This window comes from Tepidiphilus margaritifer DSM 15129, from assembly GCF_000425565.1.
Lineage (GTDB): Bacteria > Pseudomonadota > Gammaproteobacteria > Burkholderiales > Rhodocyclaceae > Tepidiphilus > Tepidiphilus margaritifer.
The window spans coordinates 1-111,509 of sequence record NZ_AUDR01000016.1; the positions used below are offsets into that span (position 1 = coordinate 1).

Annotated in this window: 109 protein-coding genes, 3 tRNA genes, 1 other RNA gene and 1 pseudogene (1 of these 114 running past the window's edge); 74 read left to right on the plus strand and 40 right to left on the minus strand. The window is 65.4% G+C overall.

Going from position 1 to position 111,509, the window contains the following annotated elements:
- Positions 1–68: 68 nt before the first annotated feature.
- Together H607_RS0105680 and H607_RS11935 are read left to right on the plus strand one after the other, a co-directional pair.
- Positions 69–1,624 (plus strand): IS3 family transposase gene (locus H607_RS0105680; protein WP_088178290.1). Its coding sequence is split into 2 segments (ribosomal slippage): positions 69–501 and positions 501–1,624, totalling 1,557 coding nucleotides; the frame shifts between segments, so codons are not numbered across the junction.
- 70 nt (positions 1,625–1,694) lie between these two features.
- On the plus strand, positions 1,695–4,439 hold the full coding sequence (locus H607_RS11935; protein WP_051240705.1) for a glycosyltransferase: 2,745 nt from the start codon (positions 1,695–1,697) through the stop codon (positions 4,437–4,439).
- Here H607_RS11935 and H607_RS13110 read toward each other — a convergent pair.
- The 6 genes from H607_RS13110 to rpsU all read right to left on the minus strand — a co-directional run bounded on the left by H607_RS13110 (position 4,397) and on the right by rpsU (position 9,690).
- Positions 4,397–4,762 carry a Txe/YoeB family addiction module toxin gene (locus tag H607_RS13110; RefSeq protein WP_281168735.1) on the minus strand — a complete coding sequence of 122 codons (366 nt, stop codon included), beginning with the start codon at positions 4,760–4,762 and terminating at the stop codon, positions 4,397–4,399. The genes H607_RS11935 and H607_RS13110 overlap by 43 nt on opposite strands.
- Complete coding sequence (locus H607_RS0105695) at positions 4,752–5,009, minus strand: type II toxin-antitoxin system Phd/YefM family antitoxin (RefSeq protein WP_028874626.1); 258 nt, start codon at positions 5,007–5,009, stop codon at positions 4,752–4,754. Before H607_RS0105695 ends, H607_RS13110 begins: the two co-directional genes overlap by 11 nt.
- Before the next feature lie 228 nt (positions 5,010–5,237).
- A tRNA-Ile gene (locus H607_RS0105700) sits at positions 5,238–5,313 on the minus strand.
- Between the two features lie 64 nt (positions 5,314–5,377).
- Positions 5,378–7,420 (minus strand): RNA polymerase sigma factor RpoD, encoded by a 2,043-nt coding sequence (gene rpoD, locus H607_RS0105705; RefSeq protein WP_028874627.1) that lies wholly within the window; start codon positions 7,418–7,420, stop codon positions 5,378–5,380.
- A 101-nt stretch (positions 7,421–7,521) separates the two neighbouring features.
- Positions 7,522–9,345, minus strand: coding sequence for a DNA primase (dnaG, locus tag H607_RS11940; protein ID WP_051240706.1), 1,824 nt, complete (start codon positions 9,343–9,345; stop codon positions 7,522–7,524).
- A gap of 132 nt (positions 9,346–9,477) precedes the next feature.
- Positions 9,478–9,690 (minus strand): 30S ribosomal protein S21, encoded by a 213-nt coding sequence (gene rpsU, locus H607_RS0105715; RefSeq protein WP_028874628.1) that lies wholly within the window; start codon positions 9,688–9,690, stop codon positions 9,478–9,480.
- 128 nt (positions 9,691–9,818) lie between these two features.
- On the opposite strand from rpsU, the gene tsaD reads away from it, so the two are divergent.
- Positions 9,819–10,838 carry a tRNA (adenosine(37)-N6)-threonylcarbamoyltransferase complex transferase subunit TsaD gene (gene tsaD / locus H607_RS0105725; RefSeq protein WP_028874629.1) on the plus strand — a complete coding sequence of 340 codons (1,020 nt, stop codon included), beginning with the start codon at positions 9,819–9,821 and terminating at the stop codon, positions 10,836–10,838.
- Here the strand turns inward: tsaD and plsY are convergent.
- Positions 10,829–11,452 (minus strand): glycerol-3-phosphate 1-O-acyltransferase PlsY, encoded by a 624-nt coding sequence (gene plsY / locus H607_RS0105730; protein WP_028874630.1) that lies wholly within the window; start codon positions 11,450–11,452, stop codon positions 10,829–10,831. The two genes, tsaD and plsY, sit on opposite strands and share 10 nt — an antisense overlap.
- Before the next feature lie 80 nt (positions 11,453–11,532).
- Here plsY and folB point away from each other — a divergent pair, with 80 nt between their 5' ends.
- Complete coding sequence (gene folB / locus H607_RS0105735) at positions 11,533–11,898, plus strand: dihydroneopterin aldolase (RefSeq protein WP_028874631.1); 366 nt, start codon at positions 11,533–11,535, stop codon at positions 11,896–11,898.
- A 38-nt stretch (positions 11,899–11,936) separates the two neighbouring features.
- Here the strand turns inward: folB and H607_RS0105740 are convergent, their stop codons facing one another.
- The 6 genes from H607_RS0105740 to leuS all read right to left on the minus strand — a co-directional run bounded on the left by H607_RS0105740 (position 11,937) and on the right by leuS (position 18,709).
- Positions 11,937–12,260, minus strand: coding sequence for an H-NS histone family protein (locus H607_RS0105740; RefSeq protein ID WP_028874632.1), 324 nt, complete (start codon positions 12,258–12,260; stop codon positions 11,937–11,939).
- Between the two features lie 68 nt (positions 12,261–12,328).
- Positions 12,329–13,279 (minus strand): site-specific tyrosine recombinase XerD, encoded by a 951-nt coding sequence (gene xerD, locus H607_RS0105745; RefSeq protein ID WP_037989786.1) that lies wholly within the window; start codon positions 13,277–13,279, stop codon positions 12,329–12,331.
- Positions 13,243–14,520, minus strand: a complete 1,278-nt coding sequence (locus tag H607_RS0105750; protein ID WP_028874634.1) for a glutamate-5-semialdehyde dehydrogenase — start codon at positions 14,518–14,520, stop codon at positions 13,243–13,245. Before H607_RS0105750 ends, xerD begins: the two co-directional genes overlap by 37 nt.
- Before the next feature lie 28 nt (positions 14,521–14,548).
- On the minus strand, positions 14,549–15,574 hold the full coding sequence (holA, locus tag H607_RS0105755; RefSeq protein WP_028874635.1) for a DNA polymerase III subunit delta: 1,026 nt from the start codon (positions 15,572–15,574) through the stop codon (positions 14,549–14,551).
- The gene (locus H607_RS0105760; RefSeq protein WP_028874636.1) at positions 15,571–16,086 is read right to left on the minus strand and encodes an LPS-assembly lipoprotein LptE; all 516 of its coding nucleotides are present in this window, start codon (positions 16,084–16,086) and stop codon (positions 15,571–15,573) included. Before H607_RS0105760 ends, holA begins: the two co-directional genes overlap by 4 nt.
- Before the next feature lie 10 nt (positions 16,087–16,096).
- Positions 16,097–18,709, minus strand: a complete 2,613-nt coding sequence (gene leuS, locus H607_RS0105765; protein ID WP_028874637.1) for a leucine--tRNA ligase — start codon at positions 18,707–18,709, stop codon at positions 16,097–16,099.
- A gap of 165 nt (positions 18,710–18,874) precedes the next feature.
- Between leuS and H607_RS0105770 the strand changes: the two genes are divergently transcribed.
- A complete protein-coding gene (locus H607_RS0105770; protein WP_028874638.1) occupies positions 18,875–19,900 on the plus strand; it encodes a Fe(3+) ABC transporter substrate-binding protein in 1,026 nt (341 codons plus the stop codon).
- Positions 19,901–19,952: 52 nt separating this feature from the next.
- Here H607_RS0105770 and H607_RS11945 read toward each other — a convergent pair whose 3' ends face one another.
- On the minus strand, positions 19,953–21,638 hold the full coding sequence (locus H607_RS11945) for an ABC transporter permease (RefSeq protein ID WP_051240707.1): 1,686 nt from the start codon (positions 21,636–21,638) through the stop codon (positions 19,953–19,955).
- A 69-nt stretch (positions 21,639–21,707) separates the two neighbouring features.
- Between H607_RS11945 and H607_RS0105780 the strand changes: the two genes are divergently transcribed.
- The gene (locus tag H607_RS0105780) at positions 21,708–22,745 is read left to right on the plus strand and encodes an ABC transporter ATP-binding protein (RefSeq protein ID WP_028874639.1); all 1,038 of its coding nucleotides are present in this window, start codon (positions 21,708–21,710) and stop codon (positions 22,743–22,745) included.
- A 74-nt stretch (positions 22,746–22,819) separates the two neighbouring features.
- On the opposite strand, the gene H607_RS0105785 is transcribed toward H607_RS0105780, so the two are convergent.
- Complete coding sequence (locus H607_RS0105785) at positions 22,820–23,125, minus strand: hypothetical protein (RefSeq protein ID WP_028874640.1); 306 nt, start codon at positions 23,123–23,125, stop codon at positions 22,820–22,822.
- A 291-nt stretch (positions 23,126–23,416) separates the two neighbouring features.
- On the opposite strand from H607_RS0105785, the gene H607_RS0105790 reads away from it, so the two are divergent.
- The gene (locus H607_RS0105790; RefSeq protein ID WP_028874641.1) at positions 23,417–25,606 is read left to right on the plus strand and encodes a UvrD-helicase domain-containing protein; all 2,190 of its coding nucleotides are present in this window, start codon (positions 23,417–23,419) and stop codon (positions 25,604–25,606) included.
- Here H607_RS0105790 and H607_RS0105795 read toward each other — a convergent pair.
- From H607_RS0105795 to flgA, 4 genes are all read right to left on the minus strand, one after another.
- The gene (locus H607_RS0105795; protein WP_028874642.1) at positions 25,603–26,382 is read right to left on the minus strand and encodes a ParA family protein; all 780 of its coding nucleotides are present in this window, start codon (positions 26,380–26,382) and stop codon (positions 25,603–25,605) included. The two genes, H607_RS0105790 and H607_RS0105795, sit on opposite strands and share 4 nt — an antisense overlap.
- 71 nt (positions 26,383–26,453) lie before the next feature.
- Complete coding sequence (locus H607_RS0105800) at positions 26,454–26,939, minus strand: flagella synthesis protein FlgN (RefSeq protein WP_028874643.1); 486 nt, start codon at positions 26,937–26,939, stop codon at positions 26,454–26,456.
- Entirely contained in the window at positions 26,936–27,253 is a 318-nt protein-coding gene (flgM, locus tag H607_RS0105805) for a flagellar biosynthesis anti-sigma factor FlgM (protein ID WP_051240708.1), read from the minus strand. Before flgM ends, H607_RS0105800 begins: the two co-directional genes overlap by 4 nt.
- A 72-nt stretch (positions 27,254–27,325) precedes the next feature.
- A complete protein-coding gene (gene flgA, locus H607_RS11950) occupies positions 27,326–28,027 on the minus strand; it encodes a flagellar basal body P-ring formation chaperone FlgA (RefSeq protein WP_083961961.1) in 702 nt (233 codons plus the stop codon).
- 171 nt (positions 28,028–28,198) lie between these two features.
- On the opposite strand from flgA, the gene flgB reads away from it, so the two are divergent.
- From flgB to H607_RS12880, 12 genes are all read left to right on the plus strand, one after another.
- Complete coding sequence (flgB, locus tag H607_RS0105815) at positions 28,199–28,600, plus strand: flagellar basal body rod protein FlgB (RefSeq protein ID WP_028874645.1); 402 nt, start codon at positions 28,199–28,201, stop codon at positions 28,598–28,600.
- A gap of 22 nt (positions 28,601–28,622) precedes the next feature.
- Positions 28,623–29,027, plus strand: a complete 405-nt coding sequence (gene flgC, locus H607_RS0105820) for a flagellar basal body rod protein FlgC (RefSeq protein ID WP_028874646.1) — start codon at positions 28,623–28,625, stop codon at positions 29,025–29,027.
- A 59-nt stretch (positions 29,028–29,086) separates the two neighbouring features.
- Positions 29,087–29,770, plus strand: a complete 684-nt coding sequence (locus tag H607_RS0105825; RefSeq protein ID WP_028874647.1) for a flagellar hook assembly protein FlgD — start codon at positions 29,087–29,089, stop codon at positions 29,768–29,770.
- Positions 29,771–29,784: 14 nt separating this feature from the next.
- A complete protein-coding gene (gene flgE / locus H607_RS0105830) occupies positions 29,785–31,068 on the plus strand; it encodes a flagellar hook protein FlgE (protein ID WP_028874648.1) in 1,284 nt (427 codons plus the stop codon).
- 25 nt (positions 31,069–31,093) lie between these two features.
- Positions 31,094–31,837, plus strand: a complete 744-nt coding sequence (gene flgF / locus H607_RS0105835) for a flagellar basal-body rod protein FlgF (protein WP_028874649.1) — start codon at positions 31,094–31,096, stop codon at positions 31,835–31,837.
- A 147-nt stretch (positions 31,838–31,984) separates the two neighbouring features.
- A complete protein-coding gene (gene flgG, locus H607_RS0105840; protein ID WP_028874650.1) occupies positions 31,985–32,767 on the plus strand; it encodes a flagellar basal-body rod protein FlgG in 783 nt (260 codons plus the stop codon).
- 11 nt (positions 32,768–32,778) lie between these two features.
- Positions 32,779–33,471, plus strand: a complete 693-nt coding sequence (locus H607_RS0105845; protein ID WP_028874651.1) for a flagellar basal body L-ring protein FlgH — start codon at positions 32,779–32,781, stop codon at positions 33,469–33,471.
- 10 nt (positions 33,472–33,481) lie between these two features.
- A complete protein-coding gene (locus H607_RS0105850) occupies positions 33,482–34,630 on the plus strand; it encodes a flagellar basal body P-ring protein FlgI (RefSeq protein ID WP_051240709.1) in 1,149 nt (382 codons plus the stop codon).
- A gap of 13 nt (positions 34,631–34,643) precedes the next feature.
- Positions 34,644–35,744: a flagellar assembly peptidoglycan hydrolase FlgJ gene (flgJ, locus tag H607_RS11955; RefSeq protein ID WP_037989790.1), complete on the plus strand. Its 1,101-nt coding sequence runs from the start codon at positions 34,644–34,646 to the stop codon at positions 35,742–35,744.
- 59 nt (positions 35,745–35,803) lie between these two features.
- Positions 35,804–37,477: a flagellar hook-associated protein FlgK gene (gene flgK / locus H607_RS0105860; protein ID WP_028874653.1), complete on the plus strand. Its 1,674-nt coding sequence runs from the start codon at positions 35,804–35,806 to the stop codon at positions 37,475–37,477.
- Between the two features lie 14 nt (positions 37,478–37,491).
- Positions 37,492–38,505 carry a flagellar hook-associated protein FlgL gene (gene flgL, locus H607_RS0105865; protein WP_028874654.1) on the plus strand — a complete coding sequence of 338 codons (1,014 nt, stop codon included), beginning with the start codon at positions 37,492–37,494 and terminating at the stop codon, positions 38,503–38,505.
- A gap of 9 nt (positions 38,506–38,514) precedes the next feature.
- On the plus strand, positions 38,515–39,066 hold the full coding sequence (locus H607_RS12880) for a hypothetical protein (protein ID WP_051240710.1): 552 nt from the start codon (positions 38,515–38,517) through the stop codon (positions 39,064–39,066).
- A gap of 38 nt (positions 39,067–39,104) precedes the next feature.
- Here H607_RS12880 and H607_RS11965 read toward each other — a convergent pair whose 3' ends face one another.
- Positions 39,105–39,647, minus strand: coding sequence for an NUDIX hydrolase (locus tag H607_RS11965; RefSeq protein ID WP_051240711.1), 543 nt, complete (start codon positions 39,645–39,647; stop codon positions 39,105–39,107).
- Positions 39,648–39,787: 140 nt separating this feature from the next.
- Between H607_RS11965 and grxD the strand changes: the two genes are divergently transcribed.
- Positions 39,788–40,111: a Grx4 family monothiol glutaredoxin gene (gene grxD, locus H607_RS0105880; RefSeq protein WP_028874655.1), complete on the plus strand. Its 324-nt coding sequence runs from the start codon at positions 39,788–39,790 to the stop codon at positions 40,109–40,111.
- A 65-nt stretch (positions 40,112–40,176) separates the two neighbouring features.
- On the opposite strand, the gene argH is transcribed toward grxD, so the two are convergent.
- The gene (argH, locus tag H607_RS0105885) at positions 40,177–41,580 is read right to left on the minus strand and encodes an argininosuccinate lyase (protein WP_028874656.1); all 1,404 of its coding nucleotides are present in this window, start codon (positions 41,578–41,580) and stop codon (positions 40,177–40,179) included.
- 129 nt (positions 41,581–41,709) lie between these two features.
- Here argH and hemC point away from each other — a divergent pair, with 129 nt between their 5' ends.
- The 7 genes and pseudogenes from hemC (at position 41,710) to ffs (ending at position 47,560) form a co-directional block, all read left to right on the plus strand.
- Entirely contained in the window at positions 41,710–42,669 is a 960-nt protein-coding gene (gene hemC, locus H607_RS0105890; protein WP_028874657.1) for a hydroxymethylbilane synthase, read from the plus strand.
- A complete protein-coding gene (locus H607_RS0105895; protein WP_028874658.1) occupies positions 42,666–43,454 on the plus strand; it encodes a uroporphyrinogen-III synthase in 789 nt (262 codons plus the stop codon). The genes hemC and H607_RS0105895 overlap by 4 nt, the downstream gene beginning before the upstream one ends.
- A gap of 42 nt (positions 43,455–43,496) precedes the next feature.
- Positions 43,497–43,610 (plus strand): annotated as a pseudogene (locus tag H607_RS13745) (MerR family DNA-binding transcriptional regulator); the annotation flags it as partial.
- A gap of 32 nt (positions 43,611–43,642) precedes the next feature.
- Complete coding sequence (locus H607_RS0105900; protein WP_028874659.1) at positions 43,643–44,983, plus strand: RNA-guided endonuclease InsQ/TnpB family protein; 1,341 nt, start codon at positions 43,643–43,645, stop codon at positions 44,981–44,983.
- A gap of 14 nt (positions 44,984–44,997) precedes the next feature.
- Positions 44,998–46,287 carry a uroporphyrinogen-III C-methyltransferase gene (locus H607_RS0105905; protein WP_028874660.1) on the plus strand — a complete coding sequence of 430 codons (1,290 nt, stop codon included), beginning with the start codon at positions 44,998–45,000 and terminating at the stop codon, positions 46,285–46,287.
- A gap of 10 nt (positions 46,288–46,297) precedes the next feature.
- On the plus strand, positions 46,298–47,440 hold the full coding sequence (locus H607_RS12885; protein ID WP_051240712.1) for a heme biosynthesis HemY N-terminal domain-containing protein: 1,143 nt from the start codon (positions 46,298–46,300) through the stop codon (positions 47,438–47,440).
- Between the two features lie 22 nt (positions 47,441–47,462).
- Positions 47,463–47,560, plus strand: an RNA gene (gene ffs / locus H607_RS13120) — signal recognition particle sRNA small type.
- Between the two features lie 6 nt (positions 47,561–47,566).
- Here the strand turns inward: ffs and H607_RS0105915 are convergent.
- Positions 47,567–47,788 carry a hypothetical protein gene (locus H607_RS0105915; protein WP_028874661.1) on the minus strand — a complete coding sequence of 74 codons (222 nt, stop codon included), beginning with the start codon at positions 47,786–47,788 and terminating at the stop codon, positions 47,567–47,569.
- Positions 47,789–47,934: 146 nt separating this feature from the next.
- Here H607_RS0105915 and dnaX point away from each other — a divergent pair, with 146 nt between their 5' ends.
- The 8 genes from dnaX to H607_RS0105955 all read left to right on the plus strand — a co-directional run bounded on the left by dnaX (position 47,935) and on the right by H607_RS0105955 (position 54,464).
- The gene (gene dnaX, locus H607_RS11975) at positions 47,935–49,698 is read left to right on the plus strand and encodes a DNA polymerase III subunit gamma/tau (protein WP_051240713.1); all 1,764 of its coding nucleotides are present in this window, start codon (positions 47,935–47,937) and stop codon (positions 49,696–49,698) included.
- Positions 49,688–50,014, plus strand: coding sequence for a YbaB/EbfC family nucleoid-associated protein (locus tag H607_RS0105925; RefSeq protein ID WP_028874662.1), 327 nt, complete (start codon positions 49,688–49,690; stop codon positions 50,012–50,014). The genes dnaX and H607_RS0105925 overlap by 11 nt, the downstream gene beginning before the upstream one ends.
- Positions 50,015–50,020: 6 nt before the next feature.
- Positions 50,021–50,620 (plus strand): recombination mediator RecR, encoded by a 600-nt coding sequence (recR, locus tag H607_RS0105930; RefSeq protein ID WP_028874663.1) that lies wholly within the window; start codon positions 50,021–50,023, stop codon positions 50,618–50,620.
- A 95-nt stretch (positions 50,621–50,715) separates the two neighbouring features.
- Positions 50,716–51,306, plus strand: coding sequence for a ubiquinol-cytochrome c reductase iron-sulfur subunit (petA, locus tag H607_RS0105935; RefSeq protein ID WP_028874664.1), 591 nt, complete (start codon positions 50,716–50,718; stop codon positions 51,304–51,306).
- 16 nt (positions 51,307–51,322) lie between these two features.
- Positions 51,323–52,588: a cytochrome b gene (locus H607_RS0105940; protein ID WP_028874665.1), complete on the plus strand. Its 1,266-nt coding sequence runs from the start codon at positions 51,323–51,325 to the stop codon at positions 52,586–52,588.
- A complete protein-coding gene (locus tag H607_RS0105945) occupies positions 52,585–53,340 on the plus strand; it encodes a cytochrome c1 (protein WP_028874666.1) in 756 nt (251 codons plus the stop codon). The genes H607_RS0105940 and H607_RS0105945 overlap by 4 nt, the downstream gene beginning before the upstream one ends.
- A gap of 108 nt (positions 53,341–53,448) precedes the next feature.
- Complete coding sequence (locus tag H607_RS0105950) at positions 53,449–54,051, plus strand: glutathione S-transferase N-terminal domain-containing protein (RefSeq protein WP_028874667.1); 603 nt, start codon at positions 53,449–53,451, stop codon at positions 54,049–54,051.
- Between the two features lie 2 nt (positions 54,052–54,053).
- Positions 54,054–54,464 (plus strand): stringent starvation protein B, encoded by a 411-nt coding sequence (locus tag H607_RS0105955; RefSeq protein WP_028874668.1) that lies wholly within the window; start codon positions 54,054–54,056, stop codon positions 54,462–54,464.
- Positions 54,465–54,469: 5 nt separating this feature from the next.
- Here H607_RS0105955 and H607_RS0105960 read toward each other — a convergent pair whose 3' ends face one another.
- Entirely contained in the window at positions 54,470–55,726 is a 1,257-nt protein-coding gene (locus tag H607_RS0105960) for a D-amino acid dehydrogenase (RefSeq protein WP_028874669.1), read from the minus strand.
- A 227-nt stretch (positions 55,727–55,953) separates the two neighbouring features.
- Between H607_RS0105960 and H607_RS11980 the strand changes: the two genes are divergently transcribed.
- Genes H607_RS11980 through H607_RS0105985 form a run of 5 tightly spaced genes read left to right on the plus strand, consistent with a single transcriptional unit; the run spans position 55,954 to position 61,522 of the window.
- Positions 55,954–57,336 carry an MATE family efflux transporter gene (locus H607_RS11980; protein WP_037989794.1) on the plus strand — a complete coding sequence of 461 codons (1,383 nt, stop codon included), beginning with the start codon at positions 55,954–55,956 and terminating at the stop codon, positions 57,334–57,336.
- Positions 57,336–57,926 (plus strand): DedA family protein, encoded by a 591-nt coding sequence (locus tag H607_RS0105970; RefSeq protein WP_037989797.1) that lies wholly within the window; start codon positions 57,336–57,338, stop codon positions 57,924–57,926. Before H607_RS11980 ends, H607_RS0105970 begins: the two co-directional genes overlap by 1 nt.
- Before the next feature lie 4 nt (positions 57,927–57,930).
- Positions 57,931–59,667, plus strand: a complete 1,737-nt coding sequence (pabB, locus tag H607_RS0105975; protein ID WP_028874671.1) for an aminodeoxychorismate synthase component I — start codon at positions 57,931–57,933, stop codon at positions 59,665–59,667.
- Between the two features lie 18 nt (positions 59,668–59,685).
- On the plus strand, positions 59,686–60,672 hold the full coding sequence (locus tag H607_RS0105980; RefSeq protein WP_051240714.1) for a YbgA family protein: 987 nt from the start codon (positions 59,686–59,688) through the stop codon (positions 60,670–60,672).
- A gap of 55 nt (positions 60,673–60,727) precedes the next feature.
- On the plus strand, positions 60,728–61,522 hold the full coding sequence (locus tag H607_RS0105985) for an EAL domain-containing protein (protein WP_028874673.1): 795 nt from the start codon (positions 60,728–60,730) through the stop codon (positions 61,520–61,522).
- On the opposite strand, the gene H607_RS0105990 is transcribed toward H607_RS0105985, so the two are convergent.
- Entirely contained in the window at positions 61,519–63,522 is a 2,004-nt protein-coding gene (locus tag H607_RS0105990) for an OPT family oligopeptide transporter (RefSeq protein WP_028874674.1), read from the minus strand. The two genes, H607_RS0105985 and H607_RS0105990, sit on opposite strands and share 4 nt — an antisense overlap.
- A gap of 139 nt (positions 63,523–63,661) precedes the next feature.
- Between H607_RS0105990 and H607_RS0105995 the strand changes: the two genes are divergently transcribed.
- From H607_RS0105995 to H607_RS0106025, 7 genes are all read left to right on the plus strand, one after another.
- Positions 63,662–64,672 carry a class 1 fructose-bisphosphatase gene (locus tag H607_RS0105995; RefSeq protein ID WP_028874675.1) on the plus strand — a complete coding sequence of 337 codons (1,011 nt, stop codon included), beginning with the start codon at positions 63,662–63,664 and terminating at the stop codon, positions 64,670–64,672.
- A gap of 171 nt (positions 64,673–64,843) precedes the next feature.
- A complete protein-coding gene (gene groES, locus H607_RS0106000; protein ID WP_028874676.1) occupies positions 64,844–65,134 on the plus strand; it encodes a co-chaperone GroES in 291 nt (96 codons plus the stop codon).
- Positions 65,135–65,184: 50 nt separating this feature from the next.
- Complete coding sequence (gene groL / locus H607_RS0106005; protein WP_028874677.1) at positions 65,185–66,819, plus strand: chaperonin GroEL; 1,635 nt, start codon at positions 65,185–65,187, stop codon at positions 66,817–66,819.
- Positions 66,820–66,937: 118 nt separating this feature from the next.
- On the plus strand, positions 66,938–67,726 hold the full coding sequence (modA, locus tag H607_RS0106010; RefSeq protein WP_083961962.1) for a molybdate ABC transporter substrate-binding protein: 789 nt from the start codon (positions 66,938–66,940) through the stop codon (positions 67,724–67,726).
- A 9-nt stretch (positions 67,727–67,735) separates the two neighbouring features.
- A complete protein-coding gene (gene modB, locus H607_RS0106015) occupies positions 67,736–68,401 on the plus strand; it encodes a molybdate ABC transporter permease subunit (protein WP_037989799.1) in 666 nt (221 codons plus the stop codon).
- Positions 68,398–69,480, plus strand: a complete 1,083-nt coding sequence (gene modC / locus H607_RS0106020) for a molybdenum ABC transporter ATP-binding protein (RefSeq protein WP_028874680.1) — start codon at positions 68,398–68,400, stop codon at positions 69,478–69,480. Before modB ends, modC begins: the two co-directional genes overlap by 4 nt.
- Before the next feature lie 126 nt (positions 69,481–69,606).
- Complete coding sequence (locus H607_RS0106025) at positions 69,607–69,819, plus strand: YjfB family protein (protein WP_028874681.1); 213 nt, start codon at positions 69,607–69,609, stop codon at positions 69,817–69,819.
- A 55-nt stretch (positions 69,820–69,874) separates the two neighbouring features.
- Here the strand turns inward: H607_RS0106025 and tgt are convergent, their stop codons facing one another.
- Together tgt and queA are read right to left on the minus strand one after the other, a co-directional pair.
- The gene (gene tgt / locus H607_RS0106030; protein ID WP_028874682.1) at positions 69,875–70,996 is read right to left on the minus strand and encodes a tRNA guanosine(34) transglycosylase Tgt; all 1,122 of its coding nucleotides are present in this window, start codon (positions 70,994–70,996) and stop codon (positions 69,875–69,877) included.
- Between the two features lie 23 nt (positions 70,997–71,019).
- Positions 71,020–72,081, minus strand: a complete 1,062-nt coding sequence (gene queA, locus H607_RS0106035) for a tRNA preQ1(34) S-adenosylmethionine ribosyltransferase-isomerase QueA (RefSeq protein ID WP_028874683.1) — start codon at positions 72,079–72,081, stop codon at positions 71,020–71,022.
- Between the two features lie 16 nt (positions 72,082–72,097).
- Between queA and H607_RS0106040 the strand changes: the two genes are divergently transcribed.
- The 15 genes from H607_RS0106040 to ubiD all read left to right on the plus strand — a co-directional run bounded on the left by H607_RS0106040 (position 72,098) and on the right by ubiD (position 86,707).
- Positions 72,098–72,181, plus strand: a tRNA-Leu gene (locus H607_RS0106040).
- Positions 72,182–72,564: 383 nt separating this feature from the next.
- Entirely contained in the window at positions 72,565–72,951 is a 387-nt protein-coding gene (locus H607_RS0106045; protein WP_028874684.1) for an acyl-CoA thioesterase, read from the plus strand.
- A gap of 101 nt (positions 72,952–73,052) precedes the next feature.
- On the plus strand, positions 73,053–74,378 hold the full coding sequence (locus H607_RS0106050; RefSeq protein WP_028874685.1) for an OmpP1/FadL family transporter: 1,326 nt from the start codon (positions 73,053–73,055) through the stop codon (positions 74,376–74,378).
- Between the two features lie 53 nt (positions 74,379–74,431).
- Complete coding sequence (locus H607_RS0106055; RefSeq protein WP_028874686.1) at positions 74,432–76,813, plus strand: 3-hydroxyacyl-CoA dehydrogenase NAD-binding domain-containing protein; 2,382 nt, start codon at positions 74,432–74,434, stop codon at positions 76,811–76,813.
- Between the two features lie 15 nt (positions 76,814–76,828).
- Positions 76,829–78,028 carry an acetyl-CoA C-acyltransferase gene (locus H607_RS0106060; RefSeq protein ID WP_028874687.1) on the plus strand — a complete coding sequence of 400 codons (1,200 nt, stop codon included), beginning with the start codon at positions 76,829–76,831 and terminating at the stop codon, positions 78,026–78,028.
- Positions 78,029–78,040: 12 nt separating this feature from the next.
- On the plus strand, positions 78,041–78,841 hold the full coding sequence (locus H607_RS0106065) for an enoyl-CoA hydratase/isomerase family protein (RefSeq protein ID WP_028874688.1): 801 nt from the start codon (positions 78,041–78,043) through the stop codon (positions 78,839–78,841).
- Positions 78,842–78,933: 92 nt separating this feature from the next.
- Positions 78,934–79,374, plus strand: coding sequence for a DUF2802 domain-containing protein (locus H607_RS11985; RefSeq protein WP_051240715.1), 441 nt, complete (start codon positions 78,934–78,936; stop codon positions 79,372–79,374).
- A 347-nt stretch (positions 79,375–79,721) separates the two neighbouring features.
- Positions 79,722–79,976: an SPOR domain-containing protein gene (locus tag H607_RS13325; RefSeq protein WP_157381273.1), complete on the plus strand. Its 255-nt coding sequence runs from the start codon at positions 79,722–79,724 to the stop codon at positions 79,974–79,976.
- A gap of 31 nt (positions 79,977–80,007) precedes the next feature.
- Positions 80,008–80,463 carry a flagellar assembly protein FliW gene (fliW, locus tag H607_RS0106080; protein WP_028874690.1) on the plus strand — a complete coding sequence of 152 codons (456 nt, stop codon included), beginning with the start codon at positions 80,008–80,010 and terminating at the stop codon, positions 80,461–80,463.
- Between the two features lie 12 nt (positions 80,464–80,475).
- The gene (locus H607_RS0106085; protein WP_028874691.1) at positions 80,476–80,856 is read left to right on the plus strand and encodes a RidA family protein; all 381 of its coding nucleotides are present in this window, start codon (positions 80,476–80,478) and stop codon (positions 80,854–80,856) included.
- Between the two features lie 7 nt (positions 80,857–80,863).
- On the plus strand, positions 80,864–82,918 hold the full coding sequence (recG, locus tag H607_RS0106090) for an ATP-dependent DNA helicase RecG (protein ID WP_083961963.1): 2,055 nt from the start codon (positions 80,864–80,866) through the stop codon (positions 82,916–82,918).
- Complete coding sequence (locus H607_RS0106095) at positions 82,911–83,471, plus strand: chorismate--pyruvate lyase family protein (RefSeq protein ID WP_051240716.1); 561 nt, start codon at positions 82,911–82,913, stop codon at positions 83,469–83,471. The genes recG and H607_RS0106095 overlap by 8 nt, the downstream gene beginning before the upstream one ends.
- Before the next feature lie 6 nt (positions 83,472–83,477).
- Complete coding sequence (gene ubiA, locus H607_RS0106100; RefSeq protein ID WP_028874694.1) at positions 83,478–84,353, plus strand: 4-hydroxybenzoate octaprenyltransferase; 876 nt, start codon at positions 83,478–83,480, stop codon at positions 84,351–84,353.
- 12 nt (positions 84,354–84,365) lie between these two features.
- Positions 84,366–85,211, plus strand: a complete 846-nt coding sequence (gene pyrF, locus H607_RS0106105) for an orotidine-5'-phosphate decarboxylase (protein ID WP_037989801.1) — start codon at positions 84,366–84,368, stop codon at positions 85,209–85,211.
- Between the two features lie 5 nt (positions 85,212–85,216).
- Positions 85,217–86,707 carry a 4-hydroxy-3-polyprenylbenzoate decarboxylase gene (ubiD, locus tag H607_RS0106110; RefSeq protein ID WP_028874696.1) on the plus strand — a complete coding sequence of 497 codons (1,491 nt, stop codon included), beginning with the start codon at positions 85,217–85,219 and terminating at the stop codon, positions 86,705–86,707.
- A gap of 18 nt (positions 86,708–86,725) precedes the next feature.
- Here ubiD and H607_RS0106115 read toward each other — a convergent pair whose 3' ends face one another.
- The 10 genes from H607_RS0106115 to H607_RS11990 all read right to left on the minus strand — a co-directional run bounded on the left by H607_RS0106115 (position 86,726) and on the right by H607_RS11990 (position 97,637).
- On the minus strand, positions 86,726–88,816 hold the full coding sequence (locus H607_RS0106115) for a M3 family metallopeptidase (RefSeq protein WP_028874697.1): 2,091 nt from the start codon (positions 88,814–88,816) through the stop codon (positions 86,726–86,728).
- Between the two features lie 23 nt (positions 88,817–88,839).
- Positions 88,840–90,090 carry an MFS transporter gene (locus H607_RS0106120; protein WP_028874698.1) on the minus strand — a complete coding sequence of 417 codons (1,251 nt, stop codon included), beginning with the start codon at positions 90,088–90,090 and terminating at the stop codon, positions 88,840–88,842.
- 73 nt (positions 90,091–90,163) lie between these two features.
- Positions 90,164–91,084, minus strand: coding sequence for a phosphoribosylaminoimidazolesuccinocarboxamide synthase (locus H607_RS0106125; protein WP_028874699.1), 921 nt, complete (start codon positions 91,082–91,084; stop codon positions 90,164–90,166).
- 42 nt (positions 91,085–91,126) lie between these two features.
- Complete coding sequence (locus H607_RS0106130) at positions 91,127–92,401, minus strand: DUF3422 family protein (RefSeq protein ID WP_028874700.1); 1,275 nt, start codon at positions 92,399–92,401, stop codon at positions 91,127–91,129.
- Positions 92,398–93,351, minus strand: coding sequence for a magnesium/cobalt transporter CorA (gene corA, locus H607_RS0106135; protein WP_028874701.1), 954 nt, complete (start codon positions 93,349–93,351; stop codon positions 92,398–92,400). Before corA ends, H607_RS0106130 begins: the two co-directional genes overlap by 4 nt.
- 215 nt (positions 93,352–93,566) lie before the next feature.
- On the minus strand, positions 93,567–93,827 hold the full coding sequence (locus H607_RS0106140) for a YfhL family 4Fe-4S dicluster ferredoxin (RefSeq protein ID WP_028874702.1): 261 nt from the start codon (positions 93,825–93,827) through the stop codon (positions 93,567–93,569).
- Between the two features lie 26 nt (positions 93,828–93,853).
- Positions 93,854–94,351, minus strand: coding sequence for a pantetheine-phosphate adenylyltransferase (gene coaD, locus H607_RS0106145; protein ID WP_028874703.1), 498 nt, complete (start codon positions 94,349–94,351; stop codon positions 93,854–93,856).
- On the minus strand, positions 94,348–94,884 hold the full coding sequence (gene rsmD / locus H607_RS0106150; RefSeq protein WP_028874704.1) for a 16S rRNA (guanine(966)-N(2))-methyltransferase RsmD: 537 nt from the start codon (positions 94,882–94,884) through the stop codon (positions 94,348–94,350). Before rsmD ends, coaD begins: the two co-directional genes overlap by 4 nt.
- A gap of 4 nt (positions 94,885–94,888) precedes the next feature.
- On the minus strand, positions 94,889–96,214 hold the full coding sequence (locus H607_RS0106155; protein ID WP_051240717.1) for a M16 family metallopeptidase: 1,326 nt from the start codon (positions 96,212–96,214) through the stop codon (positions 94,889–94,891).
- 19 nt (positions 96,215–96,233) lie between these two features.
- Complete coding sequence (locus tag H607_RS11990) at positions 96,234–97,637, minus strand: M16 family metallopeptidase (protein ID WP_051240718.1); 1,404 nt, start codon at positions 97,635–97,637, stop codon at positions 96,234–96,236.
- Positions 97,638–97,759: 122 nt separating this feature from the next.
- Here H607_RS11990 and ftsY point away from each other — a divergent pair, with 122 nt between their 5' ends.
- The 6 genes from ftsY to H607_RS0106195 are packed head-to-tail and all read left to right on the plus strand — an operon-like array spanning position 97,760 to position 102,493.
- Positions 97,760–98,962: a signal recognition particle-docking protein FtsY gene (gene ftsY / locus H607_RS0106165; protein WP_028874706.1), complete on the plus strand. Its 1,203-nt coding sequence runs from the start codon at positions 97,760–97,762 to the stop codon at positions 98,960–98,962.
- The gene (locus tag H607_RS11995; protein ID WP_037989803.1) at positions 98,959–99,621 is read left to right on the plus strand and encodes a cell division ATP-binding protein FtsE; all 663 of its coding nucleotides are present in this window, start codon (positions 98,959–98,961) and stop codon (positions 99,619–99,621) included. Before ftsY ends, H607_RS11995 begins: the two co-directional genes overlap by 4 nt.
- Complete coding sequence (locus H607_RS0106180; protein WP_028874707.1) at positions 99,618–100,520, plus strand: cell division protein FtsX; 903 nt, start codon at positions 99,618–99,620, stop codon at positions 100,518–100,520. The genes H607_RS11995 and H607_RS0106180 overlap by 4 nt, the downstream gene beginning before the upstream one ends.
- Before the next feature lie 42 nt (positions 100,521–100,562).
- A complete protein-coding gene (locus H607_RS0106185) occupies positions 100,563–101,678 on the plus strand; it encodes an NADH:flavin oxidoreductase/NADH oxidase (RefSeq protein ID WP_028874708.1) in 1,116 nt (371 codons plus the stop codon).
- 54 nt (positions 101,679–101,732) lie between these two features.
- Positions 101,733–102,143 carry a nucleotidyltransferase substrate binding protein gene (locus tag H607_RS0106190; RefSeq protein ID WP_088178695.1) on the plus strand — a complete coding sequence of 137 codons (411 nt, stop codon included), beginning with the start codon at positions 101,733–101,735 and terminating at the stop codon, positions 102,141–102,143.
- Positions 102,140–102,493 carry a nucleotidyltransferase family protein gene (locus H607_RS0106195; protein ID WP_028874710.1) on the plus strand — a complete coding sequence of 118 codons (354 nt, stop codon included), beginning with the start codon at positions 102,140–102,142 and terminating at the stop codon, positions 102,491–102,493. The genes H607_RS0106190 and H607_RS0106195 overlap by 4 nt, the downstream gene beginning before the upstream one ends.
- Here H607_RS0106195 and H607_RS0106200 read toward each other — a convergent pair.
- Positions 102,494–102,570, minus strand: a tRNA-Met gene (locus H607_RS0106200).
- Between the two features lie 56 nt (positions 102,571–102,626).
- Between H607_RS0106200 and miaB the strand changes: the two genes are divergently transcribed.
- From miaB to lnt, 5 genes are read left to right on the plus strand one after another with little or no spacing between them, the layout of a single operon-like run.
- The gene (gene miaB / locus H607_RS0106205) at positions 102,627–103,964 is read left to right on the plus strand and encodes a tRNA (N6-isopentenyl adenosine(37)-C2)-methylthiotransferase MiaB (protein WP_028874711.1); all 1,338 of its coding nucleotides are present in this window, start codon (positions 102,627–102,629) and stop codon (positions 103,962–103,964) included.
- A 1-nt stretch (position 103,965) separates the two neighbouring features.
- The gene (locus H607_RS0106210; protein ID WP_037989804.1) at positions 103,966–104,928 is read left to right on the plus strand and encodes a PhoH family protein; all 963 of its coding nucleotides are present in this window, start codon (positions 103,966–103,968) and stop codon (positions 104,926–104,928) included.
- Positions 104,929–104,933: 5 nt separating this feature from the next.
- Positions 104,934–105,374 (plus strand): rRNA maturation RNase YbeY, encoded by a 441-nt coding sequence (ybeY, locus tag H607_RS0106215; RefSeq protein WP_425426888.1) that lies wholly within the window; start codon positions 104,934–104,936, stop codon positions 105,372–105,374.
- The gene (locus H607_RS0106220; RefSeq protein ID WP_028874714.1) at positions 105,371–106,225 is read left to right on the plus strand and encodes a CorC family transporter; all 855 of its coding nucleotides are present in this window, start codon (positions 105,371–105,373) and stop codon (positions 106,223–106,225) included. Before ybeY ends, H607_RS0106220 begins: the two co-directional genes overlap by 4 nt.
- Before the next feature lie 2 nt (positions 106,226–106,227).
- Positions 106,228–107,763, plus strand: coding sequence for an apolipoprotein N-acyltransferase (gene lnt / locus H607_RS0106225; protein WP_051240719.1), 1,536 nt, complete (start codon positions 106,228–106,230; stop codon positions 107,761–107,763).
- Here the strand turns inward: lnt and H607_RS0106230 are convergent.
- Positions 107,720–108,331, minus strand: coding sequence for a LysE family translocator (locus H607_RS0106230; RefSeq protein ID WP_037989806.1), 612 nt, complete (start codon positions 108,329–108,331; stop codon positions 107,720–107,722). The genes lnt and H607_RS0106230 overlap by 44 nt on opposite strands.
- A gap of 251 nt (positions 108,332–108,582) precedes the next feature.
- Between H607_RS0106230 and H607_RS0106235 the strand changes: the two genes are divergently transcribed.
- Positions 108,583–109,854, plus strand: a complete 1,272-nt coding sequence (locus H607_RS0106235) for a bifunctional O-acetylhomoserine aminocarboxypropyltransferase/cysteine synthase (protein WP_028874717.1) — start codon at positions 108,583–108,585, stop codon at positions 109,852–109,854.
- Between the two features lie 48 nt (positions 109,855–109,902).
- Here the strand turns inward: H607_RS0106235 and H607_RS12000 are convergent, their stop codons facing one another.
- Positions 109,903–111,276 (minus strand): UDP-glucose dehydrogenase family protein, encoded by a 1,374-nt coding sequence (locus H607_RS12000; protein WP_051240721.1) that lies wholly within the window; start codon positions 111,274–111,276, stop codon positions 109,903–109,905.
- A gap of 31 nt (positions 111,277–111,307) precedes the next feature.
- A protein-coding gene (locus tag H607_RS0106245; RefSeq protein WP_028874718.1) for a sensor domain-containing diguanylate cyclase crosses the window boundary here: on the minus strand, positions 111,308–111,509 show its 3' portion. Its footprint extends 1,106 nt past the window's final position; only the last 202 of its 1,308 coding nucleotides appear in the window; its start codon lies beyond the right edge, outside the window; the stop codon is at positions 111,308–111,310.

The following is a 111,509-nucleotide window of genomic DNA, read 5'->3' on the forward strand; positions in this document are numbered from 1 at the left end:
CCCTCTGTGTCAGAATAGTTGTCGTCTCGATAGATCCTGAAACCAGAGGGCGACAAAGGAAGAACGAAGTGGCCAGATACGGACAGTCCTTCAAGGACAGGGCGGTTGCACGGCTGTTGCCGCCAGAAAGTGTCGCGGTGCAGACGCTGGCGCGAGAGCTGAGCATTTCAGCTGCGACGCTAGCGCGCTGGCGAGCCGAGGCGCTCTCCCAGCCCGTTGGCGAGCGGGGCTGGAGTGCGGGGGCCCGATTCGAAGCGGTGCTCTCGACCGCCGCGATGGACGAGGCGAGCAAAGGGGCCTGGTGCCGCGAGCATGGCGTGTATCCCCAGACGCTCGAGCAATGGCGCACCGCCGCCCTGCAGGCGCTCGATGAGCCCGAGGAAGTCGCACGGCAGGCTCTGCGGGAGAAGAAGGCCGAGCGGGGTCGCATCAAGGAACTCGAGCGCGACCTGCGCCGCAAGGAAAAGGCGCTGGCCGAAGCGGCAGCGTTGCTGGTGCTATCAAAAAAGCTCGAAGCGATCTTCCCCAAGGACGAGGACGCATGATCGGCCTGGAAGATCGCCAAACACTGGTCCGACACATCGATGAGGCACACGCAGCCGGCGCGCGCCTACGCCCGGCCTGCGAGGTCGCAGGCATGACGCTGCGCACCCTGCAGCGCTGGAAAGCGCAGGAAGGACTGCGCCAGGGGGACCGCAGGCCCCTGGCAAAGCGTGCGCAGCCGGCGCATGCGCTCAGCGACGAAGAACGGGCGAGGATCCAGGCGTTGGCCAACGAGCCCCGTTTCGCCGACCAACCCCCGGCGCGCATCGTCCCCACGCTGGCCGACGAGGGCGTCTATCTTGCCAGCGAATCGAGCTTTCAGCGCGTGCTGCGTGCCCACGGACAAACCCGTCACCGTGGGCGCAGCCGTGCGCCGCAGCGCACGCGAGCGCCGACGACGCACGTAGCCAGCGCCCCCGGACAAGTGTGGTGCTGGGACATGACCTACCTGCCCACCCACGTGAAGGGGCAGTGGTTCTACCTGTATCTGATCATGGATCTGTACAGCCGCAAGATCGTCGGCTGGGAGATTCATGCCACCGATGAGGCAGAACACGCGGTGAGCCTGCTCAAGCGCACCGCGTTGGCCGAAGGCCTCCACGCCCTGCCGGAAAAACCCGTGCTGCACGGCGACAACGGCAGCACGCTCAAGGCCACCACGGTGTTGGCGATGCTGCACTGGCTGGGGATCAAGCCCTCATACTCTCGCCCCAGGGTGTCCGACGACAACGCCTTCGTCGAATCGCTCTTCAAAACGGCGAAGTACCGCCCCGAATTCCCGGCGCGCGGCTTCGCCAGCCTGGACGAAGCCCGCCAGTGGGGACAGCACTTCGTGCACTGGTACAACGTCGAGCATCGCCACAGCGGCCTGCGCTACGTCACCCCCGCCCAGCGACATGCAGGGGAAGACCACGCGATCCTGGCGGCACGGCACCAGACCTATCTGCAAGCCCGCGAACGTCACCCGGCACGCTGGTCCGGGCAGACACGGGACTGGACACCGATCGGGGCCGTCACGCTCAACCCGGAACGGGACAGCGTCGTTCGGGACTCTACCCAAGCTGAAATAGAAGGCAGGTGATTGCATGAATCAGGCGACAACTATCTTGACTTGTTCCGGTGATCCGGAAGTCGCTCAGGGTAGAGAACAGATGTTGCGTAGTTTGCAGGGAGGTGATGATGCAGTTCCATCTGACACATGGGAACCGGGCGTAGAACCTCCAGACCTCTACACCACCTACCTCACCCGCCACCACACCCCCTTCCACCCCGACGATCCCCTCCCCGCCGATAGCCCCACCTTCACCTTCGTCGTCCCTTGTCCAGCTTCCGACCTGCCGCTCCTGGCCGATACGCTCGACAGCCTGGGCGTGCAGTCGGCGCCTTTGTGGCGGCTGGTGGTGGTGGCCGACTCGCCGGCGCCGGATGCGATGTGGGCGGAGTTGCCCATGTTGCGCTGGCGAGCGGTGGAGTCGGCGGAGGGGATGGGAGCGGCGCTCGCAGAGGAGCTGGCGGCGGTGGAGTCGGGCTGGGTATCCGTGATCGCGCCCGGGGTGCGGCTAGCGGGCGATGGGGTGGAGCAGCTGGTGCGCCATGCGTTGGCGTTTCCGCGGTGGCGCCTGATGTATGGCGATTCGGACACGGTGGAGGCGGACGGCACGCGGCGCGATCCGCTCTTCCGGCCGGACGTCAATCTCGACTTGCTGCGCTCGATGCCGTATCTGGGTCCGTGCCTGTGGGTGGAGCGCGAGGCATTCGCAGCGGTGGGCGGATGGGGCGAGTGTGGGGAGGCGTGGCGCTACGATCTGGCGCTGCGGGTGCTCGATGCTTTCGGCGAGGAGGCGATCGGGCATGTGGATGAGGTGCTCTATTCCGTGCCGGCGGGGCGCGAGGAGGGGGTGGATGAGCCGGCGCACCGACAGGCGCTGGCGGCGCATCTGGCGCGCCGGGCGTTGGACGCGGAGGTGGCGGAGGGGTACGTGCCGGGCACCTGGCGGGTGGTGTATCACTGGCCGCGGCAGCCGCGCGTGTCGATCGTCATTCCGACGAAAGACCAGGCGGATTATCTCCAGTCCTGCGTCGAGAGCATTCGCGCGAAGACGAATTATCCCGACTACGAGATCCTGCTGGTGGACAACGGCAGCACGCAGCCGGAAGCGTGCGCGTATCTGGAACGCCTGAGGGCTGAGGGCGTGCGGGTATTGCCTTATCCCAAGCCGTTCAATTTCTCGGCGATGTGCAATTTGGCCGCGCGCGAGGCGAGCGGCGAGTATTTGTTGCTGCTCAACAACGACACGGTGGTGCTGCAGGAGCATTGGCTGGAGCGCATGGTGGCCTACGGGCAGCGGCCGGACGTGGGCATCGTGGGGGTGAAGCTGATGTTCCCGCAGCCGCCGACGGTGCAGCACGTGGGCGTGATCCTGGGGCTAGGCGGCATTGCCGAGCATCCGTATCTCGGTCTTCTGGGGCTCACCGACGGCGGGTACATGAACCGGGCGTTGGTGGATCAGGATCTTTCCGCGGTGACGGCGGCCTGCCTTTTGATTCGCAAGTCGGTGTGGGAGGAGGTAAAGGGGCTGGACGAGCAGGCGTTTCGCGTGTCCTACAACGACGTCGACTTGTGCCTGAAAGTGCGCGAGCGCGGCTACAAGATTGTGTGGACGCCCTTCGTGGTGCTGGTGCATCACGGCAGCGTGAGCCAGCAGCAGGAGGCGGCGGAGCCGGCCAAGGCGCGCAAGGCGCAGCAGCGCTTCGGCAAGGAGCAGGAGGCGATGCTGCGCAAGTGGTTGCCGCAGCTCGCGCGCGATCCGGCCTACAACCGGCACTTGAGCCTGACGCACCGCGACTACCGGGTGGAGTCGGAGATCGTGGTGAATTGGGATCCGCGTCTGCCCACGGAAAAGGTGCGGGTGCTGGGGTGGGAGCAGTTGAGCGGGGTGATCGAGTACCGCATCAAGCAGCCGCTGGAGGGGCTATGGCAGGCGAGGGCGGTGGAGCGCAGTTTCATCCACGCGCCGGGGGTGCGGCAGACGCGCATTCCCTTGCTCGTCGAGGTGGAGCGGGCGAAGCCGGATGTGTTCACCGCGAGCGCGTTCCTGGAGCTGAGCGATCATCTGGAGACGGTGCAGCAGGTGCGGGAGCTTGCCGGCATTCCGTTTCTGCTGCATCTCGATGATCTCATCAGCGAGATTCCACGCCAGAGCGAGGTCTATGAGCATCGCAACACGCCGGGGGAGATGAAGCGGGTGGTGCGCACGGCCGACCGGGTGGTGGTGACCACCGAGCCGATCCGCGCGGCGATCGAGAAGTACGCCCGCGAGGTGCGCCTGATCCCGAATTATCTGCCGGGCTGGGTGTGGAATGGTTTGCAGTCGCAGCGGCGCGTGGGGCCGAGGCCGCGCGTGGGTTGGGCCGGGGCGATGCAGCACGCGGGCGACTTGGCGCTGATCCGTGAGGTGGTGGAGGCGACGAGCGGGGAGTGCGATTGGGTTTTCTTCGGCATGTGTCCGGAGGAGCTTCGCCCCTTCGTGAAGGAGTTTCATCCCTTCGTGCCGTTCGAGCAGTATCCGGCCAAACTCGCGAGCCTGAACCTGGACTTGGCGGTGGCGCCGCTGGAGGTGAATCGCTTCAACGAGTGCAAGTCGAATTTGCGGATTCTGGAGTATGGCATCCTCGGCTGGCCGGTGGTGTGCTCGGACGTGCTGCCGTATCGCGGCGCGCCGGTGACGCGCGTGCCCAACCGGCCGGACGCCTGGCTCGAGGCGATCCGCGCCCGCATCCACGATCTGGACGCGGCGCAGAAGGAAGGCGACGCGCTGCAGCAGTGGGTGCGCGAGGGGTGGATGCTGGAGGATCACCTCGGGGAGTGGCTCGAGGCGTATCGGTTTGGGCGGTGATTGGTTGCCCATGGGATTGGGACGCGGCATGCCCCAGGGGATAGAGCAATAAGTGGGTGGTGACAAGCAATCACTACCAGGGCCTGTGCATCCACGCAGTAGACCAGCCGGTGGGTATCGTCAATGCGCCGCGACCAGAAGCCCGAAAGGGTTTCCTTGAGAGGTTCGGGTTTGCCGATGCCTTCGAATGGGTGGCGCAGGCAGTCCTTGATCAGGGTATTGATGCGCTTGAGCGTCTTGCGGTCCTGGCTTTGCCAGTATTCGTAATCCTCCCAGGCGGCCAGGGTCCAGGTGAGCTTCAGTAGCTTGTCTTCACTCGGCATCGACTAGGTCCTGCTGCTTCACCTGTCCCTGGCGGTACTGCTCGATCGAGCGTGCCAGGTGTGCCACATTGGCAGGCGATTTCAGCAGATGGACAGTTTCCATCAGGCCGTTGAATGTTTCCAGCGACATCACCACCGCATCGGGGGCATCCCGGCGTGTGATGACCGTGTAGTCGGCATCGTCGATGACCTGATCGATCACCTTTTTAAGGTTGTTTCGTGCCTCAGAGAAATTCACTACGCGCATGACGAGAGTCCTGTTTCTATTGTGCGATTTATTGTACAACTATAAAGCATTGCGTGCACGCGTGCAAGAGGGGGGCTCATAATGGGATGCTGGTGCGGTACGAAGTAGCAGCGAGAGTGATCGAAGCGAACCAAGGGTTCAACCGTCCTCTCCCTACCCGCGAGGTACACCGCACGTACACGGCAGACTTTCGAGTATGACGATGAATCGGTAACTCGTTGATTTTATTGGTGGGCCCAGCTGGATTCGAACCAGCAACCAACGGATTATGAGTCCGCTGCTCTAACCGTTGAGCTATGGGCCCTACAGCGAAAATTATCGCATGAAAAACCCCGCCCACAGTGGCGGGGTCGAGGCGGTGAGGTGCTTCAGACTTCGCTGTCGAGGAAGCTGCGCAGGCGCTCGGAGCGGGTGGGGTGGCGCAGTTTGCGCAGGGCCTTGGCTTCGATCTGGCGGATGCGCTCACGGGTGACGTCGAACTGGCGGCCGACTTCTTCGAGGGTGTGGTCGGTGTTCATCTCGATGCCGAATCGCATGCGCAGTACCTTGGCTTCGCGCGGATTGAGGGTTTCGAGCACTTCACGCGTGGCTTCGCGCAGGTCGGCAATGAGCGCCGCATCCACCGGGGCGAGCACGGAGGTGTCTTCGATGAATTCGCCCAGATGCGAATCCTCGTCGTCGCCGATGGGCGTCTCCATGGAGATGGGTTCTTTGGCGATCTTGCGGATCTTGCGGATCTTCTCCTCGGGCATGTCCATGCGGCGCGCGAGTTCGGCGGCGTCGGGTTCTTCGCCCGTCTCCTGCAGGATCTGGCGGCTGATGCGGTTCATCTTGTTGATCGTCTCGATCATGTGCACCGGGATGCGGATGGTGCGGGCCTGGTCGGCGATCGAGCGGGTGATGGCTTGCCGGATCCACCAGGTGGCGTAGGTGGAGAATTTGTAGCCGCGACGGTATTCGAATTTGTCCACGGCTTTCATCAGGCCGATGTTGCCTTCCTGGATGAGGTCGAGGAACTGCAAGCCGCGGTTGGTGTATTTCTTGGCGATCGAGATGACGAGCCGGAGGTTGGCTTCGATCATTTCGCGCTTGGCCGCGCGCATCTTGGCTTCGCCCATGGACATGCGCTTGTTGATGTCCTTGAGCTCCTTGAGGGGCACGCGGGCGCGCTGTTCGATCTCGCGGATGCGGTTTTGCTCCTCGAGCACGGAGGGATAAATCTTGACCATCGATTCGGACCAGGGTTTGCCGGATTCGATCTCGCGGGTGATCCAGTCGGGGTCGGTTTCGTGCTCGGGGAAGACCTTGATGAAGTAATCCCGCGGCATGGTGCCGATCTCGGTGCACAGCTTGGCCACCGCCCGTTCGTGCTGGCGCACTTGTTCGATCATGGAGCGGATGACGTCGCACAGCTGTTCGATGTAGCGGGCGGTGAAGCGGATGTGCAGCAGTTCGCCGGCGATCTGGTCGCGCAGCGCCGTGTAGCGTGGATCTTCGCTGCCGTAGGCTTCGAGCGCGCGGTCGAGCTCGGCGTAGAGCGTGCGGATGCGCTCGAAGTGCTGCATGGCGCCGCGTTTGAGCTCGGCGAGATTGGCGGCCTGGATACGGGCGGCGCGGTCTTCGTCGCTCTCGTCGTCCAGCTCTTCTCCTTGGGCCGTGGTGTCGTCGTCTTCGGCGGCGGCATCTTCATCGACTTCCGCGTCTTCTTCTTCGATGGCTTCGAGGTCGACGTCGGAGGGGGACGCTTCGGCTTCCGTGTCTTCTGCGGCAAGCGGGGCGAGGTCTTCGTGGTCGATGAGGCCGTCGACGACCTCGTCGATGCGCATCTCGTCGCGCTCGATCTTGCCAATGGTCTCGATCATGTGGGCGATGGTGAGCGGGCAGGCAGCGATGGCCTGTACCATGCTCTTCAAGCCTTCTTCGATGCGTTTGGCGATTTCGATCTCGCCTTCGCGCGTGAGCAGCTCGACCGAGCCCATTTCGCGCATGTACATGCGCACGGGGTCGGTGGTGCGGCCGAATTCGGAGTCGACCGAGGAGAGCGCCTGCTCGGCTTCTTCTTCGATGTCGTCATCCGCGCCGCCCACGGTCGGGGCGTCGGCCATGAGCAGCTCTTCGGGCGCGGGGGCTTCTTCGAAGACCTGGATGCCGAGGTTGTTGAAGGTGGTGATGATGCTTTCGATCTGCTCGGAGTCGACGATGTCGTCGGGCAGATGGTCGTTGATTTCGGCGTAGGTGAGGTAGCCGCGTTCCTTGCCGAGCGCGATGAGGGCCTTGATCTGGGTGCGGCGCTTCTCGGCATCGGCCGGGGAATGGTTGGCGGCCACCGCTTCGATGAAGGCGCTCTCCGCCTTGGGGTTGGCGCGTTTGGAGGATTTGCGCTTGGGGGAATTCTTGGGAGTTTGAGCCATGGCAGCAGCGTGTTTTTCCCGGAAAAACTAACAATTATAAACGACTCGCCACGCTTTGGCGTGCCGTTTTCGGTCAGGATAGCATCGGCAGGGGGTGATCGCTATGGAGGTTGAGGCATGGGAATTGCCCCCGAAGTGCCGACGGAGGTGAGACGGTTTTTTTCACGCAAAAGTTCGCCGAGGTGCACGGTTTCCTCTGGGGTGAGTTTGCGCTGGCGGCTGAGAGCGATGAGGGCCTCGATTTCGCGCTCGAGCCTGCGGCGACGCAGGGTGTGCAGAATGTCGGCGAGGGTGGCTTCCGGGTCTTCCCAGGGGAGCGTTTCTTCGAGCAGGGACGCGGCGTGGCGGGCGAGGACTTCCTCGTGTTCGCTGGCGCGGAAGTGTTCGACGAGGACGGCCGGCGTGGCGTGCGCGTCGAGCGTGCCGACGTCGATGGCGTCGATGATCGCGGCGCAGGCGCGCCATTCGGGTTCGGGGTCTTCAAGCGGCAGCAGGCCGACCGAGAGACGGCTGGCGAGCAGGGGGTGCGTGATGAGCAGGCGTAGCAACAAGGCGGCGAGCGGCAAGGGGGCGCGGCGAGCGGCAAGGCGCGGGCGGCGGGCGGCGGGGCGGGACGAGGGGGACGCGGTTTCGGCCGGCGGAATCCACTCGTGCAGGGTTTCGGCGGCGATGCCGGTGCGCGAGGCGAGCTCCTTTTCCAGCTGCAGGCGCAGCATGGGGGCGCGGATCTGGCCGATCAGGGGCTTGGCGAGGTGGGCGAGCCGGGCGCGTCCTTCGGCGGTGTGCAGGTCTTCGTCCCGTGTGAGTTCGTCGAAGAGATAAGTGGTGAGCGGTTTGGCTTCATCGGTGATGAGGGCGCGGAAGGCGTCGGCGCCATGGGCACGGACGAAGCTGTCGGGGTCGTGTTCCGGCGGGAGAAAAACGAAGCGCAGGCGGCTGTCGTCCTTGAGCGCTTCGAGGGAGTTTTCCAGCGCCCGCCAGGCGGCGCGGCGGCCGGCTGCGTCGCCGTCGAAACAGAAGACGATCTGGTCGGTGAGGGCGAGCAGCGTGCGGACGTGCTCGGCGGTGGTGGCGGTGCCGAGCGCGGCGACGGCGTTCGTGAGGCCGTGCTGGGCGAGCATGATGACGTCGATGTAGCCTTCGGTGACCAGGGCGAAGCCCGCTTCGCGGATACCGTCGCGCGCGAGCGCCAAGCCGTAGAGAGTGCGGCCTTTCTCGAAGAGGGGGGTCTCGGGGGAATTGAGGTATTTGGGTTCGCCGCCGTCGAGGCTGCGTCCGCCGAAGGCGATGATTTTCCCCTGGCGGTCGTGGATGGGGAAGATGAGCCGGTCGCGGAAGCGGTCGTAGCGCTTGCCGCTGTCGGGCTGGGCAATGACGAGGCCGGCTTTCTCGAGGAGCGGTTCGCTGTAATGGGGGAAGATGGCGGCAAGGGCTTGCCATTCGGAGGGGGCGTAGCCCAGACCGAAGCGTTCGGCCGTGGCGGGCAGGATGCCGCGCTGCTCGAGGTAGGCGCGGGCTTTGGGGCTGCGCTCGAGACTGCGGCGGTAAAAGTCGGCGGCTTTGGCGTGCAGTTCGAGCAGGAGCTGGCGCTCGCTCTTTTGCTGGGCGGCTTCGGCGGCCGAGATTGCACCCTGGGCTCGGGGCACTTTGAGCCCGGCTTCGGCGGCGAGCGCTTCCACCGCGTCGACGAAGCCCAGCCCCTCGTACTCCATGAGAAAGGTGATGGCGGTGCCATGGGCGCCGCAGCCGAAACAGTGGTAGAACTGTCTGGCGGGCGAAACCGAGAAGGAGGGCGTCTTTTCGCCGTGGAAAGGGCAGCAGGCGAAGTAGTTGGCGCCGGATTTCTTGAGTTTGAGGCGTTTGCCGACGACGTCGACCAGGTCGACGCGGGCGAGCAGCTCGTCGATGAAGTCGCGCGGGATCATGGCCGGACGGCCAACGAAAGACGTCGGGCGATCGGCGTACTCGAACGGAGGAGGTGCCGGACGGCGAAGGAGGTCACGGCAGGGGTGGTGGAACAGGGGACGACGCGAGACGCCGCCCCGGTGTGCACACCATCAATACATTTTGGGCGGCAGCATCTGGCTGCGCAGGCGCTTTTGGTAGCGCTTGATCGCGGCGGCACGCTTGCGCTTGCGCTCGGCGGTGGGTTTTTCATAGAACTCGCGTTTGCGCAGCTCGGTGAGGATACCGGCTTTCTCGACCGTACGCTTGAAACGGCGCACGGCGACTTCGACGGGTTCGTTTTCTTTGACGCGGATACCGGGCATCTCGATCCTCGATTCGAATGGATGATACGAAAACCCGCATTATAGAGGTTGGGAAAATGACTGGCAAGGCGATTTTCGCGTACGAGGCGAACGACGGTACAATTTTCCCTTTTGTGTGAGGGCGGGGCGTGCGTATTCTCGGGATCGAGTCTTCGTGCGACGAGACGGGCGTGGCGCTCTACGATACGTCGTACGGCTTGCTCGCGCATTGCCTGCATACGCAGGCACGGATGCATGCTACCTACGGGGGCGTGGTGCCGGAACTGGCTTCGCGCGACCACGTGCGCCGCTTGCCGGCACTGGTGCGGGAGGTGCTGGCGGCAGGCAAGACCGACTGGTCGGAGCTCGACGTCGTCGCTTATACGGCGGGGCCGGGGCTGGCGGGCGCTTTGCTGGTAGGGGCGAGTTTTGCAGAGAGTCTGGCATTGTCCTTGAATAAGCCAACTTTACCGGTGCACCATCTCGAAGGGCATTTGCTCTCGCCGCTTCTCACCGAGCCGCGGCCCGAGTTTCCTTTCCTCGCCTTGCTCGTCTCGGGCGGGCATACGCAGTTGATGGCGGTGCGGGCGGTGGGGGATTATCGTCTGTTGGGCGAGACGATCGACGATGCGGCCGGGGAGGCGTTCGACAAAACGGCAAAACTCCTTGGCCTGGGCTATCCGGGCGGGCCGGCGTTGGCGGCGCTCGCCGAGCGGGGAGATCCTGCGCGCTTTGCCTTGCCGCGCCCCTTGCTGCATGCACCGACGCTCGATTTCAGCTTCAGTGGCCTGAAGACCGCCGTGGCGCTGAAAGTGGGATCGCCCGACTGGCGGCCCGAGTACGCGGCGGATCTGGCGGCTTCTTTCCAGGAGGCGGTGGTCGACGTGTTGGTGGCGAAGACGGTGGCAGCGGTACGCGCCACGGGGTTGTCGCGGGTCGTCGTGGCTGGGGGAGTAGGGGCGAACCGTCGGCTGCGCGAAGCGCTGGCCGTGGCCGGTGCGGAGCAGGGATTTGCGGTGTTCTACCCGGACGTGGCGCTGTGCACCGACAACGGGGCGATGATCGCTTTTGCGGCGGCGCTACGGCTGGAGGCGGGCGCTTCGGTGAAATGGGATCGGCGCATCGAGGTGCATCCGCGCTGGGCGCTGGAGGGGCTTCGTCAGGGGTGATCGGCGGGGGGCTTGCGTTGGGGCCGTCCACGGCCGAATTTGGGTTCGGTGCCATTGAGCAGCTGACGGATGTTGCGTCGATGTCGCCAGAAGAGGACGACCGACATGGCGCCGATCACGAAGACGACGTCACGCGGTAGGCCGAGCAGTAAGGCGAGGAATGGGGCGCCAACCGCGGCGGTGAGGGCGGCGAGTGAGGAGTAGCGGGTGACGAAGGCGACGACGAGCCAAATGCCGGCAGCGGCCAGGGCGAGCGCCGGCTGCAGTCCGGCGAGGACGCCAAGGGCCGTGGCGACGCCCTTGCCGCCACGAAAACGCAGGAAGAGGCTATAGACGTGCCCGAGGAAGGCGGCGAGTCCGGCGAGCGCGGCGGTCGTGACGTCCGCCCCGATCCGTTGGACGAGCCAGACGGCGAACCAGCCTTTGGCGGCGTCGCCTGCGAGCGTGAAGAGCGCCGCGGCCTTGTGGCCGGTACGCAGCACGTTGGTGGCGCCGGGATTGCCGGAGCCGTAGGATCGGGGATCGGGCAGGCGGAAGAGGCGGCTCGCGACGATGGCGAAGGGAATCGAGCCGATCGCGTAGCCCATCAGGACGAGAAGCAGGATCTTGGGCATCGTGCGATGATCCGGGTAAAAGTGCCTTAGTTTACCCCAGCTTTGACCGGGGTGTTGCAACGGCGAAGAAGGGAGAAGAAATGGACAGCATTTTCATCGAGGGCTTGCGGGTCGAGGCGCGGGTGGGTGTCTATGCGCGCGAACAGGCAGCGCCTCAGACCTTGATGATCGATGTGCAGCTCGGTTTGAGCCCCGAGGCCGGGCGAAGCGATGAATTGGCGACGACGATCGATTACGCTCGAGTGATCGACCGGATCAAGGAATCAGTGGGCGAGCGTCATTTCCACTTGCTCGAGCGGCTTGGGGAGTACTTGATCGGGAGGCTGTTTGCGGAATTCGGTGCTTCCTGGATTCGCCTGAAGATTTCCAAGATTGGGGTGCGCCCGGAAGTGCGGAACGTGGGAATCGTGCTGGAACGCCAGCGGGAGAAAGAGGCAACGAGATGACCGCCGGCGGTGGCCGGCGGATCGCACTCAGCAGGAGATCATTTGATCTCGAGTTCTTCGGGGGAACGCCCCGACTCGATCCATTCTTTGAACCATTTCGGGGCGCGGCCGTGGCCGTTCCAGGTGATGTCGGGATTTTGGGGGTGGCGGTATTTCGGTGGTTTCTTGCTCGAATCCCGTTCTTTTTTCTCGCCTTTGAGCAGACCCAGGGCTTCGTCGAGCGAGATGCCCATTTCTTTGGCGAGCTGGGCCACGCGGGCTTTGAACTGCGCCCGGGCTTCACGGCGGCGCCGTTCGAATTCGTGTTCGATGTCTTTTTTGAGTTGTTCCAGTTCTTCGATCGTGAGCGAGGTGAGATCCATGATGTTTTTCGAATGAAGTGGAAGAAGCCGCCATTATAGCCAATTTTTTCTTTTTTGAAACCGTCTTTTTATGCACGGGGATGATGGCGACGATAAAGGGCTTCCAGGCGGGCGCGGGCGATGTGGGTGTAGATTTGCGTGGTGGAAATGTCGGCGTGTCCTAGAAGTAATTGTACGGCGCGCAGATCGGCCCCGTGATCGAGCAAATGGGTGGCAAAGGCGTGGCGCAAGGTGTGGGGGGAAAGACGTTCGGGAGCGATGCCACAGCGAATGGCATGTTCTTTGATGATCTGCCAGCAGCGTTGCCGCGTCATGGCTTCGCCGCGGCGATTGAGAAACAGGGTCTCTTCCCGTTTTCCATTCAGAAGCAGGGGGCGCGCTTCGTGCCAATAGCGTTCGAGCCATATCGTGGCTTCTTCGCCCAGCGGTACGAGCCGCTCTTTGCTGCCTTTGCCGAGCACGCGCAGCCAGCCTTCGTTGCGCTCGATCTGGTGTGTCTGCAAGCCCACGAGTTCGCTCACGCGTAGTCCCGTGGCATAGAGCACTTCGAGCATCGTTTTGTCGCGCAGCCCGAGCGGGGTGGTGACGTCGGGGGCGGCGAGCAGGCGTTCTACGTCCGTTTCGGTGAGCGTCTTGGGGCGGCGCGGCGGCAGCAGCGGCGGCTGCAGGGTGGCGGTGGGGTCTCGGGCGATCTGGCCTTCACGCAGCAGCCAGCGGTAATAGCGCCGCCAGCTCGCGAGCAGCCGCCGCTGGCTGGTGGCCTTGTTGTGGCGGCTGAAGTCGGCGAGATAGGAGAGGAGCTCGGCGCTGCACGCCTCGCGCGGGTCGAACCCGGCGCGCTGAGCCCAGAGAAAGAATTGGCCGAGATCGCTGCGGTAGGCGGCGAGCGTGGCCGGCGCGAGCCCTTCTTCGAGCCAAAGAGTCTGCACGAAGGCGTCGAGCGAGGCTTCCAGCGCCAGCGCGAGCCGCTCGGCTGCCTCGTTCAGCGCCGGATCTCGCCTTGTCCGAGCACGATCCATTTCTGGCTGGTGAGGCCCTCGAGTCCGACTGGGCCGCGGGCGTGGATCTTGTCGGTGGAGATGCCGATCTCGGCGCCGAGCCCGTATTCGAAACCGTCGGCGAAGCGGGTGGAGGCGTTGACCATCACCGAGGCGGAGTCGACTTCGCGCAGGAATCGCATCGCGGCACCGTAGTCTTCGGTGAGGATGGCGTCGGTGTGATGTGAGCCGTAGCGTTCGATGTGCTCGATCGCTTCGTCGAGGTCGGCGACGACGCGGATGGCGATGATGGGAGCGAGGTATTCCTCGCGCCAGTCGTCTTCGGTGGCGGCTTTGAGCAATTCCGTGGGCAGGCCGTGGCGCTGCAAAAGGGTGAGCGCGCGCGGGCAGCAGCGCATCTGGACGCCATGCCCGGCGAACATGCGTCCGATCTCGGGGAGATGGCGTTCGGCCACCGCCTCGTCGATCAGCAGCGTCTCGGCGGCGTTGCATACGCCGTAGCGGTGTGTCTTGGCGTTTTCGACGATGGGCAGCACCTTGGCCGGGTCGGCGGCGGCGTGGACATAGACGTGGCAGTTGCCGTCGAGGTGTTTGATGACCGGCACGCGGGCATCTTTCATCACGGCTTCGATGAGTCCCTTGCCGCCGCGCGGGACGATGACGTCGACGAGCTCGGGCGAGGCGACGAGGCGGGAGACGAGCGTGCGATCGGTGGTCTCGACGAGCTGCACGGCGGCAAGCGGCAGCCCGGCCGCTTCGAGCCCAGCGCGGATGCAGCGCTCGATCGCCTGGTTGCTGCGAAGCGCTTCCTTGCCGCCACGCAGGATGGCGGCGTTGCCGGATTTGAGGCATAGGGCGGCGGCATCGGCCGTGACGTTGGGGCGCGCCTCGTAGATGATGCCGATCACGCCCAGGGGTACGCGCATTTTGCCGACCTGGATGCCGCTGGGGCGGCGCTTGACTTCGTCGATTTCGCCCACGGGATCGGGCAGCGTCGCGACCTGGGCTACACCCTCGGCCATCGTATCCAACCCTTTCTCGCTCAGGGTGAGGCGGTCGATGAGCGCGGGGGAGAGTCCCGCCTCGCGGGCGGCGGCGAGATCGGCGGCGTTGGCCGCGAGCACGTCGTCGCGGTGGCGCCGCAGCGCCTCGGCCGTGGCAAGGAGGGCGGCGTTCTTCGCCTGGGTCGAGGTCTTGGCCATGGCGCGGGCGGCCTGGCGGGCGGCACGGCCGAGGTCGGCGAGGTAGCGGTCGAGTTCCATCGGGGCTTACTCCAGCGGTCGGATGGGATCAGGCGGCGCGGCCACGGGACAAAGCCGTGCCCAGCGAGAGGAGGAGTCGTTCGGCCTCCATGGTGAAATCGCCGGGTTCGGCACCCTTGGCAATGCGATCGAGCCGGGCACAGGCGGTGAGCGCGGCATGCAGGGGCGGAAATCGCCGGGCGCTACGCTCGATCCCGCGTTTTTCTTCGGGGCGGAAGAGGCGTTCTTGCCGAAAAAAAGCCTCCAGCGGTGCACGACGAGCGAGCGTTTCCTGGGCTCCGGCAATGAGCCGCAGCGCTGCGGCCATCGCCCAGACGAGGAGCGGCGCAGCGCAGCCCTCGGCGGTGAGCGTACGCAGCAGCCGCAAGGCCCGCACCGCCTCGCCCTCGAGCAGGGCTTGGCGCAGCGACTCGGGGTCGTAACGGGCGAGGTCGAACACGGCGGCGCGCACTTCTTCTTCCGGCAGCGGACCTTCGGGGAAGATAAGGGCGAGTTTTTCAAGTTCCTGGCGCGCGGCGAGGAGGTTGCCTTCCGTGCGTTCGGCGAGCAGGCGCAGGAGTTCAGGCGAGGCGCTCTGTCCCTGGCGGGCGAGCCGTTCGCGCCACCACTGGGGAAGTTGCTCGCGCGAGGGGGCGTTGGCCTCCACGGCCACGGCGTGTTGCTCGAGGGCGGTGAACCAGGCACTCTTGCGCGTCTGCCAGTCGATCTCGCCCAGGGTGACGAGAAGGATCGTGTCGGGCAAGGGGTGTTTGACCCGTTCGCTGAGCCAGGCAGCGCCTTCCGTGCCGGGCTTACCCTGGGGCAGCCGCAGTTCGATGAGGCGGCGAGCGGCAAAGAGCGAGGGGCTGTCGCATTCCTGGGTGAGGCGTTCCCACGAGAAACCGGGCTCGAGGGTGAAGACGAGCCGCTCGTCGAAACCGAGCGCGCGGGCCCGGGCGCGGAGAGCGTCGGTGGCCTCGAGGACGAGGAGGGGCTCGTCGCCATAGACCGCCCAAACGGGTTCCAGCGTTTGGCGTTCGAGGTGGCGGGCGAGCCGTTCGAGCGGTAGTTTCATTTGCGATTGGCGAGCGTGCGACCGACCATCAGGAACATCTGGTCGACGAGCTGCTGGCGCATGTCGGCGTAGAGGAGGGCTTCTTCCTGGGCTCGCGCCGTGATCTGGTTGTCGTCGTAGCTGTAGTCGCGCTCCGCGACGAGTTCGGTGGGAGGGATCACCTCCTTGCCTTCCTTGTCCAGCACGCGGAAGTTGAGTCGAGCGCGGATGAGGTACTCTTGCACCTTACCGGCTTTCGTCAGGGTGAGGATGTCCCGCTCTTCGCGGTAGGAGAGGACGTCGAGGCGGATGTCGGCCTGCTGGGGAGGATCGACCCACTGCGTTTCGCTGCCGGCGAGGCGGCGGGAAATGGTCTGTCCCAGGGGGCTGCCCCGCGCCACGTTGTTGATTTGAACGGTAGGCGCACCGAGGCCGGCCATGCCGCGGGGCCGAAAGCCGCAGCCGGCAAGCAGTGCCGCAGCGGCGAGCAGCAGGCGGCGTCGGGAGGCGGAACGAAGCGTTGGCTCGGCCATCGGGCAGTCCTCACACGACGAGATTGACGAGGCGGCCGGGGACGACGACGACGCGTTTGGGCGTGCGCCCTTCGAGGTGATGCGCAGCAGCCACGAGTGCGATCGACTCGATTGCCGACTGGTCGGCTGCGGCAGGCACGACGATCTTGCCGCGGGTTTTGCCGTTTATCTGCAGCACGAGCTCCACTTCGCTGCGCTGCAGCGCAGCGGGATCCGGTTCGGGCCAGGGGGCGTCGAGCACGTCTTCGCCGAAGCCGCATTCGCGCCACAAGACGTGCGCGAGGTGCGGCGCGATGGGGGAGAGCACGCGCAGCAGGATGGAGAACCCCTCTTCGGCGAGTCGCGCTTGCGCAGCCGGTTCGGCCTCGGGCAGGCGTTCGAGGACATTCAACATCTTCATCGTGGCCGAGGCGACAGTGTTGAGCTGCTGTTTGCCCATGTCGTGGTTGGCCTGCTGCAGGATGGTGTGTAGCTCGCAGCGGGCGGCGGCTAAGGATGCGGGAAGCGCGCTCACGGCCGGGGCCGAAGCAAGCAGCGGCTGCAGCTCGCGACGGTATTTGTGACCGAAGGCCCAGACGCGGCGCAGGAAGCGGTGGGCGCCTTCGACGCCGGAATCGGACCATTCGAGCTGCGCTTCGGGCGGCGCGGCGAAGATGATGAAGAAGCGCGCCGTGTCGGCGCCGTAGCGGTCGATGAGGGCTTGGGGATCGACGCCGTTGTTCTTGGACTTCGACATCTTTTCGATGCCGCCGATCTGTACCGGCTGGCCGTCGGTCTTGAGCCGGGCGGCGACGATGCGCCCCTTGGCGTCGCGCTCGACGAGCACGTCGGCGGGGTTGATCCACTCTTTCCTGCCTTCGGCCGTGAGGCGGTAGTAGGTCTCGGCCACCACCATCCCTTGGGTGAGGAGTCGCGTGAAGGGTTCGGAGAAACCGACGAGGCCGAGGTCGCGCAGCGCCCGGGTGAAGAAACGGGAATAGAGCAGGTGCAGGATGGCGTGCTCGATGCCGCCGATGTACTGATCGACCGGCATCCAGTACTTGACCCGTTCATCGAGCATGGCTTGGTGGTTGTCGGCGCAGCAAAAGCGCAGGAAGTACCAGCTCGATTCGACGAAGGTGTCCATCGTGTCGGTCTCGCGCCGGGCCGGTTTGCCGCAGCGCGGACAGGTGGTCTCGTAGAATTCGGGCATCTGCGCGAGTGGCGAGCCGCGGCCGGTGAGGGCGACATGCTCCGGCAGCACCACCGGCAGCTGTTCGTCGGGCACCGGCACGTCGCCGCAATCGGCACAATGGACGATGGGAATGGGGCAGCCCCAGTAGCGCTGGCGTGAGATGCCCCAGTCGCGCAGGCGGTACTGCACGCGCTTGGCGCCGAGCCCTTTCTCGGCGAGCGCCGCCGTGATCGCTTCCTTGGCTTCTTCCGAGCGCATGCCGGTGTAGGGGCCGGAGGCGACGAGGAGGCCGAGCTCGGCGTAGTCTTCACGCCAGGGGCCGTGCGGGTCGACGTCGAGGTCTTTGCCCGCCGGGCGGATCACCTGCTTGATCGGCAGGCCGTACTTTTGGGCGAAGGCGAAGTCGCGCTCGTCGTGGGCCGGCACGGCCATCACCGCGCCCTCACCGTAGCCCATCAGCACGTAGTTGGCCACCCATACGGGGAGTTTCTCGCCGGTGAGGGGGTGCAGCACGTAAAAGCCGGTCGGACGACCTTTCTTCTCCATCGTGGCGATTTCGGCCTCGGCCACGGCTCCGTGTCGGCACTCTTCGATGAAGGCGGCCAATTCCGGGTCGCGTTGGGCGGCGGCGAGCGCCAGCGGATGTTCGGCGGCCACGGCCACATAGGTGGCGCCAAAGAGGGTGTCGACGCGGGTGGTGAAGACGCGCAGGCTGCCGGCTTCACCGATGCTTTCTTCATCGTAAGGGAAGACGACTTCGGCCCCTTCCGAGCGCCCGATCCAGTTGGCCTGCATGCGCTTGACCTGCTCGGGCCAACCGGGGAGCTCGTTCAAGGCGTCGAGCAGCTCGTCGGCGTAGGCGGTGATGCGCATGTAGTACATGGGGATCTCGCGCTTCTCCACCAGCGCCCCGGAACGCCAGCCTCGCCCGTCGATCACCTGCTCGTTGGCGAGCACGGTCTGGTCGACCGGATCCCAGTTCACCAGCCCGAGTTTGCGATAGATGAGCCCTTTTTCATACAGGCGCCGGAAGACCCACTGTTCCCAGCGGTAATACTCGGGGCGGCAGGTGGCGAACTCGCGCGACCAGTCGATGCCGAAACCCAGCCGCTGCAGCTGGCGTTTCATGTAGGCGATGTTGCTGTAGGTCCATTGAGCCGGCGGGATGCCGTTCTGGATGGCGGCATTTTCGGCCGGCATGCCGAAGGCGTCCCAGCCCATGGGTTGGAGCACGTTGTAGCCGCGCATGCGGTGGTAGCGGGCGAGCACGTCGCCGATGGAGTAGTTGCGCACGTGCCCCATGTGCAGTTTCCCCGAAGGGTAGGGGAACATGGACAGGCAATAGTACTTGGGGCGGGAGGTGTCTTCGACCGCCTTGAAACTCTGGTGTTCGTCCCAGTAGTGCTGAGCGGCACGCTCGACGGCCAACGGATCGTATTTTTCTTGCATGATGGGATGGTGGGTGGCACGAACGAAAAGAGAAGTATAGCCGGTTTGATGGAGGCGGGGCAAAGGGCCGGGAGTCTCCGCGAGGTGCACGATGCTTGCGTCGAGTGACTTAGTGTATAATGAAAAAGATAGTAATTATCATTTATTGTCGATCGAGGAGCTCCAATGAAACGAACGTTCGTAACGGTGGCGGTGCTGACGGCAGCCTTGTTCGCTCCAGCGCTGAAGGCCCAGGAACCGGTGGTCAACGTCTACTCGACGCGGCACTACCCCACCGACACCCGTCTCTACGAAAACTTCACGGCCGCCACCGGTATCAAGGTGAACCTGATCGAGGGGCAGGAAGATCCACTCATCGAGCGCATCCGGGCCGAGGGGGAGAACAGCCCGGCCGACGTGCTGATCACGGTCGATGCGGGGCGTCTGTGGCGTGCTGAGCAAATGGGGCTCTTCGCTCCGGTGCGCTCCGAGCTGTTGGAGACGCGGATTCCGGCGCATTTCCGTCATCCGGAAGGGAAGTGGTTCGGGTTCTCTTATCGCGCTCGCGCCATCGTTTACAACAAGGCGGCGGTGTCGGGCGGCGAGATCAAAGACTATGCTGATCTTGCCGATCCGAAATGGAAAGGGCGCGTGTGCGTGCGCTCTTCGAGCAACGTGTACAACTTGTCCCTGCTCGCGGCGCTCATCGAGCACTGGGGCGAGGAAAAGGCGCGTGCCTGGGCACAGGCAGTGAAAAACAATCTCGCGCGCCCGCCGCAAGGGTCCGATACCGATCAGATCAAGGCGGTGGCCGCCGGTGAGTGCGACGTGGCGCTGGTAAACCACTATTATTATGCGCGTTTCCTCGCTTCCGACAAGCCCGAAGATATGAACGTGGCGCGCAAAGTGTCGCTGGTGTGGCCGGACCAGGACGGGAACGGCACCCACGTGAATATTTCCGGAGCGGGCATGGTGCGCACCGCGCCGCACAAAGAAGCCGCGATCCGTTTCCTCGAGTATCTGGCGAGCGAGGAGGCGCAGGTTTATTTCGCGGTGGGCAACAACGAATGGCCTACGGTGCCCGACGTAGCCTATCGCAACCGCGTGCTCGCGTCGCTGGGCGAATTCAAGATTGATCCCTTGCCGGTGGAGGTGCTGGGTAAGAACCAGCCGCTGGCACAGAGAATTTTCGACGAGGTGGGTTGGCGCTGAGGGCGAGCTCTACCGTCGTTCGCGAAACGCCCGGTCTGGAAGCCGGGCGTTTTCATGCCGTGTCCGAGGCGGCATCGACCCCGTGCAGAGGATTTTTCTCGTCCGCACGCGCTTGGCCATGGCGGGTGATCTGATGAGCCAGTAACAGCACCGGCCCGAGAGCAACGAGTACGAGGGTGAGCGAGGGCAGCCCCAGCTCGGCCAGGCGCTCATCGGCTGCCAGGGTATGAACCTGAGTGGCGAGCGTGTCGAAATTGAAAGGGCGCATCACCAGTGTGGCCGGTAACTCCTTCATCACGTCGACGAAGACGAGCAGGGCTGCGGTCAAGAGGCTCTTCGTCAGGAGCGGCGCGTGGATGCAGGCGAGTGTGCGCCACAGGCCGCTGCCGAGCGTGCGCGCGGCTTCATCCATCGCCTGAGGAATCTTCGCGAGCCCCGCTTCCACCGTATGCAGTGCCGTGCTGAGGAAACGAACCAGATAAGCATAGACGAGGCCGGCGAGACTGCCGGTGAGGAGTAGCCCCGGTGAGAGGCCGAAGGTCTGGTGCAGCCAGGTGGCGATCAGATTGTCGAGTGCGGCTGCCGGCAAGAGCACGCCGACGGCGATGACCACTCCCGGCAGAGCATAGCCCAGCCCCACGAGCCGGTTGAGCAGGCGTGCCAGCGGTGACGGTTTCAGCCGCGCGTGGTAAGCGAACAGGAGCGTCAGCACCACGGCAAGGAGCGCGGTCATGGTGGCGAGTCGGAGGCTATTGCCGGCGGCGCGCCAGAAACGCAGGTCGACGGCCACGGACGGTTCCTGCAGGCTCATCGCCAGCAAGAGGATCGCGGGCAGCAGAAAGCCCAAGATCACCGGCAGGGCACAGGTGCAGCAGGCAAGCGTGGCGCGCCAGCCGAAGAGTTGCGTCCGCGGCACGGGAGTCTGTTGTCTGCCGGCATCGAACTTTGCCCGCCGCCGGCTGGCCCGTTCCAGCCATAGCAAGAGCAGCACGAAACCGACGAGCATGGAGGCGAGCTGCGCTGCCGCTACCCGGTCTCCCAGCGAATACCAGGTACGGAAGATTCCCGTGGTGAAAGTGGGAATGCCGAAATAGGCCACGGTACCGTAGTCGGCGAGCGCTTCCATGAGCGCGAGCGCCGTGCCGGCGGCGATCGCCGGACGGGCGAGCGGCAGGCTTACTTGCCAGAAGGTGTGCCAGGGGGGGGTGCCGAGCGTGCGCGCTGCTTCGAGCATGGCCGGGCTGCGCTCGAGGAACGCCGTGCGTGCGAGCAGGTAGACGTAAGGGTAGAGCGCCAGCACGAGAATGGTCACGGCGCCGCCGAGCGAGCGGATGGGCGGAAACCAGTAATCGCGTACGCTCCAGCCGGTGAGTTCGCGCAACGCGCTTTGTAGCGGGCCGCTCACCTGGAGAAAATCGGTGTAGGCGTAGGCCATTACATAGGCCGGCATGGCGAACGGCAGGATCAGCGCCCACTCCAGCAGGCGACGGCCGGGGAACTCGTGCGTGGCGGTGAGCCAGGCGCAGCTCACGCCGATGATGGTCGTGCCCAGCGCCACGCCCAGCGCGATCCAGGCGGTATTGCGCAGGTAGTCCGGCAAGACGGTACGGACGAGATGGGCCCAGACGTCACTGGTGCTCGGCTGTAGTAGCTGCGCGAGCACGCTGAGAAGCGGCACCACGGCGAGCAGGGCCAGTAAGGTGACGAGAAGGGTGGAGAGGGAAAAAGACCGGGGCATAGGCATCTCATGAGGCGGACAATACATTATAATGAGAATCGATACATTTTGGCCCAAGGAACGATATCGGTGTCGGCTGCACTCGAAATTCGCGGTTTGCATCATGCCTACGGCGTGCACGTCGTGGTACGCGACTTGTCGCTCGCCCTGGCTCCCGGGGAGATCGGTGCCTTGCTCGGCGCGAGCGGTTGTGGCAAGACGACGGTGCTGCGCTGCGTGGCCGGGTTCGAAGCCCCTCAGCGAGGCGAGATCCGCATCGACGGGCAGACCGTGACGCGACCCGGACTGGTCGTGCCGCCAGAGCGACGGCGCATCGGTATGGTTTTCCAAGATCACGCCCTATTTCCACACCTCACCATCGCCCAGAACGTCGCCTTTGGTCTGCGGAGCTTGGATCGACGGGCGCGGGCGAACCGCGTGGCGGAGATGCTGGACGTGGTGGGCTTGAACACCTTGGCCGATGCCTGGCCCCATCAGCTCTCGGGCGGTCAGCGGCAGCGGGCAGCGCTTGCCCGGGCCTTGGCGCCGCAGCCGGCGTTGCTCCTGCTCGACGAGCCTTTTTCCAGCCTCGACGAAGCGTTGCGTGCGCGCCTGGCGCATGAGGTACGCGCTTTGTTGCGCGATCGCGGCATGACGGCACTCGTCGTGACGCACGATCAGCACGAAGCGTTCGCCATGGCCGACGTCGTCGGCCTGATGCACGAGGGGCGTATCGAGCAATGGTGCAGCCCCGAAGCGCTTTATCGTGCGCCGACTACCCGATATGCCGCGAGTTTCGTCGGTGAAGGCGTTTTCTTGCGGGGGCGGGTTTCGGACACGGGGGAGGTCGAAACCGCTCTGGGCCGTTTACCGGTGCGCTTCGCGGGGCACGACCGTGCCGAGCCGGGGGCGAGCGTCGAGGTGCTGCTGCGTCCGGAGGATGTTCGCCTCGAAGCGTTCGCCGCCGTGCGGGCACGCGTGGTGGATGTCCTGTTCCGAGGGGCGCAGTGCCGGCTTACGCTGCGGCTGGATTCCGGCGAGGAGGTGTTCGCCTTGTCCCACGAGGCACCGCTTTTGGGAGAGACGGTGGGCGTGTCGGTGCGGCCGGCGGATTTCCCCGCTTTTTAGAGGTGCAAAAAAAACGCCCGCGCGGGGCGGGCGTGAACTCCATCGAGATGGAGAGGGAGGGAGACAAGATTCGGTCAGGCGGCGCGGCTGCGCTCGAGTATTTTTTCGCTGGCACGCAGCAGATCAGTGGCTGCACGCAGCGGCATGCTCATCAGGCGATGCTGCAGGCGCAACCAGGCAGTGATGGGATGCAGGCGTTGCGACTCGGCTTCGGCGAGTCGATGGAATTCGTTCCAGGCGGTTTGCCAAAAAGGCGAGGATCCGACCCAGCCCGTGGCGAGCGTGGCACGACGCACGGCTTCGACCCACAGCGCCTGTGCGCGCTCTTCGGGCAGATCGTATTGCTTGGCAAACCAGGGCAGGAGTTTGGGCGTTTTCATCGCTCGGTCCTTACCGCTTCGTGGGCGGCGATTCGGTTGGGCGGCATGTTGTGCCGCAACACATGCTCGCATTATCGTGATCCGACCGGGAGAACGCAAGGGGATCTTACTTTTTGTTGCACCCTTGCAACGTCTCGCATCGTGGAACGGAAAAATTCCAATCGCGTTCTTCGGTTTTCTTTTCTATTTGATGCTGCATTGCAGCAAAAGTTCCGCTGACCTGCTCCTCGACGGCGGAGGGTACAATCGGGGGGCGAGAGATCATGCCGGCACGAGGCCGGAGGACGGACGATGCACGAGGTTTTGCAGGGACTCAATCCGGAACAGCGCGCGGCGGTGACCCTGCCGCCGCAGCACGCCCTTATCCTGGCCGGTGCAGGCTCGGGGAAGACTCGGGTGCTCACGAGCCGTATCGCCTGGCTGCTGGAGACGGGCGAGGCGGGGCCGCACGAGATCATGGCGGTGACCTTCACCAACAAGGCGGCGCGCGAGATGGCCTCGCGCCTGGCGGGACTCTTGCCCGAGGCGCTGCGCCCGAGCCTGCGTCGCATGTGGGTGGGGACCTTCCACGCGCTGGCGAACCGCCTCCTGCGCATTCACCATGAAGCGGCCGGTTTGCCGCAAATGTTCCAAATCCTCGATACGGCCGACCAACTCTCGGCCATCAAGCGCCTGCTCAAGCGGCTCAACGTCTCCGAGCAGACGGCGCCGCCGCGCGAGCTGCTTTCCTTCATCAACGCGCACAAGGAGCAGGGACTGCGCCCGGACAAGGTGGCAGCCGAGTCGCGCCGCGCCGAGCGCTTTTTGCCGCTGTGGCAGGAGTACGAGGCACAGTGCCAGCGCGAAGGGGTGGTGGATTTCGCCGAATTGCTCCTGCGCAGCGACGAGCTGCTCGCGCGCGACGAGGCGCTGCGCGCGCATTACCGCGCACGGTTCCGGCACGTGCTGGTCGACGAATTCCAGGATACCAACGCCCTGCAATACCGCTGGCTGCAGCGCTTTGCTGCCGATCCGGTCACGGGCGAGGCCGGGGCCTTCCTCTTTTGTGTGGGCGACGACGATCAGTCGATCTACGGTTTTCGCGGGGCGCTCGCGCGCAACCTGATGCGTTTCGAGCAGGAATTCCGCGTGCAGGCGGTGATCCGGCTCGAGCGCAACTACCGCTCACATGGCAACATCCTCGCGGCGGCCAACGCCATCATCGCCCACAACCGCGAGCGCCTGGGCAAGAATCTATGGACCGAGGCGGGCGAGGGCGAGCCGATCCGCGTGTTCCAGGCGCCCGACGACGGTACCGAGGCCCGTTTCGTGGCCGAGGAGATCGGCAATTTGCTGCGCGAAGGCGTCTCGGCCGAGCAGATCGCCGTGCTCTATAGGGCGAACGCCCAGTCGCGCGCGCTGGAGCACGCGCTCCTTGCCGCCGGCATTCCCTATCGCGTCCATGGCGGACAGCGGTTCTTCGACCGCGCCGAGATCAAGCACGCGCTCGCCTACCTGAGGCTGCTGTTGCTGCCCGACGACGAGACGGCCTTCCTGCGGGTGGTGAACTTCCCGCCGCGCGGCATCGGGGCGCGCACGCTGGAGGCGCTGGCGGCACAGCGCGACGAGGAAACCGGCATCAGCGCGGCGGCCACGCGCATCACCGGCCGGGCGGGAGCGGCTTTGCAGGGATTCCTCCAGCTGCTCGAGCGCCTGCGCGAACAGACGCGCGAGTCGCCATTGCCGGAACTCGTCGAGCGGGTGATCGGCGGCTCGGGGTTGCGCACGCACTACGCCGCCGAGCGCGACGGGAGCGACCGGCTGGAGAACCTCGACGAACTCGTGAGCGCGGCGAGCGATTTCGTCGCCCAGATGGCGAGCGAGGGGATCGAGGCGCAGGGGCACGAGATGCTCGCCCTCTTCCTGCAGCACGCCGCGCTCGAATCCGGCGAACAGCAGGCCGAGGCGGGCCGGGCAGCGGTGCAGCTGATGACGGTGCACGCCTCCAAGGGGCTGGAGTTCGACGTCGTCTTCCTCACCGGGCTGGAGGAAGGGCTCTTTCCCCATCAGAACAGCCTGTACGCCGACGGCGGGGTGGAAGAGGAGCGGCGCTTGATGTACGTGGCGGTGACCCGGGCGCGCCAGCGCCTTTATCTCTCCTGGGCCGACATCCGCATGCTGCACGGGCAGACCGAATACCATCAACCCTCGCGTTTTCTCGAGGAGATCCCGGCGGAGCTCTTGCTGTGGCTCAACGCCAGGAGTCGTGAGCAGAAAGCGCTCCAGCCCACGCCGTCGCGCGCTTCTTCCGCTCCGGCGCCGGCGACGACGGCAGGCAACGGTTGGCGCAGCGGCGAGCGGGTGCGCCATCCGCGCTTCGGCGAGGGGGTGATTCTGGCGGTGGAAGGCGCCGGGGCACACGCTCAGGCGAGCGTGCGCTTCGGTCCCGAGGTGGGCGTCAAGCGGCTGTTGTTGTCGGTGGCGCCGCTCGAGCGGCTCTAGCCGGCGGTGCGTGCTTCGATCGCCTCGAAGAGGGCGGCGAATTCCTGTGCCAGCCGATGGCCGGGTTCGAGCTCGACGAGCGGCAGGCTCTTCTGGTGCGATTCCTTTACCTTGACCGAGCTCGAGAGATAGGGCGAGAGCACGGGCAAACCTTGGGCCGCGAGTTCGTCCACCGCCTGTCGCGGCAAGGTGGCGCGGCTCTGGAACTGGTTGACCACGATGCCTGCCAGTTGCAGTTCGGGGTTGTGGTCGGCGCGGACTTCCTCGAGCGTTTCGAGGAGTTGCAGGAGGGCGCGGCGGGCGAATTCGTCGCAGTCGTAGGGGATGAGGCACCAGCGCGCGGCGATGAGTGCCGAGCGGGTGTAGAAGTTGAGCGCCGGCGGCGTGTCGATGTAGATGCGGTCGAACTGCGCCGCGAGCTCGCGCAGGGCTTCGCGCAGCTTGAAGATTTTGTAGCGGGATTCGAGTTTGCTTTGGAGTTCTTCGAGCGCTCCGTGGCCGGCGAGCAGGGCGAGGTTCTCGTGCCCCGTGGGCAGGACGAATTCCTCGGTGCGCCGCGGGTTGAGCTTGAAGTTGAGCGTCTGGTCGAAAAATTCGGCAAGCGTCGGTTCGGCGGTTTCCGCGGCTTCGCCCAGCAGGTAGCGCGTGGTGTTCGCCTGCGGGTCGAGATCGACCACGAGAGTGCGCAGCCCGCGCCGGGCGGCGATGGCGGCGAGATTGACGGTGATGGTGGACTTGCCCACCCCGCCTTTTTGGTTGAAGACGACGGTGATCATGACGCGAGGCTCCGGCGATCGGCCAACGGGTTGCATTGTGGCAGAAAATGCCCGTTTCGACGACGGGGCGTTCAGGCCGAGCCCAGCGGACGCCGGGTGGCGGTGCGCAGGCGCGTGGTGCCGAGCGCGTCGTAGGTGGTGAGGCGCTCCTGGGCGCCGAGGAGCACGTCGAGCGCCTGCTGGTTGAGCGCGAGTCGCTCGCGGATGAAGGTGCCGTTTTCGAGGTTGGCGCGCTGGCAGCGTTCGGCAAGCGTTCGAATGCGTTCCCACACGGGCGCAAGCGAGGGCTCCTGCATCCATTCCTGCAACACGTGGGCGGCTTCCTCGTCCGTCTTGCCGGTGCTTTTGGCCGCGAGCAGCAGTTTTTGCCGGGCACAGTTCTGCAGCGTTTCCGCGACACGATTCTTCTCTTCGACGGCCGCGGAGATCGCCTCGGCCTCGCCGGCGAGCAGTGCCCGGCGCTCTTCCTCGAGCACGGCCAAGAAACGCTCGAGCGCGCGTTCCTCCTGCGCGAGTAGCTGTGACAGCAGGGCGAGGACGGCGGGCGGCAGGTTCATCGTCCCTCGCGCGCTAGCCGGTCGCGTACCTCGGAGAGCAGACCGTCGGCGATGCGCTCGGGGTCGACACGAAAACGCCCGTCGCGGATGGCTTGCGACAGCTCCGCGACTTTACCTTGGTCGATCTCCGGCGTGCTTTCCATGGCGCTTTCCCCTTGCGCGAGCAGGTTGGCCAGCCGCGAGACGGCGACCGTCTCGCTGCCGCCGGCTGCCTCGCTCGCCGGGGCATCAGGCAGCTTCTTGCCGTTCGTGGCCGGCGGGCGCAGGGATTCGGCGCCGCCCGTCGCCGGCGGGGTCGGGGTACCGATTTTCATGGCCAATCCTCATTCGTCCAATGGCATCTTGAATGGGATTACGGCAGGTATGAGCGGAAACTTTAGCATTTTTCAGGGGTTGATGAGGACCGAGCCGTCGGCCTGCGCCTGCCCTGAGACGACGCGGCCACCTTCGAGCCGCACCCGCACCGTTTCGCCCGGCGCGGCGCGATTGAGCGCCTTGCCGCGATTCTCCACCACGAACCCGGGGCCGGTGGCGCGGACGACGACTTCCGTGCCCGGTGAGACGACGTCGGGCAGCACGATCTGGCTCTGGCGCAGGGGCTGGCCGGCCGCCATGCTGCCGCGCAGCCGGGCGCCCACCACGCGGGAGGCATCGAGCACCACGTCTTCCGGCAGCGCCGTGAGTTCTCCTTCTTCACGGCGCAGATCGTCGGGCGAGAGGATCTGCCCCGCGCGCAAGGGCCGGGCGCTTTGGTAGTAGGTGCCGAAGACGGCGACCCTGGCCGTGAGATAGGCCGTCCAGGGCATGGCTTCAGTGCAGCGCACGCCCACCGCTACGCGCCCCCACAGCCGCACGTTCTCCGGCACGAAGGCTTCCAGCTTGCGACAGGGAGGGAGCTGATTGTAGGGGTCGAACGGATCGACCTCGATCTGCACCCGCCCTGGCAGCCCCGCCGTCGCCTGCTGCAGGAAGGATCGCACGGTCTGCTCTACCGCCTGTGGCTCCTGGCGCGCTTCGGCCGCAAGGGGACACAACGCGAGCGCGACGGGAAAGAAAAAGGCGAAAAAGCGGGCGGCGTTCACGTTCATGGGCCGCAGTTCTAACACGGATCGGCAAGCCCGGCAATCCTTGCCGGCAGGCAAGCGCGAATTTGCCGGGCAGAAACCCCGATGTTCCGCCCTTTGCCTTGACGGGCAGGGACGTATCCTGTCAGGCATGGAAAGTGCTCATTACCCGTCGTCCCAAACCGGAGGATGACCATGTTGGAAAAACTCGAACAAGCCCTTGCCTTCCAGCGCCAGGCGCTCGAAGTGCAGGCCCGCAGGCAACAGCTCATCGCCTCGAACATCGCCAACGCCGACACGCCCGGCTATAAGGCGCGCGACCTCGATTTCCGCGCTGCCCTTACCAAGGCCCAGTCGAGCCGCAGCGCCCCCGGGCTCAAGAAAACCGACCCCGAACACCTCTCGGCCGGCGACGACGATCCGCTTGCCGAATACGAAGGCTACCGCACCGAAGTGCAATCGGCCGTCGACGGCAACACCGTCGACATGGACCAGGAACGCACGGCCTTCGCCGAGACGGCGTTTCACTACGAGGCGAGCCTCAATTTCATCAACCGCTTGCTCAAGAGTATGCGCACTGCCATCACCGGGCAGTGAGTGACAGGGCAGGGAGATCGTCATGGCAATGCTCGATGTGCTCAAGGTGGCGGGCTCGGCGCTCACGGCGCAGTCCGTCCGCCTCAACACCACCGCCTCCAACCTCGCCAACGCCGAGAGCGTCGTCGGTCCCGACGGCCAGCCCTACCGCGCCAAGCAAGTGGTCTTCCGCACCACCCCCATCCGCGACGGTGAGGCGCAGGGCGTACAGGTGAGCCAGATCGTGCAAAGCGCCGCCCCGATGCGCCTCGTCTATGAACCCAACAACCCGGCGGCCGACGAGAACGGTTACGTGCAGATGCCCAACGTGAACGTGGTCGAGGAGATGGTCAACATGATCTCCGCCTCGCGCTCGTACCAGAACAACGTCGAGGTCATCAATACGGCACGGAGTTTGCTACAGAAAACCTTGACGATCGGACAGTAAGCAAAGCGCGGTTGACGCTGCTTGCCGCGACCGGCAAGTAACCCAACGGGAGATTCATCATGAGCACGACCACCACTTCCCCCTCGGCGGCCACCACGGCGAGCTCGATCCTGGCGCAGTACGGTCAGCGCGAGACGAGCAAGAGCGTAACGGCCGGTGCCGTCGAGGACATGCAGAACCGCTTCCTGACGCTCTTGACCACCCAGCTCAAGAACCAGGATCCCCTGAACCCCATGGACAACGCCGAGGTGACCTCGCAGCTGGCGCAGATGAGCACGGTGCAGGGCATCGAAAAGCTGAATGCTCTCGTTTCTGGCTTGGCGGACACGGCGCAGATGACCGACATGGCTTCGCTCGTCGGACGCGGGGTGCTGGTGGCGGGCAACCAGATCACGCTCACGAGCTCGGGCGGTATCGGCGGGGTGGATTTGCCCAGCGACGCGAGCAGCGTGAAAGTGACGATCACCGACCAGTCCGGCCTCACGGTACGCACCCTCGATCTCGGTTCGCTCGAAGCGGGCAGCCACAATTTCGTCTGGGACGGCAAGGCCGACGACGGTCAAGCCGCCCAGCCTGGCATTTACAAACTCAAGGTCGAGGCGAAAAACGGCAGCGACACGGTCAATGCCACCACCTTGCAGCTCGGGCAGGTCACCGGCATCGTGAAAGGCCCCAAGAGCACCGACCTGCAAGTGGGCGATCTGGGGATTTTCACGCTCGACGAAGTCAAGCAGATCATGTGAGATAGGAGAGGATCATGGCATTCCAACAAGGCTTGAGCGGCCTATCCAGCTCCTCGCAGGCGCTCGACGTCATCAGCCACAACGTGGCCAACGCCAACACCACCGGCTTCAAGGCGAGCCAGACGGTGTTCGCCGACGTTTATTCCTCCACCCTCGGCGCCGATCCGTACAAGCAAGTCGGCAGTGGTTCCCGTGTGGCCGCCATACGCCAGAATTTCAGCCAGGGTAGCATCACCGAGACGGGAAATTCGCTCGACATGGCGATCAATGGCGATGGTTTCTTCATGGTGAAACGCCCCGTGCTGGGCGACAACCAGACATTCTACACTCGCGCAGGGGAGTTTCAGCTCGACAAGGACGGCTACGTGATCACGGCCACGGGTTATCAGCTGCTCGGCTATCCCGGAACGGCAGGGGCAGGAGACGCGGTGCCGATCAAGGTGCCATACGATACCGGCACACCGAAGGAAACTTCGACCGTCAGCATGACGTTCAATCTGGATGCCAATCAGCCGGTAATCACAACGACTCCTCCTGATCCATCCAAACCTGAAACCTATAATTTTTCGACTACGGTCGTTACGTATGATTCCTTGGGGATCGCGCATAATTTGAATTTGTATTTTGTGCGAACCAGTAATACCAGCCCTTCTCAGTGGGAAGCATATTGGTCTCTTTCCGGAGATAAAACTTCTGACCCGGCAGAAGGAGGGACTTTGCAGGGTCCTTTGACAATGGAATTCGACGGCTCGGGCAAAATGACAACTCCCGTTCCGGGAACAGTTCCTACTTTTTCTTTGAGCGGCATCAACTTGGCCAATGGCGCAACCATTGGAGGTGTGGTCGGTGGAGTGTCCGACAACACAATCGACCTGAATTTTTCCGCCACCCAATTCGCCCTCGCCTCTTCTGTGAATACCATCAGTCAAGACGGCGTGCCTGCCGGAGAACTGGCGAGCGTGTCGGTAACGAAAGAGGGGCAAGTCCAGGCGCGGTATACCAACGGCAACGTGGTTACGGTGGGGACGGTGGCGATCGCTGCTTTCCGCAATCCGAATGGTTTGGTGTCGATGGGCGACAACCTGTGGATTGCCTCGCTCGAATCGGGGCCGGGCGTGGCGGGAACGCCAGGAGCGGGTACCCGCGGCTTCATCAGCGGCGGCGCGGTCGAAGCCTCCAACGTCGATCTCACCGCCGAGCTGGTCAACATGATCGTGCAGCAGCGCGCCTATCAGGCGAACGCCCAGTCGATCAAGACCCAGGACCAGATCCTGCAGACCGTCATCAACCTGCGCTGATAACGGGCGCTGAAGGAGGACCGCGATGGACCGTGTCATCTATACCGCCATGACCGGCGCGAAATATACCCTGGAGCAGCAGGGGGCGGTGGCGAACAACCTCGCCAACGTGGATACCGCCGGTTTCAAGGAGGCGCTGCACCGGCTGCGCGCGGTCGACGTGCAAACCCAGGCGCTGCCTTCGCGTGCGTTCACGGTGGATGCCACGGTGGCGACCAACTTTGAGGCCGGACCGCTCGATTACACGGGGCGCCCGCTCGATGCGGCGATCGAGGGGCAGGGGTGGTTTGCCGTGCAGACGCCCGACGGCGGTGAAGCCTATACCCGCGCCGGCAATTTCCAGCTGAGTGCCAATGGCATTCTGCAACTGCCCAGCGGCCAACCCGTGCTGGGGGAGGACAACCAACCGGTGGCGTTGCCGCCAGATCGGGAATTCACCATCGGCAAGGACGGTACGATTTCGGCGGTCGATCCGGCCAACACCCAGGTCACGGAGGTGGTGGGGCGCCTCAAGCTGGTCAATCCGCCGGTGGAGAACCTGCAGCGGGGCGATGACGGGCTCTTTCGCCTGCAGGGGGGCGGAGCTGCGCCCATGGACGAGACGGTCCAGGTCTCGAGCGGCTATCTGGAGAAATCGAACGTGTCGCTCGTCGACCAGATGGTGCGCATGATTTCGCTCTCGCGCCAGTTCGAGATGAACACCAAGGTGATCACCTCCGCCCAGGAAAACGACTCGCGCGCCTCGGCCATTCTCTCGCCGGCCCGTTGAGGGGAGCAGCCGGCGGAAATGGGGCGGCAAAACGCCGGTTTTCCGGCGACGGGGGAGTCGGCGGTGGACGTAAGATGACGCCATGGAACGAAGCAATCGCGCCGCCCCAATCGATCGAACCGCGGCGGCGCCCACAGGAGAACGACCATGATCCGTTCGCTCTGGATCGCCCGTACGGGGCTCGACGCGCAGCAGACCCAGCTCGACGTCATCTCGAACAACCTCGCCAACGTGTCGACCAACGGCTTCAAGGCCCAGCGCGCCGTGTTCGAGGATCTGCTCTATCAGACCGTGCGCCAGCCCGGCGCGCAGCAGACGCAGCAGAACCAGATCGGCAGCGGCCTGCAGATGGGCACCGGCGTGCGTCCCGTGGCCACCGAGCGCATCTTCACCCAGGGCACGCTGCAGCAGACGGGCAACCCGCTCGACGTGGCCATCCAGGGGCGAGGCTTTTTCCAGATCCAGATGCCCGATGGCACCACGGCCTACACCCGGGATGGGTCGTTCCAGCTTGACAACCAGGGCAACGTGGTCACCGCCTCGGGCTATCCGCTGGTCGACGCGATCAACATTCCGCCCGATGCGCTTTCCGTGACCATCGGCAAGGACGGTGTGGTGAGCGTGCTGCAGCCTGGGGCGGTGGCGCCGGTGCAGGTGGGGCAAATCCAGCTCGTCACCTTCGTCAATGAGGGCGGCCTACAGGCGTTGGGGGAAAACCTCTTCGCCGAGACGCAATCGAGCGGCCCTCCGGCGGTGAACATCCCCGGCAACAACGGCTCCGGGGTGCTCAACCAGGGGTACGTGGAAAACTCGAACGTGAACGTCGCCGAGCAGCTGGTCAATATGATCATCACCCAGCGCGCCTACGAGCTCAATTCCAAGGCCGTGTCTACGTCCGACCAGATGCTCGCCCGCCTGACGCAGATGTGAAGGGGCGCGAGATGAAAGGCCGTGACTTTCTCCGAAGCGCATGCCGCAGCTGGCCGCTCTTTGCGCTGTTGGCGCTTGCCGGTTGCGCGGCGCTCGACACGACGCCGCCGGCGATCGTGCATCAGCCGATGACGGCGCGTCCGGCGCCGTTGCCTTCGGCGCCCAGCAACGGCGCCATCTATCAGGCAAGCGCCGTGCGCCCGCTCTTCGAAGATCGCAAGCCGCGCTACGTGGGCGACACGCTCACGATCAATCTCGTCGAGAATACCTCGGCGAAGAAGAACACCGGAGCGAATGCGAGCCGCGACACGAGTTCCAAGGAAAACGTCAATTCGATGAGCCGCCTGCCGCTGTCGGGGCTCGCGGGAATGGGGCTCAGCGCTAGTGGCAACGAAAGCCTTACTGCCAAAGGCGGCGCCTCGGCCGACAATACCTTCAAAGGCACGATCACCGTCACCGTGATCGACGTCTATCCCAATGGCAATCTCCTCGTTTCCGGCGAGAAGCAGCTCGCCATCAACCAGGGGCGCGAATACATCCGTTTCTCTGGGGTGGTCGATCCGGTGACCATCAGCGGCAAGAACACAGTCGATTCCACCTCGGTGGCTGATGCACGCATCGAATACGTCGGCAGCGGCTATATCGACGAAGCCCAGCGCATGGGCTGGCTGCAGCGTTTCTTCCTCAACTTCCTGCCGTTCTGAGGAGCCAGTCATGAACGGACGCATCTGGGTCGACCGTCGCGGGCATATCGGCAGGGTACTTTTTGCCCTGGTACTCGCCTGCGCCGGTTTCCTTGCCATCGTGCCCGCGCAGGCAGCTGAGCGCATCAAGGATCTCGTCTCGGTGGGCGGCGTGCGCGACAACCAGCTCGTCGGTTATGGTTTGGTGGTGGGGCTCGATGGCAGCGGCGACCAGACCACGCAAACGCCGTTCACAGTGCAGAGCGTGATCAACATGTTGCGCAGCCTGGGAGTGAATCTGCCGCCGACCTCCAACATGCAGCTCAAGAACGTCGCAGCCGTCATGGTCACGGCCGATCTGCCGCCGTTCGCGCGGGCCGGCCAGCGCATCGACGTCACGGTCTCTGCGCTGGGCAACGCCAAGAGCCTGAAAGGGGGCACGCTGGTGATGACCCCGCTCAAAGGGGCCGACGGGCAGATCTACGCCATGGCGCAGGGGAACGTCGTCGTGGGCGGCGCCGGTGCGCGCTCTGGAGGCGCGGCGCAGCAGATCAACCAGCTTGCTGCCGGGCGCATCCCGGCAGGGGCCACGGTGGAGCGGGAGGTGGGCAGCGACTTCGCGCAGAGCGACGTGATCCGGCTCGAACTCCAGGATACCGATTTCGGCACCGCTACCAAGATCGTGCGCGCCATCGAGCATGCCTTTGGCTTTGGCACGGCGGAAGCGCTCGACGGGCGCACGATCGCGGTGCGCGCGCCTGCCGACCCGTCCGATCGCGTCGCATTCCTTGCCCGGCTGCAGAATCTCACCGTCGAACCGGACGTGCAGCGCGCCAAGGTGGTGGTCAATTCCCGCACCGGTTCGGTGGTGATGAACCAGGCCGTGACCCTGCAGCACGTGGCCGTCGCCCACGGCAACCTCAAGGTGACGGTGGGCGAGAATCTTGCCGTGAGCCAGCCGAACACCCCCTTGGCTGGCGGTGCCACGGTGGCGGCGCGGCAAGGTCAGGTGCAGATCGAACAGCCGGTGGCGGTGATCCAGGAAATGAAAGGGGCGGCCAATCTCTCCGACGTCGTCAAGGCGCTCAATGCGCTCGGGGCCACGCCCATGGATCTCATCAGCATTTTGCAGGCTTTGAAGTCTGCCGGTGCCCTGCGCGCCGATCTGGAAGTGATCTGAGGGGGATGGCACCATGACCGCCCCCAGCGTTCCCGCCTTCGATCCGCGCTCGCTGCGCTCGCTGCAGAATCTCGCCAAGCAGGGCGACACGCCCGAAGCGCTGCGCGCCGCCGCCAAGCAGTTCGAGGCGGTGATGCTGCAGCAGATGCTCAAATCCATGCGCGCCACCGTGCCACGCGATCCCTTTACCGACAGCGAGGGAGGGCGCATGTTCCAGGAGATGAGCGACCAGCAGCTCGCGCAGAATCTCGCTGCCGGCCATGGCATCGGCCTGGCGGACATGCTCGCGCGGCAACTGCAGCGTCGCCTGGGCAAACAGGGCGAGGTCGCGACACAAACGGCGGCCGCCGGCAACGCGACCGGGGTGGCCGCATCCACCGCATCTTCCCCTGCGGGCGGATTTCCGCTCGACAACGTCCTGCGCCGGCCGGCAAACCTTGCCGGCAACCGGCAAGCAGCGCAGCAGGGCGCGCCGGTGGAAGAGAAAGGTTTTTTCGCTGCCTTGGGCGGAGCCTCCGACACGCCGGAGACGAGCGGGCAAAGGACGGATGCCGTTCCCGAGACCCTGCAGGGGCTCGTGCCTTCCTTCGCCGACACCGCGGCTGCCGTGCGCCAGGCCGAAACCGGCGATACGTCCGTGCCCGACAAGATCCGCCGTTTCGTCCAGGATACCCTGCCGCAGGCGAAACGGGCCGCGGCACAGCTGGGCGTGCCGCCGGAATTCCTCGTCGCCCAGGCGGCGCTCGAAAGCGGCTGGGGCAGTGCCGTCATCACCCGCCCCGACGGACGCTCGAGCTACAACCTCTTCAACATCAAGGCCGGGAGCAGCTGGAATGGCCCGACCGTGACCCTGCCGGTGACCGAATACGACAACGGCCGTGCCGTGACGGAGAACGCGAAGTTCCGCGTCTACTCTTCCTACTCGGCGGCCTTCGACGACTACGTGCGCCTCATCCGCGACAACGACCGCTACGCCGACGTTCCCGGCAGCCGTACGCCGCGGGCTTTCGCCTCGGCGCTGGTGCGCGGCGGCTATGCCACCGATCCGCGCTATGCCGACAAGATCGTCTCGATTCTGCAGGACAAACGCTTCCTCACCGCTTTGAAGAACTGAAAATGGCACGATATTTGCTTTATTCCCGTTGACTCCATTCCCGAACACGGGAGAACATCATGGCGGATTTCCTCAACATCGGTTTGACCGGGCTCATGGCGGCGCAGGCCAAGCTCAACGTCGTCAGCAACAACATCTCCAATGCCGACACGCCCGGCTACAGCCGCCAGACCGTGATCCAGACCACCCAGCCTTCGCAATACATGGGGTATGGGTATCAAGGGTTGGGGGCTCGTGTCACCGGTGTCGATCGTGCTTACGACCAGTTCCTGCAGCGGCAGCTGCTGCAATCACAGAGCCAGGCGAGCTACTACCAAACCTACAGCGATCAGATCGCGCCGATCGACAATCTCGTAGCCGATCCCGATGCGGGGCTCTCCACCGCCATGCAGCAGTTTTTCGATGCGGTGCAGGAAGTGGCCGACAGCCCGTCGGATCTCGCCGCCCGCCAGTCAATGCTCTCGCAGAGCAATGTGCTGGTCAACCGATTCCAGCTGCTCGCCGGTCAGCTCAACGAAATCGATGCCGGTGTCGAGCAGAGCCTTTCGCTCACCGCCAAGGACATCACCCAATACGGCCAGCAGATCGCCCGGCTCAACCAGGAAATCGTCCGCGCTACGGGCGCGGGCAACGGCGCCGCGCCCAACGATCTGCTCGACCAGCGCGACCAGGCGCTCGCCCAGCTCAGCCAGCTCGTCAATGTCCACGCCGTGATCGACGACAAGGGGATGATGACCGTTTTCATCGGCAACGGTCAGGCCCTGGTGCAAGGAGTGCAGAGTGCCACCATCGCTGCCAGTCCCGATCCTGCCCAGCCTTCGCGCAGCCAGATCACTTACCAGATCGGTACGGGCGCGGCGATGGTGCTGCCCGAATCCCAGCTCAGCGGCGGGCAGCTCGGCGCCCTGCTCGACTTCCGTCGCCAGACGCTGGAGCCGATGCAGGACCAGCTGGGGTTCGTCGCCACGGCGCTGGCAGCGAAGTTCAACGAGGTACATGCGTCGGGCTATGGCCTGGACGGATCGACTGGGAAATCTTATTTCTCTGGCATCGATCTTTCCCTGCCCGTGCAGACCACGGGTTCGGCCGGCAGCGCCGTCTCCGTGCCTTTTGCCTCTCCACTCAAGCTTGAAGCCCTTCGCCCCGATACGTACATTCTGAGCAGCACCAATGGCACGCTCACCGTGACGCGGCAAAGCGACGGCACAATTTTCCCCAACTCGAATTTCCCCGACTTGACCCAACCGATCGACGGGCTCGATTTCTCCGGTGTGAGTTTGCAACCGGGCGAGACGGCCGTCATCGCGCCTTACCGCAACGCCGCTTCCAGTATCGGCGTGGCGATTACCGACCCCCGGCAGATCGCCGCTGCGGAAGAAGACCCGACCGGTACGGTCGCGCCGGGCAGCGGCCCGGCCGACAACCGCAACGCGCTTGCGCTCGCCGGCATCCAGACCGACAAATTTCTCTACGACAAGACCGCCACGTTGCAGTCCGCCTACGCCACGGCGGTGGCCACGCTCGGCGCCAAGGCGAGCGAGGTGAAGAACGGCGCGTCTTCCTCGCAGGCGTTGCACGACCAGATCAAGGCGCAATACGACAATTTTGCCGGCGTGAATCTCGACGAGGAAGCCGCCAATCTGATACGCTTCCAGCAAGCCTATCTCGCGGCGAGCAAGGTGATGCAGACCTCGCAGAAACTCTTCGATGCCGTGCTCGCCATTGCCGGCTGACCGGGAGAACGACCATGCGCATCTCCACGTCCCAAATCTTCGAGCGCAACATCGCGGCCCTGCAGAACAACCAGGCGCAGCTCGCGCAAACCCAGGCCCAGGTCGCCAGCGGCAAGAAGATGGTCACCCCTTCCGACGACCCTGTACGCTCGGCGCGCAGCCTCGAACTGCAGCAATCCCAGAGCGTGAACAAGCAGTTCCTCGCCAACATCGGTTACGCCAAGGATCAGCTCGGAATCACGGACACCAAGCTCACTTCGATGACCGACACGCTGCAGTACATGCGGCAGCAGTTCATCAAGGCCGGCAACGGCGGGCTCTCTGCCCAGGACAAAGCGGCGATCGCCTCCGACCTGCGCAGCCAGCTCGACAACCTCGTCGCGCTCGCCAACAGCAAGGACGGGCAGGGGAATTATCTCTTCGCTGGCTACAAGAACGATACGCCACCGATCGCTTTCGGTGACCATGACGGCGACCCAACGACGCCGGATCTCTACTACTACCAAGGGGACGCCGGCACGCTGCAGATGCAGGTCGGCCCCGAGCGCAAGATGGACATTCTGGTTCCCGGTTCGGCGGCGGGGGGAGGGGGACTCTTCGATGCGGATCAAAACTTATATACAACCGGGACTCCTGCGACCTATCCTCCGGCGCAGTTCTTCAACCAACTGAAGACCGCAATCGACGCGATCGACCCGGCCACCGCGGGAGCGACGACTTTGCCGGCAGCCTACATAGATCCCGACACAGGACCCGATCCCACCAGTTACGGCCTCGACACGGTCGATGCCTTCATGAATCGCATCTCCGTGTATCAGTCCAAAGTCGGCTCCCAACTCGCCGAGCTCGATTCGCTCGATTACGCCGGGCAGACGATCGACCAACAGTACGCCACCGCCCGTTCGCGCATCGAGGATCTGGATTACAACGAGGCGCTGAGCCGTCTGGCGCAGCAGCAGCTCGTCTTGCAGGCAGCGCAGCAGTCCTTCGCGCGCGTGTCCAATCTTTCCCTCTTCCAATATCTCTGAGGCTGCTCCATGCGCGCTCTGCCCTTTCTTACGCTCGCGGGGTTTGCCGCACTCATGGGCGGATGTGCCGAGGTGCCGTGGAGCGACCCGGAACGCCTGGCCGCGCCGGCGGCGGGTGCGGCCGGCTCGGCGCTCGTGCTCTCGTCATCGTCGATGAACGTCAGTGGCTCGAGTTCGGGCAGCGCCGCCGGAGGAGCCAATTCCGTCACCCCGACCCCCGTGTCGCACGCCGCGCTGCTGCGCCAGCTCGGCGGGGCGGCGCTGATCGCCTATGCGCTCTACGACCCGTTCGATCCCAACTGGAGCATCGAGGTCGAGGAGTCGCCAGCCAATGCCACGGCCCGCATTCGCATGAGCATGCGCTCGCTCACCACTGGTGGCCAAGGCGAGGCCTACACCGTCTTTCGCCGCGCCGCCAAGGAGATCGCCTCGCGCCGTGGCGCGACGACTTTCGAGATCGTCTCCTATGAAGAGGGGATTCACTCGACCCGGCCGCTCGCGCAGCGCTACGCGGTGGGCGACGTACGGCTCGTGGGGCTGCCCCCCGCAGAGGGGCGCTGAGGCGCTCGAACTGCTCGCGACGATCTCTTTCTCGGCGGTCAGGCGGAGGGAGGGGCGGGACGTCGTCCCAGCGTCTTCACCAGCACGCCGTGCCGGGGATGGCGCAGATGGTGGGCGAGCGCGGCGCGTACCGTCTCGAAAGCGAGCTCGTCCCAGGGAAGATGGCGTATGGGAAAAAGCCGCGTCTCGAGGCTCTCTTCCCCGGGCGCCACGTTCAGGTCGAGCAAGTCTGCCCGATAGAAGAGGTGAACTTGCTGGATGGCGGGAACGTCGATAAGGGCCTGGAGCGTGCCGATCTCGACCAGGGCGCCGGCTTCTTCCCAGGTCTCGCGCATCGCTGCTTCCACCGTGGATTCGCCGTTTTCCATGAAGCCGGCCGGCAGCGTCCACCATCCCAGGCGGGGCTCGATCGCGCGGCGGCACAGCAGGATCTGGTTCTTCCAGCGTGGAATGGCCCCGACCACGAGTTTCGGGTTTTGATAGTGGATCTCGCCGCAATGGGAACACACGTGCCTCGGCCGGTTGTCGCCGGGCGGGACGAGAACCTGCAGGGGATGGCCGCAGACGGTACAGTAGTTCATCGCTCGCTCACGAGCGCCTCGATGGCGATGGATATTCGTCGATTGTACCTCCCTTGTCCCGAGGCATGATTCCCACCTTGACGTTGCCCGCCCCGGCTCGCTAAGATGGATTCCCCCAACTTCACGGTACAAGGATCTCCATGGACATTCAAGAAAAAATCCGCCAGCAAATCGCCGCCGATCCGGTGGTGCTCTACATGAAAGGTACGCCCGATTTTCCGCTGTGCGGTTTTTCCGCGGCGGTGGTGCAGGTGCTGCGCCGCTGCGGTCTGAAAGACTTCGCCGCCTACAACGTGCTCGAAGACGAGTCCTTGCGCCAGGGGATCAAGGAATACGCCAACTGGCCGACCATCCCCCAGCTCTACATCAAGGGCGAGTTCATCGGCGGGGCGGACATCGTGCGCGAGATGTACGAGTCAGGCGAGCTGCAGGAATTGCTCAAGGAAGCCGGTGTGCTCGCTTGATCTCTGGTGCCGCGCAAGGCCGCCATGCGGCCACATGGCAGGCGGTTCGCGGCACCCACACGGTTTCAGGCGCGATTCATCAGCCGCGCCCGGGCGTGCGCGATCGCCTCGCGTACCGCCTCGGGCGCGGTGCCGCCAATGTGCCGCCGCTGCGCGAGCGACCCCTCGATCGTCAGCACCCGATAGACGTCTTCCTCGATCAGGGGGCTGAAACCGCGCAGCACGTCCAGCGGCAGCTCGGCCAGATCCACGCCGCGCGCCTCGGCCTCGCGCACGGCGCGCGCCACCGCTTCGTGCGCGTCGCGAAAGGGAACCCCCTTCTTCACCAGATAGTCGGCCAGATCGGTGGCCGTGGCGAATCCCTGGCGTAGGGCTTCGCGCATCGCCTCGGGACGCACGGTGATGCCGCCCACCATTTCGGCGTAGATCACGAGCGTGTCGAGCACGGTATCCACGGCATCGAACAGGGGCTCCTTGTCTTCCTGATTGTCCTTGTTGTAGGCGAGCGGCTGCGCCTTCATAAGGGTGAGGAGCCCCATGAGGTGCCCATAGACCCGTCCCGTCTTGCCGCGCACGAGCTCCGGTACGTCCGGGTTCTTCTTCTGCGGCATGATGGAAGAGCCGGTGCAGAAGCGGTCGGCGAGCGTGATGAAGCCGAAGCGCGGCGTCATCCACAGGATGAGTTCTTCGGAGAAACGCGACAGGTGCATCATGACGAGGGATGCCGCCGCGAGGAATTCGATGGCGAAGTCGCGGTCGCTCACCGCGTCGAGCGAGTTGCGGCACACGTCCTCGAAGCCGAGCTCGCGGGCGACGAATTCGCGGTCGATGGGAAAGGTGGTGCCGGCGAGCGCCGCCGATCCCAGCGGCAGGCGATTGACGCGGCGGCGGGCGTCGCGCAGCCGTTCGCGGTCGCGCTCCAGCATCTCCACGTAGGCCATGAGGTGGTGGCCGAAAGTCACCGGCTGCGCCACCTGCAGATGGGTGAAACCCGGCATGGGGGTGGCCGCGTGCGCCTCGGCCAGATCGAGGAGGGCGCCTTGCAGGGATTCGATCGCTTCGACGATGGCGTCGATCTGATCGCGCAGCCACAGGCGCAGGTCGGTGGCGACCTGGTCATTGCGGCTGCGCCCGGTGTGCAGGCGCTTGCCCGCATCGCCCACCAGGGCCGTGAGACGTTTCTCGATGTTGAGGTGCACGTCTTCGTCATCCAGCGACCAGGGAAAGTCCCCGCGGGCGATCTCCTCGCGAATCTGGACCATGCCGCGCTCGATGTCGGCCAGATCCTGGGCGCTCAGGATGCCTTGGCGCGCGAGCATCTTGGCGTGGGCGAGCGAACCGCGGATGTCGTGCTCGGCGAGCCGCCGGTCGAAAGGGATCGAAGCGGTGTAGCGCTTGACGCGCTCGGAGACGGGTTCGGCAAAGCGCCCCGACCAGGTCTTGGCGGGCGTGTGCGGCGTGTCGGTCATGGTGATGAGCGGTGATCAGGCAAGGAAAGGGGCAATTATAAGGCCGCGGGGCGTCGAGGCGACGATGATAGAATCGCCGCATCCGTTGTTTGCCGCCGGCGCTCGTGCCCGCGTCGCCAGGGAGAAAGCATGACAGAAGAAAACCCGGCCTTTCCGCCGCCGTCACGCCTCGTCATCGCCACCCGCGAGAGTCGCCTCGCCTTGTGGCAGGCGCAGTTCGTCAAGGCTAGGCTCGAGGCGCTCTATCCCGCCTGTCGCGTCGAACTGCTGGGAATGACCACCCGCGGTGACCGTATCCTCGATCGGCCCCTGGCGAAAGTGGGCGGCAAGGGACTGTTCGTCAAGGAACTGGAAGCAGCGCTGCTCGCGGGAGAAGCCGATCTGGCGGTGCATTCGATGAAGGACGTGCCGATGGTGCTCGACGAGGCGTTTGCGCTCGCGGCCACGCTCGCGCGCGAAGAGCCGGCCGATGCCTTCGTCTCGAACCGCTACGCCGGCCTCGACGATCTGCCGCCGGGCGCAGTGGTGGGCACTTCCTCGCTGCGGCGTCAGGCGCAGCTCATCGCGCAGTATCCCTATCTGGCGGTGAGCCCCCTGCGCGGCAACCTCGATACGCGCCTGCGCAAGCTCGACGAGGGGCAATTCGACGCCATCATCCTTGCGGCGGCCGGTTTGCGTCGCCTGGGATTGGGCGAGCGCATTCGGTCGGTGCTGCCGGTCGAGGTCAGCCTGCCGGCGGCGGGGCAGGGGGCGCTGGGCATCGAATGCCTGGCCGAACGCGCGGAGGTGCGCTCCTGGCTCGCACCGCTCGCAGATCCTCTCACCACCGCCTGCGTGGCCGCCGAGCGGGCCTTCGCCCGGGTGTTGGGCGGCAGCTGTGAAGTGCCCATCGCCGCCTATGCCGTGCCCGAGGGCGAATCCCTGTGGCTGCGCGGCCGGGTGGCCGAACCCGACGGTAGCCGCATCTACGGCGGCGAGATCCGCGGGCCGCTGTCGGCGGCGGTCCAGTTGGGCGAGACCCTGGCGCGGCGTCTCCTCGATGAAGGCGCGGCAGAGCTCGTCGCGGCGCTCTCGGGCGGCGCGGCATGAGCGGTTCGCCGCCCGCCGTCTGGGTGACCCGTCCGCGCGCGCAGGCCCGGCGGCTCGAGGCGATGCTGCGGGCAAGAGGGTTTGCGCCGGTGGCGGCGCCCCTGCTCGCGATCGAACCGATCGAGGACGAGGAGCAAGAGGCGCAGGTCGCCGCTGCGCTGGATGACTATGCCTGGGTCTTCTTCGTCAGCCGCACCGCCGCCGAGCTCGCCGTGCCGCGCCTGCGCCGTTACCGCGCCTGGCCGCCGGGTCCGCCGGTGATGACGGTGGGTGAGGGCAGTGCCGAATCACTGCGCGCCCTGGGGTTCGCCGACGTGCTTTTTCCCCGCGAAGGCGCCGATTCGGAGGCGGTGCTCGCTTTGCCCGCGTGTTCGGGCGCGGCCGTCTCGGGGCGGCGGGTGTTGATCGTCAAGGGGGAGGGCGGACGGGCGCTGCTCGCACGGACCCTGAGCGAGCGCGGCGCTCTGGTCGATAGCTGGGTGTGCTATCGTCGGGTCCCGCCCCGATGGACGGCGGAGGTGCTCGCCCCCTTGCGCGAGGGGAGGCTCGCCGCGATGCTTCTCACGAGCAGCGAAGGGGTCTTGAATCTGCCGGCTCTGGTGCCGGCTGCCGATTGGCCGCTGCTCGTCGACGTGCCGGCCGTCGCGGCGCACCCGCGCATCGCTACCGCGGCCACGGCCCTGGGTCTGCGGCGCGTCGTCACGGCAGCGGCTCCGGGGGACGCGGGGCTCATGGCCGCCCTGGAATCCTTGCCCGCTTTGCAGGAGCTAATATCTAGCATTTAATAACGTGCATTATAGTGTATAACTGTGTATATATAAAATACAATGAGTACAGGAAAGGCAGCGAAGTTGCTCGACGTATCGGTCAAGACGCTGCAACGATGGGAACGCAAGGGTCGTCTTGTTCCGATAGCGTGGACAGACAGCAACCGACGTCTTTAATGGCGAGGCGCTGAAAAAGGATACGCAAGATGCAACTGACGCATAAGATTGCTCTTCGTCCGACACCTGACCAGTCCGACTATTTCAAGCGAGCCTGCGGCACGGCGCGTCGCGTCTGGAACTGGGCGCTCGCCGAATGGAATCGCCAATACTCGGCGGGGCTCAAACCAAACGCAATGGCACTCAAAAAACAGTTCAACGCCATCAAGTACAGCGATCCGCAATGGCTCGATGAACACGGTCAGCCGTGGCTCAAAACCATTCACCGCGATGCGCACGCACAACCCTTTGCGCATTTGCAACGCGCGTGGTCACGATTCTTTGCCGACCTCAAGGCAGGCAGGAAAGCCTACCAACCAACATTCAAGAAAAAAGGCCGCTGCCGCGACAGCTTTTATGTCGCCAATGACCAATTCAGGCTCCACGGCCAAAAAATCCGCCTGCCTCTGGTTGGGTGGGTGGAGATGGCGGAATCCTTGCGGTTCGACGGAAAGATTCTTGGTGCGACGGTTTCGCGCACGGCGGATCGCTGGTTCGTCGCCATTCAAGTCGAAGTCCACGATAACCAGTTCTATCGCCGAAGGACGGCGCAAGAGGTTACAGGCGTTGATCTCGGCTTGAAAGCGGCCGCGACGCTTTCTAACGGCCAAACCATCCAAGCACCCAAGCCGCTCAAGGCAGCGCTGCGACGGCTCAAAATCCGCAATCGGCGTCTCAGTCGCAAGGTCGAAGCCGCCAAGGTTGCTGCTGGATTTGCTCCCAAAGCGAAACTTCCCAAGGGAACCCGTTTGCCGGTCTCGAACAATCGCAGGAAGTCCGCTGAGGCATTGGCAAAGCTGCATGCGCGCATTGCCAATATCCGAGCGGATTTTACGCACAAGCTCACGACCCGGCTCTGCCGCGAAAACCAAGCGGTGGTGGTCGAGGATTTGCATGTCAAGGGGATGATGGCAAACGACAAGCTTGCTCGCGCCATCAGCGACATTGGCTTTGGGATGTTTCGCTCGCAGATCGAGTACAAGGCAAAGCGCTACGGCACCCGGTTGGTCATCGCCGACCGTTGGTATCCGAGCAGCCGCTTGTGTTCGGTCTGCGGATGGAAGAACGAAGCGCTGACGCTGAGTGATCGGGAATGGTCGTGTCCGCAATGCGGCACGGTTCATGACCGCGATCTCAACGCGGCGCTGAACCTAAAACGGCTGGCAACCGAAACTGCTCTACCCGTGGCGAGTCCGTCCGGCAACGGCGGCACTGCGGCAGAGGATGTCTCTGCCGTAGTCGGGAAAGTCACGCCTGTCAGACACGAAGTCGGCCCGCAAGGCGCTTCGGGGCAGGAAGAGAACCGTGCGCACTCTTGCGCACTTTCTTGATAGCAGGGAAATCGATGAACGAACCGAAACCGCAAGAAGGCGCAGCGCAAGAAAAGGCAAACGCGGAACACGAGCGTCCCGTCGCCCCGATTTCTGGCGCCCCGCCCGAAGGGACTGCGCAGCGAGATGTGCCGCACACTCCGCCCGCCCCGGAACCTCACTCGGACGGCGTTGATCCGGGCACGCCGGAGGCGCTGCCTTTCCGACCCTGCCGCCGCTACGCGGCCTGGGCACTGGCCGCCGGCATCGTCGTGCTGCTGCTCGCCCTCGGAGCCTACGCCTATGCGCGGCATGTGGTGCAGCAGGAAGCGGCACAGCGCCAGGCGCTCGAGGAGCGGCTCGGTCGGCTCGAACAGGGCTCGCAACGCAGCGAGGAATCCGTCCAGCAGCTGCAGGGCGCGCTGAGCGTTCTTTCGCAGCGGCTGGATACCGTCCAGCATGCACTGGGCCAGGTTCAGGGGCAGGTGGATGAACTGCGCGAGCTCGGTCGCCTGGTGGAGCGCCTCACCCAGGCGCTGGCCCAACAGGACGAACGCCGCTTGCTCGTCGAGGCCCGCGATGCGCTCACCTATGCGCAACGGCGCATCGATTGGGCCAACGATTCGGCGACGGCGCTCGCCGTGCTCGCCGAACTGGACGCGCGGCTGACCAAAGAGAACCGTGGTCTCTTCCTGCCGTTGCGGCAGGCGCTCGCGCGAGACCTCGAGCGACTGCGCGCCTCACCCCGGGTCGATCTCGACGGGATCCTCGCCCGGCTCGATGCGCTGGAATCCCGACTGCCGCAGCTTGCGCTCGCCTTTGCCTCCCCCCTGCCGGAGGCGGCAGCCCTCGGCGCGCCCCGGCTCGCCACCGAGATCCCGGCGGAAGAAGCCTCTTCGCCGGCGGAATTACCCTGGCATCGGCGCTTGTGGCAGACGCTGCTGCGCTGGACGGACGAAGTCCTCGCCGCCGCGGCACGGCTCGTGCGCCTGGAGCGGCTCAATGCCGTCGCGCCGGAACTGCTTTCGCCGCAGCAGCGCTTGGTGCTCGAAGAGAACCTGCGGCTATGGCTTGCCAGCGCCAGGCTGGCCGCGCAAGCGGGAGACGAAGGTCGCTATCGTGCCGCGCTGGAAAAAACCCGCGAGGCCTTGGTGCGATTCTATGCCACCCAGGATCCGGCCGTGGCCGCGGCGCTCGCCACCCTCGACGAACTCGCGGCCCAGTCGATCGCGGCGCAGCGCGTGGCCCTTACCGAATCCTTCGCCGCGCTCGCCCAGATCGAGGCGCGTCTTCAGGCCGAGGCGGTTTCCGCCCCTGCGCCTTGAGGAGAATTTCATGAAAGCCTTGATCACGCTCGTACTCGTGGCGGCGCTGGCGGTGGCGGCGGGGCTCGCCATCCAGAGCGTGGACGGTTACGTCGTCTTCGTCGTGCCGCCCTGGCGCGCCCAGCTGTCGCTGACCCTCTTTGTGCTGGTGCTGGTGCTCACCGTCGTCGCCCTCTATCTGTCGTTACGCCTCGTGGTCACGCTGCTCGGCCTGCCCCGTGCCCTGCGCGCGCGGCGCGAAGCGTGGCGCTTGCGGCGGGCCGTGCGCACGCTCGTACGCCTCGTGCGCGCTCATGCGCTGGGCGATACGGCAACGGTGCATCGGCTGGCGGAGCGGCTCGCCGGCAACCCCGCCGTCGCCGAGGCCGGCGCGGCGCTGGCGGCAGCGACGGCGCTCGGGCAGGGCGATGAGGCGCGGGCGGAAAACTGGCTTGCCCGCCTCGATCACTGGCCGGACGTTCGCACCGTGCTGGAAGCCGAATTTGGCGTGCATTTCTCCCGCCCCGAGCGTCTGCAGGCGGCGATGGAGCGGCTCGCCGAAGTCCGCGGCATTCCCGAGGCGACGGCGCTGCGCCTGAAGCTCGAAGCCGCCGAAGGGGAGGGCAGATGGCACGAGGCGCTGGAGCTCGCCCGCCGGCTGCGTGCGCGCGGCGAGGCAGAGGCGACGAAAATCGCCTCGGTCATCCGGCGGGCGCATCTGCAAGAAGCGTCCTCGCGTCTGGCTTTGGGCACAGATCTCTTTACCTGGTGGAAGCGCCTGCCCAAGGAAGAGCGCTTCGATCCCGAGCTTCTGGAATCCCTGGCGCGCCTGGGAATCGATCAGGGGCAGGGCGCAAAAGTCCGCCCCATTCTGGAGGCAGCCCTGGAGAAACAGTGGCAACCCGGCCTGGTGCGACTCTATTTCGCCAGCCTCGATGCTGCCGAGCGCCAAAGCGGGCTGGCGCGGCTCGAGCGATGGCTGCAGGCCCATCCCGAAGATCCTGCCGTGCTCGAAGCCCTGGTCGAACTATGCCTCGAGCTGCAGCTGTGGGGCAAGACGCAGGACTATCTCGCGCGGCTGCGTCGTGTGGGCGCGGATCCTGCCCTGATCGGACGGCTCAGTGCGCGCTTGCAAGAGGGATCAGGCCGTGCCGCGGCCTTTCCGGCGCCTTGAGGCGTGCTACAATGGCGTCCGTGGCGGGTCGCCCCGCATTGCGGCGCGGGAACCGGGTCAGGGCCGGAAGGCAGCAGCCCTAACCGCTCCCCGCAAGTGCCGGGGGTCCGGCTCGCCACCCCTTATTCATGATCGCGCCTGCCGTTCCTCCTGGGCCGCGGTGCCGAACCAGGCAACGGCGGCGAGTGAGGCGAAGCTCACCACGCCCACCACTTCCCAGTCCATCCACCCTGCCACTTCCCGAAGCAGGACGGCCATGCCTGCCGCCCAAATCCCCCAGCCGATCGCCCGGCGCCAGCGTTTCGCCCTGGCGCGGAGCGTTCCGTCGTTTCCTCGGATGAGTCTCATTGCACTTCCTCCTTGCTCACTCGGGTTCATGATAGGGAAGGCAGCGTGATAATGCAAATGATAATGAGAAATAGTTTCAATAGTAAAAACCTTTTACCCTCACACCGTGTCTGTACGGCGAAGGGGAATCCGGTAGAATCCGCCTCATGACCCAGCTCGCCCTTGCCCGCAAATGGCGTCCCCGCCGCTTCGAAGCGCTCGTGGGGCAGGACCACGTCGTGCGCGCCCTCACGCACGCGCTCACCACGCAGCGGCTGCACCACGCCTATCTCTTCACCGGCACGCGCGGGGTGGGCAAGACCACCATCAGCCGCATCTTCGCCAAGGCGCTCAACTGTGAGCGAGGTATCACGCCCGAGCCCTGCGGTACGTGCGCCGCGTGCGTGGCGATCGACGCCGACCGCTTCCCCGATTACGTCGAGATGGATGCCGCCTCCAACCGCGGCGTGGACGACATGGCGGCGCTGCTCGAGCAGGCCGTCTACGCGCCGGTGCAGGGGCGCTTCAAGGTCTACATGATCGACGAAGTGCACATGCTCACCGGGCACGCCTTCAACGCCATGCTGAAGACCCTCGAAGAGCCGCCCGAGCACGTCAAGTTCATCCTCGCCACCACCGACCCGCAAAAGATCCCCGTCACGGTGCTGTCGCGCTGCCTGCAGTTCAACCTGCGCTCGCTGCCGCCCGCCCTCGTCGCCGAACACGCCGCCCGCATCCTGGAGGCCGAGGGCGTGCCCCACGATCGTGGGGCGCTCGAACTCGTGGGGCAGGCCGCGCGCGGGTCCATGCGAGATGCGCTCTCGCTCCTCGACCAGGCGCTCGCCTACGGGGCAGGAGAGGTGCGCGAGGCGCAGGTGGCGGAGATGCTGGGCTTGGTGGCGAGCGCCACCTTGCGCGAACTCTTCGAGGCCGTGGTGGCGGCCGACGCCCCGGCCGCGCTTGCGCTCGCCGATCGGCTCGCCATGAGCGGTGCGTCGCTCGAATCGGCCCTGGCCGCGCTCGCGCAACTCGTGCATCAGCTCGCCGTGCTGCAGTTCGCGCCCGAAGCCCTGGAAATGCAGACGCGCGAGACGCTCGCCCCGCTCGCGGCACGGCTCGACCCCGAATACCTCCAGCTCGCCTACGACATCCTCACGCACGCGCGCCGCGATCTGGCGCTCGCGCCCGATCCGGCCGTCGGCTTTTCGATGGCGATCTTGCGTCTGCTCGCCTTCGCGCCCCAGACCACGGCTGCGTCGCCCCCCGCCGTGCCCGGCCCGGGTGCGGCGCCCAAGATCGGGGAGAACACTGAATCGGCCGAAGCGCGGCGCGCAGCGTTCCTGCCGCCCAACCAGGGGCAGGATGGGGCAGGGGAAACGGCCTCTTCCGATGCTGCCGGCGTTTCTCTGCTGCAGGCAAACGGCATGCCGGCGAAGCCTCTTCCCCCCCAGCCGTCCGGCGTGCGGGAGCCGAACGTGTCTCCGCCGGCAGGCCGGGAAAACCCGAGCGGCGGAATCGATGCCTGGCACGAGTGGTTTGCCGCCATGCGTCTCACGGGGCTTGCGCGCGAGTTCGCGCAACATTGCGTCTGCCGCGCGGTCCACGGCGACACGGTCGAGCTGCTGCTCGATGCCTCGCACCGCGTGTTGCTCGATCTGCACCCGGAATGCGTCGATCGCATCGCCGAGGCGCTGGGCGAGGTGCTGGGGCGGCGCGTCCAAGTGCGTGTCACCGTGGCCGAAGTCGCCGACACGCCGGCGCAGCGCGAAGCCGAGGCCCGCCGCCGGGCCCATGCCGCCGCCGTCGGGCGGCTGCTGGCGCACCCCGTTACCCAGCGGCTCGTCGAGCGGTTCGACGCCACGCTCGACGAGGCCAGCGTCACCTGGTCTACTTCTTCAACTCCACCGCAAGGAACACGCCATGCTCAATAAAAACGCGCTTTCCGGCCTGATGCGCCAGGCGCAGCAGATGCAGGAAAACATGAAGAAACTGCAGGACGAGCTCGCCGCGATCGAAGTCGAGGGGCAGGCTGGTGCCGGCCTCGTCAAGGTGCTCATGACCTGCAAGTACGACGTACGCCGCGTCAGCATCGACCCCTCCGTGCTCGACGACAAGGAGATGCTCGAAGATCTCGTGGCCGCCGCGGTCAACGACGCCGTGCGCCGGGTCGAGACGACCACTCAGGAGAAGATGGCGGCCGTCACTGCCGGCATGCCCTTGCCCCCGGGCATGAAATTGCCTTTCTGAGTCTCCATGCCCACACCGCTCGACGAACTCATCGAAGCGCTGCGCTGCCTGCCCGGCGTCGGCGCAAGGAGCGCGCAGCGCATGGCGCACCACCTGCTGCAACGCGAACGGCGCGGTGCGCAGCGGTTGGCACGGGCGATCGAGTCGGCGCTCGCCACCCTCACGCACTGCGCGCGCTGCAACGCCTTCAGCGAGACCGCCGTATGTGCCCGCTGCAGCGATCCGGCGCGTGATGCCACTGTCGTCTGCGTGGTCGAGTCGCCCGCCGACATGGAAGCCATCGAGCAGACCCACACTTTTCGCGGTCTATACTACGTGCTGATGGGGCATCTCTCGCCGCTCGACGGTATCGGTCCGAAGGAGCTCGAACTCGAGCGGCTGCTCGAGCGGCTCGCTTCGCCCGAAGTGCGCGAGGTGGTGCTCGCCACCAACTTCACCAACGAAGGCGAAGCCACGGCGTACTGGATCGCCGAACGGGTCCGTCCGCGGGGTGTGACGGTCACGCGCCTAGCCCGTGGCGTGCCGCTCGGCGGCGAGCTCGAATACGTCGATGCCGCCACCGTGGCGCACGCGCTCATCGACCGCCGCCGCCTCGACGCCACCTGAAGCGTCGAGCTACCGCATGCCTCTTGGACGCCCCCCGGCGATCCTTTATAATCCGCAAATTTGCACCGTCTTTCCATCTCTCGAGGGTTCGCGCCATGAGCAAGGAGCACACGTTGGACGACAACCGGCGCCAGCTGTTGATCGCCACCTCCGTCGTCGGCGGGGCTGGGGTGGTCGCCGCCGCCGTTCCCTTCGTCGCCAGCCTCACCCCGTCCGAACGCGCCAAGGCGGCCGGCGCACCGGCCGAAGCCGACATCAGCAAACTCGGTCCCGGCGAAATGATGACCGTCGAATGGCGTGGCCAGCCCGTCTGGATCCTGCGCCGCACCGAGGCGATGCTCGCCACGCTCGAAGAAATCGAACCCCGCCTGGCGGATCCCAATTCCGAGAAGTCCATCCAGCCGCCCTACGCCAAGAACCGGCACCGCTCGATCAAGCCGGAGTATCTCGTCGTGGTCGGCATCTGTACCCACCTCGGCTGCTCTCCCACGGCCAAGTTCGCCAAGGGCGAGGCGAGCGGCATCAGCAAGGACTGGCTGGGCGGCTATCTCTGCCCCTGCCACGGCTCGCAGTTCGACCTCGCCGCACGCGTGTTCAAAGGCATGCCGGCACCGACGAACCTCACCGTGCCGCCGCACAAATACCTGACCGATACCAAGATCCTCATCGGTGAAGACAAAGCTTGACGCGCGAGGCGAGACCATGACCACCAAACAAGGACTGCTCAACTGGATCGACGAGCGATTCCCGCTCACCTCCACCATCCGGGAGCACCTCACCGAATACTACGCTCCCAAGAACTTCAACTTCTGGTACTACTTCGGCTCGCTGGCGCTGCTCGTGCTGGTGATCCAGATCGTCACCGGCATCTTCCTCGTGATGCACTACAAGCCGGACGCTTCGCTCACCCAGTCGGGCGTACCGGTGGCCTTCGCCAGCGTCGAGTACATCATGCGCGAGGTGCCCGGCGGCTGGTTCATCCGCTACATGCACTCCACCGGCGCCTCGGCGTTTTTCATCGTCGTCTATCTGCACATGTTCCGCGGGCTGCTCTATGGCTCGTACCGCACGCCGCGCGAACTCGTATGGATCTTCGGCGTGCTCATCTTCCTTGCCCTGATGGCCGAAGCCTTCATGGGCTATCTGCTGCCGTGGGGGCAGATGTCCTACTGGGGGGCGCAGGTCATCATCAACCTCTTCTCGGCGATCCCCGTCATCGGGCCCGATCTCTCCACCGTCATCCGTGGTGACTTCGTGGTGTCGGATGCCACGCTCAACCGCTTCTTCTCGCTGCACGTCATCGCCGTGCCGCTGGTGTTGCTGCTGCTCGTGGCCGCGCACATCATCGCGCTGCACGAAGTCGGCTCCAACAACCCCGACGGCATCGAGATCAAGAAGAAGAAAGACGCCAACGGCCGCCCGCTCGACGGCATCCCGTTCCATCCGTACTACACGGTCAAGGACATCGTCGGGGTGGCGGGCTTCCTCATCGTCTTCTTCGCGGTGCTCTTCTTCGCGCCCGAAGGCGGCGGCTACTTCCTCGAGTACAACAACTTCATCCCGGCCAACCCCATGGTCACGCCGCCGCACATCGCGCCGGTGTGGTACTTCACGCCGTTCTACTCCATTCTGCGCGCCGTCACCTACCCGCTCTTCGGTATCGACGCCAAGTTCTGGGGCGTGGTCGCCATGGGCGCGGCGGTCATCATCATCGCCTTCCTGCCCTGGCTCGATCGGGCACCGGTGAAATCCATCCGCTACAAGGGGCCGATCTACAAGACGGCGCTGACGATCTTCGTCATCGCCTTCCTCATCCTCGGCTACCTCGGAGTGCTCCCGCCCACGCCGGCGCGCACGCTGGTGTCGCAGATCTGCGCGGTGATCTACTTCGCCTTCTTCTTGCTGATGCCCTGGTACAGCAAGATCGATCCTTGCAAACCGGAACCGGAAAGGGTGACCTGGAAATGAAGAACCTCATCGTCCATGCCAAGCGGCTGCTCGCGGCCGCCCTCATCGCCCCCGCGCTCGTCTTCGCCTCGGCCGAAGGACCGCAGCTCGACAAGGCGCCCCTGTCCAAGGATCCGGAAAGCCTCAAGCGCGGGGCGACGATCTTCGTCACCACCTGCATGGCCTGCCATTCGGCCAGTTTCATGCGCTACAACAAGCTCACCGAGATCGGCTTCACCGAAGACGAGATCAAGGAAAAGCTGCTGCCGCCGGACAAGAAAGTCGGCGACCTCATGACCATCGCCATGCGGCCGCAAGACGCGAAGAAATGGTTCGGTGGCGTGGCGCCTCCCGACCTCACGCTTGAGACGCGTCAGCGCAATTCCGAGCTCGGCAGCGGCGCGGACTGGGTCTACACCTACCTGCGTAGTTTCTACCGCGATCCTACCCGTCCGACCGGTTGGAACAATGTCATCTTCCCGGGTGCAGGCATGCCGCACGTTTTCTGGGAACTTCAGGGCGAGCAGACGGCCAAAATTACCAAGAACCCGGATGGCACCCAGTCGATCGAGCTCGTCCTCTCCAAACCCGGAACGATGAGCCCCCAGGAATACGACAAGATGGTGGCCGATCTCGTCTCGTTCATGCAGTGGATGGGCGAGCCGATCGCCGAGAAACGCAAGTCCATCGGCATCTGGGTGATGATCTACCTGGCGGTGTTCTTTGCGCTTGCCTATGCGCTCAAAAAAGCGTATTGGAAAGACGTTCATTGAACCCAGCTGCGGCGGGGCGCCGCAGCCCGGCCGGGCAGGATCCGCGCCCCGTCGTCACGTACGCACCCCGGCCGGGGTGCGTTCGTTTTTCTTCGTGAGACGTACGCCATGATGAACCTCTATTCGGGATCGGTCGATCCATTCAGCCATCGTTGCCGCATCGTCCTCTATGAAAAGGGGATGGATTTCGAAGTCACCGACGTCGATCTGCTCGACAAACAGGCCGACGTCGCCCGCATCAACCCCTACGGGCGGGTGCCGGTGCTCGTCGATCGCGAACTCGTGCTCTTCGAGCCCAACATCATCAACGAGTACATCGACGAGCGCTTTCCCCATCCGCAGCTGATGCCGCCCGACCCGATCCTGCGCGCCCGCGCGCGCCAGCTGCTGCAGACGCTGGAGAACGAACTCTTCCGCCACATGCGCGCGCTGGAAGATGCGCAAGAAGAGGCGCCGCGCGAGCAGGCACGCCAGACGATCCGCGACCAGCTGGTGCAGCTCGCGCCCATCCTCAGCCGGCAGAAGTACCTCTTCGGTGAGGACTACTCGATGATCGACGTGGCGATGGCGCCCTTGCTGTGGCGGCTCGAGCACTACGGCATCACCTTGCCCTCGGCTGCCTCGCCGATCATGAAGTATGCCGAGCGCCTTTTCAGCCGCCAGGGATTCATCGACGCGCTCTCGCCTGCCGAAAAACTCATGAGGAAGTGACGATGCTGCCCCCTTCGGCCAAGCTCTACCTCGCCCGTGCCCTCTACGATTGGTGCATCGACCATGGGCTCACGCCCTACGTCAGCGCCAAGGTCGAGGGGGCGAGCGTTCCCCGCGGCTACGATCAGGATGGAGTCATCGTGCTCAACCTCGGACCTGAGGCGACCAACCGTTTCGCCTTCGAGTCCGACGGCATCTCCTTCCAGGCCCGTTTCGGTGGCAAGGTCTTCGACGTCTGGCTGCCGGCGGAAAACGTCCTCGCGATCTACGCGCGCGAGACCGGACACGGCATCGCGCTGCCCGACGAGATGTTCACCGCGCCCGAACCCGACGGCGAACCGACCCCGCCCGAGGGGCCGGAAGAAAAACCCTCCGGCAAACGGGGTGGGGGGTTCCTGCGCGTGGTGAAATAGGCTTCTTAGCCTACGAAGGGAAAGGCTTCCAGCCCGGGCGGTGTTTTCCCTTCGAGGCGGGCGACGAGCGCCTGCGCCGAACCGCAGGCGAGCGTCCAGCCCAGCGAACCGTGGCCGGTGTTCACCCACACGTTGGCCATGGGGCTGCGCCCGATGAGCGGCACGCCGCCCGGAGTCATGGGCCGCAGCCCCGCCCAGGCTTCGGCCGCTTCCAGATCCGCCACGCCGGGCAGCATCGATTCCGCCCAGCGTCTCAGGGGCGCGATGCGCTCCGGACGCACCGAATCGTCGTAGCCGGCGATTTCGGCCGTACCGGCAAAGCGCAAACGGTTCCCCAGCCGCGAGCACACGATGCGCCTCGATTCGTCGGTGAGCGAGGCGGTGGGCGCTCGCTCCGGCACGAGGATGGGCGCCGTGAGCGAATAGCCCTTGACGGGATAGATCGGCGCCTCCATGCCGAGCGGCGCGAGCAGCTGCGGGCTATCCACACCGGCGCAGACCACGATCGCATCGGCCGTGAGTTCGAAGGCTCCGGCCGGTCCCTCGAAGCGTGCCGCCTCGCAGCGGCCCTTGCCCAGACGCCAACCGCTCCAGCGCGTCTCGAGGAGCACTTCGGCCCCGGCCTGGCGTAGCCGCTCCACCATCTCCTCGCAGAAACGGCGCGCGTCGCCGGATTCGTCTTCCGGCGCGTACAGGGCGCCGCAGAGTTTTGCGGCCACCGGTGTGAGCGCAGGTTCGATTTCCACCGCCTCGGTGGGTGAGATTGCCCGGGCGGTGATCCCCAGCTCGCGCAGTTCCGCCTCGTGCCGCCGCCCGGTTTCCCAGTCGCGCAGGGTGAAGAAGAGGTGCAGGATGCCGCGGGTCTGCACGTCGTACTCCAGGCCGAGCGCCTCGCGCCAGCGGCGCAGCACCTGCAGGCTGTGGCGCGCAAGGAGCGCGATCACCCGCGCGTTGCGCTCGTGGCGCGACGGCAGGCATTCCCGCAGGAAGGCCGTGAGCCAGCACCACTGCGCGGTATCGAGCGAGGGGCGCCAGCGAAACGGCCCGTCCTCGCGCGTGAGCGACTCCAGCGCGATCAAGGGCGCCTTGGGACTCGACCAGGGGTGCGGATGACTCACCGAGATTTGCGCCCCGTTGGCATAGCTCGCGCCGCGCCCCGGTGCCTCGCGCGCCTCCACAAGGGTGACCGTATGCCCTGCTTCGCACAAGGCCCAGGCCGTGGTTACGCCGATCACGCCGGCTCCGATCACGAGGGTTTTCATGGGGGGTCCTTTCTCCATCGGATGAAATGGGGCAATTCACTTGCCTTGCATGTCGAACAGTGTAGCGCAGAAAAAAACACGTTACACGTGCGGATGGCTTTCGTGGCAGACTTTGAAGTTTCCCTAGGTTGAGGAATTCGAATGATTCGCTGCACTATCTCGTACCTTACGTTGTTTTCCACGGTTACGGTCGTCTGTACCTCCAATGCGTTCTCGACGAGAAGACGATGAGCGAAAGGGGATATGAAAGATGGCTGGAAATCCGGGCCTTGCTTCGCCTCGCCGGGCCGATGGTGCTGTCGCAGACGGCGTTCGTGCTCATGGGGCTGGTAGATACGGCCATGTCGGGGCATGCCGGGGCGCAGGAACAGGCGGTGGTGGGGCTGGGGGTGGCGCTGTGGATTCCGGTCTTCATCGGCCTGATGAACGTGGTGCAGGCGGTGAGCCCCTTCGTGGCGCGGCATTATGGGGCGGGGGATCATCGTGCCATCGTGCGCGATACCCGCGAGGCGATGTGGCTGGCGCTCTGGACTTCGCTCGTGCCGCTGGCGGCCTTGCCGTTCGTGCCGGCGGTGTTGCGTGGTTTCGGGATCGAACCGGAGCTGGCGGCGAAAACGACCTTTTTCCTGGAAGGAATCGGCTGCGGTCTGCCGGCGGCGCTGGTGTTCCGGGCGCTCGCCTTCTATTCGGCGAGCGTAGACCGGCCCAAACCGATAATGACAATTGCGTTTTTCGGGCTCGGGATCAACGCTTTTTTCAACTGGGTGCTGATCTACGGCCGCTTCGGGGCACCGGCTCTGGGGGGCGCAGGATGCGGCTGGGCCACGGCGATCGGGATGTGGTGCAGCCTCGTGGTGATGGGGCTGTGGACGGCGTTCGCGCCGGCCTATGCGCCGTTTCGCCTCTGGCGCGGCGGCTGGAGCTGGCCGAGCTGGGAGGGGCAGAAACGTCTGTTGCGCCTGGGGTTGCCCATGGGCGGGGCGGGGCTTGCGGAGGTGGCGGCCTTCACGGGCATCGCGGTGCTGATCGGGCGGTTCGGGCCGGTGCAGATCGCGGCGCATCAGGTGGCGCTCAACGTGGCTTCGCTCCTTTTCATGTTGCCGGCGGGTATCGGCGCGGCGCTGGCGATCCGGGTGGGGCAGAGCCTGGGCGCGGGGGATCCGGCGCGGGCGCGGCGGCTCGCCTGGACGGGGGTTGCGGCAGGGCTGACGATCGGGGTGCTGATGATGGGGCCGGTGCTGGCGGGGCGGCATGCGATCACGGCACTCTACAGTTCGGATCCGGCGGTGCGGGATCTCGCGGCTTCGCTCCTGGTGCTGGCGGCCTTATGGCAGGTGTTCGACGCGACGCAGGCGTGCATGATGGGCGCTTTGCGCGGCTATCATGTGACCCTGCTGCCCATGCTCCTCATGCTCGGGGCGTTTTGGCTGGTGGGCATCCCTCTGGGGGCCTGGCTCGGCTATGAAGGAGGGCCATTCGGCCGCCCGTTGGGGGTCTTCGGTTTCTGGATCGGGCTGCTGGCGGGCCTTGCCCTGGTGTCGTGTGGCCTGGCGTTGACGCTGCGCACGGTGGCCGATGCGGCGTTGTTGCGGTGCAGGAAGGAGAGGTGATGACGTTCTCGCTCGATTTTCCCTCGCTGGTGTCCCAATACGGTTATCTGGCGGTGTTCGTCGGCTGCTTTCTCGAAGGGGAGACGATTCTGCTCCTGGCGAGCTACGCGGCGCGGCGCGGATATCTCGATCCGTGGTTCGTCTGGGTCGTGGCGGCCTTTGCCGGTACGTTGGGAGATTTGTTCTTCTTCTGGCTGGGCCGGCGGCACGGGCGCTGGGTGCTGGAGCGCTTGCCCAAACTGCGGGGAAAGATTACCGCGGCGCTTGGGCTCATCGAGAGCCATCCGGCAAAGCTCATCCTGCTGATGCGTTTTCTCTACGGGTTGCGCATCGCCTTGCCGATCGCCATGGGGATGAGCCGCATCCCGGCGCAGCTCTATGTGCCGCTCAATTTCCTGGCGGCGCTCCTGTGGGCCTCGGTGATCGTGCTCGCCGGCTACCTCTTCGGGGCCGCGGTCGAAGCCTGGCTCGACGAGCTCGCCAGTTACGAGTACTGGGTGATGGGAGCGTTGGCCGTGCTGGTGGTGGTGGCGCACGGGTTGATGCGTCGGGGCGGGTTGCGTCGTCGGAGGGCAGGAAGTGGGCGGTGAGGGCGTGACTCCCGAAGCGTGGATCGATTTTGCTGCACCGAGAGCGGAGGACGTGCCGCTACGGGGGCGTTTCGCGGGACTGCGCAGCGTGCTGCAGGCCGAGCGTTTCGCGGAGGTCCCAATCGTGCTCGAGCGGATCGAGGCTGCGGCGAGGGCCGGTCTGTGGGCCGTGGGATATCTGAGCTATGAGGCGGCCGCCGCGTTCGATGCGGCCTTGGAGACCCATGCTCCGGAGCCGGGAGCGCCCCTGGCTTGGTTCGCACTCTTCGAACGACTCGCTCCCTGGCCAGAGTCCATCGCGGCGGGAGAATATGCTCCTTTGGCTTGGCGCGAGACAGTGGATGATGCAGCCTTCACGGCGGCGGTGTCGCGCATCCATCGAGCGATCGCCGATGGCGAGTTTTACCAGCTCAATTTCACGGCGCCCGTCGAGGGCTCCTTTTCGGGGGACGCGCTGGCGTTCTTTCTTGCCTTGCGCCGGGCGCAGCCGGGAGGGTATGCACTTTTTCTCGATACGGGTGAAGGGCGTCGGGTGGCGAGCGTCTCGCCGGAGCTCTTCTTCCACCGCGCGGGCGAGCGCATCCTGTGCCGTCCGATGAAAGGGACCGCGCCGCGGGGGAATTCCCCCGAAGAGGATGCACGCCAGGCGCTGCGTTTGCGCACGGAGGAGAAAGAGCGGGCGGAAAACGTGATGATCGTCGATCTCATTCGCAACGATCTCTCGCGCTTGTCCCAACCGGGAGGAGTGCGCGTGCCGCGGCTCTTCCATACGCAGGCTTGGCCGACGGTGTGGCAGATGAGTTCCGACGTCGAGGCCGTGCTGCGTCGAGAAGTGCGTCTGGCCGATGTTTTCTCGGCGCTTTTTCCCTGCGGCTCGGTGACCGGTGCGCCCAAGGTCCGGGCGATGCATTGGATTCGCCGTCTGGAGCAGGGGCCACGGGGCGTATATTGTGGCGCGATGGGGGTGGTGCGTCCCGGTGGGGATGCGACGTTCAACGTACCCATCCGCACCGTCGAGATCGTGCGGGAGCGGGCGCGTTGTGGGATCGGCAGCGCCATCACCGCCGATGCACGGGCACGGAGCGAGGCGAGTGAGTGGCGAGTGAAGCGGGCTTTCTTGGAACGGGCGGCGCGTCCGTTTCAGATACTCGAGACGATGCGCGTGGAAAGCGGGGAAGTGGCCCATTGGCCGTTGCATCGGGCACGCCTGTTGCGTGCGGCGCAGCATTTCGGCTATCCCTGCGAGGAAGCCGCGCTCGATGCGGCGGTGCACTCGGCCGCGGCCTCTTGGCCCGAGCCGGCGGGGCGGCTGCGCTTGTTGCTCGACGCCGAGGGAAAGGTGTCGGTCGATGTCGATGCCGTGCCCGGCACGCCGGATCGTCCCAAAGTGATGCTCGCCCGCTCTCCCATCGATGGTACGAGCGAGTTCGTACGCTACAAGACGACCCGACGCGAAGCCTACGAGGTCCTCGCCCGCGCCGGGGTATTCGACACCTTGCTGTGGAACGAAGCCGGTGAGCTCACCGAATTCACGCGCGGCAACGTCGCGGTGCGATTCGGCGAAACGTGGTATACCCCGCCGCTGTGCTGCGGCTTGCTCGATGGCGTGATGCGCCGCGTGCTCTTGGCGCAGGGGCTGCTCGTCGAACGACGGATCCGCCGTGAGGAACTCGATTCAGCCGAAGAGCTGGCTTTTCTCAACGCCTTGCGCGGTTGGGTGCCGGTGGTCTTGATGCCTTGATGCGGGAGGAGGAAAACGATGCGCCAGGGTGTGGAGAATGAAAGTCAGGTCCTACAAGGGGCGGAGCGCCTGAAACTTGCCGTGAGCGCTTGCGTGCTGGGGCAGCCGGTGCGCTACAACGGCGGGCACAAGCGCTCGGCCTTGTGCGTCGAGCTGCTGGGTCAGGCGTTCGACTTCGTGCCTTTGTGTCCGGAAGTGGGGATCGGACTGGGCACGCCGCGCCCGCCCATCCGCCTCGTTGGTTCGCCCGAATCTCCCCGGGCCGTGGGCGTGGGCGATGCCTCGCTCGACGTCACCGAACGTCTGCAAGAATGGGCCGAGCGCGTGGCGGCGACGCTCGAAGGGGTGAGCGGGGTCATTCTCATGCAGCGCTCGCCTTCTTGTGGCCTTTTTCGGGTCAAGGTCTATCGGGAAGACGGCCGGCCGCCGCAGTTCGGCAGTGGCATTTTCGCGGCCGCGCTCGGGCGCCGGCTGCCGGAGCTGCCCATCGAGGAGGAGGGGCGGTTGCACGATCCGGTGCTGCTGGAGAATTTCGTCGTCCGGGTGCGGGCCTACGGCGAATGGCAGCGCCTGTTCGCCGAGGGCCTCACGCGCGGGGCGATCGTCGCGTTCCATTCACGCTACAAGTATCTGCTGCTCGCGCACGACCCCGCGGGCTACCGTACCCTGGGGTGCTTGGTGGCCGGGCTGGGCAAGGAAGATCCCGAGACGTTCGCGGCGCACTATTTTCCGGTATTCATGGCGGCTTTGCGGCGGCGCGCCACGCGCGGCACGCACGCCAACGTGCTGCAGCATCTGGCCGGCTACCTGCGCCGGGTGCTGCCGACCGAGGAGCGGCAGGAATTGCAGGAGCTCATCGCGCAGTATCGGGAGGGTGTGGTGCCGCTCGTCGCCCCGCTCGTGCTGCTGCGCCACCACCTGCGCCGCCATCCGGATCCCTATCTGGCGCAGCAGGTCTATCTCGAGCCGCATCCGCCACGGCTGGGGCTGCGCAACGCGCTGTGAGGCGAGGCCGCCGCTGCTATCATGCAACCATTGCCAGCACGCAGGAGCTCCTGCCATGCCTACCCTGTTTCCCCCGGAAGAAGTCTTGCGTTCCGGTTGCGACCGCTGCCGCGAGGAAGTAGCATTTGCCTTCACTTTCGCCTTTCAGCCGATCGTGGACGTGGCGCGGCGCGAGGTGTTCGGCTACGAGGCGCTGGTGCGCGGACCCCAGGGCGAACCGGCGATGACCGTGCTCGGCCAGGTCGACGATGCCAACCGCTACGCCTTCGACCAAGCCTGCCGCGTGCGCGCGATCACCCTGGCGAGCCGTCTGGGACTGGATCGATATCTGAGCATCAATTTCCTGCCCAACGCGGTCTATGAGCCTTCCCTGTGCATCCGCAGCACCCTGGAGGCGGCAAAGGAATGCGGGTTTCCCGCCGAGAAAATCCTCTTCGAGGTGACGGAGGGGGAGCGCATCGACGAGGTCGATCATCTCACGAACATTTTTTCCTACTACCGTTCGCGCGGATTTCTCACCGCCCTCGACGATTTCGGCGCGGGTCATTCGGGGCTGAACATGCTGGCGCGCTTCGTGCCCGATCTCATCAAGATCGATATGGCCCTGGTGCGCGATGTGCATCGTGATCGCGTCAAGCAGGCGATCCTCGAGGGATTGCTGCTCACCTGTCGGGAGCTGGGCGTGAAGGTGCTCGCCGAAGGCGTGGAGCAGGCCGAGGAGGCGCAGTGGTTCGTCGCTCGCGGGGTGCGCCTGATGCAAGGGTATTTCTTTGCCAAGCCGGGGTTCGAGTGTTTGCCGCCGGTGCGTTGGCAGACGCAAACCGGCGACGCGGTCTCTTCCAGTTCCTAGCGCAAGGCGATGCGGCGGTAAAAGAGGAAGCACACCGTGACGAGCACCGCTAACCCCAACCACTGCGCCACCGGCTCGAACCCTTCGCCCACGAGCGCGAGCGGCGCTTCCTTGCCGGTACCGGCGATGAGCGCGGCGAGCACGATGCCCATGAGACTTTCGCCGACGATGAAACCCGAGGCAAGCAAGACACCGCGACGCCGGGGCTCTTCGCGCCCGGCGGCCGGGCGGCGGGCCAGGGCCCGTTCGACGGCATGACCCAGCAACGCCCCGACCACCAAGGTCATGCCGATGGTCGGCGGCAGGTAGATGCCCAGCCCCACGGCGAGCACTGGCAGCGAGCCCGAGCCGCTACGGCGCAGGAGCCGGTCGACGAGGATGAGCACCGCACCGAGCACCACGCCGCCCAAGATCATCTTCCATTCCAGCGTGGCGTGAAAGATACCCATGGCGATCGCCGTCATCAGGGTGGCTTGTGGCGCGGAGAGTGCTTGGGCCGGGTCCATGTTGGGGCGAGGAAGCGCACCGGCAAATCCATAGGCCTGGTAAAGGAGCTCGAGCACTGGCGGAATCACCAGGGCGCCCACCACGCAGCCGATCATCAGCGCCACCTGCTGGCGCCAGGGAGTCGCGCCGACGAGGTAACCGGTCTTGAGATCCTGCAGGTTGTCGTTGGAGATGGCCGCGATCGCCACCACCACCGAAGTGGTGAAAAGCGCGAGAGCCACGGCGAGCTTGCCCTCGTTGGCGACGGTGAGCTGCGGCACGGCGCCACCAAAAGCGAGCAGCATGAGCGAGACGAGAATCACGGCCAAGATGCCGATGCCGGAAATGGGGCTGCTCGAAGAGCCGACGAGTCCGGCCATGTACCCTGCCGCCGCAGCGATGAGAAAGCCGAAGATCGCCGCGAAGAGGACGCAGCCGAGCACCAGGACGGCGTAGGCGAGAGGGCCGAGGCCGGAGTCGGCCGCCGTGAGAAAGCGGTGGAAGGCAAGCAGCAGCACGAGAAGGGAGGCCAGCCCCACGGCAAGGATCGTCCGGGGCGAGAGATCCCGTTCCGTGCGGGGGGCGGCCCCATTGCCCAGATGGACTGCCTCGAGCGCGGTGCGGATTCCGTCCCACATCGGCCTGGCGAGCGTGGCGAGCGTCCATAGGGCCGCCACGCCGATGGTACCGGCGCCGAAGAATCGTACCTGCTGGCGCCACAGGCTCATGGCCAGCGCCGGCAGCGTCTGGTCTGCTGCGGGCGTGGCCTGCATCGTCAGCCAAGGGACGATCACACCCCAGGCGATCACGAGCCCAAGCAAAATCGCCAGACCTGCCGCCAGCCCGATGAGGTAACCCGCGCCGACGAGCGCGAGCGAGAAACCCACCGACAGGCGCACCGCGGCCGCTCCGAGCGAAATCCAGGCGGTAAAGCTTTCGGCCAGCAAACGGAAACCGCTGGAACACAGGGTGACCGCCGCGGCGAGCATGCCGCCGAAGGCGATCTCGCGCGCCTGCGCTTTCCCCTGGGCGATGGCCTCCCCGTTGCCTTTCTCCCGCGCGAGTTCGCCCACGCGCAGGATTTCGGCTGCAGCCACGCCTTCAGGGTAGGGTAGGGGGCTGTCGACCACCATCACCCGCCGCAAGGGAATGGTGTAGAGCACGCCCAAGAGTCCGCCCACACCACATACCGCTGCCGTCAGCCGGAAGGGGAATCCCTGCCAATGGCCGATCATCAGTAGGCCGGGCAGGATGAAGATGATGGCCGACAGCGTTCCCGCGGCCGAGGCCTGCGTCTGCACCATGTTGTTTTCGAGGACGTTCGCGCCGCGGCAATGGCGCAACACCGCCATGGAGATCACCGCCGCGGGGATCGAGGAGGCAAACGTCAGCCCCACTTTGAGCCCGAGATAAATGTTGGCCGCGGTGAAGACCACGGTGAGCACGGCACCGAGCAGCATGCCGCGCAGCGTCAGCTCCGGCAGGTCGGTGTCGTCGGGGATGCGTTCGATCATCGGCTTCCTCCAAGTCGGTGAGGCGAAGAATATAGCCCAAATTTTTTCGGGTGCGATCCGTCTTTATCGCCGCGATCGTGCCAAAACATCCTCCTTGGCGCGATAATTCTCTTTTCCGCCAACCGCTGGAGTCTTTCCCATGCGCCGTGTCAGCCTCTCGCAATTCCTCATCGAAGAACAACGCGCCGGACGGCTCGATGCCGACCTGCGGCTCCTCGTCGAGGTCGTCGCCCGCGCCGTGAAGGCCATCGCCGTGACCATCTCCAAAGGAAAGCTGTGGGACGTGCACGGCGAGACCGGCGTGGAGAATATTCAAGGCGAAGTCCAGAAGAAACTCGACGTCATCGCCAACGAACTGCTACTGCAGGCCAACGAATGGGGTGGTCACCTCGCTGCCATGGCCTCCGAAGAAGTCGAGGAAATCTGCCAAATCCCCTTCCAATATCCGCGCGGCGGCTACCTCCTTTTGTTCGATCCGCTCGACGGTTCCTCCAACATCGAGGTCAATATTTCCGTGGGCACCATCTTCTCGGTGCTGCGCAATCCCGATCGGGAGGCGATCCCGACCGAGGCTTCCTTCCTGCAACCGGGCACCGCCCAGGTTGCCGCCGGTTATGCCATCTATGGGCCTGCCACCCAGCTCGTCATCACCACCGGCAATGGCGTGCATGGCTTCACGCTCGATCGGGAATTCGGCTACTTCGTCTATACGCACCCCTTCATGACGATTCCACCCCAGACGAGCGAATTCGCCATCAACTGCTCCAACATGCGTTTTTGGGAACCGCCGGTGCGCCGCTACATCGAGGAGCTCATCGCCGGCAAGGAGGGGCCGCGCGGGCGCGATTTCAACATGCGTTGGGTGGCTTCCATGGTATCCGACGTGCACCGTACTTTGTCCCGTGGCGGGATTTTCCTCTATCCCTTGGATGCGAAGAACCGCGCACAAGGCGGCAAGCTGCGCCTGCTCTACGAGGCCAACCCCATGGCGTTCCTGGTCGAGCAGGCGGGCGGGGCAGCCATCGACGGGCGGCGGCGTATCCTCGAGATCGTGCCGCAGCGGCTGCATCAACGCGTGCCGGTGATCTTGGGCTCGACGGAAGAGGTCGAACGCGTGCGTGCCTATCACGAGGCATCCGACGCTTCCTGATTCCCCAGCCCCAAGTCTCGCGCCTGCGAAGAAATGGCGCGAGGCGCATCGACCCCTCTTGAAATTTCGGCCGAAGGTCCCTATTATTAGCACTCGACAACGGTGAGTGCTAACAACGGGCCGCCGTTGGGTGTGTTCAAACCCTGTATCCGAACCAGAGGAGTCGACACCATGAAAATCCGTCCTTTGCATGATCGCGTAATCGTCAAGCGTCTGGAGTCCGAGCGCAAAACCGCCAGCGGCATCGTGATTCCGGACACGGCCGGCGAGAAACCCGATCAAGGCGAAGTGATCGCCGTGGGTAACGGCAAGATCCTCGAAGACGGCAAAGTGCGCCCGATGTCGGTGAAACCGGGCGACAAGATCCTCTTCGGCAAATACTCCGGTCAGACCGTGAAGGTCGACGGCGAAGAACTGCTCGTGCTGCGCGAAGAAGACATCCTCGGCGTGATCGAAGACTGATCGCGTCGCGACTCCAACCCTTTTCGGAAACTTTTCAGGAGGCATGATCCATGGCTGCCAAGGAAGTCAAATTCGGTGACGTAGCCCGCGAGCGGATGGTGGCGGGTCTCAACATCCTCGCCAATGCAGTGAAAGTGACGCTCGGCCCCAAAGGCCGCAACGTCGTGCTCGAGCGCAGCTTCGGCGCTCCGACCGTGACCAAGGACGGCGTGTCGGTCGCCAAGGAAATCGAGCTCAAGGACAAGTTCGAGAACATGGGCGCGCAGATGGTGAAAGAAGTCGCGTCCAAGACCTCGGACGTGGCCGGTGACGGAACCACCACCGCGACCGTGCTCGCCCAGGCCATCGTGCGCGAGGGCATGAAGTACGTCGCCGCCGGCATGAACCCGATGGATCTCAAGCGCGGCATCGACAAGGCCGTGACCGCCATCGTCGACGAGCTCAAGAAGATCTCCAAACCCTGCACCACCAGCAAGGAGATCGCCCAGGTCGGTGCCATTTCTGCCAACTCCGACCAGTCGATCGGCGACATCATCGCTCAAGCGATGGAAAAAGTCGGTAAGGAAGGCGTGATCACCGTCGAAGACGGCAAGTCGCTCGAAAACGAGCTCGAAGTGGTCGAAGGGATGCAGTTCGACCGCGGCTACCTCTCGCCGTACTTCATCAACAATGCCGAGAAACAAATTGCCGTTCTCGACAACCCCTACATCCTGCTGCACGACAAGAAGATCAGCTCCATCCGTGAGCTGCTGCCGGTGCTCGAGCAGGTCGCCAAAGCGGGCCGGCCGCTGCTCATCATCGCCGAAGATGTCGAAGGCGAAGCGCTCGCCACGCTCGTGGTCAACAACCTGCGCGGCATCCTGAAGACCTGCGCCGTCAAGGCGCCGGGCTTCGGCGATCGGCGCAAGGCCATGCTGCAAGACATCGCCATCCTCACCGGCGGTACGGTCATCTCCGAAGAGCTCGGCCTGCAGCTCGAGAAAGCCACGCTCGCCGACCTCGGCCAAGCCAAGCGCGTCGAAGTGGGCAAAGAGTACACCACCATCATCGACGGGGCGGGCGATCCGGCCAAGATCCAGGCGCGCATCAAGGAGATTCGCGTCCAGATCGAAGAGGCCACGAGCGACTACGACCGCGAGAAACTGCAAGAGCGCGTGGCGAAACTCGCCGGCGGTGTGGCGGTGATCAAGGTCGGTGCGGCCACCGAAGTCGAGATGAAAGAGAAGAAGGCCCGCGTCGAGGATGCGCTGCACGCCACCCGCGCCGCGGTCGAGGAAGGCATCGTCCCGGGCGGCGGCGTGGCGCTGCTGCGTGCCCGCGAAGCCGTGCTCGCCAAAGGGCTCAAGGGCGCCAACCACGATCAGGATGCCGGCATCAAGATCGTGATGCGCGCTGTCGAGCAGCCGCTGCGTGAAATCGTGGCCAACGCCGGCGAAGAAGCCAGCGTGGTCGTGGCCAAGGTGCTCGAAGGCAAGGGCAACTTCGGTTACAACGCCGCCACCGGCGAATACGGCGACATGATCGAGATGGGCGTGCTCGACCCGACCAAGGTCACGCGCACCGCGCTGCAAAACGCCGCTTCCGTCGCCGGCCTGATGCTCACCACCGAAGCCATGGTGGGCGAAGTGCCGGAAGACAAACCCGCCGCCAACCCCATGGCGGGCATGGGCGGTATGGACATGTAATTTCTCGCGCTGCTCCTTTCCGGGAGCAGGGATCGAGATCCGGGGGCCCCGCGCGAGCGGGGCTCTTTTTTTGCCCCTTCGCGCTACACTTGAAGCCTTATCAGGGAGGAGAGAGGGAATGGAGCCAAGTTTTGAGCAACGGGTTTCGTCTCGGGGGCGATCCCGTCTGCAGGCAGTCTGCCTGCTCTTCGGCCTGTGGGCTGTGGTCTCGCCGACTTGGGCCGCCGAAGTGATCGTGGCCGTGGCGGCCAACTTCACGGCCCCGATGAAAGAGATCGCCGCCGCCTTCGAGCGCGAGACAGGGCATAAGGTGAGCCTGAGTTTCGGTTCGACCGGCAATTTCCGCACCCAGATCGTCAATGGCGCCCCATTCCAGGTCTTCCTGGCCGCGGACGACGAAACACCGGCCGCCCTCGAACGCGATGGCTACGCCGTGCTGGGTACACGCTTCACCCACGCGGTGGGAAAACTGGTGCTGTGGAGTCCCACGCTCGTCGTGGATGACCAAGGCAAGATCCTGGAGACGGGCGAATTCGCGCATCTGGCCGTCGCCAACCCCAAGCTCGCTCCTTATGGCAAAGCGGCGATGCAGGTCCTGCAGAAACGAGGACTGGCCGCGCGCCTCGAACCGAAGATCGTCTGGGGCGAGTCGATCACCCAGACGTACCAATTCGTCGTGAGCGGCGCCGCCGAGCTCGGGTTCGTCGCGTTGTCGCAAGTCTATGAAGGCGGAAAGATAAAGGGATCGGCGTGGTTGGTGCCGCAAGAAGATTATGATCCGATCCGGCAAGACGCCGTCTTGCTCGTGCGGGGCAAAGACGAGCCGGCAGCGCGTGAACTGCTTGCCTATCTGCAGCGCGAACCGGCGCGGTCGATCATCCGGCGCTATGGCTACTCCTTCGAGTGAGTGCACGCAATGAGCGCAGGCGCTTGGGCGGCCTTGGCCCTGTCGCTGCGTCTGGCCGCGGTGACGACGTTGGTGTTGTTCTTGATGGGGACGCCGCTCGCGTGGTGGCTCGCGCGCACGCGTTCTCGCTTCAAGGGGGGCGTTGCCGCGGTCGTGGCCTTGCCGCTCGTGCTGCCACCCACCGTGATCGGTTTCTATCTCCTGCTCCTCATGGGGCCCCATGGACCGGTGGGTTGGCTCACCCAGCGGCTCGGTTGGGGGCTCCTGCCGTTTTCCTTTTCCGGTCTCGTCGTGGGTTCGGTGATCTTTTCCTTGCCTTTTCTCGTCCAGCCTCTGCAAAACGCCTTCGAAGCGTTGGGCGATCGCCCCTTGGAGGCGGCTGCCACCTTGCGTGCCGGGCCGTGGGATCGTTTTTTCACCGTGGCCGTGCCGCTCGCCCGTCCGGGTTTTCTCACTGCCGGTGTGCTCAGTTTCGCCCATACGATGGGGGAATTCGGCGTCGTCCTGATGATCGGGGGCAATGTCCCGGGGAAGACGCGTGTCGCCTCGGTCCAGCTCTACGAGTTCGTCGAGGCGATGGAATATGGCGAGGCGCATCGGCTCGCCCTCGTGCTCGTTCTCTTCTCTTTCGCCGTCCTGGTGCTGCTCAACTTCTTCGGGCAGGGCAAACGATGACGCGCGCCGGCATCGAGGCCGAGTTGCATGCCGACTTCGCCGATTTTTCGCTCAGGGTATCTTTGTCCTTGCCCGGACGGGGCGTGAGCGCCCTCTTTGGCCCTTCGGGTTCGGGCAAGACGAGCTGCCTGCGCGCCTTGGCCGGTTTGCTGCGCCCGCGAGGGTTCGTGCGCTTTGCCGACGAAATCTGGCAAGACGATGCCAAGAAAGTTTTCGTGCCGACGCATCGGCGGGCGATCGGCGTGGTCTTCCAAGAGGCGAGCCTTTTCGCCCATCTATCGGTGCGTGGCAATGTCGAATATGGTCTGCGGCGTGTCCCGCCGGCGCAGCGGCGCATCGCCTTGGAGCAGGCGATCGAGCTACTGGGGATCGCCCCGCTGCTCGAGCGTCGTCCTCAGACTTTGTCCGGCGGTGAGCGCCAACGGGTGGCCATCGCCCGGGCCTTGGCCGTCTCGCCGCGCCTTTTGCTGATGGATGAGCCGCTCTCGGCCCTGGACGTCGGGCGCAAGGAGGAGATCATCCCCTACCTGGAACGTCTACCGCACGAGCTCGACCTTCCCATCGTCTACGTCAGCCACGCGCCCGACGAGGTTGCGCGCCTGGCCGATCACTTAGTAGTTTTGCGCGCGGGCCAGGTACTCGCCAGCGGCCCTTTGTCTGAGGTACTCGTGCGCCTGGATACGCCGATTCGCTTGGGCGAGGAAGCCGGTGTGGTCTTGCTGGGACAGGTTGCCGAGCACGACGAAACGTGGGCATTGATGTGCGTTTCCTTTCCCGGGGGAAGACTGTGGATACGCCGGGAGAATCTGCCTCTGGGTACCACTTTGCGTTTGCGGGTGCTCGCGCGCGACGTGAGCCTTGCGCGCTCGCCGCATCAGGATGCCAGCGTGCTCAACGTTTTGCCGGCCAGGGTCGAAGCAATCGGCGAGGATGAACACCCGGCCGACGCCTTGGTGCGGCTCACGGTGGGAGAATCCGCTCTGCTCGCGCGGATCACGCGTCGTTCCGTGGCCCGGCTCGATCTGCATCCCGGGCAAACCGTATGGGCGCAGATCAAGGCGGTGGCGGTGCTGCGCTGAAACATCGGGCGCAGACGAGGGAAATGATACGACTTCTGCGGGCCGGTCGTTCCGACAGGGGAACGCAGTGCATGCTTCGATGATCTACAATGTCTGTGTGAGCCGGATGAAAGAAGGAGATGCGTCATGGATGCCGTCAGTGTCGCCAGCATGATGAGTGCCATGCAACAGGCGAAATTGCAAGATCAGGTTGGCACCGCCGTGATGAGAAAGGCGCTCGACGTGCAGGAAAGCACGGCGCAAGCGCTGCTCTCGGCATTGCCGCAAGTGCCGCAGCAAGCGCCGGTGTCGGCTTCCAACCCCCCGAATCTGGGCAATTCGGTCAACGTCTTTGCCTGAGAAACGCCCGGGCAGCGCCCGCAGCGGCACGCCATCGGGCTGCGGGTCGCGGGTTTTACACTCCGCGCCGACGTTCGGCGAGGATCCGCGCCGCCGTTTCGGCAAAGTTTCCTTGCTCGATCGCCGTGCGCAGCTCCGCCATCAGCGTCAGATAGAAGTGCAGGTTGTGCGTGGTGTTGAGGATGCTCGCCAGGATTTCGCCCGTACGGTAGAGGTGGTGCAGGTAGGCGCGGGTGAAATGGCGGCAGGTGGTGCAGCTGCAGGTCTCGTCGAGCGGGGCGGTATCCTCGCGATAGCGCGCGTTGCGGATCTTCACGTCGCCGTAGCGGGTGAAGAGTAGTCCGTTGCGTGCGTTTCTCGTGGGCATGACGCAGTCGAACATATCCACGCCCGCGCCCACGCCGTGGATGAGGTCTTCCGGCGTGCCCACGCCCATCAAGTAACGCGGTCGCGTCTGCGGCAGCTTGGGCGCGACGTATTCGAGCACGCGCCGCATTTCGTCCTTGGGTTCGCCCACCGACAGCCCGCCGATGGCGTAGCCGTCGAAGCCGATCTCCATGAGCCCGGCGAGCGACTCGTCGCGTAGCGCTTCGTACATGCCGCCCTGCACGATGCCGAAAAGCGCGTTGCGATTCCCCAGCCGGTCGAATTCATCCCGCGAGCGCTTGGCCCATCGCAGCGACAGGCGCATCGATTCGGCCGCCTGCGCTTCGGTGGCAGGGTAGGGTGTGCATTCGTCGAAGATCATCACCACGTCCGAATCGAGCACAGTCTGGATCTGCATCGAGACTTCCGGGGTGAGGAAACAGCGGGCCCCGTCGATGGGGGAGGCGAAGCGCACGCCTTCTTCGCTGATCTTGCGCAGCGCTCCGAGCGAGAACACCTGGAAACCGCCCGAATCGGTGAGAATCGGCTTGTTCCAGCCCATGAAGCGGTGTAGCCCCCCGTGGCGGCGGATCACCTCGAGCCCCGGGCGTAGCCAGAGGTGGAAGGTGTTGCCGAGCACGATCTGCGCGCCCACGTCTTCGAGCGCCGTCGGCGTCATCGCCTTGACGGTGCCGTAGGTGCCCACCGGCATGAAAATGGGGGTCTCCACCGTGCCGTGCGCCAGATGCAGCCGTCCGCGCCGGGCGGCGCCGTCGGTGGCAAGCAGGGTAAAGGCGGGAGTATCGCTCATGGGAATTCCTCGATGACCGGAAGTCAGCGTGCGAAGCGGCGCGGGATGAACATCGCGTCGCCATAGCTGAAGAAGCGGTAGCGCCGTTCGATCGCGTGGGCATAGGCGCGGCGGATGCGATCGAGCCCGGCGAGCGCCGACACCAGCATGAGCAGCGTCGAGCGGGGCAGGTGGAAGTTCGTCACCAGCGCATCGACCACGCGAAAATCGTAGCCCGGCGTGATGAAGAGCTCGGTCTCGCCGCTGCCGGGGCGCAGCGCTCCGCCCTGGGCGGCGCCTTCGAGGGCGCGCAGACTGGTGGTTCCCACGGCGATCACCCGCCGCCCGAGTGCCCGCGCCCGGGCGATGCGCGCCACCGTTTCCTCCGGGATCCAGTAGCGCTCGCGGTGCATGCGATGTTCGTCGAGCCGCTCGACGCGTACCGGCTGAAACGTGCCCGCGCCGACGTGCAGCGTCACCCAGGCCGTGTCCACCCCCTGTTCGGCGAGCCGGTGCAGCAGCATCTCGTCGAAGTGCAGTCCGGCGGTGGGCGCGGCCACCGAGCCGGGCGTACGGGCATAGACCGTCTGGTAGCGCGCTTCGTCCTCCGGCTCGGCCGGACGGGCGATGTAGGGCGGCAGCGGCAGCCGGCCATGGCGCTCGACGAGCTGGGGAAGATCGCCTTCGCCGACGAGCCTCAGGTGGTAGAACTCGCCGTCCCGACCCACGACTTCGACTTCGAAGGCCTCTTCCAGCCGCAAATGCATACCGGGGCGCGGTGGCTTGCTCGCGCGCACCTGGGCGAGCGCCTCCTGCGTGCCGACGAGCCGCTCGACGAGCACCTCTACCGCGCCGCCGCTTTCCTTGCGTCCGAAGAGGCGTGCGTGGATCACCCGGCTGTCGTTGAAGACGAGGAGGTCGCCTTTTTCGAGGAATTCGGGCAGATCGCGAAAGAGTCGGTCGTGCAGCGCGTCGTCGTCGAGCACGAGCAGGCGGCTGGCGCTGCGCTCGGGCAGCGGCGCCTGGGCGATCAGTTCGGGCGGCAAGGAAAAATCGAAGTCGTGCACCGTCAGTGACGGGGCTTTGCGCAGCTCGGGTTCTTGCATATAATCTTTCTTCCGCGCCGGGATGGCGGAACAGGTAGACGCAGCGGACTCAAAATCCGCCGGTGGCAACACCGTGAGGGTTCGACTCCCTCTCCCGGCATTCTATCATCAGACGCATTCTTTCCCTTGGATGGGCCGATTCCTCGCAGCCCGGAATGGATGGCTGCAGGGCGGCTTGTCGCCTCGATACCTCGACCAAAGACTCTTTGCCCGGATTCTACTCGGGGGTCGCGATGCACGACCCTTGTCCGCTTTCTTTTTCCTCATCCTTGGCATTTTTCTTCGTGAACCATTGCCCCAAAAATTTTTTGTGCTATTATTCAAACAAACGTACGAAACAATTGGTGCATCACATGCGTTCTCCAGAGTTCCCTCCCTCCCTTGGTGGTCGCGCTCGCCTTCGGGCGAGCGCCTTTTTTTGCCAAGAAGGGAAGTGCGGGTCGGCTATCATGGTCGTTCGATTCGTGTCCTCAGGAGAAAACCATGTCGGATGTTCTGCCAGATCGTCAACCGGAATTGCGGGTGATGCCCATGCCTTCGGATCTCAACCCGGCGGGCGACGTGTTCGGTGGCTGGGTGATGGCGATGGTCGACATCGCAGGCTCCTTGCCGGCGCGCCGTCGCAGCCGCGGGCGCGTGGCCACGGTGGCGGTCAACAGTTTCGTGTTCAAACAGCCCATCGCTGTGGGTGATGTGGTGAGCCTGTATGCGGAGATCGTCTCGGTGGGGCGTACGTCGATCACGGTGGACGTCGAAGTCTTTGCCGAGCGTCATCCCGAGCGTCCGGTCGTGGTGAAGGTCACCGAAGCCCGACTCACCTACGTGGCGCTCGATGCGCAGGGTAACAAACGCCCCATAGAGGGGAGTTGAACGGTCCGGCGTGCCGAGGGGGCTTCGTCGGAACGTGGCAGGTAAAAAAGAATGAGCGGGCGTATGTCCGTCGGTTCGTGACGAAGAGGAGGAGACGAGCAATGAAGAAGAAACTTTTGGCCGTGGTGGTCCCGTCGCTGTTCGCCGCCAGTTCCACGGCGCTGGCCAGCGGTTTTCAGCTCATCGAACAGAGCGCGAGCGGCATCGGCAACGCCTATGCCGGTTCGGCGGCGCTGGCCGAAGATGCGGGTACGATCTTCTATAACCCTGCCGGTATGACCCAGCTCGGGGCGCGTGAGGTGTCCTTGGGCCTGGCGGTGATCAAGCCCAGTTTCAAGTTCCACGACCGGGGGAGCCTCGCCGCCCCGGGCGTGCCGCTGCCGGGAAGCAACGGGGGAGATGCTGGCGATTGGGCGGCGGTGCCCAACGGCTATTATTCTCAGAAGATCAACGATCGCTTGTGGCTCGGTCTGGGGATCAGCGCGCCCTTCGGCCTCATGACCGAGTACGACGATGATTGGATGGGGCGTTATCATTCGACCAAATTCAAGATCGAGACGATCAACATCAATCCCTCTCTCGCCTTCAAGGTCAACGAGGTGGTGTCGCTGGGATTGGGCGTGAATGTGCAGCGGATGGAGGCGACTTATGACCGCTACGTCGGTCTGGCGGCGCCCCCCCAGCTCAGGGCGCTCGGGGTAACGGATGCGGCGATGCAGCAGACCAAGCTGCGCCTCAATGCGGACGATGTCTCCTGGGGCTGGAATGCGGGGTTGCTCCTCACGCCCACCGAGACGACCAAGATCGGATTTTCCTATCGCTCGAAAGTCAAGCAAAAGCTCGACGGCGATCTCAAGGCTCATGGGCCGGCTGCGGCGGTACTGGACAATCCGCGGCTCGGCCTGGCCGGCGTCGATGCCAAAGTGTCGGTCGATCTGCCCGATACCTTCATTGCCAGCGTGGCACAAGGGGTGGGTGAGCGCTGGACACTGCTCGCCGACGTGTCCTGGACGGGGTGGAGCAGCCTGAACGTGCTGCCGATCTATCGTTCGAGCGGTGTGCAGTCCGGTTCGGTGGCCGATACCTTGGCCACCCGTTTCCGGGATACGTGGCGCGTGGCGCTGGGTGCAAATTACCGGCTCGATGAACGCTGGTTGCTGAAGTTCGGTGTGGCCTACGACGAATCGCCAGTGAGGAATGCCGAGAATCGCCTCTCGGCCCTGCCCGACAACGATCGCATCTGGGTATCGTTCGGAGCACGCTGGTCGCCGGATCGGGAAAACCGCGTCGATATCGGCTTGGCGTATCTTTTCATCAACGATACCCGTATCGACAGCAACAAGATGGCCGACGGCCGGGGGCGCCTGACCGGGGAATATTCGGGAGACATCTGGCTGATGGGTGTGCAGTATTCGCGGGCTTTCTGACGGAGGTCGTCCCGCGGCGCGTGTGAACGACATGAAATGACGAGGAGAATCGTGTGGAACGTATGAGGATCCGCAAGGTGGCCGTGCTCGGCGCGGGGGTGATGGGGGCGCAGATCGCCGCGCATTGCGCCAATGCCGACCTGCCGGTGGTGTTGTTCGATTTGCCCTCGGGCGAGGGGAATCGCAATGCGACGGTGCTCAGGGCGCTCGAGGGGCTGAAGCGCCTCGATCCGGCGCCGCTGGCCGAGTCGCAGCGGCTCGCCTGGATTCAACCGGCCAATTACGACGACGACCTGGAGGCGCTGCGCGAGTGCGACCTGGTGATCGAGGCCATCGCCGAACGCCTGGACTGGAAACAGTCCCTTTATGAGCGCGTGGCGCCTTTTCTCGGGGAGGGGGCCACGCTGGCCTCGAACACTTCGGGCCTGTCGATCACGGCATTGGCGCAGGCACTGCCCGAGGCGGTGCGCCGCAATTTCTGCGGCATCCATTTCTTCAACCCGCCGCGTTATCTGCCGCTCGTCGAACTGGTGCCGCATGCAGGAACCGATGCGGCGAGGCTCGATGCACTGGAGGGCTGGCTGACGACGCGCCTGGGGAAATCGGTGATCCGGGCCAAGGATACGCCCAACTTCATCGCCAACCGTGTTGGCGTGTTCTCCATCCTCGCGGTGATGCATCACACGCAGCGGTTGGGTCTGGGGTTCGATGAGGTCGATGCGCTCACGGGGCCGCGCATCGGCCGCCCCAAGAGCGCGACGTACCGAACGGCCGACGTGGTGGGGCTGGATACGCTGGCGCACGTCATCGGGACGATGCAGACGACCCTTCCCGAGGACCCCTGGCATGGCGTCTTTCGCGTGCCCCAGTGGCTGGAGTCCTTGATCCGGCAAGGGGCCTTGGGGCAGAAGAGCGGCGCTGGCGTCTACCGCAAGGAGAAGGGCGGCATCCTGGTGCTCGATCCGTCCGCCGGGGCTTACCGTCCGGCCCGGGGAGAAGTAGCGCCGGAGGTGGAGGAGATCCTCGCCCTGCGCGATGTGCGCGAGCGCTTTGCCCGGCTGCGCGCGAGCGGGCATCCGCAGGCGCAGTTTCTGTGGGCGCTGTTTCGCGACGTGTTCCACTACTGCGCTTTCCATCTGGCAACGATCGCCGACAGCGCGCGCGACGTCGATCTGGCGATGCGCTGGGGGTTCGGCTGGACCATGGGGCCTTTCGAGACGTGGCAGGCGGTGGGTTGGCGCGACATCGCCCGGGCGATCGAAGAAGATCGTGCCGCCGGCCTCACGCTCGCCAATGTGCCCCTGCCGGCTTGGGTAGAGGAGCTCGACGGCGTGCACTCGGCCAAGGGGTCGTGGAGTGCGGCGCGCGGCACATGGGTGGAACGCTCTTTGCTCGGAGTGTATCGGCGTCAGCTCTATCCCGACCGGGTCTTGGGGGAGCGATTCGACGATCCGGGCGAGACCTTGTGGGAGAACGAGGGGGTGCGCCTGTGGCGCCGCCCCGACCAGGACGCAGGGGTGGGCATCGTTTCGGTGCGCAGCCGCCATCACACGCTGGGCGCGGCGGTGATCGAGGGCATCCTGGAGGCGGTGGCGCGGGCCGAGCGCGAGCTCGATGCGCTGGTGCTGTGGCACGAGGCGCCGTTCGCCCTGGGCGCCGATCTGAAGCAGGTGCTCGAAGCAGCGCAGGCCGGCCGGTTCGACGAGCTGGAGACCATGGTCGAACGATTCCAGCAGGCGTCCATGCGGCTCAAGCATGCTGAGATCCCCGTGGTGGCGGCGATCGAGGGCATGGCCTTGGGCGGGGGCTGCGAGTTCGCCCTGCACACGGCGCATCGGGTATTCGCGTTGGAGTCCTACGTCGGTCTGGTAGAGGTGGGCGTGGGGCTCATTCCGGCCGGGGGTGGCTGCAAGGAGCTGGCGATCCAGGCGCATCGCATGGCCCGGCGTGCCGCTGGCGGCGATGTTTTCGCGTTCATTCAGCCGATGTTCGAGCAGGTGGCCAAGGCCAAGGTCTCGCGCAGTGCGCTCGAGGCGCAGGCGATCGGCTATGGGCGAGCCGGGGACGATGTGGTGATGCACCCGAAAGAGTTGCTCTACGTGGCGATCCGACGTGCCCGCTCACTGGCGGAGGCGGGCTATCGTCCCCCCTTGCCCGAGCGTGAGATCGTGGTGGCGGGGCGCAACGGCATTGCCACCTGCGAGATGATGTTGGTCAACATGCGCGAAGGGGGATTCATCTCGGAGCACGATTACCGCGTCGGCAAAGGAGTGGCTACCGCGTTGTGCGGAGGGGAAGTGGAGAGCGGGGCCCGGGTGCCGGTGGAATGGTTGTTGGCGGTGGAGCGGCGCGAATTCATGACCTTGCTGCGCACACCCAAGACGTTGGAACGCATCGCGCATACGCTCGCAACGGGCAAACCGCTGCGCAACTGAGGAGAGGAGCAAGGAATGAGCAGACGAGGTCAGGATGCCTATGTGGTGGCGGCGGTACGCACGCCGGTGGGTCGCAAGGGTGGGATGCTGCGCCACGTACGGCCAGACGACATGCTGGCGCACGTGTTGCGGGCGGTGACGGCGAGGGTGCCGTCACTCGATCTGGCGGAGATCGGTGACGTGATCACGGGTTGTGCCATGCCCGAGGCCGAGCAGGGGATGAACGTGGCCCGTATCGGCCTGCTGTTGGCCGGTTTTCCGGTACGAGTGCCGGGCGTGACGGTCAACCGGTTCTGCGCCTCCGGTCTGCAGGCGGTGGCCGACGCGGCGGCGCGCATCCGGTTGGGCGAGGCCGACGTGATGATCGCGGCCGGCACCGAGTCGATGAGCGTGATGCCGCAGATCATGGGCAACAAGGTGAGCATCAACCCGAAGGTGGTGGAATCGGACGAGAATCGGGCCATCGCTTATGGGATGGGGCTGACCGCCGAGGTGGTGGCACGCCAATATGGTGTATCGCGAGAGGATCAGGATGCCTTCGCCCTGGAATCGCACCGCAAGGCAGTGGCGGCGATCGACGCAGGGCTCTTTCGCGAGGAGATCGCTCCCCTGCCGGTGTGTACGCACCTGCCCGGCACCGGGGGGACAGTGGCGGTGCGCGAGTCGATGGCCGAGATCGACGAGGGGCCCCGACGCGATACGTCACCGGAGCGGCTGGCCTCGCTCAAACCGGTATTCGCCGCGCGCGGTAGCGTGACCGCCGGCAACAGCTCGCAGATGTCCGACGGCGCCGGAGCGGTGTTGTTGATGTCCGAGGCGGCGCTCGAACGCTATGGAGTTCGGCCCATTGCGCGTGTGGTATCGTACGCCGTGGTCGGCGTGCCGCCGGAAGTGATGGGAATCGGCCCGGTGGAAGCCATCCCCCGAGCCTTGCAGCGCGCCGGCCTGAAACAGGACGATCTCGACTGGATCGAGCTCAACGAGGCGTTCGCGGCGCAGTCGTTGGCGGTGATGCGCACGCTGGGGCTGGATCCGGCCAAGGTGAATCCGCTGGGCGGGGCGATCGCACTGGGTCATCCCCTGGGGGCGACCGGTGCGATCCGTACCGCGACGCTGATGGCGGCCATGCAGCGCGACCCGAAGGTGCGCTATGGCATGGTGACGATGTGCATCGGCACGGGCATGGGCGCCGCGGGGATTTTCGAGCGGGTGTAGACGGGAGGAAGCATGGCGCAGACGGTGCTGTGGGAGGTGGTCGACGGGGTCGGACAACTGGTGCTCAACCGGCCGGAGTCGCTCAACGCCTTGTCGTTCGAGATGATGGAAGCGCTCGACGAGGCGAGCGCCGCCTTGGTGCAGCGTACTGATCTGCGCGTCCTGGTGGTGAGCGGGCAGGGTGGGCATTTCATGGCCGGAGGGGACATTCGCGATTTTTCCCGCCTGCTCGACCGCACGCCCGGAGAGCGGCGTGAAGCGTTTCGCGCCGCGATCGAGAAGCGGGTGAATCCCGTGGTGGAGCGTTTGAGCCGTGTGCCCTGTCCGGTGGTGGCTAAGGTGCGTGGTGCCTGTGCCGGGTTCGGCATGTCCTTGATGCTCGCCTGCGATCTGGCGATTGCCTCGAGCGACGCGGTGTTTACCACGGCCTATGCCATGCTGGGGCTTCCGGCCGACGGCGGGTTGTCTTACTTCTTGCCCCGGGTGGTGGGCAGCCGCCGTGCGGCGGAGCTTTTCCTTCTCTCGGAGCGTTTCGACGCGCAGCGTGCCCTGGAGCTGGGGATCGTCAACCGCGTGGTCGCGCCCGACGCGCTCGACGCCGAAGTCGAGACGCTGGTCGCGCGCCTGGCCGCCGGACCGGGCTACGCCTATGGGCGCATCCGCTCGCTGCTCGCCGATTCGCTCGAACAGAGCCTGGAGGCGCAGCTCCTTGCCGAAGCCGAGGCATTCGGCGATTGCAGCGCCACGGAGGATTTCGCCGAAGGCATCGAGGCGTTTTTGGCCAAGCGCAAACCCCGTTTTCGCGGTTGCTGAGTGCGTTCGCCGCGGATGTCCGGATTTTCCCGCTTGGCGGGAATGCCGGACGGCTTTATCATTGCTGCGGAAAGAACGGCGGAGCGCTGAGTGTGCAGTGGGTGATCGGCGGGATCTTGGTGGCGAGCATCGCTTGGGTGATGTTCGAGGTCGTGCGCTGGTGGCGTGTCCGGCAGCGCAAGCCATCTCCCTCTTTGCCGCAATCGGCTGCTCCCTTCGGGCTCGATCTCACGGTGAAGACGCTGGAGCGTCGCTGTGACGCCCTGCAGCACCTCCTCGATGAGCACGCCCGCCAACTGCAGCAAATCCTCGACCGGTTGCAGCGCCTCGAACAGCAGGCCACGACGGCCCCGCCGGTTTCTTCCTCTTCGCCCGTCGAGCCGCTCGCCGCGTCCCCCGAGTATGTGGAGCCGATGGTGCTTGCCCGCCGCGGGCTCGATGCGCCGGCGATCGCCGCGCGCTGCGGCATCACGCTCGGCGAGGCGGAGTTGCTCGTGGCCATGGCCCGTGGCGACCGGGGGAATACACCATGAAGGCGGGCAAAGGGGCTACCGTGCCTTTTCCCTGGAAGCGGGTGGTGCCGGCCTCCGTGCTCGCCGTCGCAGCGGCTTTCGCACTGTGGTACCAGGCGAACGGGCAAAAGGCGCCCGAACCTGAGCCGCCCGTCGGACCGCCCGTCGTCGCGGCGAAGGTGTCGGCGCGCGTTGCGCCCGTTGCGCCCGAACCGTCCTCCGAAAATGCCAACGCTGCGCAGGAGCAAAGTCACCCCGGATCGGCGCCGCCGGAGCACGCCGCGGTTGGAAGCCCTGCTTCCAGTGGTGATCTTCACAGGCCGGAAACCAGGCAAGACGAGCTGCCCGTACCGCCTCCATCGGCGGAAATGCCGGAAAAATCCCCCCTTGCTGCGCGTTCGGCACCACTGGAGAAGGGATACTATGTGCCGGTGGGCATGTTCGGCCGGTTGGACGCCGCCGAGCGGCTCGCCGGGCAGTTGGAGACCTTGGGTTTTCCGGCGCACTTGCAGTCACGCGTGCTGGTCGGCCCTTATGCCACGCGCCAGGAAGCGCAGCAGGCGGCCGAACGGCTCAAACGCCAGCACAAGCTCGGCGTGGCCGGCGTGATGCAGGTGAAATGAGAACTTCAAATCAACGGCAAGGAGGTGTGTGATGAAACTGCAAAGTCCGGTGTTGGGCGAAGTGGACGTGGCCGAGGACAAAGTGATCGAGTTCCCCAATGGCCTGCCAGGATTCGAGGCGTGCAAGCGTTTCATGCTGGCGCATGATGCAGAAGGGGAGACGGGCGCAGATCGTCCCAAGGTCTTCATCCTGCAGAGCCTGGATGATCCCAACGTGGCCTTTTCCGTGGTGAGCCCAGAGGCTTTGGGTGTGCGCTACGAGATCACGCTCTCGGATGGCGAGGCGGCCCAGTTGCAGATCGAGAAGCCCGAGGACGTGGCCTTGGCCGTGATCGTACGCCGTGCCGATGGGGCCGAGGCGAACACGCCGCAGGATAGCGGCCTGCGGGCGAACTTCATGGGGCCGCTGCTCATCAACACCGCCGCGCGCCGCGGGTTGCAGAAGGTGCTCGAGCGGTTTACCTGTGAAATGGTCGTGCGGGCATAAGGAGTCGATGCCATGCGACGTCACGTCAATACCGACAAGGCACCGGCAGCGATCGGTACTTATTCCCAGGCAGTCTTCGCCGGCGATACGCTCTATCTCTCCGGCCAGCTGGGGCTCGACCCGGCCACGATGACGCTGCCGCCCGAATTCGCCGCGCAGTGCGAACGGATGTTCTCCAATCTCAAGGCAGTGGTGGAGGCGGCCGGGGCGAGCCTCGATCAGGTGGTGAAACTCACGGTCTTTCTCACCGATCTTTCCTATTTTGCCACCGTCAACGAGGTGATGGCACGCTACTTCGGTGCGCCCTATCCGGCGCGCTCGGCGGTGGAGGTGAAGGGCCTGCCGCGCGGGGCGATGGTGGAGGCCGAGGCCGTCGTCTGGCTGGGGGCGTGATCCGGCCTTGCCCGCGCAAGCGCCTTTCCGCCATCCGCTGGAATCCTGGCCGGGTGTCGGCCCGGCGGTGGCTTCGCGTCTGGTGAAACTCGGGGTGATGCGCCCCGAGGATCTCCTTTTTCTCCTGCCGCTGCGCTATGAGGACGAGACACGCGTCACGCCCGTGGCGCAGGCGCAGGCCGGTTCGTCCGTACTCGTGGAAGGCCGCATCGTGCGCGTGGAGCGCAAAGAGGGGCCGCGGCCGCAGCTCGTCGCGCATCTGGACGACGGCACTGGCTTGCTCACCGGGCGCTGGCTGCACGTCTATCCCGGTACCGTCAAGCGGCTCGAACCGGGCAAGCGCATGCGCTGGTTCGGCGAGGTGCGGGTCGGTTTCTTCGGCGAGCGCGAGATGTTCCATCCGCGGCTGGTGCCGCTCGAGGCGCCGCTGCCCGACCGCCTCACCCCCGTCTATCCGAGCGTGGAGGGTTTGTCTCAAGGGCTGTTGCGCCGTCTGGTGCGCCGGGCGCTGGAGGTGGTCGCGCCCGCCGAGTGGCTCGACGAGGCGCTGCGCGCGCGCGAGCAACTGCCGCCGCTGCGCGAGGCGCTGGAATGCTTGCACGCGCCGCCTGCCGGTGCCGACGAAGCGCGGCTGACGGCGGCGCGTCGCCGCCTCAAACTGGAGGAATTGGTGGCGCAGCAGGCGTCGATGCGCCGGGCGCGCGCGGTGCGACGTTCGGCCAAGGCTCCGGCCTTGCCCGAGCCGGAAGGGGCGGTGCGGCGGGCCCTGTGCGAGGCCTTGCCTTTCACCCTCACCGCGGCGCAGCAGCGGGTGCTCGCCGAAATCGACGCCGATCTGGGAAAACCTCATCCGATGCACCGTCTGCTCTTGGGCGACGTGGGCAGCGGCAAGACGGTGGTGGCCGCTTTGGCGCTGGCGCGGGCGCTGGATGGGGGGCATCAGGGGGCGTTGATGGTGCCCACCGAGATCCTCGCCGTCCAGCACGCGCGCAAGCTCGGTGAGTGGCTCGCCCCGGCCGGGATCGAGGTGGCGCTGCTCACCGCCGCCACCCCGGCCAAGGCGGCGCAGGCGCTGCGTGCCCGGCTCGCCGAAGGGGAACCTCTGCTGGTGGTCGGCACGCACGCGCTCATCGAAGAGGCAGTCGCCTTGCCGCGCCTGGCGCTCGCGGTGGTCGACGAGCAGCACCGTTTCGGCGTGCGCCAGCGCTTTGCCTTGCGCGCGAAAGCGGGCGAGGGATTTTCCCCGCATCTGCTGATGATGTCCGCCACGCCCATTCCGCGCACGCTCGCGCTGGCGATCTACGCCGACCTGGAATTGTCGCTGCTCGACGAGCGCCCCCCGGGGCGCCAGCCGGTACAGACTTTGCTGCTGTCGCAGCGCCGCCGGGAGGAGCTCATCGAGCGGGTGCGCCGCTGGTGCGCCCAGGGGCGACAGGCCTACTGGGTCTGCCCCTTGATCGAAGAATCGGAAGTGCTGGATCTGCAGGCGGCCACCGAGACCTGGCGGGAGCTCGTCGCGGCGATGCCTGAGCTGCGGGTCGGCCTGTTGCACGGTCGACTCAAGAACGAAGAGAAACAGCAGGTCATGGAGCGGTTCGTGGCCGGCGCCCTCGACGTGCTGGTGGCGACGACCGTGATCGAGGTAGGCGTGGACGTGGCCAACGCGAGCCTCATGGTGATCGATCACGCCGAGCGTTTCGGCCTGGCGCAGCTGCATCAATTGCGCGGCCGAGTGGGGCGCGGCAGTGAGGCGTCTTTTTGCGTGTTGTGCTACGGCGAGCCGCTCTCGGCCACGGCGCGCCAGCGGCTCGCCGCGATCCGTGCCAACGACGACGGTTTTGCGCTCGCGCGCGAGGACCTGCGGTTGCGCGGCCCGGGCGAATTCGTCGGGCTGCGCCAGAGCGGCGTGCCCAGCCTGCGCGTGGCCGATCTGGTGGCAGACGAGGATCTCGTGCCGCTCGCGCAGCGGCTCGCCGACGAAGTGCTGGAACGCGATCCGGCGCTTGCCGAGACGCTCATTCGGCGCTGGGTGCCGGGTGGCGGGGCTTGGCTCCATGCCTGAGGGGACGCTCTTCTTCGTGCCGCGCTGGCGCGCCGGGCTGCCTTGGGGGGTGCCGCCCCGGCTGGGGCCGTGGCTTGCCGAGCGGGGGTCGCTCACTGCCCGCATCCGGGCACATTGCCGGGAGTTCGCCGTGCGCCGCCTTTGGGAAGGATGGGGCCGCCCCTATCCGGACGAGGCGATCGCCCTGAGGGTGCCGACCTGGCAGAGGGTGCGCGTGCGCGAAGTGGCGCTGCTCGCCGATGGCGTGCCGGTGGTGTTCGCACGCTCGCTGACGGCGTGGCAGGGCGTGCGATACCCGTGGCGTCTGCTGCAGTGCATCGGCAACCGTCCTCTGGGCGCGCTGCTCTTCGCCGATCCCAAGGTGCTCCGCGGCACTGTGCAGGCGGTTCGGCTCGATGCGCGCGATCCGCGGTATCATCGCGCATCGGCGCTGTGGCGGGAAGCACCGCCGGGTTTGTGGGCGCGACGCTCGCTCTTTTGGCGGGCGGGCGTGCCGCTGCTGGTGAGCGAGGTTTTTCTGCCGCCGATCGACCTTCTCATTACACCGACGTGACGAGCGATGGAGCCGAATTTCGACTGGAGAGCGCGCCTGCCGCTCTATTGGCAATTGATCCGCGGGGATCGACCCATCGGTACGCTGCTGCTGCTGTGGCCGACCCTGATCGCCCTGTGGTGGGCCGCAGGCGGGGTGCCGCCACCGGGGGTTTTCTTCGTCTTCGTGGCGGGTACTTTCCTCATGCGTTCGGCCGGTTGCGCCATCAATGATTGGGCCGACCGCGATTTCGACGCGCACGTCGAACGCACGCGCGAGCGGCCGCTGGCCGCCGGGCGGGTCTCGCCCGAAGAGGCGCTCAAGGTCGCCGGGGTGCTCGCGGGTCTCGCCTTTCTCCTGGTGCTGCCTCTGGGCTGGAGGGTGGTGGCCTGGTCGGTGCCGGCGCTCGCCATCGCCGCCATCTATCCCTTCACCAAACGATTCTTGCCGGTACCCCAGGCTTTTCTGGGGGTGGCGTTTTCCTTCGGCATTCCCATGGCCTGGGTGGCGATTCGCGGCCAGACCGACGCGGTATGCTGGACGCTCTTTGCCGCCAACTTCTTCTGGACGATCGCCTACGATACCGAATACGCCATGGCCGACCGGCCCGACGACCTGAAACTGCCGGTCCATTCGTCGGCCATCACCTTCGGACGCTGGGATGTGTTGGCAGTGTTCCTATGTTACCTCGCGGCATTCGCGCTGTGGGCCCGTGCCGGCATCCTCGCCGGGGCCGGCGCGCCTTTCCTCGTCTCGCTGGTGGTCGCCGCGGGCATCGCCGCCTACCATCTGGAGCTCATCGGCACGCGCGAACCGGCGCGTTGTTTCAAGGCGTTCCTGCACAACAACTACCTCGGGCTCGTGCTCTTTGCCGGCGTCGTGCTCGATCTGTGGCACGGCTGAAGGGAGAACGACGTGGTACAAACGACTTTCCTCGAATCGCTGCGCGAACGCTGGCGCGATCCGGCGCGCCTGCTGTGCGTGGGGCTGGATCCGGAACCGGAGCGCTTGCCGCGCAGCGTGCGCCGTCTGCCGCTTGCGGAAGGGGTCTGGGTGTTCTGCCGTGAGGTGATCGAGGCGTGTGCGCCTTGCGTGTGCGCCTTCAAACCGCAGATCGCGCATTTCGCTGCCTTGGGGTTGGAGGGCGTGCTCGAGCGGCTGATCGCCCACGTGAAGTTGCACCATCCCGACGTTCCGGTGATCCTGGATGCCAAACGCGGCGACATCGGCTCCACCGCCCGCCACTATGCACGCGAGGCGTTCGAGCGCTACGGGGCCGACGCGGTCACGGTGAATCCCTACTTGGGCGGAGATTCGCTCGAGCCTTTCTTCGCTTGGCCGGGCAAGGGGGTGTTCGTGCTCTGCCGGACTTCGAATCCGGGCAGCGCCGAGCTGCAGGCCCTGGAGCTTGCCGGCGGTGAGCGGCTCTTCGAGCGCGTGGCGAGCCTGGCCGCCGGCCCGTGGAATACGAACGGGCAGGCAGGGTTGGTGGTGGGCGCGACCTGGCCGCAGGAAGTGGCTCGGGTGCGCCAGCTCGCGCCGGGCGTGCCGCTGCTCGTGCCGGGCATCGGCGCACAAGGAGGGGATCTGGCAGCCACGGTGCGAGCCGGCTGGTGCCGCCCGGAGTTTCCCGGTCTGATCCTCAATTCCTCGCGCGCCATCCTCTACGCGAGCGAGGGCGAGGATTGGCAGGACGCCGCGGCCGCCGCGGCACAGTCGGTGCACGCTGCCGTGCGCGCGGTGCTCGCCGATCGGGCATGAGCGACATGACGTTTGCCGATCTGCGCGAATTCTGCGCCCGGCTCGAGGCGCTGGGCGAACTAAAGCGGGTGACCGAGCCGGTGGATACGCACCTGGAGCTCACGGCGCTCGCCGATCGCGTCCTGCGGCGTCGCGGGCCTGCGCTGCTCGTCGAGCGGCCGCACACCCAGGGCCGGGCGCATTCGTTGCCGGCGCTGGCCAATCTCTTCGGCACGCCGCGCCGTGTCTTGCTGGGCATGGGGCAGGACGTGGGCGAGGACGGTGACTGGCGCGAGCCGCTGCGTGACGTGGGGCGCCTGCTCGCCTATCTGAAAGAACCTGAGCCGCCGCGCGGTTGGCGCGATGCCTGGGAGAAGATGCCGGTGCTGCGCCGGGTGCTCGACATGGCGCCGAAGACGGTCTCGCGCGCGCCGTGCCGCGAAGTGGTGTGGGAAGGGGCGGAGCTCGATCTCGCTCGGCTGCCGATCCAGCACTGCTGGCCGCAGGACGCGGGTCCGCTCATCACCTGGGGGCTGGTGGTCACCCGCGGGCCGCACAAGAAACGCCAGAACCTGGGAATCTACCGCCAGCAGGTGATCGGGCGAAACCGGGTGATCATGCGCTGGCTCGCGCATCGCGGCGGGGCGATCGACTACGCCGAACATGCGCGGCTGCATCCCGACGAGCCCTTTCCCGTGGCGGTGGTGATCGGCTGCGACCCGGCCACTATCCTTGCCGCGGTCACGCCGGTGCCCGACACCCTTTCCGAATACCAGTTCGCTGGGCTGCTGCGCGGGGCGAAGACCGAGCTCACCGAGGCCGTGGGGGGCTTGCAGGTGCCGGCGCGCGCCGAGATCGTGCTCGAAGGGCACATCCATCCCGGCGACACGGCCCTCGAAGGCCCCTTCGGCGATCACACGGGGTATTACAACGAGCAGGCGGTTTTCCCCGTGCTCACGCTCGATCGCATCACGCTGCGGCGCGAGGCGATCTACCACACCACTTACACCGGCAAGCCGCCCGACGAGCCGGCGGTGCTGGGCGTGGCTCTGAACGAAGTCTTCGTGCCGCTGCTGCAGCGCCAGTATCCGGAAATCGTCGATTTCTACCTGCCGCCGGAGGGCTGCTCCTACCGCATGGCGCTGGTGTCGATCAAAAAGGCCTATCCGGGGCACGCCAAGCGCGTGATGTTCGGCATCTGGGGGTTCCTGCGCCAGTTCATGTACACCAAGTTCATCGTGGTGGTGGATGAGGACGTCGACATCCGCAACTGGCAGGAGGTGATCTGGGCGCTCACCACGCGCGTGGATGCGGCGCGCGACACGCTCATTGCCGAGCACACGCCCATCGACTATCTCGACTTCGCCTCGCCCGAAGCCGGGCTGGGCAGCAAGATGGGGATCGATGCCACGAACAAGTGGCCCGGCGAGACCCACCGCGAGTGGGGCCGGGCCATCGTCCAGGATCCGGACGTGGAAGCGCGCGCGGCGGCGCTCGTCGAGCGGTTGCTCGGCTGAGCGGGCCGCTCGTCTCATTCAGCTGCGCGCCGGCTCCTCCATCAGCCCGTTGTGCCGCAGCAGGGCGTCGATGCGCGGCTCGCGGCCGCGGAAGGCGCGGAAGGATTCGGCCGCGGGGCGGCTTGCGCCCACGGCGAGGATCTCGCGCCAGAAGCGACGCCCCGTGTCGGGATCGAGCACGGTGCCGGTGCGCGCGCTCGCCTCTTCGAAGGCCTCGTAGGCATCGGCCGAGAGCACTTCGGCCCACTTGTAGCTATAGTAGCCGGCCGCGTATCCTCCGGCGAAGATGTGCGAGAAGCTCTGCGGGAAGCGATGCCAGGACGGCGGCCGGATCACGGCCACCTCGTCGCGCACCTCTTCCAGGATGCGCAGCACCTCGGCGAGCGGCACGCGTTCGGGAGCCGGTTCCTGGGCGCGGGCGAGTTCGCGGTGGATGCGCAGGTCGAAGAGCGAAAATTCGATCTGGCGCACCATCTGCATGCCGGCCTGGAAGTTCTTGGCCGCACGCATTTTCTCGTAGAGCGTACGCGGTAGCGGCTCGCCCGTGTCGACGTGGGCGGTGATTTTCTCCAGCACTTCCCATTCCCAGGCGAAGTTTTCCATGAACTGGCTGGGCAGCTCGACGGCGTCCCATTCGACGTGATTGATGCCGGAGATGGGCGCCTCGTCGACCTGGGTGAGCATGTGATGCAGCCCGTGACCCATCTCGTGGAAGAGCGTGAGTACGTCGTCGTGGGTGAGCGTGGGGGGGGTGCCGCCCACCGGGGGGGCGAAGTTGCACACGAGGTAGGCCACCGGCAGCATGAGAAATTCGGCCTCGCGTCGGCGCGATTTGGCGCTGTCCATCCAAGCGCCGCCGCGCTTGGTGTCGCGGGCATAGAGGTCGACGTAGAAATAGGCGATCGGCGCGCCGTCGCGCTCGACGCGGTAGAAACGCACGTCCGGATGCCACACGGGGGCGGTGTCGGGCACGAGGCGCACGCCGAAGAGCCGTTCCAAGAGGGCGAAGAGCCCCTCCAGGACGCGCGGCAGCGGCAGGTAGCGCCGCACTTCCTGTTCGGAATAGTCGTAGCGCTCCTGGCGCAATTTTTCCGAGGCATAGGCGATGTCCCAGGGCTCGAGCGGATCGAGGCCGAGGCGGTCGCGGGCGAAAGCGCGCAGTTCTTCCAGATCGCGCAGGGCGAAGGGCTTGGCGCGGGCGGCGAGTTCTCGCAGGAAGGAGGCGACTTCCTCCGGCTCGTTGGCCATTTTGGGCACGAGCGAGTAGCTGGCGTAGTCGGGATAGCCCAGCAGTAGCGCCTCTTCGCCGCGTAGCGCCAGGATGCGCTCGATGAGCGGGCCGTTGTCGCGCTCGGGCGGGCCGAACTCGGAGACGCGGGTGGCGTGGGCCCGGTACATGCGCTCGCGCAGCGCCCGATCGTCGGCGTACTGCATCACCGGCAAGTAGAAGGGCATCTGCAGGGTGAAGCACCAGCCCGGACGGCCTTGCGCCTGCGCCGCCTCACGCGCCATGGCCCGCACTTCCTCCGGAATGCCGGAGAGTTGCGCCTCGTCCTCGATCCATTCCTGGTAGGCATTGGTCGCATCGAGCAGGTTTTCCGAGAACTTGGCCGAGAGTGCCGACAGTTCCTGTTGGACGTCGCGGTGGCGGGGTTTCTTCTCGGGCGGCAGTTCCGCGCCGGCGAGCCGATGGTCGCGCAAGTCGAGTTCGATCACGCGGCGACGTTCGGGCGAGAGGCGAGCGAACTCCGGGCTTTGCGCGAGCGCCTGCGTCTTGCGGTAGAGCGCCTCGTTCTGTCCCAGCTCCGTCCAGAAACGCGTGACTTCGGGCAGCAGCTTATTGTAGACCTCGCGCCAGGCGGGGGTGTCCATCACGCTGTGCAGGTGCCCGATCACGCCCCAGGCGTCCGAGAGCTGCTCGAGTGCGCGTTCGAGCGGCGCGACGAAAGCTTCCCAGGTGGGCGGAGTGCGTTCATCGACCGCGCGCTCGATCGCGGCGCGGGCCCGCGCGAGGAGTTCGGTGATGACCGGCTCGACGTCCTCCGGCCGGAGGCGATCGAAGGGAGGGAGTTGAAAGGGATGCAGCAGCGGATGTTCTGGTGCGTTCATCGTGTCCTCGAGGTGGATTCTCTTCAGGCGGGATTTTGCCACCGGTTGCGGGCGCGTGTCTCGTGGACGAGGCAGGCGCCGAGAAAACCGAGCGCGGCGGCGCCGGCAAGGCAGGCGATCGCCGCGGTGAAATGTTCCGGGGCATAGAGACGGACTCCGTCGAGCACGGTTCCGTTCCAGGCGCGGTCGATGAGCGCGCCGGCGAGCGGCTGCAGGAGAGCACCGCCGAGGAACCCGCCCATGTTGGTGAGCGCCGTGCTCATGCCCGAGAGCGCCGGCGGATTGACTTCCTTGGCGCAGGCCCAGGTGAGCGAGAAGGAAGAGGAGGCGAGCCCCATGAGGGCGAAGAGGGGAAAGGTGAGGGTCTCGGGCAGCGGCCCCGCCGTCAGGCACACGACCCAGCAGGCGAGGTAGAGTGCGGCCACTGGCACCAGCACCGCCTTGCGCCGCGCGAGCCGATCGGACAGGGCGCCAATGGCGAGGCACCCGAGGGCGAAGGCGAGGAAGTAGAGCGAGAGGTGGTGCGAGGCCCGAAGTTTCGTCAGGCCGTGCACGCTCATGAGGTAAGGTGTGGCCCACAGGCCGGCGAAGGCGAAGAAGCTGCCGGCGATGCCGAAGTTGGCGAGCACGGCGGGCCAGGTGGCGCGGTTGCGCAGGATGGTGGCGAGTCCGCCGAAGATCACGGTGCGGTCGAAACGCTTGAGCGTGCCGGGCTCTTCCGGCTCGATCAGCCGCCAGCACAGCACGGCGATGGCGAGCGACGCCAAGGCCGTGGCCACGAACACGCCGCGCCAGCCCGTGAGCTGCGCCAGCGCCGTGAGCGGCGTACCGGCGAGCACCGAACCGAGATTGCCTACGAACATGCCCAGACCCACCAGGGAAGCGAAACGCCGCTCGTCGTACCACAGGGCGAAGAGTTTGAGCATGGCGATGAAGGTGACCGACACGCCCAGGCCGGTGAGGGTGCGGCCGGCGAGCGCCACTTCCAGCGAAGGGGCGAGCGCGAAGAGGAGGCTCCCCGCGGCGGCGACGAATCCGCCCGCCACGATGATGCGTCGCGGCCCCACGGTGTCGGCGAGGATGCCGGTGGGCAGCTGCATCAGGGTGTAGACGTAAAAATAGGTGGCGGCGAGCGTGCCGAGCGAAGCGGCGCTGGTGTGGAAGGCCGCGGCGAGCTCGGTGGCGATGCCGGCAGGGGCGAAGCGGTGGAAGAAGGACAAAACGTAGGCGGCGATGACGACGACGAGCGCCGTCGTGCGGCGGCTGCAGGCCATGGGGTGTCTCCTCTTTTTGTTGTCGTAATTGCGGTGACGGGGGGTTTCAACGGAACACCCCCTTCAGGAAGCGTTATTCCGGCAGCGCTCGCCCAACCAGGCGTCGATACGCCTCGCGATACTTCTCGGCGGTCTTCCGGATGACGTCTTCCGGCAGGCGCGGCCCGGGCGCGGTCTTGTCCCAGGCGAGCGTTTCGAGGTAGTCGCGCACGTATTGCTTGTCGAAGGAAGGCGGGTTGGTGCCGGGCTGCCAGGCGTCGGCCGGCCAGAACCGGGACGAATCGGGGGTGAGCACCTCGTCGATGAGGTGCAGCACGCCGGCGGCGTCGATGCCGAACTCGAACTTGGTGTCGGCGATGAGGATGCCGCGCTCGGCGGCGTAGTCGCGCGCCCGGATGTAGAGCGCGAGCGCCGCGGTCTTGGCTTGCCGCGCGAGGCTCGCGCCATCGTGCGGTGCGAGACGCGCAGCGCACAGAGCCTCGGCCTGTTCGAAGGAAATGTTTTCGTCGTGCTCGCCTGCCTCGGCCTTGGTGGCCGGAGTGAAGATCGGCTCGGGCAGCCGGTCGGCGAGTCGTAGCCCCGCTGGGAGCGCGATGCCGCACACGCTGCCTTTGTGCTGATATTCTTTCCAGCCGGAACCGATGAGGTAGCCGCGCACCACCGCCTCGATGGGCAAGGGTTGCAAGCGTTTGACCACCATGGCCCGCCCGAGGACCTGGTCGCGCTCTTCGGGCGCGACGACGGAGGTTGGATCGATGCCGGTGCGATGATCCGGAACGATGCCGGCGAGCAGATCGAGCCAGAATTCGGTGATCGTCGTGAGCACTTTGCCCTTGCCCGGAATGGGATCGGGCAGCACGACGTCGAACGCGGAGAGCCGGTCGGTGGCGACGACGAGGAGCTTGTCCTCGCCAACCGCGTAGAGGTCGCGTACCTTGCCGCGTCCGATGAGCGGCAGACTGGTGATGTGCGTCTCGAAAATCGCCTCGGCCATGGATCCTTCCCCGGCATGGTGAAAGGGGAAATTATCGCACGGTCACCGGCTTTCGTGTTCCACCACCCGGTGGACGCGGCGCACGCCCAGGGCGATCAGGGCGGCGAGCACGGGGATGGACAGGGCCGTGGTCAATTCCGGCTCGAGGTGCAGCCAAGGCTTGAATCCCTTGGTGAGGTAATTGACGAGCTGCGAGCCGTAATAGGTGATGGCCATCACCGACAGGCTTTCGACGGCCGCCTGCAGCCGCAGCTGCAGCTTGGCGCGGCGGTTCATCTGGGCGAGCAGCTGCTGGTTCTGCCGCTCGAGTTCGAGGTCGACGCGGGTGCGCAGCAGCTGGGAATCGCGTACCGAGCGCTGCGAGAGTTCTTCCTGACGCCGGGCCACGGCGGCGCAGGTGTTCATGGCCGGAGCGAAGCGCCGCTCCATGAATCCCTGCAAGGTGGAATAGCCGGGAAGCCGGATCTCGCGCAGCTCGGCGATGCGCTGACGCACCAGGGCGCTGTAGGCCGAGGCGGCACCGAAGCGGTAGGCGCTGGCGGCAATCGAATGTTCGATCTCGGCGGCCAAGCGGGTGAGCCGGGAGAGGACTTCCTGCTCGTCGGCGAGCGAGGCGGCGCGGCTCATGGCCGCCACCAGTTCGGCCAGTTCCGCCTCGGCGCGCCCCAAGAAGGCCCCGATTTCCTTGGCCAAAGGAAAGGCGAGCAGCGCCAGCATGCGGTAAGTGTCGATCTCGAGCAGCCGCTGCACGGCGCGTCCGGCCTGTTTCGGAGTCATGGCTGCGTCGAGCACGATGAACTGGATGAATCCCCCGTGCAGTTGGAAGTCGCTCAGCACCCAGGCGTTGCCGTCGGAGATCTTCGAGGCGACGAGGGCCGGACCGAAAGGATCGGCCGCGTCGAGGAACTCGGCGGGCGGCGTGTCGGATACCGGCCTCAGGCGAACGTGCGTCGCAGCGATGACTTCGCCGGGGCTGGCCTCGAGCCAACCTTCGGGCAGGCGCGAGAGGATCGCCTCGGGGGTGTCGTGATCGCCATCGAGATAGAAAGTGTAGGAATGGAATTCGGCGTGGCGTTCGCGCTTGATGCGTAACCCTCCCCACCGCAGGAGCGACTGCGCCGCGGCATCGAGTTCGATCGCGGTGCCGGGAAGATTGCGCAGCCGGGCCCAATGCTCGAGAAGGCGGTCGGACGGAGTCTCACGCGGCAGCAGCCAGGACAATTGCACCACCGTGGCCGGGGCGAGCAGCGGCACGGAAGGCCGGGCGTGGATTTCCTCGTGCAGCGCCTGCCGGATGGGATGTTCGGCCAGTTTCACAGCCACCCCTTGCGCTTGAAGTAGAAGTAGGGGGCGAAACCGCTGAAGAGCATCAGAAGCAGCGCGATGGGGTAGCCGTATTCGAAATGCAGCTCCGGCATGTGCTCGAAGTTCATGCCATAGATGCTCGCCACCAGCGTCGGCGGCAGAAAAACCACCGCCGCGATCGAGAAGATCTTGATGATCTGGTTCTGCTCGATGTTGATGAACCCCTGCGCTGAATCCATGAGGAAGTTGATCTTCTCGAAGACGAAGTTGGTATGGGCCATGAGGGTTTCGAGGTCGCGGATCATCTCGCGACAGGTCTCCTGCAGTTCGGCCTGGTCGCGCAGGTGGCGTAGCAGGAAAGAGACGGCGCGCTGCGTGTCCATCAGGCACAGGCGAATGCGGCCATTGCTGTTCTCGATCTTGGCCAGCTTGTCGATGGCGTCCTCGAGCTCGGCGTTCTCGTCCTCGAGTACCATGAAGCTGACGTCTTCGAGCCGCCGGTGCAGGTCTTCGATGGTGTCGGCGAGGTTTTCCACTTTCTGTTCGAAGATGGTCACCAGCAACTCCTGGGGCGTGGCCGCGCGCACCTGACCGTGGCGGGCGCGCATGCGCAGCAGGCGGAAGTCGGCCAGGTCTTCCTCGCGCACCGAGATGAGGCGTTCGCGCTGCAGGATGAAGGCGACGGTGACGGTGACGTGACGTCCCTCTTCCTGGGCAAGGAAGAGGGAGTGGACGTGCAGTCCCTGATTGTCGATGAAGAAACGGGCGGAGGATTCGATCTCCTCCACGTCCTCGGATTCGGGCAGCTCGGCGTTCAACAGCCGCTGCAGCAGCTCGCGCTCGTGCTCGTCGGGGTCTTGCGCATCGATCCACAAGGCCCTGGCCACGGCTTGGTCGTCGAGCGTGAGCGCCTTGGGAAGTTCACGGATGGTGTCTTTTTCGGTCTGGAACAATCGCAGCATGGAGCACCTTTGTACGTTTCGCCAGCGGGCTTGCGGGTCGCGGCGAAACGACGAAGGCATTAGCCGCGAACGCAGCGGAAAATGGGCGAGCGACGAGGTCGACAGCGGGTTTTCGGTTTCACGGATTCGGTCGATACGGGCACGACGGCGAAATTATACGCTTTTTGCGGCGCAGCAAACGCGGCGGCACCCAGGAGCCGGTGCCGCCTCCGTGCTTAGGCTTTCGCCTTGGCGGCCGTCAGGCGCTTGTATTTCTCCAGCAGCTGCTCTTTGGTCTCGCGATGATCCGGATCAGGGATGATGCAATCCACCGGGCACACCTGCTGGCATTGGGGTTCATCGTAGTGGCCGACGCATTCGGTACACTTGTTCGGATCGATGACGTAGATCTCGTCCCCCTGCGAGATTGCCTCGTTGGGGCACTCGGGTTCGCACACGTCGCAGTTGATGCACTCTTCGGTGATTTTCAGGGCCATGGAAAAGCCTCCGCAGGAAGGAAAGGTCAATCGGTTTGCGCGGCGTTGCGGTGCGCGAGCCGCTCGGCGACCACGGGGTGCACGAAGCCGTGCACGTCGCCGCCCAGGCGAGCGATCTCGCGCACCATGGTCGCCGAGATGAACATGTATTCGTCCGCCGGGGTGAGGAACACCGTTTCGATGTCGGGGAAGAGCTTGCGGTTCATTCCGGCCATCTGGAATTCGTATTCGAAGTCGGAGACGGCACGCAATCCCCGCAAGAGGATACGCGCTGCCCGTTGGTGCATGAAGTCGATCAGAAGGCCATCGAAACCGACCACTTCGACGTTGGGAAAACGTCCGAGCACCTCGCGGGCGATCTCCACCCGTTCTTCGAGTCCGAAGAGGGGGTTTTTGTTGCGGCTGCGCGCCACGGCGACGATGATGTGGTCGAAGATGCGGGAAGCCCGGCGTACGAGGTCTTCGTGACCCCGGGTGAAAGGGTCGAACGTTCCGGGATAGACGACGACCGATCGTTCGCTCATGCGCTGCGCTCCAGCAGATGGTAGTGCACTTGACCCGCCCGGCCGCGTTTCACGGTGTGCCAGGCTCCGAGCGCCTCGACTTCATGCTCGGCCTCGAGGTAGATGGATCCTTCGGGTCGCACGAGCCGGTCGAGCCAAGGCTCGAGCCGTTCGGGCCACTGTTCGCGGTAGGGCGGATCGAGAAAGAGGACGTCGACGGGCTCCGACCAAGCGCGCGCGCATTCTAACGCATCGGCAAGGAGAATGCGCACCGTGTCGCCGCCGAGTAGCCGCCGGTTTTCTTCGAGACGCCGTGCGAGACGCCGGTCGCGCTCCACGAGGGTGACGCGCGCCGCGCCGCGCGAGGCGGCTTCGAAGCCGAGCGCGCCGGTACCGGCGAAGAGATCGAGGCAGGTGAGCCCCGTCAGATCCTGCCCCAGCCAGTTGAAGAGCGTCTCGCGGACCCGATCCGGCGTCGGGCGCAAACCGGGAAGGTCGGGCACGGTGAGCAGCCGCGAGCGCCAGGCGCCGCCGATGAGGCGCAGCCGCGCCATCGCCTCACCGATCCCCGTCGCCGCCGACGCGCACCGTCACGAGGCGCGCCGGATCGATGCGCCGCGTGAAGGCGTCCTGCACCTGTTGCGCGGTGACGGCGCGCACGGCCTGCGGATAGCGTTCGAGCCAATCGGTGGGGAGGTTGTAATAACCCATCATCGAAACGTAGCCGATGAGCTTGCGGTTGGAATCGAGCCTCAGGCCGAAGCCTTGGGCGATGTTGTCCTGGGCGCGGCGCAGCTCCTCGGCCGTGGGACCTTGCTCGCGGAAGCGCTCGAGCGTCTCGCGTGCGAGCGCCATGGCTTCATCGGCCTGCTTGCCGCGGGTCTGCAGCGCGATGACGAAAGGCCCGGCCTGGCGGCGTGGCTCGAGCACGCTCGCCACGCTGTAGGCGTAGCCGCGTTTTTCCCGGATCTCCTCGACTAGGCGCGAGCCGAACCCGCCTCCGCCGAGCACGTGGTTCCCCACGAGGAGCGGAAAATAATCAGGGTCGTCTCGCGTCATCACCGCCAGCCCCAGGCGCAGGTGGGCCTGCTGCGCCGGATGGGCGATGCGTTCGTCGTGCGTCTGCGTGGGTGCGACTGGCGGCAGCGGCTTGGGTGGCTCGCCTGCGGGCAATTTGGCCATGATGCGCTCGGCAAGCTGCTCGGCCTGGGCGCGATCGAGATCGCCGACGATGGCCACGTGCGCCGCCGCGCGGGTGTAGTAAGCGCGGTGAAAAGCGACGAGATCGTCGCGCGTGAGGCGATCGAGCGATTCGGGTGTGGGGAGCTTGCCGTACGGATGGTCGCGATAGACGTTGGCGGTGAAGGTACGCTCGGAGAGCACCTCGGGCCGGGTGAGGGCGTCCTTGAGCGCCGCCTTGGCATTCGCCCGTTCGCGTATGAAGATAGCGGGAGAGAAGATGGGCTGGGTGAGCACTTCGGCCACCAGATCCGCGGCCGCGTCGCGCACCTGCGCCTCCGAGAGGCTGCGCCAGGCCACGGTGGCGCGGTCTTCATCGACCGAGCCGGAGAGGCTGACGGCCAGATCGGCGAAGGCTTCGCTCAGCCCTTGCTCGTCGTGCACCCTGGTGCTGGTGTCGAGCAGCTGCCGGGTGAGGGAAGCCAGCCCCTCTTTGCCCTCGGGGTCGCGGGCGGAGCCGGCATCGAACGAGACGACCACGTCGATGAGGGGCTGTTCGCGATTGGCGACGAAATCGACGCGCACCCCGCTTGCGGTGGTGAAGCGCTCGATCGTCGGCAGCGCCAGGACGAGCGGCGAGAACGCGGTGGCGACCAAAAAGAGCAGCACGGCAAAGGCGCGGGTGCGGAGGATACGGCGAGTCATCGGTGCCTCCTGGATCGGGTTAGCGTAGCGGCGCGTGCGGATCGATGGTGACGGGGCGTGGGGCGCTGCCGTCGGGCAGGACGTCGACGCGGGTGAGCGCTTCCTCGGAGAACCAGGTCTGGGCCACACGCTGCACGTCGGCGGCGGTGACGCGCTTGAGCGCCTCGGTGATGCGCGCGCTCGCGTCCCAGGGCAACCCCACGGCGCGGGAAAAACCGATCTCCATGGCTTGTCCCATGAGGGAATCCCGCTTATAGACCTGCTGCGCCACTGCCTGGCGGATCACGCGTTGGAGTTCCTGCTCGGAAACCCCTTCCCGGGCGATACGCTCCATTTCCTCACGCAGCGCCTTTTCCAGCTGATCGAGCGTCACGCCGGGGCGGGCGCTCGCGGCGAGGGTGAAGAGGCCGGGACCGCGGGCGAGCCCGTCGTACTCGGCCGAGACGGCGATGGCCTTGGGTTGCTCCCGCACCAGGGCTTTCGTCAGGCGTGCGCCGTCGTAGCCGTCGAGCACGGCGGCGAGTACCATGAGCGCGTAGGGCTCACGGTCGGATTCGAGATCGCGCAGCGGCGGCACTTTCCAGGCAAGCGTCAGGCTGGGAAGCTCCGTGGGGCCACGCACGATCGCGTGGCGCCGGCCATGCTGCGGACTCTCGGAAAGGAAAGGACGATCCGGCACTGGGCGTGCGCCAATCGAGCCGTAGTGGCGTTGCGCCAGCGCCAGCACGTCCTCGGCCTTGACGTCGCCCACGATCACCAACCGGGCGTTGTTCGGCGTGTACCAAGTACGGTACCACTGCCGCACGTCTTCGAGGGTGAGCCGTTCGATGTCGGTGGGCCAGCCGATCACGGGGTTGTGATAGGGGTGGGACCAGAAGGCAGAGGCCATGAGGGCTTCTTCGCCGAGCGACTCGGGCACGTCGTCGGTACGCATGCGCCGCTCCTCGCGCACCACCTCGCGCTCCTTGGCGAATTCGTTCGGGTCGAAGGCGAGGTGTTGCATGCGGTCGGCTTCGAGCTTCATGACTTCTTCCAGCGCCTGGGGTGGGATCTGCTCGAAGTAAGCGGTGTAGTCACGGCTGGTGAAGGCGTTGTCACGCCCGCCGAGCTCGGCCACGCGCCGGCTGAATTCTCCCGGCCCCACCGTGGGTGTGCCTTTGAACATCATGTGTTCGAACATGTGGGCTACGCCCGTCTTGCCCGCCGGCTCGTCGATGGCGCCCACGTCGTACCAGATCATGTGAACCACGGAGGGAGCCCGGTGATCCTCGACCACGATGAGCTCCATGCCGTTGTCGAGGCGAAAGAGTTTGGTCTCGGCGTGAGCCGCCGCGGCCACGAGCAAGGCGATGCAAACGAACAGCGCGGAGAAGAACGACCGCGACCAGGGGAACGTCCGGCGGACGGAGGGATCGAATCGCATCTGCTAGAATCCTTTTCACCCATTGGGTGAGCAAACGCTGAAGAAGTCATTGTACCCATAATTTTTTGGCGATGTCCGGGATGAATTCCCGGAGGGTCGCACCACGGTGGCAGACAACCTCCATGTTCGGTTTGTTCAAACGCAAGAAAAAGGAACCTGCGGATTCGGTCGGGACGCAAAGCGCCGAAGCGCTGCTTCCCAGCGAAGACTCCTCCGACGCCGCGCCGGCGGAAACCTTGCCGGAAACCCCGACGAGCGGGACACTGGCGTCCGCAGCGGGGGAGGCGGATTCGCCCCGGGCATCCGAGTCGGGGATCGAAGCCGCTGTAGGGGAATCGGATGCGATCCTGCCTGCGGCCGAGCCCGTCGCCGTGGAGAGGCAACCCCAGGATGCGATCGCGCCCGAGCAAGAACCGCGCAAGCGATCCTGGGCGGAGCGTCTGAAAGCGGGACTGGCGCGCACGCGGCAGAATCTGGCCGGACTCTTCGGGCGGCGGCGCATCGACGAAGAGCTGCTCGAAGAGATCGAGACCACGCTCCTGCTCGCCGACTGCGGGGTGGAGGCTGCGCAATGGCTGATGGACGCCCTGCGCCGGCGCATCAAGAAAGATGGCCTGACCGACGCCGAACAGCTGCGCGACGTGATGGCTGAACTCCTTACCGAGCTGCTCCTGCCCTTGCAGCAGCCGCTGGAGGTCGAGGCGCACCGACCCTTCATCATCATGGTGACGGGGGTCAATGGTGCGGGCAAGACCACGTCCATCGGCAAACTCGCCAAGTACTTTCAGTCGCAAGGAAAAACCGTGCTGCTGGGGGCAGGGGACACGTTCCGTGCCGCCGCGCGCGAGCAGCTGGTGGTATGGGGCGAGCGCAACGGCGTGCCAGTGATCGCGCAGGAGCACGGCGACCCGGCGGCGGTGGCCTTCGACGCGGTGCAGGCGGCCAAGGCTCGAGGGGTGGACGTGGCCATCATCGACACGGCCGGGCGGCTCCCCACCCAGTTGCATCTCATGGAGGAGATCGCCAAGGTGCGCCGCGTCATCGCCAAGGCCGAGCCGGGCGCGCCGCACGAAGTGCTGCTCGTGCTCGATGCCAACATCGGCCAGAACGCCATCACCCAGGTCGAAGCCTTCGACAAGGCCGTCGGGCTCACCGGCCTCGTGCTCACCAAGCTCGACGGCACGGCCAAGGGCGGTGTGATCGCGGCGATCGCCCGGCGTTGCCCCAAGCCGGTGCGTTTCATCGGCGTGGGCGAGGGCATCGACGATCTTCGCCCCTTCTCGGCCCGCGATTTCGTGGAGGCGCTGCTCGGGATCGAACGATGATCCATTGCGAGAAACTCGCCAAGATCTATCCCGGTCCGGTGGCGGCACTGGTCGATCTCGACCTCACCATTCCCGCCGGACAGTTCCTGCTCGTCTGCGGCCATTCGGGGGCGGGCAAGACCACGCTCTTTCGTCTCATCGCCGGGCTGGAGACACCCACCAGTGGCACCGTTTCGGTCAATGAGCACGACGTGGCACGCCTTGGGAGAGGCGGTTTGCCGTATTACCGGCGCCGTTTTGGCCTGGTGCTCTCCGATGCGCCGCTCTTGCCGCAACGCACGGTGGCCGAGAACGTGGCGCTGCCGCTTTTGATCGCCGGGGTACCGCGCCGACAGGCGTTCGAACGCGTGGCGCTGGCGCTGGAGCGCGTCGGACTCGCCGGCCGGGCGCACGAGCTGCCGCCCACGCTTTCGGGCGGGGAGCAGCAGCGGGCAGCGATCGCCCGCGCCGTGGTGCATCGGCCTTCGGTGGTCATCGCCGACGAGCCCACCGCCCAGCTCGACCGCGACAGCGCCGAGGAAGTGGTACGCCTGTTGCGCGCCTTCCATGCGGCGGGGGTGACGATGATCATCGCCACGCACGACGAGGCGCTCTTTGCCGGCGTGGCGCAGCGGCGCATCGTGCTCGCGCACGGCCGCCTGGTGGAGGATACGCGGTGAAACGGGGATGGTGGGAAGGGCAGGCGGAGGCGCTGGGGCGAGCCCTGATCCTCTTGCGTACGGCACCTTGGGTGACGGTGGTGGTCACGCTGGTGCTCGCCACGGCGCTCGCGCTGCCGGCAACGATGGCCTGGATCGGGGCCGGCGTGACCCAGTGGTTCGGCGGCCAGGGGACGGAGCCTCAGATCACGGCGTTCTTCCGCCAAAAGCTCGATCGAGAGGAGGCGCTCGCCGTGGTACAGCGCTGGCGCAAGGACGAGGCGGTGTCGCGGGTCGTGTTCATATCGCGTGAGGAGGCGCTCGCCCGTCTGCGGCAGACCGATCTGGGCGCGGCGATCGAAACCTTGCCCGAAAATCCTTTGCCCGACGCCATGACGGTGGTGCCGCGCCGCCATACCCCGCAGGACGTAGCCGAGCTGCAGCAACGGCTCGCCGCCGAGGCGGGCATCGAGGCGGTCCAGGTGGACACGGCCTGGGTGGAGCGGGTGCATGGACTGGCGCGCGCCGGCACGATGGTGGCGGCAGCGCTCGCGGCCTGGTTCGCTCTGGGAATGCTGGCGCAGACCTATCTGGCGATCCGGCTGCAACTCGTTGCCGCGGCGCAGGAGATCTCCGTGCTGCGCGCCCTGGGGGCCACCGACGGCTACATCGGCCGGCCGTTTCGCTGGCTCGGTTGGTTGCAGGGGTTGCTCGCCGGCGCCGTCGGTGCCGCGCTCTGGGGCGGACTCATCGCCTGGCTCACACCACCGTTCGATGAACTCGCCCGGCTCTACGGACTCGGAGGATTCTTTCCGTTTCCCGTCTGGGCGGGAGGGGTGGCACTCGCTGCCGCCGGTGCCGTATTGGGGGCGCTCGGAGCCGAGATCTCACTGCGGCAGTTTTTCCGCGCATCGACCTAAAGGGCGCGCTGGCGCCCGTCTCCATAAAACAAGGAGCATGTCATGAGCCGTCTGTTTTCTTCGTTCCGTTTGGGCGCGTTGGAGCTACCCAACCGCATCGTGATCGCGCCCATGTGCCAGTATTCGGCGCAGGAGGGGCATCCCGGTGATTGGCACCTTCTGCATTGGGGGTCAATGGCGCTCTCGGGTGCGGGCATGTTCATCGTCGAGGCGACCGCCGTCACGCCCGAAGGGCGCATCACGCCGGGTTGTCTGGGATTGTGGTCGGATGCGCACGCCGAGTCGCTCGCCCGTGCGTTGGCACCCGTGCGTCGTCAAGGGGTGATGCCACTCGCCATCCAGCTATCCCATGCGGGGCGCAAGGCATCGAGCCGGGTGCCGTGGGAAGGAGGCGCCCAGATTCCGGTGGAGGAGGGCGGTTGGCTCGCGCTCGCCCCTTCGTCCCTGCCGCACGCTCCGGGCGAGCTGCCGCCGCAGGAACTCGATGCAGCCGGTCTTGCCCGTATTCGTGAAGCCTTCGTCGCCGCCGCCCGCCGTGCCGTCGACTGCGGCCTGCAGGCGATCGAGCTGCACATGGCGCACGGCTATCTGCTGCATGAGTTTCTCTCGCCGTTATCGAACCAGCGTACCGACACGTACGGCGGCTCGCTGGAGAATCGCATGCGTTTCCCGCTGGAGGTGTTCCGCGCCGTGCGTGAAGCGCTGCCGGAACGCATCCCGGTCGGCGTGCGCATCTCGGCCACCGACTGGGTCGAAGGCGGTTGGGATCTCGAGCAGAGCATCGCGCTCGCTCAGGCGCTCGAACCCTTGGGCTGCGCTTATATCCACGTCTCGAGCGGCGGTCTCTCGCCCCTGCAGAAAATTCCGGTGGCTCCGGGCTATCAGGTGCCATTCGCCGAAGCGGTACGGCGCGCCGTGAAGCACATGCCCGTGATCGCCGTGGGGCTCATCACCGAGCCCCAGCAAGCCGAGGCCATTCTTGCCGAAGAAAAAGCCGATCTGGTGGCGCTCGCCCGCATGATGGTGTGGGATCCGCGCTGGCCGTGGCATGCCGCCGCTGCGTTCGGTGCCACCGTCAAAGCCCCGCCGCAATACTGGCGTTGCCAGCCGCAGCAGCATCGCGGCGTGTTCGGCGACGTGAAGATCGGCCAGCGCTGAGGACTGCATTGCCATGCTGCACGACGCGCCAACCCCACAGGGAGATGAAAGATAGTGGATGAGTCGCTCGACATCACCCCGCTGGAGCGCGCCGTGGCCCGGCTGGAAGAGGGTTGGAGGCGATATCTGCAAGATCCTGAGGACTTGCAGATTCGCGACGGGCTGATCCAGCGATTCGAGTTCACTTACGAGTTCGCGCACAAGATGCTCAAGCGCTTTCTTCGGCTCACGTCTCCCACGCCGCAGCAATACGACGAGATGCCCTTTCAGGACTTGATCCGCACAGGCAACGAGCGTGGACTCCTGCGGGGAGAATGGCCCGACTGGCGGCGTTACCGCGAGATGCGTGCCAAGACCAGCCATGCGTACGACGAGAACGTCGCCCTCGAAGTGGTTCGAGGTATTCCCGAATTTCTCGAGGAGGTACGCCATCTGCGCGACCGGCTGCGGGAGCGTCTGTCATGAGCGAGAACGTCCCGCCGCTCGACATCCGCCCGGAGCATTGGCGGATCGTGCGGGACATCCTGCAGCGCCACCTTCCGGGCGTCGAAGTCTGGGCGTTCGGCTCGCGCGCCAAGGGAACGGCGAGGAAGTATTCCGATCTGGATCTCGCCGTGATCACCGACCGACCCTTGCCGCTCGATCTCGAGGCCCGGTTGCGTGAGGCCTTTTCCGAGTCCGATTTGCCCTATCGCGTGGACGTGGTCGACTGGACGAGCATCGACGAGGCGTTTCGCCGCATCATCGAGCGGGAACGGGTGGTGGTGCAAGCGGGGGGCGAGAAGTGTTTCGAGCCGAAAACGGCTTTGGGGTGATGGTGGTGAAGGGCGGAGTCGAACCGCCGACCTACGGGTTATGAATCCGTCGCTCTAACCATCTGAGCTACTTCACCATCGAGTCTGGTAATATACCGGTTTTCCCTTTCGGGTGTCAAGGGTCCATAGGCACATGAAGAAAGTCTACATCCGCACGTTCGGATGCCAGATGAACGAGTACGACACGACCAAGATGTTCGACGTACTCGCGGCGCGCTACGGCGCCGAACCCACCGACGATCCGCTCGAAGCCGACGTCATCCTCTTCAACACCTGCTCCGTGCGCGAGAAGGCGCAGGAGAAGGTCTTCCACGACCTGGGGCGGGTCAAGGAGCTCAAGCGACGCAATCCCGATCTCGTGATCGGCGTGGGGGGGTGCGTGGCGAGCCAGGAAGGCGAGGCCATCGTGCGCCGCGCCCCTTACGTCGATGTCGTCTTCGGGCCGCAGACCTTGCACCGGCTGCCGGAGCTGATCGAAGCGCGGCGGCGGCAGGATCGGCCGCAAGTCGATATCTCCTTCCCCGAGATCGAGAAGTTCGATGCGCTGCCCGAGCCGCGCGTCGAAGGGGCGAGCGCCTTCGTCTCCATCATGGAGGGCTGCTCCAAGTACTGTTCTTTCTGCATCGTTCCCTATACGCGGGGCGAAGAGATTTCCCGTCCGCTCGAGGACGTGCTCGTCGAGGTGGCCCAGCTCGCCGAACAGGGAGTCAAGGAGGTGACGCTGCTGGGGCAGAACGTCAACGCTTGGCGCGGGCGGCTGTCGCGCGACGGGGAGGAGGTAGGCGACTTCGCCTTTCTGCTGGAGTGCGTGGCCGAGATCCCCGGCATCGAGCGCATCCGCTACACGACCTCGCACCCGCGCGAGATGACGTCGCGCCTGATCGCCGCCTACGAGAAAATTCCCAAGCTCGTCAGCCACCTGCACCTGCCGGTGCAGTCCGGGTCCGACCGGGTGCTCGCGGCGATGAAACGCGGCTACACCGTGCTCGAATACAAGTCCATCGTGCGGCGGCTGCGGGCGGTGCGCCCCGACCTGTCGCTGTCGTCCGATTTCATCGTCGGTTTTCCCGGCGAGACCGAAGCCGATTTCGAAAAGACGCTGCGCCTCGTCGAGGAGCTGCAGTTCGACCATTCCTTCAGTTTCGTCTATAGTGCCCGCCCCGGCACGCCGGCGGCAGAACTTCCCGACCCGGTGCCGCAGGAGACCAAGCTCGCTTGGCTCGCCCGGCTGCAGGCGCAACTCGAGGCACAGGAGCGCGCCTTCAGCGAGGCCATGGTGGGGCGCATCGAGCGAGTGCTGGTCACGGGGCCTTCGAAGAAAGACCCGGCCTGGCTCGCCGGCCGTACCGAGAACAACCGCGTGGTCAATTTCCGCGGCGAATCCCGCCTGGTGGGGCACTTCGTCGACGTGAAGATCACCGAGGCGCTGCCGCACAGCCTGCGGGGAGAGGTGCTCGTCCGTGCGTCCTGAGATGCAGTACCTGGAGTGGGACATCGAGCCGCTCGACAACGCGCGGCTCGCAAACCTGTGCGGGGTGCTCGACGAGAACCTGCGCCAGATCGAATCGGCATTCGACGTGACGATCGCACGGCGTAGCGGCCATTTCACCCTCGCGGGGGCGCCGGCGCAGACGAGGCTCGCGCTCGACGTCCTGCAGCGCTTGTGGGCTCGCGCCGGACAAGAGCTCTCGCTCGATGACATCCAACTCGGCGTGATCGAACGCCTGAGCGATGCGAACGAGGTGACGACCGAGGAAGGCGCGGTGCCGCAGCTGCGCACGCGCAAGGGGGCGATCGGCGGGCGCACGCCGCGTCAGGTGGCCTATCTGCGCGCGATCCAGTCGCACGACATCACCTTCGGCATCGGCCCGGCTGGTACCGGCAAGACCTATCTCGCGGTGGCGGCGGCCGTCGACGCCTTCGAGCGCGAACAGATCGAGCGCATCGTGCTCACGCGCCCGGCGGTGGAGGCCGGCGAGCGGCTCGGTTTCCTGCCCGGCGATCTGGCCCAGAAGGTCGATCCGTACCTTCGCCCGCTCTACGACGCGCTCTACGACCTCTTCGGTTTCGAGCGCGTGGGCAAACTCTTCGAACGCGGCGCGATCGAGATCGCACCGCTCGCCTTCATGCGCGGGCGTACGCTCAATCACGCCTTCATCATTCTGGACGAGGCGCAGAACACCACGCCCGAGCAGATGAAGATGTTCCTGACGCGCATCGGCATCGGCTCCAAGGCGGTCATCACGGGCGATCTCACCCAGATCGACCTGCCGCGCGGCACGAAGAGCGGTCTTGCGCAGGCGCGTGAGGTACTCGCCGAGGTACGCGGCATCGCGTTTACCCGGTTTCTCAAGGAAGACGTGGTGCGTCACCCCTTGGTGGCGCGCATCGTCGAGGCCTATGACCGTCACGGCAGCGAAGGACGGGAGCGGTGAAGCGCCTGCGCCTGAGCTATCAGCGGGTCTGCTCCGCCGAAGTCCCGCCGCGCGCCGAGGTGCTGCGCTGGGCGCGCGCCGCCTTGCAGAAGGGCGAGGCGCAGGTGACGGTGCGTTTCGTCGATGCCGAGGAAGGGCGTGAGTTGAACCGGCGTTTTCGCGGCAAGGATTACGCCACCAACGTGCTTTCTTTCGTCTATGATGTGCCGGAAGAAGCCGGATTGATGGGAGATCTGGTGCTGTGCGCGCCCGTGGTAGCGCGTGAGGCTGCGGAGCAGGGCAAGCCGCTGGAGGCGCACTACGCGCACCTGATCGTGCATGGTATGCTGCACCTGCAAGGATATGACCACGAGGACGAAGCACAGGCGGCCGAGATGGAGGCGCTCGAGCGCGACGTGCTCGGACGGCTCGGTTTCCCCGACCCCTATGCCGACGAGGAGCGATGAAAGACGACGACGAACCTTCCCATCGTAGCTGGTGGGATCGACTGACGGCGTTCTGGTCGCGCGAACCCGAGACGCGCGAGGAATTGCTGGAAGTGCTGCACTCGGCCTGCGAGCGCAACCTGTTTGATGCCGAGGCCCTCTCCATCATCGAAGGTGCCTTGGCCATCTCGGAGCTGCGCGTGCGCGACGTGATGGTGCCGCGCAGCCAGATGGACGTGATTCGCATCGACGATCCGATCGAAGAGATCGCGCGTTTCGCAGCGGAAACAAATCATTCGCGTTTTCCGGCGATCGGCGAGAGCAAGGACGACGTCATCGGTATTTTTCTCGCCAAGGACCTGATCCGTTATTTCGCCGGTTTCCCCTTCGATCTGCGTGACAGCCTGCGTCCGGCCGTGTTCGTGCCCGAATCCAAACGGCTGGATCTGCTGCTGCGCGAGTTCCGCCGCCGCCGCAACCACATGGCCATCGTCGCTGACGAATACGGCGGAGTGAGCGGCCTGGTGACGATCGAAGACGTGCTCGAGCAGATCGTCGGCGAGATCGAGGACGAATACGACTTCGACGAGCCGGAAGACGCCATCCGGCTGGAAGCGGACGGCAGCTATCGCGTCAAGGCGACGATGGAGCTCATCGACTTCAACGATGCGTTCGGGACAGAGTTCTCCGACGAGGAGAGCGACACCATCGGCGGACTCGTGATCCATCGGCTCGGGCGCCTGCCGCAGCGCGGTGAATGCGTCGACATCGACGGTTGGACCTTCGAGGTGCTGCGCGCCGACAGCCGCCGGTTGCACTGGCTGCGGGTGCGGCCACCGACCAGGACAGGCGGAGCGACGGAACCGGAGTGAGGGTGAGCCTGACCGCCCGGTTGCCGCGCCTCGTCCTGCGCGGCCGCGCATTGCCGTCTTGGGCAGCGGTGTGTCTGATCGTCGCTGCCGGCGCGAGTGCCCCTTGGGCTTTCGCCCCGACCGAGGCCTTCTGGTGGTTGCCCGTTGCGCTCCTTCCCCTCTTGTTCGCGTTGAATCATGCGAGCCCACGCCAAGCCATGGTCGCGGCCCTTCTCTGGGCCTGGCCCTATTTCTTTGTAGGAGTGGGGTGGTTGTCGGTGGCGCTCGCGCGTTACGGCGGTCTTCCTTGGCCGGCGGCCTGGGCGTCGGTGGCGCTCTTCGCGGCCTATCTCGCCGCCTGGTGGGCGCTGGCCGCATGGCTTACCGTGCGCTGGTCTCCGGCAGGAAGCGCTTTTCGCCGGGCGGTTTTCACGGCGGCAGTCTTCACGGCTGCCGAATGGGTTCGCGGCTGGGCCTTCACGGGCTTTCCTTGGCTCAGCCCCGGTCTGAGCCAGACGCCGCCCAGCCCTCTGGCGGGATTCTATCCGCTCGTCGGATCGCTGGGGGTGGGGTTTCTTCTCTTCGCGCTTGCCGGGATCATCGCGTTTGGCATGCCTTGGCGACGCTGGCTGCCGCTCGTCGCCCTCGTGGCCGTGCTCGGCGGTGCGCTGCGTGGCGTGGAATGGACCCGACCGCTGGGCGCGCCGCTGGCGGTGAGTTTGGTACAGCCGGCGATTCCCCAGGATCAGAAATGGGACGGGGCGCTGCTGGGACGTCACCTCTGGCGTCAGGCCGAGCTGATCGCACAGACGCGCGGCACGCTGGTGGTATTGCCCGAAACCTCCCTGCCGTTGCTCGACGTGCAGATCCCCGACGAATGGCACGGCCTCGTGGCGCAGGCCTTGGGCGAGGATCGCACCGTGCTCTATGGCGCCTTCACGCGCGATGAAGCGGGAGTCATCCACAATTCGGCGGTGGCACAGGGCAAGGCCGCACCTTTTGCCTATCACAAGCGTCACCTCGTTCCGTTCGGTGAGTATTCGCCGCCGCTCTTCGGCTGGTTTTTCCGCGCCTTGTCGATTCCGATGTCGAACCAAGGCCCGGGCGAGCCCCTTCAGCCGTTCTTGCGCGTAGGCGAGACGGCCGCCGCCGTCGACATCTGCTACGAGAGCGCGTTTGCCGACCTCATCGCCGGCGACGTGCGCGCCGGTGCCACCTGGCTCCTCAACCTCTCCAACCTCGCGTGGTACGACCGCAGCGCAGCGCAGGCCCAACACGCGCAGATCGGCAAGGTGCGCGCGCTGGAAACCGCTCGCCCGTGGGTCCAAGCGACCAATACCGGCGTGAGCGGGGGGTTCGACGCCGATGGCCGAGTGCTCGGGGTCTTGCCCGAATGGCGTGAAGGAATCGTGGATTTGCTGGTGCAGGGCAGGGAAGGGCTTACTCCCTTCGTTTGGTTGGGCGGGGAATTATCGGTCCTCGTGGTCGTATCGATGTTAGGAATCCTTGCACGATTCAGGCGAGGGCAACGCTCGCCATTTTCACCGCCAAACCAATGAGTGCCACGCCGACGAAGCGCTCGAACCATTTCAGTCGTAACCTCAGCCAGTCGAGAATCCTGGGCGAAGAAAACGTCCACGCCACGAAGGCGAACCAGAGGAAGGATTCCATCACGAGAAGCGCGAAGATCGACAGATTTTCGCGTAGACTCATGTTCGGTTTCAGGATTTGAGACAAGATCGAACCGAAATAGACCATGGCCTTGGGATTGAGCAGGTTCGTCAAAAAACCGGTGAGAAAAGCTTTGCCCTTTTGCCGCTGCGGGTCGGCTTCTGGTAGGGTGCCTTGCGAAGTGAGGCATTGGATACCGAGGTACGCCAGATAGGCGGCTCCGACAACGGAAAGGAGCCACGACAGCATCGGTAAGGCATGCAAGAGCAGAGACAATCCCAAGAGACAAGAGAGAACGTAGAGACCGATGGCCGAGGCCACGCCAGCGGCCGCGGCAATTCCTGCGCCTCGACCCGAGACGATGGACAAGCGAGTGACCACGGCGAAGTCTGGCCCTGGCGAAATCAAGGCCATGGCATGAATCGTCAGAACCAGGAGCAGCGCGTGTGGAGACATGGCGAAATCTTACACGACCCAAACGAGATCGGGTCGTCGTTCCGATAAAAGCGTGATAATTTGTATTATGTAAAATAGACTTTACGACGGAGAGGCAGCGTCAGCCTCCGAAGGCGGCACGGTGTCCGGATAGGTAGCCACGCCTCGGCCGATCCGGAGCATCCGGGAATAAGGACATGTCCATTCCCCCCGCTGTCCGCTTCCAGTCATCGTGCTATATTCCCGCACACCATCCCCCAGGAGACCGTTTCATGCGCATCGAGACGCTCGCCGTCCATGGCGGCTATACGCCCGATCCGACCACCAAAGCCGTGGCGGTACCGATCTACCAAACCACGTCCTACGCCTTCGACGACACGCAGCACGGCGCGGATCTCTTCGATCTCAAGGTGCCGGGTAACATCTATACCCGAATCATGAACCCGACCTGCGACGTGCTGGAAAAGCGCGTCGCGGCCATGGAAGGTGGCATCGCGGGTCTGGCACTCGCCTCGGGCATGGCGGCCATCACCTATGCCATCCAGACGATCGCCGAAGTTGGCGACAACATAGTGAGTTCGGCCACGCTCTATGGCGGCACCTACAACCTCTTCGCCCACACCCTGCCGAAGTACGGCATCGAGGTGCGCTTCGCCGACCATCGCGATCCGGCTTCCTTCGCCCGTCTCATCGATGACAAGACCAAGGCGATCTTCTGCGAATCGATCGGCAATCCGCTCGGCAACATCACCGACTTCGAGCGGCTCGCGGCGATCGCCCACGAGCACGGCCTTCCGCTCATCGTCGACAACACCGTCCCCTCCCCTTACCTCTGCCGTCCCTTCGAGCACGGCGCCGACATCGTGGTGCATTCGCTCACCAAGTACCTCGGCGGACACGGGAATTCCATCGGCGGGATGATCGTCGACAGCGGCAAGTTTCCCTGGGCCGAGCACAAAACGCGCTTCCGCATGCTGGTCGAGCCCGATCCGTCGTATCACGGCGTGAGCTACACGGAAAGCTTCGGTGCTGCGGCCTACATCGCCCGGGCGCGCGTGGTGCCCTTGCGCAACATGGGCGCGGCGCTCAGCCCCTTCAACGCCTTCCTCATTCTGCAGGGAATCGAGACCTTGCCGCTGCGCATGGATCGCATCTGCGACAATGCCGTGCGCATCGCCAACTTCCTGCGCACTCACCAGAAAGTGGGTTGGGTCAATTACGCCGGACTGCCGGATCATCCCGATCATGCCCTGGTGCAGAAGTACCTCGGCGGCCGCGCCTCCGGCATCCTCACCTTCGGTGTCAAGGGTGGCCGGGAATCCGGTGCCCGCTTCCAGGATGCGCTCAAGCTCGTGACCCGGCTCGTGAACATCGGCGATGCGAAAACGCTCGCCTGCCATCCGGCGTCCACCACGCACCGCCAGCTCTCGGCCGAAGAGCTGAAAAAGGCCGGCGTGAGCGAAGACATGATCCGGCTGTCGGTAGGGATCGAACACGTCGACGACCTGATCGCGGATCTCGACCAGGCGCTCGCCGCTGCCTAACCCTGCCCTCCCCCGCCTAGGCGGGGGTGAGGCACCCCTCTCGGCGGATCAAAGCGCAACCGCCCTGCTCTCTTCCCCTGCAAGCGCATTCGCCCGCCCGATGCCGACGTAGGCGATTCCCAGCCGCTGGAGCTGCTGCGGATCGTACTGGTTGCGCCCGTCGAAGATCATGGGCGTTTTCAGGAGCCGTTTGATCGCCGCGAAATCGGGATGGCGGAAGGGTTTCCATTCGGTCACCAGGACCATGGCGTCGGCTTCTTCGAGCGCGTCGTACTGATGGCGGGTGAAGACGAGGCGACCCTCGTCGAACCATTGCGCCGGGAATACTCGTCGTGCGTTGTCCATGGCGACCGGATCGTAGGCGCGCACCCGGGCCCCGCGCCCGATCAGGCCTTGGATGAGCGGAATCGACGGCGCTTCGCGCATGTCGTCGGTCCCCGGCTTGAATGCAAGCCCCCACACGCCGAAAGTCCGTCCGGTGAGGTCTTCGCCGAAACGGGCGACGATTTTTTCTTCCAGTACCCGCTTCTGCTTGGCGTTGCGCTCTTCCACCGCCGCGAGCACTTCCGGTTCGACCCCGGCTGCCTGCGCCATGGCGATGAGCGCCTTGACATCCTTGGGAAAACACGAACCGCCGTAGCCGCAGCCCGGATAGATGAAGTGGTAGCCGATGCGGTGATCCGCTCCGATGCCCAAGCGGACATTCTCCACATCGACGCCGTAGCGCTCGCACAATGCCGCGATCTCGTTCATGAAAGAGATCTTGGTGGCGAGCATGGCGTTGGCGGCGTACTTCGTCATCTCGGCATCGCGCACGCCCATGTGGATGACGCGCTGGTGGCTGCGGTTGAAGGGCGCGTAGAGCTCGGCCATGCGCTCGCGCGCCGCCTCCGAATCCGTACCGACGATGATGCGGTCCGGGCGCATGAAATCCTCGACCGCAGCGCCTTCCTTGAGGAATTCAGGGTTGGAAACGACATCGAACGGGATCGACACGCCACGCGCATCGAGCTCTGCCTGGATCGCACGGCGCACTCGCTCGGCGGTTCCCACGGGAACCGTGGATTTGTCGACGATCACGCTGTAGCGCGAAAGCCGCCGACCGATATCGCGCGCGACCGTGAGCACGTGCTGCAGGTCGGCCGAGCCGTCTTCGAGCGGAGGGGTGCCTACGGCGATGAAGAGCACGTCGCACTCGGCCATCGCCTCGCCCAGATCGGTGGTGAAACGCAGCCGCCCTTCTTGGTAGTTGCGCTCGACGATCTCCTCGAGCCCCGGCTCGTAGATGGGCAGCTTCCCGGCTTTCAGCCCTTCGATCTTGGCCGCATCGACATCGACGCACCATACTTCATTGCCCATCTCGGCGAAACACGCCCCCGTCACGAGACCGACGTAGCCGGTCCCGATTACGCACAAATCCATTGAATTCCCCTCTATTCGTGGCAATGACAAGTTACTGATCTTCCGGAGCGATCCAAACCAAGTGGTCTCGCCCATATTCTTTGGCGCGATAGAGCGCCCGGTCGGCGCGGGCGAACACGTCGTCGATCGTGCGATCGCTGATTGCAAACGAGGTGCCGCCGGCGCTCACCGTATAGCGGATCGCATGGCCTTCGAAGACGACGACGCTTTGGCGGATCGTGCGTAGAAGCCGC

Excerpts from the sequence above, each read along its gene's own strand:
- H607_RS0105770 (WP_028874638.1), top strand. The coding sequence starts at position 18,875 with ATGAAACGAACGTTCGTAACGGTGGCGGTGCTGACGGCAGCCTTGTTC.
- H607_RS0105845 (WP_028874651.1), top strand. The coding sequence starts at position 32,779 with ATGAAAGGCCGTGACTTTCTCCGAAGCGCATGCCGCAGCTGGCCGCTC.
- H607_RS12000 (WP_051240721.1), bottom strand. The coding sequence starts at position 111,276 with ATGGATTTGTGCGTAATCGGGACCGGCTACGTCGGTCTCGTGACGGGG.
- flgC (WP_028874646.1), top strand. The coding sequence starts at position 28,623 with ATGGCAATGCTCGATGTGCTCAAGGTGGCGGGCTCGGCGCTCACGGCG.
- H607_RS13110 (WP_281168735.1), bottom strand. The coding sequence starts at position 4,762 with ATGCCGAGTGAAGACAAGCTACTGAAGCTCACCTGGACCCTGGCCGCC.
- H607_RS0105800 (WP_028874643.1), bottom strand. The coding sequence starts at position 26,939 with ATGAACCTGCCGCCCGCCGTCCTCGCCCTGCTGTCACAGCTACTCGCG.
- H607_RS11965 (WP_051240711.1), bottom strand. The coding sequence starts at position 39,647 with ATGAACTACTGTACCGTCTGCGGCCATCCCCTGCAGGTTCTCGTCCCG.
- rsmD (WP_028874704.1), bottom strand. The coding sequence starts at position 94,884 with ATGGCGCGGCTGCGCCTCATCGGCGGCGCCTGGCGCTCGCGGCTGCTC.
- ubiA (WP_028874694.1), top strand. The coding sequence starts at position 83,478 with ATGGAGCCGAATTTCGACTGGAGAGCGCGCCTGCCGCTCTATTGGCAA.
- H607_RS0105900 (WP_028874659.1), top strand. The coding sequence starts at position 43,643 with ATGCAACTGACGCATAAGATTGCTCTTCGTCCGACACCTGACCAGTCC.
- H607_RS0105925 (WP_028874662.1), top strand. The coding sequence starts at position 49,688 with ATGCTCAATAAAAACGCGCTTTCCGGCCTGATGCGCCAGGCGCAGCAG.
- H607_RS0106085 (WP_028874691.1), top strand. The coding sequence starts at position 80,476 with ATGCGACGTCACGTCAATACCGACAAGGCACCGGCAGCGATCGGTACT.
- H607_RS0106060 (WP_028874687.1), top strand. The coding sequence starts at position 76,829 with ATGAGCAGACGAGGTCAGGATGCCTATGTGGTGGCGGCGGTACGCACG.
- folB (WP_028874631.1), top strand. The coding sequence starts at position 11,533 with ATGGACAGCATTTTCATCGAGGGCTTGCGGGTCGAGGCGCGGGTGGGT.
- H607_RS11990 (WP_051240718.1), bottom strand. The coding sequence starts at position 97,637 with ATGCGATTCGATCCCTCCGTCCGCCGGACGTTCCCCTGGTCGCGGTCG.
- H607_RS0105905 (WP_028874660.1), top strand. The coding sequence starts at position 44,998 with ATGAACGAACCGAAACCGCAAGAAGGCGCAGCGCAAGAAAAGGCAAAC.
- H607_RS12880 (WP_051240710.1), top strand. The coding sequence starts at position 38,515 with ATGCGCGCTCTGCCCTTTCTTACGCTCGCGGGGTTTGCCGCACTCATG.
- H607_RS0106115 (WP_028874697.1), bottom strand. The coding sequence starts at position 88,816 with ATGAACGCACCAGAACATCCGCTGCTGCATCCCTTTCAACTCCCTCCC.
- H607_RS0106195 (WP_028874710.1), top strand. The coding sequence starts at position 102,140 with ATGAGCGAGAACGTCCCGCCGCTCGACATCCGCCCGGAGCATTGGCGG.
- H607_RS0106095 (WP_051240716.1), top strand. The coding sequence starts at position 82,911 with ATGCCTGAGGGGACGCTCTTCTTCGTGCCGCGCTGGCGCGCCGGGCTG.
- groL (WP_028874677.1), top strand. The coding sequence starts at position 65,185 with ATGGCTGCCAAGGAAGTCAAATTCGGTGACGTAGCCCGCGAGCGGATG.
- groES (WP_028874676.1), top strand. The coding sequence starts at position 64,844 with ATGAAAATCCGTCCTTTGCATGATCGCGTAATCGTCAAGCGTCTGGAG.
- argH (WP_028874656.1), bottom strand. The coding sequence starts at position 41,580 with ATGACCGACACGCCGCACACGCCCGCCAAGACCTGGTCGGGGCGCTTT.
- H607_RS0106045 (WP_028874684.1), top strand. The coding sequence starts at position 72,565 with ATGTCGGATGTTCTGCCAGATCGTCAACCGGAATTGCGGGTGATGCCC.
- H607_RS0106155 (WP_051240717.1), bottom strand. The coding sequence starts at position 96,214 with ATGACTCGCCGTATCCTCCGCACCCGCGCCTTTGCCGTGCTGCTCTTT.
- rpsU (WP_028874628.1), bottom strand. The coding sequence starts at position 9,690 with ATGCCCGGTATCCGCGTCAAAGAAAACGAACCCGTCGAAGTCGCCGTG.
- corA (WP_028874701.1), bottom strand. The coding sequence starts at position 93,351 with ATGCTGCGATTGTTCCAGACCGAAAAAGACACCATCCGTGAACTTCCC.
- H607_RS0105955 (WP_028874668.1), top strand. The coding sequence starts at position 54,054 with ATGCTGCCCCCTTCGGCCAAGCTCTACCTCGCCCGTGCCCTCTACGAT.
- H607_RS11995 (WP_037989803.1), top strand. The coding sequence starts at position 98,959 with ATGATCCATTGCGAGAAACTCGCCAAGATCTATCCCGGTCCGGTGGCG.
- H607_RS0105915 (WP_028874661.1), bottom strand. The coding sequence starts at position 47,788 with ATGAGACTCATCCGAGGAAACGACGGAACGCTCCGCGCCAGGGCGAAA.
- H607_RS11980 (WP_037989794.1), top strand. The coding sequence starts at position 55,954 with ATGAGCGAAAGGGGATATGAAAGATGGCTGGAAATCCGGGCCTTGCTT.
- grxD (WP_028874655.1), top strand. The coding sequence starts at position 39,788 with ATGGACATTCAAGAAAAAATCCGCCAGCAAATCGCCGCCGATCCGGTG.
- tgt (WP_028874682.1), bottom strand. The coding sequence starts at position 70,996 with ATGAGCGATACTCCCGCCTTTACCCTGCTTGCCACCGACGGCGCCGCC.
- H607_RS0106065 (WP_028874688.1), top strand. The coding sequence starts at position 78,041 with ATGGCGCAGACGGTGCTGTGGGAGGTGGTCGACGGGGTCGGACAACTG.
- H607_RS0105940 (WP_028874665.1), top strand. The coding sequence starts at position 51,323 with ATGACCACCAAACAAGGACTGCTCAACTGGATCGACGAGCGATTCCCG.
- petA (WP_028874664.1), top strand. The coding sequence starts at position 50,716 with ATGAGCAAGGAGCACACGTTGGACGACAACCGGCGCCAGCTGTTGATC.
- H607_RS0106125 (WP_028874699.1), bottom strand. The coding sequence starts at position 91,084 with ATGGCCGAGGCGATTTTCGAGACGCACATCACCAGTCTGCCGCTCATC.
- H607_RS0105980 (WP_051240714.1), top strand. The coding sequence starts at position 59,686 with ATGCGCCAGGGTGTGGAGAATGAAAGTCAGGTCCTACAAGGGGCGGAG.
- leuS (WP_028874637.1), bottom strand. The coding sequence starts at position 18,709 with ATGCAAGAAAAATACGATCCGTTGGCCGTCGAGCGTGCCGCTCAGCAC.
- H607_RS0106120 (WP_028874698.1), bottom strand. The coding sequence starts at position 90,090 with ATGGCCTGCAGCCGCCGCACGACGGCGCTCGTCGTCGTCATCGCCGCC.
- flgF (WP_028874649.1), top strand. The coding sequence starts at position 31,094 with ATGGACCGTGTCATCTATACCGCCATGACCGGCGCGAAATATACCCTG.
- H607_RS0105895 (WP_028874658.1), top strand. The coding sequence starts at position 42,666 with ATGAGCGGTTCGCCGCCCGCCGTCTGGGTGACCCGTCCGCGCGCGCAG.
- flgA (WP_083961961.1), bottom strand. The coding sequence starts at position 28,027 with ATGAACGTGAACGCCGCCCGCTTTTTCGCCTTTTTCTTTCCCGTCGCG.
- holA (WP_028874635.1), bottom strand. The coding sequence starts at position 15,574 with ATGAAACTACCGCTCGAACGGCTCGCCCGCCACCTCGAACGCCAAACG.
- modC (WP_028874680.1), top strand. The coding sequence starts at position 68,398 with ATGACGCGCGCCGGCATCGAGGCCGAGTTGCATGCCGACTTCGCCGAT.
- H607_RS0106025 (WP_028874681.1), top strand. The coding sequence starts at position 69,607 with ATGGATGCCGTCAGTGTCGCCAGCATGATGAGTGCCATGCAACAGGCG.
- H607_RS0105785 (WP_028874640.1), bottom strand. The coding sequence starts at position 23,125 with ATGAAAACGCCCAAACTCCTGCCCTGGTTTGCCAAGCAATACGATCTG.
- H607_RS0106235 (WP_028874717.1), top strand. The coding sequence starts at position 108,583 with ATGCGCATCGAGACGCTCGCCGTCCATGGCGGCTATACGCCCGATCCG.
- flgK (WP_028874653.1), top strand. The coding sequence starts at position 35,804 with ATGGCGGATTTCCTCAACATCGGTTTGACCGGGCTCATGGCGGCGCAG.
- H607_RS0105950 (WP_028874667.1), top strand. The coding sequence starts at position 53,449 with ATGATGAACCTCTATTCGGGATCGGTCGATCCATTCAGCCATCGTTGC.
- H607_RS0106210 (WP_037989804.1), top strand. The coding sequence starts at position 103,966 with ATGCAGTACCTGGAGTGGGACATCGAGCCGCTCGACAACGCGCGGCTC.
- miaB (WP_028874711.1), top strand. The coding sequence starts at position 102,627 with ATGAAGAAAGTCTACATCCGCACGTTCGGATGCCAGATGAACGAGTAC.
- H607_RS0105795 (WP_028874642.1), bottom strand. The coding sequence starts at position 26,382 with ATGATCACCGTCGTCTTCAACCAAAAAGGCGGGGTGGGCAAGTCCACC.
- flgE (WP_028874648.1), top strand. The coding sequence starts at position 29,785 with ATGGCATTCCAACAAGGCTTGAGCGGCCTATCCAGCTCCTCGCAGGCG.
- H607_RS13325 (WP_157381273.1), top strand. The coding sequence starts at position 79,722 with ATGCCGGAAAAATCCCCCCTTGCTGCGCGTTCGGCACCACTGGAGAAG.
- recR (WP_028874663.1), top strand. The coding sequence starts at position 50,021 with ATGCCCACACCGCTCGACGAACTCATCGAAGCGCTGCGCTGCCTGCCC.
- H607_RS0105825 (WP_028874647.1), top strand. The coding sequence starts at position 29,087 with ATGAGCACGACCACCACTTCCCCCTCGGCGGCCACCACGGCGAGCTCG.
- H607_RS0106230 (WP_037989806.1), bottom strand. The coding sequence starts at position 108,331 with ATGTCTCCACACGCGCTGCTCCTGGTTCTGACGATTCATGCCATGGCC.
- H607_RS0105990 (WP_028874674.1), bottom strand. The coding sequence starts at position 63,522 with ATGATCGAACGCATCCCCGACGACACCGACCTGCCGGAGCTGACGCTG.
- plsY (WP_028874630.1), bottom strand. The coding sequence starts at position 11,452 with ATGCCCAAGATCCTGCTTCTCGTCCTGATGGGCTACGCGATCGGCTCG.
- H607_RS0106050 (WP_028874685.1), top strand. The coding sequence starts at position 73,053 with ATGAAGAAGAAACTTTTGGCCGTGGTGGTCCCGTCGCTGTTCGCCGCC.
- flgM (WP_051240708.1), bottom strand. The coding sequence starts at position 27,253 with ATGAAAATCGGTACCCCGACCCCGCCGGCGACGGGCGGCGCCGAATCC.
- H607_RS0106140 (WP_028874702.1), bottom strand. The coding sequence starts at position 93,827 with ATGGCCCTGAAAATCACCGAAGAGTGCATCAACTGCGACGTGTGCGAA.
- ftsY (WP_028874706.1), top strand. The coding sequence starts at position 97,760 with ATGTTCGGTTTGTTCAAACGCAAGAAAAAGGAACCTGCGGATTCGGTC.
- hemC (WP_028874657.1), top strand. The coding sequence starts at position 41,710 with ATGACAGAAGAAAACCCGGCCTTTCCGCCGCCGTCACGCCTCGTCATC.
- fliW (WP_028874690.1), top strand. The coding sequence starts at position 80,008 with ATGAAACTGCAAAGTCCGGTGTTGGGCGAAGTGGACGTGGCCGAGGAC.
- H607_RS0105850 (WP_051240709.1), top strand. The coding sequence starts at position 33,482 with ATGAACGGACGCATCTGGGTCGACCGTCGCGGGCATATCGGCAGGGTA.
- H607_RS0106185 (WP_028874708.1), top strand. The coding sequence starts at position 100,563 with ATGAGCCGTCTGTTTTCTTCGTTCCGTTTGGGCGCGTTGGAGCTACCC.
- modA (WP_083961962.1), top strand. The coding sequence starts at position 66,938 with ATGGAGCCAAGTTTTGAGCAACGGGTTTCGTCTCGGGGGCGATCCCGT.
- H607_RS0105945 (WP_028874666.1), top strand. The coding sequence starts at position 52,585 with ATGAAGAACCTCATCGTCCATGCCAAGCGGCTGCTCGCGGCCGCCCTC.
- flgB (WP_028874645.1), top strand. The coding sequence starts at position 28,199 with ATGTTGGAAAAACTCGAACAAGCCCTTGCCTTCCAGCGCCAGGCGCTC.
- flgL (WP_028874654.1), top strand. The coding sequence starts at position 37,492 with ATGCGCATCTCCACGTCCCAAATCTTCGAGCGCAACATCGCGGCCCTG.
- rpoD (WP_028874627.1), bottom strand. The coding sequence starts at position 7,420 with ATGGCTCAAACTCCCAAGAATTCCCCCAAGCGCAAATCCTCCAAACGC.
- H607_RS0105995 (WP_028874675.1), top strand. The coding sequence starts at position 63,662 with ATGCGCCGTGTCAGCCTCTCGCAATTCCTCATCGAAGAACAACGCGCC.
- modB (WP_037989799.1), top strand. The coding sequence starts at position 67,736 with ATGAGCGCAGGCGCTTGGGCGGCCTTGGCCCTGTCGCTGCGTCTGGCC.
- flgG (WP_028874650.1), top strand. The coding sequence starts at position 31,985 with ATGATCCGTTCGCTCTGGATCGCCCGTACGGGGCTCGACGCGCAGCAG.
- flgJ (WP_037989790.1), top strand. The coding sequence starts at position 34,644 with ATGACCGCCCCCAGCGTTCCCGCCTTCGATCCGCGCTCGCTGCGCTCG.
- H607_RS0105970 (WP_037989797.1), top strand. The coding sequence starts at position 57,336 with ATGACGTTCTCGCTCGATTTTCCCTCGCTGGTGTCCCAATACGGTTAT.
- ubiD (WP_028874696.1), top strand. The coding sequence starts at position 85,217 with ATGACGTTTGCCGATCTGCGCGAATTCTGCGCCCGGCTCGAGGCGCTG.
- H607_RS0105695 (WP_028874626.1), bottom strand. The coding sequence starts at position 5,009 with ATGCGCGTAGTGAATTTCTCTGAGGCACGAAACAACCTTAAAAAGGTG.
- coaD (WP_028874703.1), bottom strand. The coding sequence starts at position 94,351 with ATGAGCGAACGATCGGTCGTCGTCTATCCCGGAACGTTCGACCCTTTC.
- H607_RS0105960 (WP_028874669.1), bottom strand. The coding sequence starts at position 55,726 with ATGAAAACCCTCGTGATCGGAGCCGGCGTGATCGGCGTAACCACGGCC.
- H607_RS12885 (WP_051240712.1), top strand. The coding sequence starts at position 46,298 with ATGAAAGCCTTGATCACGCTCGTACTCGTGGCGGCGCTGGCGGTGGCG.
- H607_RS11935 (WP_051240705.1), top strand. The coding sequence starts at position 1,695 with ATGTTGCGTAGTTTGCAGGGAGGTGATGATGCAGTTCCATCTGACACA.
- queA (WP_028874683.1), bottom strand. The coding sequence starts at position 72,081 with ATGCAAGAACCCGAGCTGCGCAAAGCCCCGTCACTGACGGTGCACGAC.
- H607_RS0105790 (WP_028874641.1), top strand. The coding sequence starts at position 23,417 with ATGCACGAGGTTTTGCAGGGACTCAATCCGGAACAGCGCGCGGCGGTG.
- H607_RS11945 (WP_051240707.1), bottom strand. The coding sequence starts at position 21,638 with ATGCCCCGGTCTTTTTCCCTCTCCACCCTTCTCGTCACCTTACTGGCC.
- H607_RS0105740 (WP_028874632.1), bottom strand. The coding sequence starts at position 12,260 with ATGGATCTCACCTCGCTCACGATCGAAGAACTGGAACAACTCAAAAAA.
- H607_RS0105760 (WP_028874636.1), bottom strand. The coding sequence starts at position 16,086 with ATGGCCGAGCCAACGCTTCGTTCCGCCTCCCGACGCCGCCTGCTGCTC.
- dnaX (WP_051240713.1), top strand. The coding sequence starts at position 47,935 with ATGACCCAGCTCGCCCTTGCCCGCAAATGGCGTCCCCGCCGCTTCGAA.
- H607_RS0105985 (WP_028874673.1), top strand. The coding sequence starts at position 60,728 with ATGCCTACCCTGTTTCCCCCGGAAGAAGTCTTGCGTTCCGGTTGCGAC.
- dnaG (WP_051240706.1), bottom strand. The coding sequence starts at position 9,345 with ATGATCCCGCGCGACTTCATCGACGAGCTGCTCGCCCGCGTCGACCTG.
- H607_RS0106220 (WP_028874714.1), top strand. The coding sequence starts at position 105,371 with ATGAAAGACGACGACGAACCTTCCCATCGTAGCTGGTGGGATCGACTG.
- xerD (WP_037989786.1), bottom strand. The coding sequence starts at position 13,279 with ATGGATCGTGCTCGGACAAGGCGAGATCCGGCGCTGAACGAGGCAGCC.
- H607_RS0105750 (WP_028874634.1), bottom strand. The coding sequence starts at position 14,520 with ATGGAACTCGACCGCTACCTCGCCGACCTCGGCCGTGCCGCCCGCCAG.